Origin of the sequence: Pseudomonas sp. B21128 (assembly GCF_044218865.1) — a bacterium.
GTDB classification, from domain to species: Bacteria; Pseudomonadota; Gammaproteobacteria; order Pseudomonadales; family Pseudomonadaceae; genus Aquipseudomonas; species Aquipseudomonas iridis.
In genome coordinates this window covers 3,108,984-3,222,926 of record NZ_CP162590.1, presented here as the reverse complement: position 1 = coordinate 3,222,926, position 113,943 = coordinate 3,108,984, and the positions used below count along the sequence as shown (strand labels likewise).

Annotated in this window: 112 protein-coding genes and 1 pseudogene (2 of these 113 running past the window's edge); 42 read left to right on the top strand and 71 right to left on the bottom strand. The window is 57.6% G+C overall.

The window, feature by feature from the left end; translation table 11 throughout:
- Nucleotides 1-47 carry the 3' end of an exonuclease domain-containing protein gene (locus AB4P91_RS14410; protein WP_395603044.1) on the top strand. It extends 496 nt beyond the left edge of the window, so only the last 47 of its 543 coding nucleotides appear in the window; the start codon falls outside the window, past its left edge; the stop codon is at nt 45-47.
- 103 nt (nt 48-150) lie between these two features.
- A complete protein-coding gene (locus AB4P91_RS14405) occupies nt 151-435 on the top strand; it encodes a pyrimidine/purine nucleoside phosphorylase (protein WP_003183665.1) in 285 nt (94 codons plus the stop codon).
- Between the two features lie 72 nt (nt 436-507).
- Here the strand turns inward: AB4P91_RS14405 and AB4P91_RS14400 are convergent, their stop codons facing one another.
- On the bottom strand, nt 508-1,314 hold the full coding sequence (locus tag AB4P91_RS14400) for an MOSC domain-containing protein (protein WP_395603043.1): 807 nt from the start codon (nt 1,312-1,314) through the stop codon (nt 508-510).
- 175 nt (nt 1,315-1,489) lie between these two features.
- Nucleotides 1,490-2,425 (bottom strand): chemotaxis protein CheV, encoded by a 936-nt coding sequence (locus AB4P91_RS14395; RefSeq protein WP_150593181.1) that lies wholly within the window; start codon nt 2,423-2,425, stop codon nt 1,490-1,492.
- A gap of 453 nt (nt 2,426-2,878) precedes the next feature.
- Between AB4P91_RS14395 and AB4P91_RS14390 the strand changes: the two genes are divergently transcribed.
- The 3 genes from AB4P91_RS14390 (at nt 2,879) to AB4P91_RS14380 (ending at nt 5,378) form a co-directional block, all read left to right on the top strand.
- Nucleotides 2,879-3,349, top strand: a complete 471-nt coding sequence (locus AB4P91_RS14390; protein ID WP_150593180.1) for a hypothetical protein — start codon at nt 2,879-2,881, stop codon at nt 3,347-3,349.
- A gap of 482 nt (nt 3,350-3,831) precedes the next feature.
- Nucleotides 3,832-4,725 carry a sensor histidine kinase gene (locus AB4P91_RS14385; RefSeq protein ID WP_150593238.1) on the top strand — a complete coding sequence of 298 codons (894 nt, stop codon included), beginning with the start codon at nt 3,832-3,834 and terminating at the stop codon, nt 4,723-4,725.
- Nucleotides 4,722-5,378: a response regulator transcription factor gene (locus tag AB4P91_RS14380; protein ID WP_150596185.1), complete on the top strand. Its 657-nt coding sequence runs from the start codon at nt 4,722-4,724 to the stop codon at nt 5,376-5,378. The genes AB4P91_RS14385 and AB4P91_RS14380 overlap by 4 nt, the downstream gene beginning before the upstream one ends.
- Here AB4P91_RS14380 and yegS read toward each other — a convergent pair.
- A complete protein-coding gene (gene yegS, locus AB4P91_RS14375) occupies nt 5,362-6,279 on the bottom strand; it encodes a lipid kinase YegS (RefSeq protein ID WP_395603042.1) in 918 nt (305 codons plus the stop codon). The genes AB4P91_RS14380 and yegS overlap by 17 nt on opposite strands.
- 311 nt (nt 6,280-6,590) lie before the next feature.
- Between yegS and AB4P91_RS14370 the strand changes: the two genes are divergently transcribed.
- Nucleotides 6,591-6,890, top strand: coding sequence for a hypothetical protein (locus tag AB4P91_RS14370; protein ID WP_191627767.1), 300 nt, complete (start codon nt 6,591-6,593; stop codon nt 6,888-6,890).
- 61 nt (nt 6,891-6,951) lie between these two features.
- On the opposite strand, the gene glp is transcribed toward AB4P91_RS14370, so the two are convergent.
- Nucleotides 6,952-8,178 carry a gephyrin-like molybdotransferase Glp gene (gene glp / locus AB4P91_RS14365; protein WP_395603041.1) on the bottom strand — a complete coding sequence of 409 codons (1,227 nt, stop codon included), beginning with the start codon at nt 8,176-8,178 and terminating at the stop codon, nt 6,952-6,954.
- The gene (gene moaB / locus AB4P91_RS14360; protein WP_150593175.1) at nt 8,162-8,701 is read right to left on the bottom strand and encodes a molybdenum cofactor biosynthesis protein B; all 540 of its coding nucleotides are present in this window, start codon (nt 8,699-8,701) and stop codon (nt 8,162-8,164) included. The genes glp and moaB overlap by 17 nt, the downstream gene beginning before the upstream one ends.
- 81 nt (nt 8,702-8,782) lie before the next feature.
- On the opposite strand from moaB, the gene mobA reads away from it, so the two are divergent.
- Both mobA and AB4P91_RS14350 read left to right on the top strand, forming a co-directional pair.
- Nucleotides 8,783-9,385 carry a molybdenum cofactor guanylyltransferase MobA gene (gene mobA, locus AB4P91_RS14355; protein WP_150593174.1) on the top strand — a complete coding sequence of 201 codons (603 nt, stop codon included), beginning with the start codon at nt 8,783-8,785 and terminating at the stop codon, nt 9,383-9,385.
- Between the two features lie 78 nt (nt 9,386-9,463).
- A complete protein-coding gene (locus AB4P91_RS14350; RefSeq protein ID WP_016770600.1) occupies nt 9,464-9,685 on the top strand; it encodes a YgdI/YgdR family lipoprotein in 222 nt (73 codons plus the stop codon).
- Nucleotides 9,686-9,765: 80 nt separating this feature from the next.
- On the opposite strand, the gene AB4P91_RS14345 is transcribed toward AB4P91_RS14350, so the two are convergent.
- The 3 genes from AB4P91_RS14345 to AB4P91_RS14335 form a co-directional block, all read right to left on the bottom strand.
- Complete coding sequence (locus AB4P91_RS14345) at nt 9,766-10,656, bottom strand: pseudouridine synthase (RefSeq protein ID WP_395603040.1); 891 nt, start codon at nt 10,654-10,656, stop codon at nt 9,766-9,768.
- A gap of 70 nt (nt 10,657-10,726) precedes the next feature.
- Nucleotides 10,727-11,044 (bottom strand): transcriptional regulator, encoded by a 318-nt coding sequence (locus AB4P91_RS14340; protein WP_042560239.1) that lies wholly within the window; start codon nt 11,042-11,044, stop codon nt 10,727-10,729.
- A gap of 111 nt (nt 11,045-11,155) precedes the next feature.
- Nucleotides 11,156-11,392 (bottom strand): glutaredoxin family protein, encoded by a 237-nt coding sequence (locus AB4P91_RS14335; protein WP_042560240.1) that lies wholly within the window; start codon nt 11,390-11,392, stop codon nt 11,156-11,158.
- 207 nt (nt 11,393-11,599) lie between these two features.
- Here AB4P91_RS14335 and AB4P91_RS14330 point away from each other — a divergent pair, with 207 nt between their 5' ends.
- Complete coding sequence (locus AB4P91_RS14330; RefSeq protein WP_395603039.1) at nt 11,600-13,312, top strand: cation:proton antiporter; 1,713 nt, start codon at nt 11,600-11,602, stop codon at nt 13,310-13,312.
- Here AB4P91_RS14330 and AB4P91_RS14325 read toward each other — a convergent pair.
- On the bottom strand, nt 13,309-14,517 hold the full coding sequence (locus tag AB4P91_RS14325) for an ammonium transporter (RefSeq protein ID WP_395603038.1): 1,209 nt from the start codon (nt 14,515-14,517) through the stop codon (nt 13,309-13,311). The two genes, AB4P91_RS14330 and AB4P91_RS14325, sit on opposite strands and share 4 nt — an antisense overlap.
- Before the next feature lie 307 nt (nt 14,518-14,824).
- Here AB4P91_RS14325 and AB4P91_RS14320 point away from each other — a divergent pair, with 307 nt between their 5' ends.
- The 8 genes from AB4P91_RS14320 (at nt 14,825) to AB4P91_RS14285 (ending at nt 26,208) form a co-directional block, all read left to right on the top strand.
- Nucleotides 14,825-15,139 (top strand): YqjD family protein, encoded by a 315-nt coding sequence (locus tag AB4P91_RS14320; RefSeq protein ID WP_042560243.1) that lies wholly within the window; start codon nt 14,825-14,827, stop codon nt 15,137-15,139.
- Between the two features lie 2 nt (nt 15,140-15,141).
- A complete protein-coding gene (locus AB4P91_RS14315) occupies nt 15,142-15,528 on the top strand; it encodes a phage holin family protein (protein WP_150593170.1) in 387 nt (128 codons plus the stop codon).
- Nucleotides 15,525-15,863, top strand: coding sequence for a hypothetical protein (locus AB4P91_RS14310; RefSeq protein ID WP_150593169.1), 339 nt, complete (start codon nt 15,525-15,527; stop codon nt 15,861-15,863). The genes AB4P91_RS14315 and AB4P91_RS14310 overlap by 4 nt, the downstream gene beginning before the upstream one ends.
- 123 nt (nt 15,864-15,986) lie before the next feature.
- Nucleotides 15,987-17,150, top strand: coding sequence for an EAL domain-containing protein (locus tag AB4P91_RS14305; RefSeq protein ID WP_395603037.1), 1,164 nt, complete (start codon nt 15,987-15,989; stop codon nt 17,148-17,150).
- 70 nt (nt 17,151-17,220) lie between these two features.
- Entirely contained in the window at nt 17,221-18,549 is a 1,329-nt protein-coding gene (locus AB4P91_RS14300) for a deoxyguanosinetriphosphate triphosphohydrolase (protein WP_042560247.1), read from the top strand.
- Nucleotides 18,550-18,934: 385 nt separating this feature from the next.
- The gene (locus AB4P91_RS14295) at nt 18,935-19,561 is read left to right on the top strand and encodes a response regulator transcription factor (protein WP_103304761.1); all 627 of its coding nucleotides are present in this window, start codon (nt 18,935-18,937) and stop codon (nt 19,559-19,561) included.
- 8 nt (nt 19,562-19,569) lie between these two features.
- On the top strand, nt 19,570-23,214 hold the full coding sequence (locus AB4P91_RS14290; protein ID WP_395603036.1) for a transporter substrate-binding domain-containing protein: 3,645 nt from the start codon (nt 19,570-19,572) through the stop codon (nt 23,212-23,214).
- A 48-nt stretch (nt 23,215-23,262) separates the two neighbouring features.
- Entirely contained in the window at nt 23,263-26,208 is a 2,946-nt protein-coding gene (locus AB4P91_RS14285; RefSeq protein ID WP_395603035.1) for an HD domain-containing phosphohydrolase, read from the top strand.
- Here the strand turns inward: AB4P91_RS14285 and AB4P91_RS14280 are convergent, their stop codons facing one another.
- Together AB4P91_RS14280 and AB4P91_RS14275 are read right to left on the bottom strand one after the other, a co-directional pair.
- Nucleotides 26,209-26,691, bottom strand: coding sequence for a GAF domain-containing protein (locus tag AB4P91_RS14280; protein ID WP_042560251.1), 483 nt, complete (start codon nt 26,689-26,691; stop codon nt 26,209-26,211).
- Nucleotides 26,688-27,578 (bottom strand): ATP-binding protein, encoded by an 891-nt coding sequence (locus AB4P91_RS14275; RefSeq protein ID WP_150593165.1) that lies wholly within the window; start codon nt 27,576-27,578, stop codon nt 26,688-26,690. Before AB4P91_RS14275 ends, AB4P91_RS14280 begins: the two co-directional genes overlap by 4 nt.
- Nucleotides 27,579-27,743: 165 nt before the next feature.
- On the opposite strand from AB4P91_RS14275, the gene AB4P91_RS14270 reads away from it, so the two are divergent.
- Nucleotides 27,744-30,065: a response regulator gene (locus tag AB4P91_RS14270; protein ID WP_150596193.1), complete on the top strand. Its 2,322-nt coding sequence runs from the start codon at nt 27,744-27,746 to the stop codon at nt 30,063-30,065.
- Here AB4P91_RS14270 and AB4P91_RS14265 read toward each other — a convergent pair.
- From AB4P91_RS14265 to msrB, 3 genes are all read right to left on the bottom strand, one after another.
- Entirely contained in the window at nt 30,049-30,510 is a 462-nt protein-coding gene (locus tag AB4P91_RS14265; protein ID WP_150593163.1) for a MarR family winged helix-turn-helix transcriptional regulator, read from the bottom strand. The genes AB4P91_RS14270 and AB4P91_RS14265 overlap by 17 nt on opposite strands.
- Nucleotides 30,507-30,992, bottom strand: a complete 486-nt coding sequence (locus tag AB4P91_RS14260; protein WP_150593162.1) for a glutathione peroxidase — start codon at nt 30,990-30,992, stop codon at nt 30,507-30,509. Before AB4P91_RS14260 ends, AB4P91_RS14265 begins: the two co-directional genes overlap by 4 nt.
- Before the next feature lie 101 nt (nt 30,993-31,093).
- Nucleotides 31,094-31,489: a peptide-methionine (R)-S-oxide reductase MsrB gene (gene msrB, locus AB4P91_RS14255; protein ID WP_150596196.1), complete on the bottom strand. Its 396-nt coding sequence runs from the start codon at nt 31,487-31,489 to the stop codon at nt 31,094-31,096.
- A gap of 225 nt (nt 31,490-31,714) precedes the next feature.
- Here msrB and AB4P91_RS14250 point away from each other — a divergent pair, with 225 nt between their 5' ends.
- The gene (locus AB4P91_RS14250) at nt 31,715-32,926 is read left to right on the top strand and encodes a pyridoxal phosphate-dependent aminotransferase (protein WP_042560257.1); all 1,212 of its coding nucleotides are present in this window, start codon (nt 31,715-31,717) and stop codon (nt 32,924-32,926) included.
- Nucleotides 32,927-33,230: 304 nt separating this feature from the next.
- Entirely contained in the window at nt 33,231-34,118 is an 888-nt protein-coding gene (gene htpX, locus AB4P91_RS14245) for a protease HtpX (RefSeq protein WP_150593160.1), read from the top strand.
- Between the two features lie 202 nt (nt 34,119-34,320).
- Here htpX and AB4P91_RS14240 read toward each other — a convergent pair whose 3' ends face one another.
- Entirely contained in the window at nt 34,321-34,977 is a 657-nt protein-coding gene (locus tag AB4P91_RS14240) for a thiopurine S-methyltransferase (protein WP_395603034.1), read from the bottom strand.
- Between the two features lie 102 nt (nt 34,978-35,079).
- Between AB4P91_RS14240 and AB4P91_RS14235 the strand changes: the two genes are divergently transcribed.
- Entirely contained in the window at nt 35,080-35,847 is a 768-nt protein-coding gene (locus AB4P91_RS14235; protein ID WP_395603033.1) for a DODA-type extradiol aromatic ring-opening family dioxygenase, read from the top strand.
- Nucleotides 35,848-36,000: 153 nt separating this feature from the next.
- Here the strand turns inward: AB4P91_RS14235 and AB4P91_RS14230 are convergent, their stop codons facing one another.
- A complete protein-coding gene (locus AB4P91_RS14230; protein WP_150593157.1) occupies nt 36,001-37,674 on the bottom strand; it encodes a DEAD/DEAH box helicase in 1,674 nt (557 codons plus the stop codon).
- Nucleotides 37,675-38,096: 422 nt separating this feature from the next.
- Between AB4P91_RS14230 and AB4P91_RS14225 the strand changes: the two genes are divergently transcribed.
- Nucleotides 38,097-38,888, top strand: coding sequence for a crotonase/enoyl-CoA hydratase family protein (locus tag AB4P91_RS14225; RefSeq protein WP_042560262.1), 792 nt, complete (start codon nt 38,097-38,099; stop codon nt 38,886-38,888).
- A gap of 132 nt (nt 38,889-39,020) precedes the next feature.
- Here the strand turns inward: AB4P91_RS14225 and AB4P91_RS14220 are convergent, their stop codons facing one another.
- The gene (locus tag AB4P91_RS14220; protein WP_150593156.1) at nt 39,021-39,776 is read right to left on the bottom strand and encodes a spermidine synthase; all 756 of its coding nucleotides are present in this window, start codon (nt 39,774-39,776) and stop codon (nt 39,021-39,023) included.
- Between the two features lie 150 nt (nt 39,777-39,926).
- Here AB4P91_RS14220 and AB4P91_RS14215 point away from each other — a divergent pair, with 150 nt between their 5' ends.
- Nucleotides 39,927-41,273 carry a class II 3-deoxy-7-phosphoheptulonate synthase gene (locus AB4P91_RS14215; RefSeq protein ID WP_007964815.1) on the top strand — a complete coding sequence of 449 codons (1,347 nt, stop codon included), beginning with the start codon at nt 39,927-39,929 and terminating at the stop codon, nt 41,271-41,273.
- 131 nt (nt 41,274-41,404) lie between these two features.
- Here AB4P91_RS14215 and AB4P91_RS14210 read toward each other — a convergent pair whose 3' ends face one another.
- Both AB4P91_RS14210 and AB4P91_RS14205 read right to left on the bottom strand, forming a co-directional pair.
- A complete protein-coding gene (locus tag AB4P91_RS14210) occupies nt 41,405-42,631 on the bottom strand; it encodes a winged helix-turn-helix domain-containing protein (RefSeq protein WP_150596200.1) in 1,227 nt (408 codons plus the stop codon).
- A 64-nt stretch (nt 42,632-42,695) separates the two neighbouring features.
- Nucleotides 42,696-42,917 carry a DUF1127 domain-containing protein gene (locus AB4P91_RS14205; RefSeq protein WP_150593154.1) on the bottom strand — a complete coding sequence of 74 codons (222 nt, stop codon included), beginning with the start codon at nt 42,915-42,917 and terminating at the stop codon, nt 42,696-42,698.
- A 97-nt stretch (nt 42,918-43,014) separates the two neighbouring features.
- On the opposite strand from AB4P91_RS14205, the gene AB4P91_RS14200 reads away from it, so the two are divergent.
- Entirely contained in the window at nt 43,015-43,869 is an 855-nt protein-coding gene (locus tag AB4P91_RS14200; protein WP_187677831.1) for a LysR substrate-binding domain-containing protein, read from the top strand.
- Here the strand turns inward: AB4P91_RS14200 and AB4P91_RS14195 are convergent.
- Nucleotides 43,859-44,608 (bottom strand): sulfite exporter TauE/SafE family protein, encoded by a 750-nt coding sequence (locus tag AB4P91_RS14195; protein ID WP_191624008.1) that lies wholly within the window; start codon nt 44,606-44,608, stop codon nt 43,859-43,861. The genes AB4P91_RS14200 and AB4P91_RS14195 overlap by 11 nt on opposite strands.
- Before the next feature lie 109 nt (nt 44,609-44,717).
- Between AB4P91_RS14195 and AB4P91_RS14190 the strand changes: the two genes are divergently transcribed.
- The 3 genes from AB4P91_RS14190 to AB4P91_RS14180 all read left to right on the top strand — a co-directional run bounded on the left by AB4P91_RS14190 (nt 44,718) and on the right by AB4P91_RS14180 (nt 46,901).
- A complete protein-coding gene (locus AB4P91_RS14190; protein WP_150593151.1) occupies nt 44,718-45,674 on the top strand; it encodes a LysR family transcriptional regulator in 957 nt (318 codons plus the stop codon).
- A gap of 73 nt (nt 45,675-45,747) precedes the next feature.
- Nucleotides 45,748-46,203: a MarR family winged helix-turn-helix transcriptional regulator gene (locus tag AB4P91_RS14185; protein WP_191624020.1), complete on the top strand. Its 456-nt coding sequence runs from the start codon at nt 45,748-45,750 to the stop codon at nt 46,201-46,203.
- Nucleotides 46,204-46,481: 278 nt separating this feature from the next.
- A complete protein-coding gene (locus AB4P91_RS14180; RefSeq protein ID WP_150772566.1) occupies nt 46,482-46,901 on the top strand; it encodes an organic hydroperoxide resistance protein in 420 nt (139 codons plus the stop codon).
- Between the two features lie 81 nt (nt 46,902-46,982).
- On the opposite strand, the gene AB4P91_RS14175 is transcribed toward AB4P91_RS14180, so the two are convergent.
- Nucleotides 46,983-47,552 (bottom strand): elongation factor P, encoded by a 570-nt coding sequence (locus tag AB4P91_RS14175; RefSeq protein WP_007908599.1) that lies wholly within the window; start codon nt 47,550-47,552, stop codon nt 46,983-46,985.
- A gap of 48 nt (nt 47,553-47,600) precedes the next feature.
- The gene (earP, locus tag AB4P91_RS14170) at nt 47,601-48,743 is read right to left on the bottom strand and encodes an elongation factor P maturation arginine rhamnosyltransferase EarP (RefSeq protein ID WP_395603032.1); all 1,143 of its coding nucleotides are present in this window, start codon (nt 48,741-48,743) and stop codon (nt 47,601-47,603) included.
- Between the two features lie 124 nt (nt 48,744-48,867).
- On the opposite strand from earP, the gene AB4P91_RS14165 reads away from it, so the two are divergent.
- On the top strand, nt 48,868-49,275 hold the full coding sequence (locus tag AB4P91_RS14165) for a hypothetical protein (RefSeq protein WP_395603031.1): 408 nt from the start codon (nt 48,868-48,870) through the stop codon (nt 49,273-49,275).
- 2 nt (nt 49,276-49,277) lie between these two features.
- Nucleotides 49,278-49,760, top strand: a complete 483-nt coding sequence (locus AB4P91_RS14160) for a transcription elongation factor GreAB (protein WP_395603030.1) — start codon at nt 49,278-49,280, stop codon at nt 49,758-49,760.
- Nucleotides 49,761-49,769: 9 nt separating this feature from the next.
- Here AB4P91_RS14160 and cysB read toward each other — a convergent pair whose 3' ends face one another.
- From cysB to AB4P91_RS14135, 5 genes are all read right to left on the bottom strand, one after another.
- Nucleotides 49,770-50,744 (bottom strand): HTH-type transcriptional regulator CysB, encoded by a 975-nt coding sequence (gene cysB, locus AB4P91_RS14155; protein ID WP_042560273.1) that lies wholly within the window; start codon nt 50,742-50,744, stop codon nt 49,770-49,772.
- 113 nt (nt 50,745-50,857) lie between these two features.
- The gene (locus AB4P91_RS14150) at nt 50,858-51,361 is read right to left on the bottom strand and encodes a universal stress protein (protein WP_122591981.1); all 504 of its coding nucleotides are present in this window, start codon (nt 51,359-51,361) and stop codon (nt 50,858-50,860) included.
- A 97-nt stretch (nt 51,362-51,458) separates the two neighbouring features.
- Nucleotides 51,459-52,364, bottom strand: coding sequence for a 5'-nucleotidase (locus tag AB4P91_RS14145; RefSeq protein ID WP_042560275.1), 906 nt, complete (start codon nt 52,362-52,364; stop codon nt 51,459-51,461).
- Between the two features lie 30 nt (nt 52,365-52,394).
- The gene (locus AB4P91_RS14140) at nt 52,395-53,348 is read right to left on the bottom strand and encodes a putative 2-dehydropantoate 2-reductase (RefSeq protein WP_395603029.1); all 954 of its coding nucleotides are present in this window, start codon (nt 53,346-53,348) and stop codon (nt 52,395-52,397) included.
- On the bottom strand, nt 53,349-53,735 hold the full coding sequence (locus AB4P91_RS14135) for a co-chaperone YbbN (RefSeq protein WP_150596207.1): 387 nt from the start codon (nt 53,733-53,735) through the stop codon (nt 53,349-53,351). It lies immediately after the preceding gene.
- Here AB4P91_RS14135 and AB4P91_RS14130 point away from each other — a divergent pair.
- The gene (locus tag AB4P91_RS14130) at nt 53,734-54,177 is read left to right on the top strand and encodes a PilZ domain-containing protein (protein ID WP_042560278.1); all 444 of its coding nucleotides are present in this window, start codon (nt 53,734-53,736) and stop codon (nt 54,175-54,177) included. The genes AB4P91_RS14135 and AB4P91_RS14130 overlap by 2 nt on opposite strands.
- A 129-nt stretch (nt 54,178-54,306) precedes the next feature.
- Nucleotides 54,307-55,383, top strand: coding sequence for a 3-deoxy-7-phosphoheptulonate synthase (locus AB4P91_RS14125; RefSeq protein WP_042560279.1), 1,077 nt, complete (start codon nt 54,307-54,309; stop codon nt 55,381-55,383).
- 60 nt (nt 55,384-55,443) lie between these two features.
- Here the strand turns inward: AB4P91_RS14125 and AB4P91_RS14120 are convergent, their stop codons facing one another.
- On the bottom strand, nt 55,444-55,725 hold the full coding sequence (locus tag AB4P91_RS14120) for a GNAT family N-acetyltransferase (RefSeq protein ID WP_003226804.1): 282 nt from the start codon (nt 55,723-55,725) through the stop codon (nt 55,444-55,446).
- Nucleotides 55,726-56,362: 637 nt separating this feature from the next.
- Between AB4P91_RS14120 and oprI the strand changes: the two genes are divergently transcribed.
- Entirely contained in the window at nt 56,363-56,614 is a 252-nt protein-coding gene (gene oprI / locus AB4P91_RS14115; RefSeq protein WP_003183784.1) for an outer membrane lipoprotei OprI, read from the top strand.
- 124 nt (nt 56,615-56,738) lie between these two features.
- On the opposite strand, the gene AB4P91_RS14110 is transcribed toward oprI, so the two are convergent.
- The 3 genes from AB4P91_RS14110 to AB4P91_RS14100 form a co-directional block, all read right to left on the bottom strand.
- Complete coding sequence (locus AB4P91_RS14110; RefSeq protein ID WP_150593143.1) at nt 56,739-57,710, bottom strand: L,D-transpeptidase family protein; 972 nt, start codon at nt 57,708-57,710, stop codon at nt 56,739-56,741.
- Between the two features lie 107 nt (nt 57,711-57,817).
- The gene (locus AB4P91_RS14105; protein WP_007908575.1) at nt 57,818-58,111 is read right to left on the bottom strand and encodes a hypothetical protein; all 294 of its coding nucleotides are present in this window, start codon (nt 58,109-58,111) and stop codon (nt 57,818-57,820) included.
- A gap of 57 nt (nt 58,112-58,168) precedes the next feature.
- Nucleotides 58,169-58,774: an arylesterase gene (locus tag AB4P91_RS14100; protein ID WP_395603028.1), complete on the bottom strand. Its 606-nt coding sequence runs from the start codon at nt 58,772-58,774 to the stop codon at nt 58,169-58,171.
- A gap of 10 nt (nt 58,775-58,784) precedes the next feature.
- Between AB4P91_RS14100 and AB4P91_RS14095 the strand changes: the two genes are divergently transcribed.
- The 3 genes from AB4P91_RS14095 to greB are packed head-to-tail and all read left to right on the top strand — an operon-like array spanning nt 58,785 to nt 62,504.
- Complete coding sequence (locus AB4P91_RS14095; RefSeq protein WP_150593137.1) at nt 58,785-59,468, top strand: ABC transporter ATP-binding protein; 684 nt, start codon at nt 58,785-58,787, stop codon at nt 59,466-59,468.
- On the top strand, nt 59,468-61,972 hold the full coding sequence (locus AB4P91_RS14090) for an ABC transporter permease (RefSeq protein WP_395603027.1): 2,505 nt from the start codon (nt 59,468-59,470) through the stop codon (nt 61,970-61,972). Before AB4P91_RS14095 ends, AB4P91_RS14090 begins: the two co-directional genes overlap by 1 nt.
- Before the next feature lie 34 nt (nt 61,973-62,006).
- The gene (gene greB, locus AB4P91_RS14085) at nt 62,007-62,504 is read left to right on the top strand and encodes a transcription elongation factor GreB (RefSeq protein WP_150593135.1); all 498 of its coding nucleotides are present in this window, start codon (nt 62,007-62,009) and stop codon (nt 62,502-62,504) included.
- Nucleotides 62,505-62,510: 6 nt separating this feature from the next.
- Here greB and AB4P91_RS14080 read toward each other — a convergent pair whose 3' ends face one another.
- The 3 genes from AB4P91_RS14080 to AB4P91_RS14070 all read right to left on the bottom strand — a co-directional run bounded on the left by AB4P91_RS14080 (nt 62,511) and on the right by AB4P91_RS14070 (nt 65,031).
- The gene (locus AB4P91_RS14080) at nt 62,511-62,819 is read right to left on the bottom strand and encodes a class I SAM-dependent methyltransferase (protein ID WP_150686776.1); all 309 of its coding nucleotides are present in this window, start codon (nt 62,817-62,819) and stop codon (nt 62,511-62,513) included.
- Nucleotides 62,820-63,067: 248 nt separating this feature from the next.
- Nucleotides 63,068-63,502, bottom strand: a complete 435-nt coding sequence (locus AB4P91_RS14075; protein ID WP_047302390.1) for a DoxX family protein — start codon at nt 63,500-63,502, stop codon at nt 63,068-63,070.
- Nucleotides 63,503-63,609: 107 nt separating this feature from the next.
- Nucleotides 63,610-65,031, bottom strand: a complete 1,422-nt coding sequence (locus AB4P91_RS14070; RefSeq protein ID WP_150596209.1) for a transglycosylase SLT domain-containing protein — start codon at nt 65,029-65,031, stop codon at nt 63,610-63,612.
- Between the two features lie 236 nt (nt 65,032-65,267).
- Between AB4P91_RS14070 and AB4P91_RS14065 the strand changes: the two genes are divergently transcribed.
- The 3 genes and pseudogenes from AB4P91_RS14065 to AB4P91_RS14055 form a co-directional block, all read left to right on the top strand.
- Nucleotides 65,268-66,074 (top strand): TatD family hydrolase, encoded by an 807-nt coding sequence (locus AB4P91_RS14065; RefSeq protein ID WP_395603026.1) that lies wholly within the window; start codon nt 65,268-65,270, stop codon nt 66,072-66,074.
- Nucleotides 66,075-66,188: 114 nt separating this feature from the next.
- Nucleotides 66,189-67,670, top strand: coding sequence for a methyl-accepting chemotaxis protein (locus tag AB4P91_RS14060; protein WP_395603025.1), 1,482 nt, complete (start codon nt 66,189-66,191; stop codon nt 67,668-67,670).
- Between the two features lie 271 nt (nt 67,671-67,941).
- A pseudogene (locus AB4P91_RS14055) lies at nt 67,942-68,172 on the top strand (terminase); the annotation flags it as partial.
- A gap of 23 nt (nt 68,173-68,195) precedes the next feature.
- On the opposite strand, the gene AB4P91_RS14050 reads toward AB4P91_RS14055, so the two are convergent.
- The 3 genes from AB4P91_RS14050 to AB4P91_RS14040 all read right to left on the bottom strand — a co-directional run bounded on the left by AB4P91_RS14050 (nt 68,196) and on the right by AB4P91_RS14040 (nt 70,291).
- Nucleotides 68,196-68,990: an acyl-CoA thioesterase II gene (locus AB4P91_RS14050; RefSeq protein WP_150593131.1), complete on the bottom strand. Its 795-nt coding sequence runs from the start codon at nt 68,988-68,990 to the stop codon at nt 68,196-68,198.
- Nucleotides 68,991-69,167: 177 nt separating this feature from the next.
- Nucleotides 69,168-69,932: a CHAD domain-containing protein gene (locus AB4P91_RS14045; RefSeq protein WP_395603024.1), complete on the bottom strand. Its 765-nt coding sequence runs from the start codon at nt 69,930-69,932 to the stop codon at nt 69,168-69,170.
- An 80-nt stretch (nt 69,933-70,012) separates the two neighbouring features.
- Nucleotides 70,013-70,291, bottom strand: a complete 279-nt coding sequence (locus AB4P91_RS14040; protein ID WP_042560325.1) for a hypothetical protein — start codon at nt 70,289-70,291, stop codon at nt 70,013-70,015.
- Between the two features lie 216 nt (nt 70,292-70,507).
- Between AB4P91_RS14040 and AB4P91_RS14035 the strand changes: the two genes are divergently transcribed.
- Nucleotides 70,508-71,554 carry a patatin-like phospholipase family protein gene (locus AB4P91_RS14035; protein WP_150593129.1) on the top strand — a complete coding sequence of 349 codons (1,047 nt, stop codon included), beginning with the start codon at nt 70,508-70,510 and terminating at the stop codon, nt 71,552-71,554.
- 115 nt (nt 71,555-71,669) lie between these two features.
- Here the strand turns inward: AB4P91_RS14035 and AB4P91_RS14030 are convergent, their stop codons facing one another.
- The 6 genes from AB4P91_RS14030 to kdpF form a co-directional block, all read right to left on the bottom strand.
- Entirely contained in the window at nt 71,670-72,368 is a 699-nt protein-coding gene (locus AB4P91_RS14030) for a response regulator (RefSeq protein ID WP_395603023.1), read from the bottom strand.
- A 48-nt stretch (nt 72,369-72,416) separates the two neighbouring features.
- On the bottom strand, nt 72,417-75,068 hold the full coding sequence (locus tag AB4P91_RS14025; RefSeq protein ID WP_395603022.1) for a DUF4118 domain-containing protein: 2,652 nt from the start codon (nt 75,066-75,068) through the stop codon (nt 72,417-72,419).
- A gap of 130 nt (nt 75,069-75,198) precedes the next feature.
- A complete protein-coding gene (kdpC, locus tag AB4P91_RS14020; protein WP_150596216.1) occupies nt 75,199-75,744 on the bottom strand; it encodes a potassium-transporting ATPase subunit KdpC in 546 nt (181 codons plus the stop codon).
- A gap of 228 nt (nt 75,745-75,972) precedes the next feature.
- On the bottom strand, nt 75,973-78,030 hold the full coding sequence (gene kdpB, locus AB4P91_RS14015; RefSeq protein ID WP_395603021.1) for a potassium-transporting ATPase subunit KdpB: 2,058 nt from the start codon (nt 78,028-78,030) through the stop codon (nt 75,973-75,975).
- A gap of 10 nt (nt 78,031-78,040) precedes the next feature.
- Complete coding sequence (gene kdpA, locus AB4P91_RS14010; RefSeq protein WP_395603020.1) at nt 78,041-79,750, bottom strand: potassium-transporting ATPase subunit KdpA; 1,710 nt, start codon at nt 79,748-79,750, stop codon at nt 78,041-78,043.
- Between the two features lie 8 nt (nt 79,751-79,758).
- Nucleotides 79,759-79,848 carry a K(+)-transporting ATPase subunit F gene (gene kdpF, locus AB4P91_RS14005; protein ID WP_007899818.1) on the bottom strand — a complete coding sequence of 30 codons (90 nt, stop codon included), beginning with the start codon at nt 79,846-79,848 and terminating at the stop codon, nt 79,759-79,761.
- A 425-nt stretch (nt 79,849-80,273) separates the two neighbouring features.
- On the opposite strand from kdpF, the gene eat reads away from it, so the two are divergent.
- From eat to AB4P91_RS13990, 3 genes are all read left to right on the top strand, one after another.
- The gene (gene eat, locus AB4P91_RS14000; protein ID WP_150593123.1) at nt 80,274-81,638 is read left to right on the top strand and encodes an ethanolamine permease; all 1,365 of its coding nucleotides are present in this window, start codon (nt 80,274-80,276) and stop codon (nt 81,636-81,638) included.
- 141 nt (nt 81,639-81,779) lie between these two features.
- Nucleotides 81,780-81,947 (top strand): DUF2897 family protein, encoded by a 168-nt coding sequence (locus AB4P91_RS13995; protein ID WP_100847753.1) that lies wholly within the window; start codon nt 81,780-81,782, stop codon nt 81,945-81,947.
- 138 nt (nt 81,948-82,085) lie between these two features.
- Nucleotides 82,086-82,643: a TetR/AcrR family transcriptional regulator gene (locus tag AB4P91_RS13990; protein ID WP_395603019.1), complete on the top strand. Its 558-nt coding sequence runs from the start codon at nt 82,086-82,088 to the stop codon at nt 82,641-82,643.
- On the opposite strand, the gene fabF is transcribed toward AB4P91_RS13990, so the two are convergent.
- The 28 genes from fabF to rpsA all read right to left on the bottom strand — a co-directional run.
- Nucleotides 82,640-83,914, bottom strand: coding sequence for a beta-ketoacyl-ACP synthase II (gene fabF / locus AB4P91_RS13985; RefSeq protein WP_395603018.1), 1,275 nt, complete (start codon nt 83,912-83,914; stop codon nt 82,640-82,642). The genes AB4P91_RS13990 and fabF overlap by 4 nt on opposite strands.
- Nucleotides 83,915-83,946: 32 nt before the next feature.
- Nucleotides 83,947-84,741, bottom strand: coding sequence for an SDR family oxidoreductase (locus AB4P91_RS13980; protein ID WP_150593119.1), 795 nt, complete (start codon nt 84,739-84,741; stop codon nt 83,947-83,949).
- A gap of 210 nt (nt 84,742-84,951) precedes the next feature.
- Nucleotides 84,952-85,287 carry a ComEA family DNA-binding protein gene (locus AB4P91_RS13975; RefSeq protein WP_395603017.1) on the bottom strand — a complete coding sequence of 112 codons (336 nt, stop codon included), beginning with the start codon at nt 85,285-85,287 and terminating at the stop codon, nt 84,952-84,954.
- A 109-nt stretch (nt 85,288-85,396) separates the two neighbouring features.
- Complete coding sequence (locus AB4P91_RS13970) at nt 85,397-87,391, bottom strand: polysaccharide biosynthesis protein (RefSeq protein WP_395603016.1); 1,995 nt, start codon at nt 87,389-87,391, stop codon at nt 85,397-85,399.
- Nucleotides 87,392-87,583: 192 nt separating this feature from the next.
- A complete protein-coding gene (locus tag AB4P91_RS13965) occupies nt 87,584-89,785 on the bottom strand; it encodes a glycosyltransferase (protein WP_395603015.1) in 2,202 nt (733 codons plus the stop codon).
- Between the two features lie 278 nt (nt 89,786-90,063).
- Nucleotides 90,064-91,086, bottom strand: coding sequence for a glycosyltransferase family 4 protein (locus tag AB4P91_RS13960; protein ID WP_395603014.1), 1,023 nt, complete (start codon nt 91,084-91,086; stop codon nt 90,064-90,066).
- Nucleotides 91,083-92,054 (bottom strand): UDP-glucose 4-epimerase family protein, encoded by a 972-nt coding sequence (locus AB4P91_RS13955; protein ID WP_395603013.1) that lies wholly within the window; start codon nt 92,052-92,054, stop codon nt 91,083-91,085. The genes AB4P91_RS13960 and AB4P91_RS13955 overlap by 4 nt, the downstream gene beginning before the upstream one ends.
- A gap of 173 nt (nt 92,055-92,227) precedes the next feature.
- Nucleotides 92,228-93,604, bottom strand: a complete 1,377-nt coding sequence (locus AB4P91_RS13950; protein WP_150593114.1) for an FAD/NAD(P)-binding protein — start codon at nt 93,602-93,604, stop codon at nt 92,228-92,230.
- Nucleotides 93,601-94,194 (bottom strand): adenylyl-sulfate kinase, encoded by a 594-nt coding sequence (gene cysC, locus AB4P91_RS13945; RefSeq protein ID WP_150593113.1) that lies wholly within the window; start codon nt 94,192-94,194, stop codon nt 93,601-93,603. The genes AB4P91_RS13950 and cysC overlap by 4 nt, the downstream gene beginning before the upstream one ends.
- A gap of 166 nt (nt 94,195-94,360) precedes the next feature.
- Nucleotides 94,361-95,707, bottom strand: coding sequence for a glycosyltransferase (locus AB4P91_RS13940; RefSeq protein WP_395603012.1), 1,347 nt, complete (start codon nt 95,705-95,707; stop codon nt 94,361-94,363).
- A 48-nt stretch (nt 95,708-95,755) separates the two neighbouring features.
- Nucleotides 95,756-96,688, bottom strand: coding sequence for an NAD-dependent epimerase/dehydratase family protein (locus AB4P91_RS13935; RefSeq protein WP_150593111.1), 933 nt, complete (start codon nt 96,686-96,688; stop codon nt 95,756-95,758).
- 94 nt (nt 96,689-96,782) lie between these two features.
- Nucleotides 96,783-98,942, bottom strand: a complete 2,160-nt coding sequence (locus AB4P91_RS13930; RefSeq protein ID WP_224787086.1) for a glycosyltransferase family 4 protein — start codon at nt 98,940-98,942, stop codon at nt 96,783-96,785.
- 60 nt (nt 98,943-99,002) lie between these two features.
- Nucleotides 99,003-100,166, bottom strand: a complete 1,164-nt coding sequence (locus AB4P91_RS13925) for an acyltransferase (protein ID WP_150686790.1) — start codon at nt 100,164-100,166, stop codon at nt 99,003-99,005.
- Nucleotides 100,159-100,626, bottom strand: coding sequence for a hypothetical protein (locus AB4P91_RS13920; protein WP_224787087.1), 468 nt, complete (start codon nt 100,624-100,626; stop codon nt 100,159-100,161). Before AB4P91_RS13920 ends, AB4P91_RS13925 begins: the two co-directional genes overlap by 8 nt.
- A gap of 135 nt (nt 100,627-100,761) precedes the next feature.
- Nucleotides 100,762-101,823, bottom strand: coding sequence for a glycosyltransferase family 2 protein (locus tag AB4P91_RS13915; RefSeq protein ID WP_150593108.1), 1,062 nt, complete (start codon nt 101,821-101,823; stop codon nt 100,762-100,764).
- A gap of 3 nt (nt 101,824-101,826) precedes the next feature.
- Nucleotides 101,827-103,653 (bottom strand): sulfotransferase family 2 domain-containing protein, encoded by a 1,827-nt coding sequence (locus tag AB4P91_RS13910; protein WP_150593107.1) that lies wholly within the window; start codon nt 103,651-103,653, stop codon nt 101,827-101,829.
- Between the two features lie 16 nt (nt 103,654-103,669).
- Nucleotides 103,670-104,086 carry a class I SAM-dependent methyltransferase gene (locus AB4P91_RS13905; protein WP_395603011.1) on the bottom strand — a complete coding sequence of 139 codons (417 nt, stop codon included), beginning with the start codon at nt 104,084-104,086 and terminating at the stop codon, nt 103,670-103,672.
- Nucleotides 104,061-105,392, bottom strand: a complete 1,332-nt coding sequence (locus AB4P91_RS13900) for an ABC transporter ATP-binding protein (protein ID WP_150593105.1) — start codon at nt 105,390-105,392, stop codon at nt 104,061-104,063. Before AB4P91_RS13900 ends, AB4P91_RS13905 begins: the two co-directional genes overlap by 26 nt.
- Nucleotides 105,382-106,200, bottom strand: a complete 819-nt coding sequence (locus AB4P91_RS13895) for an ABC transporter permease (RefSeq protein WP_150596230.1) — start codon at nt 106,198-106,200, stop codon at nt 105,382-105,384. The genes AB4P91_RS13900 and AB4P91_RS13895 overlap by 11 nt, the downstream gene beginning before the upstream one ends.
- Nucleotides 106,201-106,253: 53 nt before the next feature.
- Entirely contained in the window at nt 106,254-107,243 is a 990-nt protein-coding gene (locus AB4P91_RS13890; RefSeq protein WP_395603010.1) for a glycosyltransferase family 2 protein, read from the bottom strand.
- A 175-nt stretch (nt 107,244-107,418) separates the two neighbouring features.
- Nucleotides 107,419-108,339, bottom strand: coding sequence for a glycosyltransferase (locus tag AB4P91_RS13885; RefSeq protein ID WP_150593102.1), 921 nt, complete (start codon nt 108,337-108,339; stop codon nt 107,419-107,421).
- A 54-nt stretch (nt 108,340-108,393) separates the two neighbouring features.
- Nucleotides 108,394-109,284, bottom strand: coding sequence for a glucose-1-phosphate thymidylyltransferase RfbA (rfbA, locus tag AB4P91_RS13880; protein ID WP_150593101.1), 891 nt, complete (start codon nt 109,282-109,284; stop codon nt 108,394-108,396).
- Nucleotides 109,281-110,174, bottom strand: a complete 894-nt coding sequence (gene rfbD / locus AB4P91_RS13875) for a dTDP-4-dehydrorhamnose reductase (protein WP_395603009.1) — start codon at nt 110,172-110,174, stop codon at nt 109,281-109,283. The genes rfbA and rfbD overlap by 4 nt, the downstream gene beginning before the upstream one ends.
- Complete coding sequence (gene rfbB, locus AB4P91_RS13870) at nt 110,171-111,247, bottom strand: dTDP-glucose 4,6-dehydratase (protein ID WP_150593099.1); 1,077 nt, start codon at nt 111,245-111,247, stop codon at nt 110,171-110,173. The genes rfbD and rfbB overlap by 4 nt, the downstream gene beginning before the upstream one ends.
- 224 nt (nt 111,248-111,471) lie before the next feature.
- Nucleotides 111,472-111,711 (bottom strand): lipopolysaccharide assembly protein LapA domain-containing protein, encoded by a 240-nt coding sequence (locus AB4P91_RS13865; protein ID WP_150593098.1) that lies wholly within the window; start codon nt 111,709-111,711, stop codon nt 111,472-111,474.
- Nucleotides 111,712-111,738: 27 nt separating this feature from the next.
- A complete protein-coding gene (gene ihfB, locus AB4P91_RS13860; protein ID WP_003189779.1) occupies nt 111,739-112,035 on the bottom strand; it encodes an integration host factor subunit beta in 297 nt (98 codons plus the stop codon).
- A 149-nt stretch (nt 112,036-112,184) separates the two neighbouring features.
- Nucleotides 112,185-112,469 (bottom strand): hypothetical protein, encoded by a 285-nt coding sequence (locus AB4P91_RS13855; protein WP_150593097.1) that lies wholly within the window; start codon nt 112,467-112,469, stop codon nt 112,185-112,187.
- Nucleotides 112,470-112,663: 194 nt separating this feature from the next.
- A protein-coding gene (gene rpsA, locus AB4P91_RS13850; RefSeq protein ID WP_053122458.1) for a 30S ribosomal protein S1 crosses the window boundary here: on the bottom strand, nt 112,664-113,943 show its 3' portion. It continues 403 nt past the right edge of the window; only the last 1,280 of its 1,683 coding nucleotides appear in the window; its start codon lies beyond the right edge, outside the window — the gene reads right to left on this strand; it ends in the stop codon at nt 112,664-112,666.

Genomic DNA, 113,943 nt, shown 5'->3' with positions numbered 1-113,943 from the left:
ACGCGCGCAATACGGCGCGGCTATTGCCTTTGGTATTGCCACTCTAGGGTCAATTCTCGACTTGCCGGACAGGCGCCGGGCAGGTGACGGCGTTGAAAGCCTTGTGCATACTGGCCGCCCCACTTTTTAGCCCTTTTCGAGGAATCGCCCATGTTTAAAGTCAACGAGTACTTCGACGGCACCGTCAAGTCGATCGCCTTTGGCACCGCTGAAGGTCCGGCGACCATCGGCGTCATGGCCCCGGGCGAATACGAATTCGGCACTGCCCAGCGTGAAATCATGCACGTGGTGTCCGGCGCACTGACGGTCAAACTGCCAGACAGCACCGACTGGGAAACCTTCGCCGCCGGCAGCCAGTTCAACGTACCGGCCAACAGCAAGTTCCAGCTGAAAGTCGCCGTCGACACGGCTTACCTGTGCGAATACCGCGGCTAATCAGCTGGTTTTGAAGCGCCAATAAAAATGCCCGTGTCCAAGGACACGGGCATTTTTTGTTTCAGTGACGGGTTACTCGAGAATCTCCACCGGCATTCCGACCTCAAGACGGCCGTTGCTGTCATTCACCAGGTTCTGCCCGAACATCGCACCGTCAGCCTGAGCGCGGGTCTTTTGCAGCGTCGCCAGCGGTTCGCGGTCAGCACTGCGCTCACCGGTGTGCGGGTCGATGGTGGTGAGGATGCAGCGTGAGCATGGCTTGACCACGCGGAACTCGACGTCGCCAATGCGAATCCGCTTCCAGCCATCCTCGGCATACGCCTCACTGCCTTCTATCACCAGATTCGGCCGAAAACGCAGCATTTCCAGCGATCGTCCGACCTCCTGCGACAATTGCTGCAGCGATGCCTCACCGATCAGCAAAAGCGGAAAACCGTCCGCTAACGCGACCTGATCGTCATCCCTGCCAAAACCGGCTTGAGTCATACGCGCGCGATCCGGGGGCATTTGCACCAGACGAGTCGGCTTGCCAATAAACTCACTGACCCATTGCGCCGCCTCATCACCTGCATCTGGCACCCGCAAGGTGTCTCGCCAAATGGTCACGCCGCGAAGTTCGGCGTTGTTACTTGGCAAGTCGATCTCGATCGAAGCACGTTCGGGCGCACTCAGGGTCAAGCCGCCTCGGGCATTCCACAGCGCCGACAGCTGGCTCATTTTCGCTTCGGCGCGCTGAGTCAGGAATCGGCCGCTGGCTTCGTCCACCAGCATCCAGCGTCGATCGCCATCGAGCCCCAGCTTGTCCAGGCCGATCCCTTGCAGAACCTCACCCTTGCCGGATTTCAATGGATAACGATAAAGCGCGCTCAGACGCAGCATGGCCAGCTCCCTGGTGGGCAAAAAAAGCCACCCTATACGAGCTGCTCAGGGAATCAAAGAGCAAACTGTGGGAACGAGCCTGCTCGCGAAGAAGGACTCACATCCGACAAAACAAATGGCCGGGACTATCGCATCGCGAGCAGGCTCACTCCTACAGGTTCAAACGGTGGTGTGATCAGGCTGGTACTTCATCAAGCATCAGGCGCTGGCGCACCACATCGACCAGCTTGTCCGGCTGAAACTTGGAGAGGAAGTTGTCGCAGCCGACCTTCTTCACCATGGATTCGTTGAAACTGCCGGACAGGGATGTGTGCAGCACCACGTACAGGCCGCGCAGGCGTGGGTCATTGCGTATTTCGGTAGTCAGGCGATAGCCGTCCATTTCCGGCATTTCCGCGTCGGTGAACACCATCAGCAATTTGTCGGTCATGTTCACGCCGGTGTCGGCCCAGGCTTTGAGCATGTTCAGCGCCTTCAAGCCGTCGCTGGCAATGTGCATTTTCACGCCGAGCTGTCCAAGGGTGTCACGCAACTGCGAGAGCGCCACATTGGAGTCGTCCACCAGCAGCACTTCGCGGCCACGGGCGCGCTCCAGGACCGGATCATCGAGTTTTTCGCGCGAGACCTTGGCGTTGTACGGAACGATCTCGGCGAGCACTTTCTCGACGTCGATGATTTCCACCAGTTGATCGTCGACCTTGCTGATCGCCGTCAGGTAGTGCTGACGACCGGCGCTGGCCGGTGGCGGCAGAATGGCTTCCCAGTTCATGTTGACGATGCGATCTACACCACCAACGAGGAAGGCCTGCACCGAGCGGTTGTATTCGGTAACGATGATGGTGCTCGTCGGGCTCGGCACCAATGGACGCATGCCGATCGCTTGCGAAAGATCGATCACCGGCAACGTCTGCCCGCGCAGGTTGACCACACCGCAGACATACGGGTGACGCTGAGGCATCAGGGTCAACTTCGGCAGTTGCAGCACTTCCTGAACCTTGAACACGTTGATCGCAAACAACTGGCGCCCGGCCAGTCGAAACATGAGAATTTCCAGGCGATTCTCACCCACCAGTTGCGTGCGTTGGTCTACCGTGTCGAGAATGCCGGCCATCAATGACTCCTGGGCTTGTTCTGATGAATTCACTAAGAGGGGTTATCGGCTACGAATGCCGAATCTTGATCCCCACGGAAATCGCTTTCAAAATGCCATATCGAGGCATTGATGTCACATTAACATCATGCTTTACTGGCGCTGAGTTTTTCATCTGCTAAAGTCTTTGCGGCGCGACCACGGTTTGCACTGTAGGTTCCCGCGTCTAAGGGATTCCCCTAGTAACAATCAGGCCCAACCTGATATTCGCAATATCCAATAGCCATTAATGTGACGCCATTCTCATTGCATGAACGGAGTCAGGCTATTGTGTGCGATCGCAGTTCAGCGGAAACAAACCCTCTGGAACCTCTCAGTCGGTGCTCCTGCACGTCTGGGCGCGATCTCCCGACGATCCACGATCGTCGTCACACACGGCATCCCCTCAGTAGCCATGATGTTGTGGAGATAAGCATGCCGATCGACCGTAAAGAGTGGGCGCAACGCTTTCCCGAATTTCTTGTCGAGGCCGAAACGCTCTTGGCCAAGTCCGAAGAATGCCTCAGCCATCTGCAGATGATCAGCAACGACAAGGACGCTATCGATTGCATGCTCAGCACCCTCCTCAAACTCGCAAGCAGGGCTGAAGCCCTGGCGCTTGAGGCGATTTCCGAGTTTTCCCTGCATATCTACGGGCTGCTCAATCTGGCACAGGACCACGTGGATCTGCACGAACAGGCCCTGGATGCGCTTAAGGAATGCTTCACACTGATGGCCTGGCAGCTTGAGCTGGTCGATCATAAAACCGGGCAACTGAGCCTCGATAAAACCGAACAGACCTCACTGCTCGAAGCGTTTGCCTCTCACATCGGGCAAACTCAGTTTCAACCCGCGCTGAAAACCAAACGTTTGCCATTGCTGAACTATTCGGAACGACAGGCCTGATTCAGCATGACGGTGATCGACGAGGTTGCCGGCCCCCTCATTGTCGTCATTTCATCGCGCGTGCCTGTCAGCGACAAATCGAATAAATAATCACACCGGACAACAGCGAGTAGTTCCTGCCGGGCTAAGGGTTTGCCTGTGTCTTAAGAGTTCCAACTTCTGGCAATACGGATATCAATCGAACTCAATAAATCGATATTTCCATTATGGAACTCGCGTCCAACATTCCGTATTTCCTGACCCATTGGGCATATATAGCAAACGCGACCAACGGTATCTTAAGTGGTATTATGCCGCCCATTAAATGCTTCCTAGTTAATGGCACAGTGACTCCAGAGAAAGGCATCCACCCGAAGTTGGAGATCCTGTACATTCACTGACTCACGTTGAAATCCTTAACATCATTGGCACCCTTTACAGACAGAGATCCGCCAGCCACTGGCCGGTCTACCCGCAGCGAACATCTATTGGCTCCATCCGTTATGTACGCCAGCCTCAAGTCAATCACTACATGGCCTCCCTCCCGAGAAAACGCGCGTCGGTTCACACTCATCCTGTGCATCGCGGCAGCGCTTGGCAGCCTGCTGACCTACGGGTTTTCCGCGCAACTTTATCTGGGAGTTCTGCTGCTTAACATTGCCGCCACCGCCTGTGTCTGGGTGCAATATCGGCTGTCACGCAAATCGATAAAATTCCAGCCACAGGAACTTGCTGACCGTCTGCTGGAAGTCCAGGAAAACGAGCGTCACCGGCTCAGCCGCGAATTGCACGATGATATCGGCCAATTGCTGACCGCCGCCAAGCTGCAAGGCGACTGGCTCAAACGACGCATGCCGGAAGATTTGCAGGAGCACTGCACCACACTTTGCGAAACCCTCGAAGAGACGCTGAACAAAGTGCGCGATGTATCGGCCATTCTCAATCCCCGCCAGTTGACCAGCCTCGGCCTTGAGGCCAGCCTGCGAGCGCATCTGCTCAAGACAATGACCAACACCAGCGTGCACTGGAGTCTCGATTGCCAGCAGCGCCTCAATGGCATTCCGGAAGAAATGGCGGTTGCCGCTTTCCGCATCACCCAGGAAGCCGTCACCAATATTTTGCGTCATGCCCAAGCGAAGAACCTGCTGATTCGTGTGCAGCGCCTGCCGAAAGGCTTGACCCTGCTGATCAGTGATGACGGTCTGGGATTCGCACCGGCCGCCAATCCGGGTCGTGAAGGACAGCGGGGCATGGCCGGGATGGCCGAACGGATCGAGCAATTGGGTGGCACCCTGAGCGTTACCAGCGAGCCGGGCAAAGGCACTCAAATCGAAGCACTTTTCCCCTGGGCGCCGCGAGCACTCGAGCGGGCCAGTACGAATAAGGTTATGCGTTGACTTGCAACTTACTTCTGGTGGATGACCACTCGCTGATCAGGGCCGGCGTACGCGCTCTGGTATTGGATATTCCCGGTTACGCGGTTATTGGCGAAGCCAATGACGGCTCGCAACTGCTCGAAATGGTCGAGCAGCTCTGCCCCGATATTGTGCTGCTGGATATTTCCATGAAGCAAACCGGCGGCCTGGAAGCTCTGCAACGACTCAAGCAGGTGCGGCCACAGAGCAAAGTGCTGATCCTGTCGATGCACACCGATCCTGCATTGATCATGCAAGCACTTGAATCCGGCGCTTACGGCTATCTTCTTAAAGACACTACGGCCACCGAACTCGAACACGCGCTGGAAGCCTTGCGCAATAACGAGCGTTACTTGAGTCCGGCCATCGCTCACACCGTGATCAATCAGGCACTGACTCGCAATCAAAAGCAGCCCGAAACCGCCGACTCGCACAACCTCACTGCCCGACAACTGGAAATCCTGCGACTGATCGTGCGTGGGAAATCCACCCGGGAAATCGCCAATGGCCTGGGCTTGAGCATCAAAACGGTCGAGACCCACCGCTCGCAGATCATGAAGCGCCTGCAGATCTACGATGTGGCGGGCTTGGTGCTGTTCGCTGTACGCGAACAGATCATCAGTCTGGACGATTAAGCGCCAGATTTTCGCTCAACAGCGGCGAGTCCTTAGGCAGGTGAATCTGCAACGCCGCCGGGCGCGCCTCGAAGCGCATGCTGTCGCCCTCCAGGGGTTCCCCGTCAAGATTGATGTAAAGCCCCTCGGCTACCTTGATCTCAACCCAAGGCAATCGGGTTCGGACAAACATACTGTCGATGCCGAATCCATCGCTGAGCAGGTTTTTCAATGTCCCCACCAATTCCTGTGGCGCTGGCAGGATGCTGATATCCAGCAGCCCGTCGTCAGCCACCGCCTGCGGGCATAAAACATGCCCGCCGCCAGCTTGGCGACCATTGCCGATGCCCAATGCCAGCAGCTCGCCGCTCCAGTGGAAATCCGGCCCCTGCAGCTCGCCATAAGCGGCGTGCAGTTCGCTGAATCGGGACAAACCAGTGAACAGGTAGGCCGCCCCGCCCAGTACCTTTTTCAGATCCTCTGAAGTATTGGCCGTAACCTGACTGCCAAACCCGCCAGTGGCCATGTTGAGGAATATTTGCCCGCCCACTTCACCCAGATCAATGTCATGCGGCGGTACATCGAGGAGTTCAAGCGCCTCGGCCGGCTCCAGCGGAATCCCCGCTGCGCGGGAAAAATCGTTTGCGGTACCCAATGGCAAAAGGACAAGACTGGCTTTTCCCGGGTGGGCCGCGAGGGCTTCGGCGATGTCGCGCAACGTACCGTCTCCGCCGCCGGCAATAATTTTCGTGTACCCGTCCGCCAATGCTTGCTCGACCCAGCGCTGGGCATCCCCCGCCTCCCAGGTCAGGCGCACCGCCAATTCCCAGCCTTGCTCGCGTTTGTCCTCGACCGCGGTGCGAACCGCCTCGTTGAGTGCCTGCTTGCCATGCAGAATCAACAGTGCCCGGCGTTCACTCATAGCGTCACTCCCTGAATCGAATCGGTTGAAACATCTTGACCATCGTGGCGCGCAAAAAAGCCCTAAGAATGACAAATAATTCCTTCGTCCGGCCAAGGCGTCCTACACAGCGGTATTTTTTCTTACAAAACATGAGGAATCGGCTCAATTGACCCGGTATGACAGTTGGTTCACCGTGTGCGAGCGGTATCAATCATCAATCCGAAAACACAAGGACGTGCATGTAATGAGAGGTTACTCCAAGGCTTTTAACAACTGGAAAGAAGGCAAATATTGCAGGCAGGGGTTTGAAGCAGCAGATGGATGTTTCCATGCCAGGTCGTGAAGCCAGAAAGCCAGTGAATCCGATCGCACCCCTCGCCGAATGTCGTGCGAATCACCCGTCCGATTTCAAGAAGACCACTGGAGAAGTTGATATGGAACCACGTGTGACCGAACTGGAAACCCACCTCAAATATATTCGACGGGACATGGACGAAGTCCGCATTGACGTCAAAAACATCAAACACCGTCTGGCTTACTCGGCGGGGGCAACCGCCGTAGTGATGGGCCTGCTGGGTTGGGTGGCCAACAGCCGATTCGACCAGCTGGTTACCCTGCTAAGCCATTGACCGAATGAAACATTGCAGGCACCGGCTGGATCAGCCCACGCCTGCATTTGCGAGACAGGATTCAGCCCAAGAGCTCACTTAGCGGGATGAAGACGACTTCATCTCCTTCGAGCAGAGTGCGTCCCTCCTGCACTTCCACCAATCCGTCTGCCCACGCGGCACTGCGCAGCACGCCCGAGCTCTGGTTGCGGTAAATAGTCGCCCGCCCTTGCTCAAGACGGCCCCGCAGGTATTCACGCCGATTGCCGGCGACAGGCCAGACAAAGCCTGCTGGTACCGTGAACTTCAGAGGCTCGACGTCCTGTACCCCCTGACGTCGCAACAGATATGGCCGAGCCAGTAACGCAAACGTCACCAGCGTCGAAGCCGGATTGCCGGGCAACCCGATAACCGGCACGTTGCGGAAATGGCCGAACGTCAGCGGTTTTCCAGGCTTGATCGCTAGCTTCCAAAGGGCCAGTTCTCCTTCTTCTCGTAAGGCGATACCGAGAAAGTCAGCCTCCCCCACCGAGACGCCACCGGTGGAAAGAATCAGATCAACATCCTGTAACTCACCCAAACGGGCACGGGTGGTGGCCAGATCATCCGGCAGAATGCCGGCGTCGATCACTTCGCAGCCCAGGCGCTCCAACCAACTGCACAGCAACACCCGATTGCTGTTGTAGATCTGACCCGGCCCCAGTGGCTGCCCCGGCTCGACCAATTCGTCACCGGTGGAAATCACCGCCACGCGAACCTTGCGCACAACCTTGACGCCGGCACAGCCCAGCGAAGCAACCAAACCCTGCTCTATCGCGCCAAGCCGGGTTCCGGCCGGCAAGATCAACTCGCCGACCGTGGTTTCCTGGCCTTGCGGGCGAATGTTCTGGCCAATCTTCATCGGCTGGATGAAGCGCACGCTTCCGTCGGCCTGAACCTCAGCATTTTCCTGCATTTCCACGCAATCGGCGCCTGGCGGTACCGGTGCTCCGGTGAAAATCCGCGCGCACGTGCCAGGTTTCAGGGCTTGCGGAGACTGCCCAGCGAACACCTTTTGACTGACCGTCATGGTTTCGCCCGTCCAGTCGGCCAGGTTCAGGGCATAACCGTCCATTGCACTGTTCGGCCAAGGTGGCAAATCCAGGGTCGAAATGAGGTCTTCGGCCAGCACTCGACCCTCGACCTGCGCCAGCGGCAAATATTCTTGCTCGGCAATCGGTGCCGCTTCGGCCATTTCCAGCAGACGTGCCAGCGCTTCTTCGACGGGCATCAGCGAGCCCGTCTTGCCCGGCTTACCCACGGGATTCACAAGGCGCGGCCTGTTTCAGATGAGGGACGAAATTGCATGGACGGTGACGAGCGTCCAGTTGCTCACCGAGAATGCCATCCCAACCCGTGCGCACGGCGTTGGTCGAGCCGGGCAGACAGCAAACCAGCGTACCGTTGGCCAGACCGGCCAGCGCACGGGACTGCACGGTAGAGGTGCCGATATCGGCCACCGAAATCTGTCGGAACAACTCGCCAAACCCATCCACTTGCTTGTCGAGCAGGCACGCCACAGCTTCCGGCGTACTGTCGCGGCCGGTGAACCCGGTGCCACCGGTAATCAGCACAACCTGCACCACATCGTCGGCGATCCAGTTGGCGACTTGCGCGCGAATTTTGTATAGATCATCTTTAAGCAGGACCCGCGCCGCCAGATTGTGGCCGGCCGCTGCCAGGCGGTCGACAAAGACCTGGCCTGAGGTGTCGGTTTCCAGAGTACGGGTATCACTGACAGTCAGCACCGCGATATTGAGCGGCACGAAAGGTACATCAGCCTTGGCTTTCATAGGCTCGTCCAGTTGTAGGAGAAACGGTGCGGTGTTATATCACAGCGCCCTGTTTTTTCGCCGCCCGTGTGGAGAGCTGCCATGACCTTTGATACGCAACTGCCGCCCTGCTCCATTCTGCTCCTGGCGGGCGGGCGCGGCCAACGCATGGGCGGCCAGGACAAAGGTCTGGTGCAATGGCAGGGCGAACCGTTGATTGCGCATTTGCAGCGCAAAACCCGTCCGCTGACCGATGACCTGATCATTTCCTGCAACCGCAATCGCGAGCGTTACGCGCCGCTGGCCGATCAATTGGTGGAGGATGACGAAGGCGACTTTCCAGGACCGTTGGCCGGTATTCGCGCAGGCCTGAAAGCCGCGCGACATTCGCACCTGTTGGTACTGCCTTGCGATGTCCCGCTGATCGACGATGCGTTGCTGCAAGGCATGCGCGAGTCCGCCAATCAGAATCCTGAAAAACCTTTAATGGTGTGGCATGACGAACATTGGGAACCCCTGTTGTGTGTGATTCCGGTAGCCCTTTCCCCGGCATTCGAAAACGCCTGGAACGCTGGCGAACGCAGCCCCGGCCGGGTCATGCGCGGGCTCGGTGCCATGGCGCTGAAATGTCCCGACAACGATCCGCGACTGGCTAACCTCAACACTCCCGAACTGTTAAATGCTCACAACACTGTGTCAGACTGACACTATTCAAGGAACTCTCACGCCTTGTGTACGTCTCAAGCTCAGTAACCAAAAGAATTCCCATTCGGAGACACACTCATGACCCAACGGACCCTCGCCACTTTCATGCTCGCACTGGGCCTTGCTACCCTCGCCGGTTGCTCCTCGCCTACAGTGATCACCTTGAATGACGGTCGCGAAATCCAGGCCGTCGACACCCCGAAATACGATGACGATTCGGGCTTCTACGAGTTCCAGCAACTGGACGGCAAAGAAACACGCATCAACAAGGATCAGGTTCGTACTGTTAAAGAGCTGTAAGCTCAACGGCGACACCGGACACAAAAAAGCCCGCATTGATTGCGGGCTTTTTCATGGACGCGCCAAAAGTTGCAACGACATCACCACTGCAAAGTGATACGACTTTCGAACTCGCGCTCCACACCAGTGACCGGGTCGATAAAACGCAAGCCTTGCGCCAGAAGCTTCAACGGATGAGCGTAGTCATCCTCAACGTCCTTCAGTGCGTCCGGGTAAAACGGGTCATTGCAGATACTCGCGCCAAGCGCTGTCATGTGTACCCGAAGCTGATGTTTTTTGCCGGTCACCGGGTACAGGCCATAACGCCAAAGGTCGCCGTTTTTTTCCCGAACTTCTACCGCCGTTTCGGTGTTGCTGACCCCGGGCCCTTCCTGCATCCGGAAAAACGGTTCGCCATCGACCAGACGGCTTTTGTGCACCAAGGGAAAATCGAGTCCAGGCAATGCCGGGGCAATGGCTTCGTAGCGCTTGTCGATCTGTCGCGTGGGGAATAGCGATTGATAGGCGGAACGGGTTTGCGGGTTGGCCGAGAAAATCACCAGCCCCGCGGTATGCCGGTCGATCCTGTGCAAGGGCACCAGATGGGGATTGTCCAGACGCCGGATCAGCCTGCGCAGCAAGGTCTGCTCTACGTACTCGCCCGCCGGCGTCACTGGCAGGAAATGCGGCTTGTCAGCGACCACCAGGTGCTCATCGGCATAGAGAATCGACTCGACCACAGGAATCGGTTTTTCGTCCGGCACTTCGCGAAAATAGTGAATGCGCAGGCCTTCCTTGTAGGGCAAATCCAGCGCGATCGGCTGACCATGAGCATCCAGCACCCGCCCCCGAGCAATCCGGTCCAGCCACTGCTCGCGTCCAATGGCGCTGAAATGCTCGCACAAGCAATCGAGTACGGTCAGCCAGGCGCCGGGCGGCAGATAGAGCGTGCTGGCCTGATTCTGTGCAGCGGAAAACGTTGATGTGGACATATGAAATTCGAACCCTCAAGGCAGGCCGGCATTATCCAGCACTGAGGGAAACGAACCTAGCGCAGAATCCTCAGGCCGGAATCGATTTGAGCGCCGCCGCGTCGGTGAACTCCTTGAGCCAGCGCAACACGTCGACAGCTTCCCAACGACCCGGGTCATACAAGGCGTACATCAGCCCCTGATACCCGACCACGTCCAGTTGCTTGTGATAACCGGCGCGCTGAAACAAGGCTTCGATCTCTGCAAAACACGTATTGAAATGCAGCTTGTTGAATGGCGTCTTGCCTTCCGTGACCAGCCCGTCCAGGCGCAATTCCAGAACGGCCTCGCGCACCACGTCAACCGACATCCGGTTCACGCTGTTCTTCAACTGTTCGACATTGACCACGGTTCGTCCCTCTGACCCAATTACTGTATGAACATACAGTAACCGAATAAGCCGGGAAGTGCCAAGGGATGGATCTGTGCTGGCGACCAGCGGGCGCTGCACGGAAACAGGTTAACTCAGGAAATTCACAACCTCGTCGGCGCTGAATGGCCAGTCAAGTTCCGCTCCGGTGTCGACTCGCCGCAGCACCGGAATCCGAAGGCTATAAGCTTCATACCAGGATTCGTCTTCGGCGATATCCACCAGTTCAACCAGCAGGCCGTGTTCGACGAGAGGCATCAGCTCAGCTTCAGCAACTTCACACAGATGACACCCGAGGGTGCCGAACAGCTGACATTCAGGAGGCATGATTGCTCAACCACAAATTGATCCGCCCATTCTAGGCCGCCACTGAAAACCCGTCGAGCCACCGCCGCCCAAAGGTTTGAGCGCATGTGCAACCGCTCTCGCGCAAAACCCTGATGCAAATCAGCGCACGCAAAAGACGATTACGCGATGCTTTCGGTTTTTTTGCTTCTACGCTTGAGAAGCCAGAGCCTGACCTCGGAGTGTCTAGTGTTTGCCAACCTGTTGATCATCCTCGCCTCATCCCTGGTGGTGATTGCACTGTTCCGTCGCCTGCGGCTGCCACCCGTATTGGGCTATCTGTGCGTGGGATTGCTGGTCGGCCCCAATGCATTCGATTGGGTCAATGAGAGTGAACATCTGCCCGACGTGGCGGAACTGGGCGTGGTGTTCCTGCTTTTTTCCCTCGGCCTGGAGTTTTCCCTTTCAAAGATGATCGCCATGCGCCAATTGGTGTTTCGTCTTGGCAGTCAGCAAGTATTGATCAGCACGGCACTGCTGGGCCTGTTATTGATGCTCTTGGGCATGCCGATAACGCCAGCGTTTCTGCTTGGCGCCGGGCTTGCGCTGTCCTCCACGGCGATCGTGACCAAGGAGCTGGGCAGCCTCGGTGAGGTGTTCAGCAGCCACGGCCAGAATGCGGTCGGCGTCTTGCTGTTTCAGGATGTGATGGCGGTGTTGCTGCTGACCCTGGTGCCGGTTTTCGCCGGCAGCAGCGACCAGGCCTGGTACTGGGCATTGCCACTGACGCTGGCGAAAACTGTGGTGTTGTTTGTCGGTCTGTTGCTGGCCAGTCGTTGGTTACTGCCCCGGCTGTTCCACGAAGTCGCGGCCTCACGCTCGGCAGAATTATTTGTGCTGTTGGCACTGGTGATTGTGCTGCTCACCGCGTGGCTGACTCACTTGCTCGGTCTGTCTCCCGCCCTGGGTGCTTTTCTGGCCGGCATGTTGCTGGGTGAAAGCCATTACCGGCATCAGATCGAAGCCGATATCCGGCCCTTCCGCGACATTCTGCTCGGGGTGTTTTTTGTCAGCATCGGCATGCTGATCGACCTGCAATTGTTCGTCACCGACGGCCTGTTGATCCTCGGGCTGACTATCGGCTTGATGATCATCAAAGGCGCCGTGGTGGCGTTGTTGGTGAAGTGGCGTGGCAGTGACAGTGAAACCGCATGGCGCAGTGGTCTGGCACTGGCTCAGGGAGGCGAATTCTGCTTCGCGCTGATGGCGCAGATGCAACAGAACAGCATGCTGCCCGAAAAGCTTGGCGCCTTGCTGCTTGCAGCGACGTTCTGCTCGATGCTGCTGACACCCATCCTGTTACGCGCCGCCCCACGCATCGCCACGGCCCTGCACCGCAAACCCAATGAGGAAGCACAGATCGAGCACATCAGCGCGCTCAACGCCGGCCTCGACCAGCATGTAGTGATATGCGGATACGGACGGGTCGGTCAATCCATCGGCCGCTTCATGCGCAACGCAAAGCAGCCTTACATCGCTTTGGACAATGACCCGGTGCGGGTACAGGAAGCCGCCACTGAAGAAAGTGACGTGCATTACGGAGACTCATCCCGCGCTGATTTGCTCACCGCCGTCGGCCTGCTACGCGCAAAACTGCTGGTGATTGCGGTGGATCAAACCGACGTTGCCCTGCGCATTCTCAAGGAGGCACGTCGCCTCAATGATCAAATACCGATCCTGGTACGCACCCGCGACGACAGCCAACTGGCCGAACTCAAAGCCGCCGGCGCCAGTGAAGTGGTGCCGGAGCTGTTGGAATCGAGCCTGATGCTCGGCTCTCACGCCTTGATCATGCTCGGCTTGTCAGCGCGCCAAGTACAAGAGAAAGCCGATCAAGTGCGAAGAGACCGTTATCGTCTGCTGCACGGCTTTTATTCCGGAGCCGATGATGAAGAAACCTAATCCTGGCTCACCGCGCCGATCTTGTGCACGGACAGGTCGGCACCGTAATACTCTTGTTCCTGACTCAGGCGCAGCCCATGCAGCGCCTTGATCACGCCGTACACGACCAAACCACCGATCATCGCCACCGCCACGCCCAGTCCGGTGCCGATTATCTGGCTGATCAGGCTGACGCCGCCAAGCCCGCCGAGCGCGGTCTGGCCGAAAATCCCGCAGGCCATCCCGCCCCACACGCCGCACAAACCGTGCAATGGCCACACGCCCAGCACATCGTCGATGCGCCACTTGACCTGCGCCGCTGTAAAGCACCAGACGAACAGCGCGCCGGCGATGACCCCGGTCACCAGGGCGCCGACCGGATGCATCAGATCGGAACCCGCGCAGATCGCCACCAATCCGGCCAGCGGACCGTTATGCAGAAAGCCTGGGTCATTGCGTCCGACGATCAACGCCGCCATGGTGCCGCCGACCATCGCCATCAACGAGTTGACCGCCACCAGGCCGCTGACGCCTTGCAAGGTCTGTGCGCTCATCACGTTAAAGCCGAACCAGCCGACAATCAGAATCCACGAGCCCAATGCCAGAAACGGAATGCTCGATGGCGCGAAGGCCACCAGTCGCCCGTCGCGATAACGCCCGTTGCGCGGACCCAGCAACAGCACCGCCGCCAGCGCCAGCCAACCGCCCATGGCGTGCACCACCACGGAACCCGCAAAATCATGAAACGCGGCGCCGAACCGAGCCGTCAGCCAGGCTTGCAGACCATAGTTGCCGTTCCAGATCATCCCTTCGAAAAACGGATAGATGAACGCAACGATCAGCGCCGTGGCGCACAACTGCGGAACGAAGCGCGCGCGTTCGGCAATGCCCCCGGAGATAATCGCCGGGATCGCCGCAGCGAAGGTCAGCAGGAAGAAAAACTTCACCAGTCCATAGCCATGATCGGCACTCAGCACTGCTGCCGGCTGCATGAACGTCACGCCGTAAGAGATCCAGTAACCTATAAAGAAATAGGCCAGGGTCGAGACAGCGAAATCGCTGAGAATCTTCGACAGCGCGTTGACCTGGTTTTTCTGGCGTACCGTACCGACTTCCAGAAAGGCGAAACCGGCATGCATCGCCAGCACCATCACCGCACCGATCAGGATGAACAACGTATTGGAGCTGTGAACCAATGTTTCCACAGCGCTTTGCAGATTTTCCATAAAGAGGCAGACCTGAAAGATAAAAAGGCACCAAAGCAGTTCATGCACAGATTTCATGCACCAAGTTGCGCCCGCACAGACATGAAACCGAGGTTCCGATGAACCGCTTTGGCGCACAAGATCGATGGGCTGGCACGAACCGGGATAATTTGCGTCAGGCTTTTGCGTCCTGTACGCCCGGCAACAGCGCACGACTGACCACCGACGCACCACGACACAGCAAAAGTTGTACCAGTCATTTGTACTGAACCTTCACGCAAGGCTCATACTCGAACGATTCAGAAGCCACATATACGGAGATCCACCCATGGCCAGCATCAAGGCAAAGACTGCTCAAGACATCCTGATGAACGACTTCCAGACTCTGGTTGCCGACACCGAGCGCTTGCTCGAGCACACCGCCACTCTGGCCGGTGATCAGGCAGATGAGCTGCGTGCACAGATCCACGACAGCCTGCTGCGTGCACGCGAAACCCTGAAGCTGACCGAAGACACTCTGCGCGAACGCGGTCAGGCAGCCGTCACCGCCACCGAAGACTACGTGTCGGCCAATCCTTGGCAGTCCGTGGGCATCGCTGCCGGTGTGGGCTTTTTGATCGGTTTGCTAGCTACTCGGCGCTGATTATGTCGATCGGTGAATCCGGCCCGACTGCGGGCACCTCATCCTCCACGCGGCGTCTGGGCGCCGCTGTCCTTGGCTTGTTGCACAGTCATGTCGAGTTGTTCGGCATCGAACTGCAGGAACAGAAAGCACGCACGGTCAGCCTGTTGTTGTTCGCAGGTCTGGCTTTGGTGTTTGCCCTGCTGTTGCTTGTCGGCTTGTCGACGCTGGTGTTGATCGTATTCTGGGACACCTATCGCCTGCCTGCGATCATCGGCCTGTGCGTGTTCTATACTCTTGCAGCAGCTTTCTGCGGATTGCGCCTCAAGGCTGCGGTGTTCGATGAATCCTCACCCTTCCATGGCACACTCGAAGAGCTGGCCAACGACCGGGAGCGCCTGCTGCCATGAGCCTGCCTGAACTTCCACATAACAGCTCACGTCGAGAAATGCGCAAGACACTGATTCGCCTGCGCATGGAAATGCATCGGCAGGAAATCCGCCACGAAGCCGGGCAAGTGCTGCAACCTCTGCAGCGCATGCGTGGCATGTCGCAAAACCTGCAAGGCGGATTCGGGATCAAACACGCGCCGTTGTGGGGTGTTGCCGCGGTCACGCTGTTGGGTTTTGTCACCGGTAAAGGCGCGAAAAGCGGCGGTGTCGGTGGCCTGACTCGACTGATTCGCCTGGGGACCAGCCTTGGGCCACTGATCAGACTGGTCATGCAGAGTTCCGGCAAGCGCTGAACTGACGTATCTGGCTACATTCTTGCAATGTCGGCGGGATTAACCTCTTTACCTGGAGGTTCAATCCCGCGTGCCTACCCGGTCGGCGGGTTCACTCAGAACAACAACGACTAAGGAGGCCTCGTGATCGACGGGCAACCGCTCGCCTGCTTTCAACCCTTCATCGATACCGCCACCGGACGTATTGCAGGCGTCGAAGCACTCGGCCGTCTGCGCCAGGCTGATGGACAACTGACATCGGTCGGGCCGTTGTTCGCCGATCCGCGTACGCCGGCCATCGCGCTGCGGCGCCTCGACCGCCAGATCCGCGACAACGCCTTGAGCCGTCTGCACGAAGCCCCGGCAGACTGGTTTCTCAGCCTGAACATGTCGCCCCACTGGATCAGCCGCCTGCGCCCCGACCAGGCGCTGCCCAGCCTCAAACAAATGGCGCGACACGATGTCGATCCGCAACGCATCGTGTTCGAGATCACCGAACTTGGCGGTAACAGCCAACGTCTGGCCGAAGTGGTTGGGCGCTATCGCAAGGCGGGGGCGAGAATCGCCATCGACGATTTTGGCGCCGGTCACTCGCAGCTCGATCGGGTGCTGGCCCTGCAACCGGACATTCTCAAACTCGACATGCGCCTGTTTCAGGCCGCCGCTAGAGGCGGGCCGAGCAGCGACGTGGTCAAGGCCCTGGCGCAAATGGCCGAGAAGACGGGCTGCTGGATCATTGCCGAGGGCGTCGAGACCGAGGCACAACTGAATTTTGCCCTGGAATGCGGATCGCGTTATGTGCAGGGTTTCCTATTCGCGCGGGCGCAAGAGGCGTTCTTTGCCCCCGACGCGTTTGTGCAACGTTTTGCCGAACTGCGCCAGCGTTACGTTCAGCAAAAGCTCACCGAGCGAGGACGATTGATGCAGATGCGCCATCAACTCAGTGAATTGATGGCGATCCTGCAGAACTGGGCACACGCTCGTGCGCCACTCAGCGCATTACCGCAACTGGACGCTTTCCCATGGCTGCTGCGGTTTTACCAATGCGATCGCCATGGCACGCAACTGACCCCCAATCTGGAATGGCGCCACGACGGCTGGGTGTCCGATGACCGCTATCTGGGGCACAACTGGTCGTGGCGTCCGTACTTCTACCATTTGCTCGCCGAAGGCTGGGAGGAACGGCGCCTGACCCTGTCCAGCACCTACCGTGATGCCACCAGCAACCAGTATTGCCTGACGGCCGGGCAGTTTTTCGACAACGGTGAGCGGTTGCTGTTGATCGACATTGATGCGGCGGGACTGTAGTTCCACTTGCAGGCGCAGACCTGAACCCGGAAGCTAGGGCAATTCATCCATCAGACGGAGAGAATCAGCCTTGGATTGGCAAACCCTGCTCAACCGCGAACGTCTAGGAAAGCCGCTGCACAGCCCGCAGGAACTTGGCCGCAGCCCTTTTCACAAAGATCATGACCGCATCATTTTTTCTGGCGCCTTCCGCCGCCTGGGCCGTAAAACCCAAGTGCACCCGGTTACCAGCAACGACCACATTCACACTCGCCTGACCCACTCGCTGGAAGTCAGCTGTGTGGGCCGCTCGCTGGGAATGCGCGTCGGCGAAACACTGCGCAGTGCGTTGCCACAATGGTGCGATCCGAGTGACCTGGGCATGGTCGTGCAATCGGCCTGCCTGGCTCATGACATCGGCAACCCGCCGTTCGGCCATTCCGGTGAAGACGCGATTCGCCACTGGTTTCAGCAAGCGGCCGGGCGCGGCTGGCTGGATGGCATGAGCGAAGCAGAGCGCGGCGACTTCCTCAATTTCGAAGGCAATGCCCAAGGTTTCCGCGTGCTCACTCAGCTTGAGTACCATCAGTTCGACGGCGGTACGCGCCTGACTTATGCCACCCTCGGCACTTATCTGAAGTACCCGTGGACGGCTCGTCACGCGGACTCCCTCGGTTACAAGAAACACAAGTTCGGCTGCTATCAGAGCGAACTGCCGCTGTTGGAGCAGATTGCTCACAAGCTTGGCCTGCCACAACTCGAAGATCAGCGCTGGGCGCGTCATCCGTTGGTGTACCTGATGGAAGCCGCCGATGACATCTGCTATGCGTTGATTGATCTCGAAGACGGCCTTGAGATGGAGTTGCTGGAGTACGCCGAAGTCGAATCGCTGCTGCTCGGACTGGTGGGCGATGACCTGCCGGAAACCTATCGTCAGCTTGGCCCGCAGGATTCGCGGCGGCGCAAACTCGCGATCCTGCGCGGCAAGGCCATCGAACATCTGACCAATGCAGCGGCGCGGGCCTTTGTCGAGCAACAGGACGCGTTGCTGGCCGGAACGCTGCACGGCGATCTGGTCGAGCACATGCATGGCCCGGCCAAGCGCTGTGTGTTGAACGCCAAGGACATTGCGCGCAAGAAGATCTTCCAGGACAAACGCAAGACCCTGCACGAAATCGGCGCCTACACGACGCTGGAGATCCTGCTCAATTCGTTTTGCGGCGCCGCACTGGAACAACACAATGGACGCACCCCGTCGTTCAAGAGCCGGCGCATCCTCGATCTGCTGGGCAACAACGCGCCTGACCCGCAAGGCTCACTGCACACGTCATTTTTGCGCATGATCGATTTCATCGCCGGCATGACCGACGGCTACGCCAGCGACATGGCGCTGGAAATGACCGGTCGCTCCAGTCACTGACTTCGCCCCGTTCAGCTGGCCGCAAACCCCGGCCAGCTGAATGCAAGGTGCCCACTTATCTGCACGATGACATTGAACGGCAAACTCTTCGATTCATGACGCAATGCAACCACTAAATACCATCGGCCAACTTGCCAGATCTCACTAAACTTAAACACTATTGAAAAAGCCAATTACAACCAGCATTTGCAAAACGAAAAAGGCGAACTATAAGCCAATACGATTCCTGCACTTCCTTACGCTTAACCCAGTTCAGCTGTAGTCTTTTTCCTTGTTAAATGTAGGAATTATCCGATAACACGACTGGAGCCATGTCAGCTCATGCGAGCGCTCATTCATCTGAGCTAAGGTGCGCGCTTTATTCGTGCTTGTATGGGATTTGATTATGAACTCCGTTTTTATTGTCGACGATCACCCGGTCATTCGTCTCGCCGTACGCATGCTGCTTGAACATGAAGGTTATAAGGTCGTCGGTGAGACCGATAACGGGGTTGATGCCATGCAGATGGTGCGCGAGTGCATGCCTGATCTGATCATTCTCGACATCAGCATTCCAAAACTCGACGGGCTGGAGGTGCTGGCCCGGTTCAATGCCATGAGTTCACCTTTGAAAACCCTGGTGCTGACCGCCCAATGTCCGACCTTGTTCGGTATTCGCTGCATGCAATCGGGCGCCTCCGGTTATGTATGCAAACAAGAGGATTTGAGCGAACTGGTCAGCGCGATAAAAGCCGTACTTTCCGGCTACAACTATTTCCCCAGCCAGGCGTTGAATCCGGTTCGCAGTGACGATATTCGTTATACGGAACTGGAACTCTTCAAGTCCGTCAATGATCGCGAACTGATGGTCCTGCAATTGTTTGCCCAAGGTCGCACCAACAAGGAAATAGCCAAGGGAATGTTTCTCAGCAATAAAACCGTCAGTACTTACAAAAAACGTTTGATGCAAAAACTCAAAGCCAAATCCCTTGTAGAACTTATCGAGATGGCCAAACGCAACGCACTCGTGTGAGACCCCGTATGCCCAGCCGTTTAAAGGACTATCTAATTGCGTTGAGTGCAGGACTTTTCCTGAGCGCCAACGCGTTCGCCATGCAGGGCGGCTCACCTGACTACACCTTGCTCAGCCGGTCGGCAAACGAGTCAATGCCGGTCGCTTTTGAAGACTCTCAACGACAGTGGCTGCAAACCCGCCGCGAGCTGCTATTGGGCGCTTCCGCGCCGGACTATCCGCCTTTCGACATGACCGGCAGTGGCCAGGACTACGAAGGTCTGACCGCGGACTATGCGGGGATTCTCGGCGAGGCTACCGGCATGTCGATCCGGATCAAACGCTTTCCCTCCCGGGAGGCCGCGATTCGCGCGCTGGTCGATGGTCAAATCGACCTGCTCGGAACGGCCAACGGCTATGAAGCCGGCAACGCCAATCTTGCGCTGTCCGAACCCTACGCCAATGATCAGCCGGTGCTCGTCGCCCGCGAGGACGAAAGCCGCACATTGAGCGAAGGCCTGGCAGGATTGCGCCTGAGCATGGTTTATCACTATCTGCCACTGCATGAGGTCAAGGCGCTGTACCCCAAAGCCCTGATTACCTGCTACCCCTCCTACCAGAATGCGATCAACGCAGTCGCGTTCGATCAGGCCGATGTATTTCTCGGCGACACCATTTCCACGCATTACATGATCAACAAGGGCTACCTCAACAACGTGCGCATGGCCAATTTCGGCAAGCAGGAAGCCCACGGTTTCAGTTTCGCCGTACGCCGCGACAATCCGCAGTTGTTGAGCATAATCGACACCGTGCTCAAAGCGGTGCCGCGCAGCGAGCGTGAAAATATCGCCAAACGCTGGAGCGCCGGCAGCGATCTGCTGCTCACCGACAAGAAGCTGCAACTGACCCAACGCGAAGAAGCATGGCGCAACCGGCATCCCGTTGTCCGTGTGGTCGTGAATGAGGCATACGCGCCGCTGACCTTCTTCGACGGCGACGGCAATTTTCGCGGTATCAGCGCCGACCTTCTCGAACTGATCCGTCTGCGCACCGGCCTGCGTTTCGAGATCCGGCGCAGCCGTAACGACGCGGAGATGATCCAGCAGATAGACAGGCATCAGGCCGACCTTATCGCCGCCCTCCTTCCAACTGCCGAACGGGAAAAAACCCTGAGCTTCAGTCGACCCTATCTGGAAAACTCCTATGTGCTGCTGACGCGCAAGAGCGCCGACAGTCCGACCAATCTGGGCCAGCTCAAAGGGAAGAAACTGGCGATCGCCCAAGGCAATCCGATGGTCGAATACTTGCGAAGCGAGTTTCCCCGCATCCAGCTGGTTGAGACGGAGGATACCTTCAGCGCTGTCTCCCTGCTGGCCGAAGGTCACGTCGATGGAGCCGTCAATTCATTGGTGATCGCCAACTATTTCATCTCCTCACAAATCTTCGAACGAGCGTTGCAAATCACCACCACCATCGGCACCGGGCAGGCTGCATTTTCTCTGGTAACCGCGCGTGACAACCCGGAACTGAACTCGATCATCAACAAAGCATTACTGAGCATTTCCCCCGAAGAGCTCGGCGTCATCAATGGCCGCTGGCGTGGTTACTCCACGGCTTCGCAAAATATCTGGCGCAACTACCAGCGCCTGTTCTATCAGGTAATCATCGGTGCCTGCCTGCTCCTGCTGCTACTGCTGGCGTGGAACGCCTACATGCGCCACCAGATCAAACAACGCAAGGCCGCGGAGCGAGCCCTCAGCGACCAGTGCGAATTCATGCGCTCGCTGGTCAACGGCACACCGCACCCTATCTACGTTCGCGACCGCCAAGGGTTGCTGCAAAGCTGCAATGACAGTTACCTCGAAACGTTCAATGCCAAGCGCGAGGATGTCATTGGCAAAAGCGTCATGCAGGGTACCGTGAGCAACGCTTTTGAGGCTCAAGCCTTCCACGCCGATTACCAGCGAGTCGTCGCTGAAGGCATTCCGCTGTTGCTCGACCGGCCCCTGCACATCGGCAGCCGACGTCTGACGATCTATCACTGGATCATTCCCTATCGCGATTCAAGTGGTGATGTGAAAGGCATCATCGGCGGCTGGATCGACATCAGCGAACGCCGTCAGTTGTTCGAAGACCTGCGGGCAGCCAAAGAGCAGGCGGATGAGGCCAACCGCGCCAAAAGCACATTCCTCGCTACCATGAGCCATGAGATCCGTACGCCAATGAATGCCGTGATCGGCATGCTCGAACTGACCCTCAGGCGCATGGACCAGCAGCATCCGGATCGCTCCTCGATAGACACCGCCTACCATTCGGCCAAGGATCTGCTGGGGCTGATCGGCGACATTCTCGACATCGCCCGGATTGAGTCCGGGCGTCTGAGCCTGTGCCCGGAGCGGGTCAATCTGGTCGATACGGTGACGTCTGTCGCAAGAATCTTCGACGGCCTCGCCCGACAGAAGAACCTCGCACTGCAAGTCATCTTCAACCCGCCGGATCTGGCAGTCGACGTGCATCTGGATCCCCTGCGCTTCAAGCAGGTGCTGTCGAATCTGGTCAGCAATGCCATCAAGTTCACTGAGCACGGACACATCAGGATTACCCTGGACCTCATGAGCACGGACTTGCCTGCGCCGGCGTTGATGCAACTGACGGTACAGGACAGCGGCGTCGGTATCACTGCGGAGGATCAGCAGCGATTGTTCGAACCCTTTGCCCAGGCGGAGAACAGCCATCAACAGGCCCGCAGCGGTGCAGGTCTGGGGCTGGTCATCAGCCGTCACCTCTGCGAAATGATGGGCGGCCAGCTGCAACTGAGCAGCCAGCCCGGCATCGGAACTCAGGTTTGTGTTTCCCTGCCGTTGGAAACTTTTCCGGCGCAGGTGAGCACCGCCAGAACCGCCCCCTCAATCAAGACCTCACAGACACCCTTGCGCGTGTTGGTGGTGGACGACCACCCGGCAAACCGCTTGTTGATGTGTCAGCAGCTGGAATTTCTCGGCCATCACTTCAGCGTCGCCGAGAATGGCCGCAGCGGTCTGGAGCTGTGGAAGGATGGCGGCTTCGACCTGGTGATCGTCGACTGCAACATGCCCTTGATGAACGGCTATGACATGACCCGCGCCATTCGCCAGCACGAGCTGCAGAACCGCTGCCCACCCTGCACGGTGCTGGGCTTCACCGCCAACGCGCAACCCGAGGAAGTACACCGCTGCAAACAGGCCGGTATGGATGACTGCCTGTTCAAACCCTTGAGTTTGAGTCTGCTCGGACAGTGGGTCGACGGCATCACCCCGTTATCACCGACACCGGCATTCAGCTTGCAAAGTCTGAACATGTTGACCGGCGGCAGCCCCGTACAGGCCCGGCGTTTGCTGGTGGAACTGCTCAAGAGCAGCCGCCTCGATCGTCAGGAGTTACTCACGCTGGCGCTGGAACATGACCGCGACGCACTGGCGGTGGTCGCCCACAAAATCAAAGGCGCCGCGCGCATTGCCCAGGCATCACGCGTGATTGAATGCTGCGATGCCCTCGAACACGCCTGCGCGCAGGCATTGGCAAGGGAGGAGATCGAGCGTCGTTGCGAGGCGAGCAACCAGGCAATCCTCGAACTGGAGCAGGCCCTGCAGGAACAACTGGTTTTGTTCGATCAAGGCGCAATGAGCTTGCCTTAACTATGCTTAGGCGCTGAGCAGTGAGTTAAACGTCATGGAGAACCGGAAATGCCCAGCCCACTGCGCCCGGAAAAACGCCGGTTCCCGCTGCACGTGCACATCAGCGTCATGTTCACGTTTCTCCTGCTGCTCACCGGGGTAGTACTGGGGTTGTTCAATTATCGCCAGACCACGCACATCATTCTGTCGAGCAGCGAGAAGCTGTTCAACCGGATCGAACAGGACGTGCGCCTGGACATCTCCGCCACCTATCAGCCGATCCGGCACCTGCTGAGCCTGCTGGCGGACTACCCTGCCACTCAGGCGTTGAACCTTGAACAGCGCTTGCCGCTGCTCAGGCCGTTCAGCCAGTCACTCACGGATAACCCGAGTCTGGCTTCGCTCTATCTGGGTTATGCCAATGGCGATTTTTTCATGGTGCGCCCGCTACGCACTGCGGCCCTGAAATCGCTGTTCAACGCCCCAGACGCCGCGGCGTACCAGGTCTGGAGCATTGAGCATGACTTGCAGGGCGCATCGCACTCGCAATCGCTGTTCTTTGATCAAACACTGACTCAGCTCAGCCGCAAGGACAATCCCGAAGACTCCTACGACCCGCGCAGCCGAGCGTGGTTCGTCAATGCCCGCCAGCAAACCGAACAGATCACCACCGAGCCCTACGTCTTTTTTTCCACCCGCAATGTCGGCACCACGCTGGCCCGACGCAGCGGTGAACACGCGGTAATCGGCGCCGACATGACGCTGGCCGCCCTGTCTGCCACCCTCGGCAAACATGTGGTGACGCCGTCCACCGAAGTTGCCTTGTTCGATGCGCAAGGCAACGCCGTGGCCTACCCCGACAGCAGCCGTCTGATCGTCGCTGACAGTACCGCGCACCTGGTAAAAGCAGCCGACCTGAGCCCGAGCCTGCACGCGCTGCTGTCCGAAGCCCACACCGCCAATCGCCTTGAAGCCGATGGCCGGCAATGGATTGTCGCCCGCAGCAGCATTCAGGAAGGTGGGCCGGAAGGTTTGCAACTGGCCCTGCTGGTGCCGGAAGACGAACTGCTGGTGGATGCCTATCGCATGCGCTGGCAAGGCGCGTTGATCACCCTGACTACACTGCTGATGTGCCTGCCACTGGGTTGGCTGATCTCACGAGTTCTGGTCAAACCGCTGCACGCGCTGGTCAAGCAAGCCGATGCGATCCGCAGTTTCGATTTCAATTTCCCCCTGACCCGACGCTCACCGGTGCTGGAAGTCGACCAACTGAGTGTGTCGATGGCACGAATGAAGGACACCCTGGCGAGCTTCTTTCGCATCACCGATACCCTGGGCGCCGAAACGCGCTTTGCCCCGCTGCTGCAACGGGTGCTGTTTGAAACGGTGCAAATCGCCCAGGCTCAGGCCGGGCTGATTTATTTGCGTGATAACGACAGCAGTCGTATGGAGCCATACGGATTGATCATCGATGGCGCACCGCAATTGTTGGAGACGTTCGATATTCACGGCCACGACCTGCAAACAAGCAGCGGTCCGGCGTGGTTCCAACAATTGGTCAGCGCCAACAATGTGGTGAGCAACCTCGGTGTCGATCAGGCGGGTGACCTGCAGCGAATCCTGCTGGCGATGGCCTCGCCCCGCGTTCACCTGATCGGCATCCGCCTGCACAACCGCCACAACGAAACCATTGGCTTACTGATCCTGCTGGTCAACGACAGCGGCACGCCGGCCGACATGGAAAAACTGCGGCCCGACCGCATCGCCTTCTTGCAAGCGGTGTCCGGCGCCGCCGCAGTGAGTATCGAGAGTCAGCGTCTGCAGGCCCGACAGAAGCAATTGCTTGATGCGTTCATTCAGCTGCTCGCCGGCGCCATCGACGCCAAGAGCCCTTATACCGGCGGGCATTGTCAGCGGGTGCCAGAGCTGACCTTGATGCTCGCCCAGGCCGCAGCGGCAAGTACGGCGCCCGCGTTCAGCGCCTATCAACCCACCGAGGATGAATGGGAAGCCCTGCATATTGCCGCGTGGTTGCATGATTGCGGCAAAGTCACGACGCCGGAATACGTGGTCGACAAGGCCACCAAACTGGAAACCATCAACGACCGAATCCACGAGATTCGCACCCGTTTCGAAGTGCTCAAGCGTGATGCCTGGATCCGTTACTGGCAGGCGCTGGCCCTGGGCGGCAACGAACCCTCACTGGCTGAGCTGCGCGATACAACCCTGTCGACACTGGACGAAGACTTCGCCTTTATCGCCCGCTGCAATCTGGGCAGTGAGGCAATGGCCGAGGCCGATCTGCAACGCCTCGACAAGCTTTCCCGACTCACCTGGATGCGCACACTGGATGACCGCCTGGGGGTTTCATGGGAAGAAAACAAGCGTCAGGCACGCACGCCTGCACCGACTTTGCCGGTCAGCGAAAAACTGCTGGCGGACAAACCCGAGCATTTGTTTGAACGCGACGAAAACGAGCTGATTCCCGAAGACAATCCGTGGGGCTTCAAGCTGGATGTACCGCGCTACAAATTCAATCGTGGCGAGCTGTACAACCTGAGCATCACGCGTGGCACGCTGACCCGCGAAGAGCGCTACATCATCAACCACCACATGGTGCAGACGATCATGATGCTCACTCACCTGCCCTTCCCCAGCCACCTGGACAGCATTGCCGAAATCGCCGGCGGCCATCACGAAAAAATGGACGGCAGCGGCTACCCGAAACGCCTGAAACGCGAAGAAATGAGCCTGCCGGCGCGGATGATGGCCATTGCCGATATTTTCGAGGCGCTGACCGCAGCCGATCGCCCGTACAAGAAAGCCAAGTCGTTAAGCGAAGCGCTGGGAATCATGGCGACCATGAGCCGCGAGGCACACATCGATGCGCAGCTGTTTGGCTTGTTCATCAACGAAGGCGTCTACATGCAGTACGCCGTGCGTTTTCTCGACCCACAGCAAATTGATGCCGTGGACCCGGCCAGCCTGTTGCGCAAGGCTGGCCTTGACCCATGATCAGCAGTCGGTCAGGCGCAGGAAAATTGCCGCCAGTTGCTCGATGCCGGCCTGATCGTGCACACCAAAACGGGCGAGCTTGGGGCTGTCGAGATCGAGCACACCGATCAGGCGACCGTCCTTGACCAACGGCACCACCAGTTCACTCTCCGACGCACTGTCGCAGGCGATATGGCCGGGAAACGCATGAACGTCCTCAACGCGCTGCGTCTGCAGAGTGGCCGCAGCAGCGCCGCACACACCGCGACCAAACGGAATGCGCACGCAAGCGATTTGCCCCTGGAACGGCCCCAGCACCAGCTCTTCGTTGCGATTAAGGTAGAAGCCGGCCCAGTTCAAATCATCGAGCTGGTTGAACAGGAACGCCGAAAACTGCGCGGCGTTGGCGATGAAGTCGCGTTCGTCCGCCAGCAGTGATTCCAGTTGTGCGGCCAACATACCGTAGCCTTCGAGTCCCTGACCGCTCTGTTGCAAATCAATCATGCCTTGTGCTCCAACAATTTCAGTCCCACCCAGTATCGAGCGAATTGGTACGCGCAACGTCCGTTGCGATTGCCGCGGCCAGTGGCCCAACGCACGGCGAGAATCTCCAGTTCCTCGTCGCGTTGCCAGCTCAGGCCGGCCTTGGCGGCCAACTGGCCGATCCAGTGCTCGACGACGTTCAGGAAGTGTTCTTGCGTAAACGGGTAAAACGACAGCCACAGACCAAACCGGTCCGACAGCGCGATCTTGTCCTCCACCGCTTCGCTGGGGTGCAGTTCGCCGTCAACGCGTTTCCAGTTTTCGTTGTCGCTTTCCTTCTCCGGCACCAGGTGACGACGGTTGGACGTGGCATACAGCAAGACGTTGTCCGGCGCCTGCTCCAACGAACCGTCGAGCACGCTTTTGAGGACGCGGTAGTCGCCCTCGCCAGATTCGAACGACAAATCATCGCAGAACAGCACAAAACGTTGTGGCAGTTTGCCGATCTGCTCGACCACCCGTGGCAAGTCGGCCAGATGGTCGCGCTCGATCTCGATCAGGCGCAGGCCCGCCTCGGCGTGTTCCGCGAGCAATGCGCGCACCAGCGAGGATTTGCCCGTGCCACGCGAGCCCCAGAGCAAGGCATGGTTGGCCGGCATGCCATCGAGAAATTGCCGGGTGTTGCGCCCCAGCTGCTCCAGCTGACGGTCGACGCCGATCAGATCGGACAGGCGCATGTCGAGGCTGACCTCCAGCGGCAGCAGGTACCCGCTGCGTCCGTCACGCTGCCAGCGCGCCGCCAGGCAAGTGCCCCAGTCAATCACCGGACGCGTTGCCGGCAACAAGGGTTCGATCCGCGCCAAAACCGACTCGGCGCGTTCAAGAAAAGCATTTAATCGGGAATCCACATCTTTTCCTCAGGCTCGTTCACAGTGATGATGGCGATCCAGCGACGACACGCAGATGAAATTCCCGCTCTGTGCCTTGTTACAAGGCGATTCGGGATCCTTGGTATCGATGCATGATCGACTATGCTTGAGCAGCGAAGGGAAACGAAAGTGGTTCAACACCCCATGGATATCAAATTCACCCACCGGCTGTCGTACAAGCAAGCCAGGCTTACCGTGCTGGTCGGGTTCATTCTGGGCACGCTGCTCAGCCTGCTGCAAATCGGTATCGATTATGCCAGCGAAGACGCCTCTATCAACCGTGAAATCCTGTCTTTGCTGGAAATCAGCCACAACCCGGCATCACGCATCGCCTACAACATCGACGCCGAACTCGCCCAGGAACTCGCTTTGGGGCTGCTGCGCTCACCGGCAATCATTTCTGCGCAACTGACCGACAACAACAATACGGTGCTCGCCAGCGTCAAACGCCCGGAGCTGCAGAGCGGCTATCGGGTCATCAGTGACTACCTGTTCGGGGCCAAGCGCCGGTTCGAAGATCGCCTGTATCTGGATCATCTGCCCAACGAATCGCTGGGCACCCTCAAACTTGAGGTCGACACCTATGCGTTCGGCAGCCGCTTTCTGCGCCGGGCCGAAGTCACTCTGCTCAACGGCTTCGCCCGCAGCCTGCTCCTGACCGGCATCCTCCTGGCGCTGTTCTATGTGATGCTGACCAAACCACTGGTGCGGGTGATCCGTGAGCTCAGCGGGCGCGATCCGCGCAGTGTCGAGCCCACTACACTGGAATGCCCGACCGGGCACGCCAACGATGAAATCGGCGTGCTGGTCAAAGTCGCTAATCAGCAATTCGAAAACATCGCCACCGAGATCCAGCAGCGACGCAACGCTGAAAACCGTCTGACCGATTATCTCGGCCAACTGGAAAACATCGTCTCGGCACGCACCGTCGAGCTCAAGACGATCAATGCCCGGCTCAGTCAGTCCAACGAAGAACTCGAGGTCGCCCGCAGCACCGCACTGGAAATGGCCGAAGCCCGCTCGGCATTCCTTGCCAACATGAGCCATGAGATCCGCACGCCGCTTAATGGGCTACTGGGGATGATCGCCCTGTCGCTCGACGGACCACTGAATGCCGAACAGCAACAACAGCTGTCGATCGCCCACGACTCCGGCAAGGTGCTGGTGGAATTGCTCAACGATATTCTCGATTTGTCGAAGTTCGATGCCGGGCAACTTGAACTTGAACACATTCCGTTCGATCTCGGCTCACTGATCGAGGACACTGCCAACCTGCTCTCGCAAAACGCGGCGCCGAGCGTCGAGCTGACGTGCCTGATTGATCCGCATTTTCCGGCGCTGGTGCTGGGGGATCCGACAAGGGTTCGGCAGATCGTCAGCAACCTGCTGTCCAACGCGCTGAAATTCACCCGTTTCGGTCGGGTCGATGTGCGTTTGTCAGCTTACAAGGAGGGTGTGCGTATAGAAGTGTGCGACACCGGCATCGGCATCGCGCAGGAAGCCCAGCTGCGAATCTTCCAGCCGTTCACCCAGGCAGGCGCCGGTATCACCCGCCAATACGGCGGCACCGGGCTGGGACTGGCGCTCACTTACAACCTCTGCGAAGCGATGCAGGGACGCTTGACCATCAGTTCAGAGATCGGCTTCGGCAGCCAGTTTTGCGCCGAGTTGCCCCTGCCCTGCCATACCCGCGCGCTGGCTCAGCCGCCCCTGCATGGCAAAATTCTCGCCATTACCGCGGCCAGCAGTGGTCTGGCGGAGTTGCTGAAGAATCTGTTGCCGGTGTGGGGCCTGACGTACGAACAACGCACCATCGACGACTCGCTGCTGGGTGTCACGCCCGATGTGGTGATCACCGATTGCCCGGAGTGCCTGTTCGGGCTGCGTCCGACACTTGTCGCGCCAATCCTGCTGGTGACCGCCTACGGCAGTTTCCTGCCCAGTGAAGAGGCGGCGGCCCTCGCCCCGTTGCAACAACAAGCGCGGCCTCTGGCGCGCAATGCGCTCTACCAGAACCTGCGGCGCACCCTGCAACCTGAAGTCGCTACCCTCAACGCCGCACAGCTCGAAACGTCGACACTGGTCAAACGCGCGAAGGTGTTGCTAGTCGAGGACAACCCGGTCAATCAGCTGGTGGCCAAAGGCATGCTCGGCAAACTCGGCTGCGATGTGATCGTCGCCGCACACGGCGCCGAAGCACTGGATCAATTGGAGTATCACGAGTTCGACCTGGTGCTGATGGACTGCAACATGCCAGTGATGGACGGCTATGAAGCCAGCCGCCAGATTCGCCAGAGCGGACGCTGGCCAAACCTGCCGATCGTTGCGCTGACCGCCAACGCCATGTCCGAGGAACGCGAGCGCTGCCGGGCTGCCGGCATGAGCGACTATCTGGCCAAACCGTTTCGCCGTGAAGAATTGGCGGCGCTGCTGGATCAGTGGATACCGACTAGGACAGTGCCTTGATCTGCACGAGCAGTTGATCAAGACCGTTACGCAGTTCGTTGAGCCGGTCCAGGTCCACCCCGCTGTCGCAGAGCAACCGGGCCTTGAGCGGCCCGACCTGATCACGCAGCGCTTGTCCTTGTGGCGTCAGGCTCAGATGCACTTCCCGCTCATCGCGCGCCGAGCGCTGGCGCTGCACGAGTTGTAACTGCTCCAGACGCTTGAGCAGCGGCGTCAACGTGCCGGAATCCAGCGCCAGGCGTTCACCCAAGGCCTTGACCGTCGGCTGCTCCGGCGCGGATTGCTGCCATTCCCACAACACCAGCATCGCCAGATACTGCGGATACGTGAGGCCGAGCTGATCAAGCATCGGCTTGTAACCACGAATCACCGCCCGAGATGCGGCATACAACTTGAAGCACAACTGACTGTCGAGCTTCAGCGAATCAACGGACGAACTGTTCATTTGAGCAGGGCTTCGATCTCGCGGCTCAGGTCCTGCGGCTTGGTCGCCGGGGCGAAACGCTTGACCAACTGGCCATCCTTGCCGATCAGGAACTTGGTGAAGTTCCACTTGATGCCTTGGGAACCGAGTACACCCGGGGCACGTTTCTTCAATTGCACAAACAGCGGGTGGGCATTAGCGCCGTTGACGTCGATCTTTTTGAACAGGGGGAAACTGACACCGAAATTCAGTTCGCAGAACTCGCTGATCGCGCCCTCGTTACCCGGTTCTTGCTTGCCGAACTGATTGCACGGAAAGCCCAATACCACCAGGCCTTGATCCTTATAGGTCTGCCACAGCTCCTCGAGGCCTTTGTACTGAGGAGTGAAACCGCACTTGCTGGCAGTGTTGACGACCAGCACGGCTTTGCCGGCGTAATCAGTCAGGGTTTTCTGCTCACCTTTGATGGTGGTGCAAGGGATATTCAGCAGGTTGTCGCTCATGGTCGGCACTCTGTGATCAGGAAGAAGAAGCAAAAATAGCGAGCAATCGAATTGTGTGCAATTTAATTATCCAAAAGGCGACCCGCAGGTCGCCCGATCACTCACTCGCGAGGCACCAGATCCAGGCACACCGAGTTGATGCAATAACGCAGACCGGTCGGTGGCGGGCCATCCGGGAAAACGTGACCCAGGTGCGCATCACAGCGGGCGCATTTCACTTCGGTGCGAATCATGCCGTGGCTGATATCGCGAATCTCGGTCATGGCGCTTTCGCCGATCGGCGCATAGAAGCTCGGCCAGCCGCAGCCCGAATCGAATTTGGTCTTGGAATCGAACAGCGGCTCGTTGCAGCAGACACAGTGATAAACACCGTCGGTTTTGGTGGCGTTGTATTTGCCGGAGAACGGTCGCTCGGTCGCACTGAGGCGGCACACGTTGTATTGCTCGGGGTCGAGCATGGCTTGCCATTCTTCCTGGGTTTTTTCCAACTTTTCCATCATCACACCTCAGCGGCTGAAAAAGCCCGATCTGTACCTTTTCCACGGATCGGGCGGCACGTATGATTGCGCCTCGTTACACGCCAGTCTGGCAGCCAGACCGGGCGCATTCAAACGGATTCTTGGAGCCACGCGCTCAAGACGTCCGTCTGCGGGTAAACGCAGGAATACCAGTACGGTTGTCCATCCGCCGCCTGGATCGTTCATTTTCGGGATCACATCGCCATGCAGTTCAGCAAATCGAACAAGCTCGCCAACGTCTGCTACGACATTCGCGGCCCGGTGCTCAAGCACGCCAAACGTCTGGAAGAGGAAGGCCAGCGCATCCTCAAGCTGAACATCGGCAACCCGGCGCCGTTTGGTTTCGAAGCGCCAGACGAAATCCTTCAGGATGTGATCCGCAACCTGCCGACCGCGCAAGGCTACAGTGACTCCAAGGGCCTGTTCAGCGCGCGCAAGGCCGTGATGCAGTACTACCAGCAGAAGCAGGTCGAAGGTGTCGGTATCGAAGACATCTACCTGGGCAACGGCGTCTCCGAGCTGATCGTCATGTCGCTGCAGGCGCTGCTCAACAACGGTGACGAAGTGCTGGTGCCGGCGCCGGATTACCCGCTGTGGACCGCCGCCGTCAGCCTGGCCGGCGGTAACGCCGTGCATTACCTGTGCGACGAAGGTGCCGACTGGTTCCCTGACCTGGCCGACATCAAGGCCAAGATCACACCGAACACCAAGGCCATGGTGATCATCAACCCGAACAACCCGACCGGCGCGGTGTATTCGAAAGAAGTATTGCTGGGCATGCTGGAGCTGGCCCGCCAGCACAATCTGGTGGTGTTCTCCGACGAGATCTACGACAAGATCCTGTACGACGACGCCGTGCACATCTGCACCGCATCGCTGGCCCCGGACCTGCTGTGCCTGACCTTCAACGGTCTGTCGAAATCCTACCGCGTAGCCGGTTTCCGCTCTGGCTGGATCGCCATTTCCGGGCCGAAACACAATGCCCAGAGCTACATAGAAGGCATCGACATGCTGGCCAACATGCGCCTGTGTGCCAACGTACCGAGCCAGCATGCGATCCAGACGGCGCTGGGTGGCTATCAGAGCATCAACGATCTGGTACTGCCGCAGGGTCGCCTGCTGGAACAGCGCAACCGCACCTGGGAGTTGCTCAACGACATTCCGGGCGTGAGCTGCGTGAAGCCGATGGGCGCGCTCTATGCGTTCCCGCGGATCGACCCGAAAGTCTGCCCGATCCACAACGACGAAAAATTCGTCCTCGACCTGCTGCTTTCCGAGAAGCTGCTGGTGGTGCAAGGCACGGCGTTCAACTGGCCATGGCCGGATCACTTCCGCGTCGTCACCCTGCCCCGCGTCGATGAACTGGAAATGGCCATCGGCCGCATCGGCAACTTCCTCAAGTCTTACCGCCAATAACTAACCAGCAGTGCGCAACGGCCGAACGTTGCGCACTGTCTGATTCAGCAACACTTCTGCATTCCCAGCTTCCGCTCGCCTTCTACACTTGCGATTCATACCGGTCACGTGCGTCTGACGCAATGGCGACGGGTCGCGAGTGTTCGTCATCCGTGTCGGTGTCTGCTGTGGGAAATGGGGTTGTGTGACGAAGAATCAGCTGTAGGACACAGTTTGAAATAGTCACCCGGTTGAATAGCCCGGTGCAGCACCTTATATACCCCGCAGTACGCTACATCTTTAGCTTGAGGAGATTTCTACAACCATGATGCGCATCCTGCTGTTTTTGGCCACTAACCTGGCGGTCGTGCTGATAGCCAGCATCACCCTGAGCCTTTTCGGCTTCAACGGGTTCATGGCGGCCAACGGGGTTGATCTCGACCTCAGTCAGCTGCTGGTTTTCTGTGCGGTCTTTGGTTTCGCCGGCTCGCTGTTCTCGCTGTTCATCTCCAAGTGGATGGCGAAAATGAGCACCGGCACCCAGATCATCAGCCAGCCACGTACCCGGCATGAGCAATGGCTGCTGCAAACGGTCGAGCAATTGTCCCGCGAAGCCGGGATCAAGATGCCCGAAGTCGGTATTTTTCCGGCCTACGAAGCGAACGCGTTCGCCACTGGCTGGAACAAGAACGACGCACTGGTCGCGGTCAGCCAGGGCCTGCTCGAACGTTTCTCGCCCGATGAAGTGAAAGCCGTGCTGGCGCACGAGATCGGTCACGTCGCCAACGGTGACATGGTGACCCTCGCGTTGATCCAGGGCGTGGTGAACACCTTCGTGATGTTCTTCGCGCGAATCATCGGCAACTTCGTCGACAAGGTGATCTTCAAGAACGAAGAAGGTCAGGGCATTGCTTACTACGTGGCGACCATCTTCGCCGAACTGGTCTTGGGCATCCTCGCCAGCGCGATCGTCATGTGGTTCTCGCGCAAACGCGAATTCCGTGCCGACGAAGCCGGCGCACGTCTGGCCGGCACCAGCGCAATGATCGGTGCCCTGCAACGTCTGCGCGCCGAACAGGGCCTGCCGGTGCACATGCCCGACACCCTGAATGCCTTTGGCATCAACGGTGGCATCAAACAGGGCTTCGCCCGCATGTTCATGAGCCACCCGCCATTGGAAGATCGTATCGACGCCCTGCGTCGTCGCGGTTGATCCAACCAGAGTAAAGACAAGAAGGCCCGCAGAGATGCGGGCCTTTTTTTGTTGCTCTGAATTATGTAATGCCTGTTCCAGCCCATTCGCGAGCAAGCTCGCTCCCACAGGGTTCTATGGTGTTTATGCCATCTGTGAAATTGCACAAATCACGGTGGGAGCGAGCTTGCTCGCGAAGAGGCCAGCGCTCCCGGCAAAAAATCTACCGCCCAGAAACCCGATAAACCCGCTCCTCCAGCCGCGTTACTCCCGCCTGCAAAAACTTCCCACTTTCCTGCAACACATCCTGCACTTGCAGCGTCTGCACCTGCCAGCCAGTACCCAGCAACTGCTGCACCTCATCATCCCCCACCGCAAACGGTGGCCCTGGAATCTGCGCCTGATCGTAATCCAGGGTGATCAGCAGCCCTTCCAAGCCTTGCGGCAGGATCTGCTGGAGCTGCGCTGCATAGCGCTCGCGCATCGGCGGTGGCAAGGCAATCAACGCTGCCCGGTCGTACAGTGCCGTGCACTCCGCCACATCGTCTGCCGTCAGGGCAAAGACATCGCCGCACCACAGCTCAATGGCGTCAGCGCGATAGACCTTGAACGCACCGTTCTCGCTAATCTGTGGCTGCAGCTGATGCTCAGTGAAAAAGTCTTCGACTGCCTTCTCCGACAGCTCAACCCCGAGCACCTGATGACCAAGCCCAGCCAGCCATGGCAAATCCAGACTTTTCCCGCACAGCGGCACCAGTACCCGCGCCGATGCGGGAATGTTCAGATCCGGCCAGTGCCGCTGTAAATACGGATTCACTTGTGGCAGATGAAAGCCGATCTGGTCCGACGCCCACTTCTTGTGCCAGAACTCATGCTGCATATATCCCCCCAAAAAATTCGATCAAAAAGCGTTAAAACTTATATTAGATTTAGATCAATGATCTGACTGAAGATGGGCCATCTTAACGCTCAGGAACCCATCATGTTTCCCAGCCTGTTTATTTCCCATGGTTCTCCCATGCTTGCCCTGGAGCCCGGCGCCAGCGGCCCGGCGCTGACACGATTGGCCGCCGAACTGCCTAGGCCAAAAGCCATCGTGATTGTCTCCGCACACTGGGAGAGCGACGAGTTGCTGGTCAGCAGCCATCCAACGCCGGACACCTGGCACGACTTCGGCGGCTTCCCCCGCGCGCTGTTTGAAGTGCAGTACCCGGCGCCGGGCGATCCGCAACTGGCCGCTGAAGTCGCCGATCGGCTGACCGCCAGCGACCTGCCTGCGCGCCTCGATCCGCAACGACCGTTCGACCACGGTGTGTGGGTGCCGCTGTCGCTGATGTATCCGCAGGCGGATATTCCAGTGGTGCAGGTCTCGCTACCGAGCCGCAGCGGTCCGGCGCTGCAAACCCGTGTCGGCCGAGCATTGGCAGGTTTGCGCGAGCAAGGGATTCTGCTGATCGGCTCAGGCAGCATCACCCACAACCTGCGCGAACTGGACTGGCATGCCGGCCCGGAAAGCGTTGAGCCGTGGGCTCAGGACTTCCGTGACTGGGTGATCGACAAACTGGCGGCCGGTGATGAGGCAGCGCTGCATGACTACCGCCAGCAGGCTCCGAATGCGGTACGCAGCCATCCGAGTGATGAGCACTTATTGCCGCTGTATTTTGCGCGGGGTGCCGGGGGAGCGTTCAGCGTGGCGCACAAGGGATTCACCATGGGCGCATTGGGTATGGATATTTACCGGTTCGGTTAAACAGCCAGAGCAAAAGATCGCACTCCCCCACTGCAGGAATTGCCGAAGGCCGCGATCTGTTGATCTTGACTCTTTGCTCTTGAAAAGCAGGCAAAAAAAATCCCCGAACCAGTCGGGGATTTTTTATGTTCGATCAATCAGCCCAAGGGCGGATCAATCTTCGCGATAGCGACGCAGCTTCAGCTGCTTACCAGCAACGCGAGTGTCCTTCAACTTGGTCAGGAGTTTGTCCAGACCATCTTCCGGCAGCTCAACGAGGCTGAAGCTGTCACGCACCTGGATGCGACCGATCGCTTCACGGGCCAGACCACCTTCGTTAAGGATGGCGCCCAGCAGGTTTTTAGCGGCGATACCGTCACGCGCACCCAGCGCGGTACGGCAACGAGCACGGCCTTCGCCCAAAGGCATTGGCGCGCGACGCTCGCGATCACCACGGTCCGGACGGTCACCGGTACGCTCAGGACGGTCGCCACGCGGTGCGTTGTTCGGCACCAGTGGACGTTCCTTCTCGATCGCAGCCAGCGTCAGCGCCTGACCATTGGTGGCCTTGCGCAGCAGAGCAGCAGCCAGAGCACGCGGCGTGCAACCGATGTCTGCAGTCAGACGATCGAGCAGCTCACCGTGAGTCGATTCAGCATCGGCAACCAGCGGCGCCAGGCTGTTGGTCAGTTTCTTGATGCGCGCATCGAGAACGGCCTGAGCGTCCGGCAGGCGAACCTCGGCAACTTTCTGACCGGTTACACGCTCGATCACTTGCAGCATGCGGCGCTCACGTGGCGTCACCAGCAGCAATGCACGACCTTCGCGACCGGCACGGCCAGTACGGCCGATACGGTGCACGTAGGACTCTGGGTCGTACGGCATGTCAACGTTGAACACGTGAGTGATACGTGGAACGTCGAGACCACGAGCAGCAACGTCGGTCGCCACAACGATGTCCAGACGGCCATCCTTGAGCGAGTCGATTACGCGCTCACGCTGGTTCTGAGCGATGTCACCGTTCAGCGCAGCGGCTTTGTAGCCTTTTGCGTCGAGGGCGCTGGCCAGATCCAGGGTCGCTTGCTTGGTGCGTACGAACATGATCAGAGCATCGAAATCTTCCACTTCCAGCAAGCTGAGAACGGCCGAAGTCTTCTGGTCAGCGTGAACCAACAGGTGAGCCTGTTCGATCGCGGTAACAGTCTGGGTCTTGGTCTGGATCTTCACGTGTTGCGGATCGCGCAGATGGCGTTCGGCAATGGCGCGGATCGACTGCGGCAGGGTCGCCGAGAACAAAACGGTCTGACGGGTCGCTGGCAGAGCCTTGAAGATGACTTCGAGGTCGTCCATGAAACCCAGTTTGAGCATTTCGTCTGCTTCGTCGAGAACCAGGTGGTTCACGGTCGACAGCACTTTTTCGTCACGACGCAGGTGGTCGCACAGACGGCCCGGAGTGGCGACAACGATCTGTGCGCCATTACGGATTGCTTTCAGTTGTGGGCCCATAGGCGCGCCGCCGTAAACGGCCACAACGGTAACGCCCGGCATTTGCTTGGCGTAGGTTTCGAAAGCGGTTGCAACTTGCAGCGCCAACTCACGGGTTGGCGCCAGGATCAGGGCTTGCGGTTCGCGCTTGGCAGGATCGATGCAATGCAGAATTGGCAGAGCGAACGCGGCGGTTTTACCCGTACCGGTTTGCGCCTGACCGATCATGTCCTGGCCGGCCATGATGATCGGGATCGATTGCTGCTGAATAGCCGAAGGCTCTTCGTAGCCAGTCGCGATGACGGCTGCAAGAATGTTCGGATTAAGATTAAAAGCGGCGAATCCGCCGGTTTCCTGGGTCATGGGTCTGCCTCTAAGTGCATCCGCAAAGACCCATGCTCCAAAGCTGCGCATGCCGTGTAAGACTCAAGAGTCGCCCTGGCAGCTTTGTCGGCGGGGATTTGCGAAAACGAATGAAAGAAAAAAAGAAACGTCCAGGAAGAGCCCGCAGTGCGGACATGCAGCCGAAGCTGACTTCGGGGAATTGCGCTACCTTGACGCGGCCTGGCTAAAGGCCGGCGCGCACTATACCGGAAATTACCGAAAAAGGGAGCTTTTTTTATCGCCCGAATCCGTCCGTCACCGTTGTGTAACGGGGTTTTGCGGATAATCGTGCGAAGGTCTATTTTCCAAGGGCCCGGCCCTGCTGAAGATACTGCTTAAACGCTTCACCGACGTGCGGCATGTGGTCGCGGCCCCCTCCCTCCCCGCTCGAGGAAATGCCCATGAATCAGTCCTGTCCTGGTCGCGTCAGCCGGGAGCGCCGTGGTCACCTGCATATGATCGGCCTGGATCGAGCGGCCAAGCGCAATGCCTTCGACCTCGACCTGCTCAATGAGCTGAGCCTGGCTTATGGCGAATTCGAGGCTGACAGCGAGGCGCGGGTGGCGGTGGTGTTCGGCCATGGCGAGCATTTTACCGCCGGTCTGGATCTGGTGAATGCAAGCTCCGCCCTCGCCCAGGGCTGGCAAGTTCCCACCGGCGGTTGCGATCCATGGGGTGTTTTCGTCGGGCCGAGGGTCAGCAAACCGGTGATTGTCGCGGCACAGGGTTACTGCCTGACCATCGGCATCGAATTGATGCTGGCCGCCGACATCAACCTGTGCGCGAGCAATACTCGTTTCGCACAAATGGAAGTACAGCGTGGGATTTTTCCTTTTGGTGGCGCGACTTTACGTTTTCATCAGGTGGCCGGCTGGGGCAACGCGATGCGCTGGTTGCTGACCGGGGACGAGTTCGATGCGCACGATGCGTTGCGTCTGGGATTGGTCCAGGAAGTGATGGCCAGCGAGGATCTGCTGCCCCGTGCGATTGAACTGGCTGAGCGAATTGCGCGACAAGCGCCGTTGGGGGTGCAGGCGACGCTGCTGTCGGCGCGACAGGCGCGGTATGAAGGCGAGACAGCGGCGGCGCAGGGCTTGCCGCCGTTGGTGAAGAAGTTGCTGGCCAGTGAAGATGCCAAGGAGGGGGTGCGATCGCTGGTTGAGCGCCGACCCGGGATCTTCAAAGGGATCTGAGAGAGGCACCTGCCGTTACGGCCTCTTCGCGGGCAAGCCGGCTCGCACCGGGTTCGCGTCGGACACAAAATCTTCTAGCCACGCAATCACTGCGGGAGCGGGCTTGCCCGCGAAGGGGTCATCACTGACGACTCAAGTCGCCGGGCGAATCGCCTTGATCAGCGACTGCAACGAGTAACCCAGCCTCGGCGCCAATGCCTCAGCCCGGGCGGCGACCGCTTCCCTATCCAACGCCTGATCGAGATCCGCCGGCACCAGCAGAATCACATTGCCCTCCTTCACCGGCAGTTCCCAGTAATGCCGGTGATAAAGCCCGCGCAACAGTGCCGCGCCCAACGGCTTGCCATCATCGGTGGCCCATTGGTTGATCACCAGCCAGCCGCCCGGATTCAGGCGTTTCTGACAGTCACCGAGGAAACTCCAGGCCAGATGCCCGACACCGGGGCCGACGTCGGTATAGAGGTCGACGAAGATCAGGTCCGCAGGCTCAGCCGTCGGCAGCAAATCAAGGGCATCGCCGACGCGGATGTACAAGCGTGGATCGTCATCCAGACCAAGGTATTCAATGGCCAGACGCGGGACGTCCGGGCGCAATTCGATGGCCTCGACATCTTCCAGAGGCAGAAACTTGAGACACGCCTGCGTCAGTGTACCCGCGCCGAGCCCAAGGAACAGCGCACTCTCCGGGTGCTCGTGGCACAACGCGCCAATCAGCATCGCCCGTGTGTAGTCATATTCCAGCCAGCTCGGATCGGCAGTGAACACGCAACTCTGCTCGATCGCATCGCCGAATTCGAGAAAGCGGTAATCGGCCACTTCCAGCACGCGAATCACGCCGAACTCATCCTGTACTTCGGCGAGCAGATGCTCGACGCGCTCCTCAGTCATCTTGTCTCCTGGTGGTCACCGGGCGCGGTGACGCGATGGCACCGCAGTTGTGCCGTGGCAAAGCGGCGATTGTCGACGAAGGGGCGGGAACAGGTCACGCACTAATTGCTGCTAACATGGCCTTCCGTGCGTAGAACCTTAGAGACCGTGATGAGCCAACCGTGGAGCCCTGATAGCTGGCGCGCCCTGCCGATCCAGCAACAACCCCAATACCCGGACGCCGCGCACCTGCGCCAGGTCGAGCAAACCCTGGCCAGTTATCCGCCACTGGTGTTCGCCGGCGAGGCGCGGGAACTGCGTCGTCAATTTGCCGAAGTGACTCAGGGCCGTGCGTTCCTGTTGCAGGGCGGCGATTGCGCCGAAAGCTTTGCCGAATTCTCCGCGGCGAAGATTCGCGACACCTTTAAAGTGTTGCTGCAAATGGCGATCGTCATGACCTTCGCGGCCGGTTGCCCGGTGGTCAAGGTCGGGCGCATGGCCGGCCAGTTCGCCAAGCCGCGCTCGGCGAACGACGAAACCATCGATGGCGTGACCCTGCCCGCCTACCGTGGCGACATCGTCAACGGCATCGGCTTCGACGAAAAGAGTCGTGTGCCGGACCCGGAACGCCTGCTGCAGTCGTATCACCAGTCCACCGCGACGTTGAACTTGCTGCGCGCCTTTGCACAGGGCGGTTTTGCCGACCTGCACCAGGTACACAAGTGGAACCTCGATTTCATCGCCAACTCCGCGCTGGCCGAGAAGTACAGCCACCTCGCCGATCGCATCGATGAAACGCTGGCGTTCATGCGCGCCTGCGGCATGGACAGCTCGCCGCAACTGCGGGAAACCAGTTTCTTCACCGCCCACGAAGCGCTGCTGCTGAACTACGAAGAAGCCTTCGTGCGCCGCGACAGCCTGACCAACGATTACTACGATTGCTCGGCGCACATGCTGTGGATCGGCGACCGCACCCGTCAGCTCGATGGCGCGCACGTCGAATTTCTGCGCGGGGTGAACAACCCGATCGGGGTCAAAGTCGGCCCGAGCATGAACCCCGACGACCTGATCCGTCTGATCGACGTGCTCAACCCGGACAACGATCCCGGGCGCCTGAACCTGATCGCGCGGATGGGTGCGAACAAGGTCGGCGATCACCTGCCGGCGCTGATCCGCGCGGTGCAGCGTGAAGGCAAGCAGGTGCTGTGGAGCTCCGATCCGATGCACGGCAACACCATCAAGGCCAGCAGTGGCTACAAGACTCGCGATTTTGCGCAGATCCTTGGCGAGGTTAAGCAGTTCTTCCAGGTGCACGAAGCGGAAGGCACTTACGCCGGTGGCATTCACATCGAAATGACCGGGCAGAATGTCACCGAGTGCATCGGTGGCGCACGACCGATCACTGAAGATGGCTTGTCGGATCGCTATCACACGCACTGTGACCCGCGGATGAATGCTGATCAGTCGCTGGAATTGGCGTTTTTGATTGCTGAAACCCTGAAGCAGGTTCGGCGCTGAGATCTTACATTTGTATCGTTTGAACAGGCGTCATCGCGGGCAAGCCCGCTCCCACAGTGACCGAGTCGTACTCAAGTTTTGTATACGACACAGATCCCTGTGGGAGCTGGCTTGCCAGCGATAGCATCAGCTCAGACAACATCAATCTGCGCCAACGCCAGCCGCAACCGCCCGGCACTCTCGCGCTGACAATTAAGCTGCACCTGCGCCAGTCCCAACCAATCCGCCATTCGCCGTAAATTCAGCGCCAGCGCCAACATCCCCTCTTCATCCAGCCCCGGCTCCTCCTCGTGTACCGCATGCACCGCCAGTCGTCCCGATCCTCGCTCGGCACGCAAGTCCACCCGCGCGGCAATTCGCTCGTTGTGCAAGAACGGCAACACGTAATAGCCGTACACGCGCTTGTCCTGCGGTGTGTAGATTTCCAGACGATAGCGAAAATCGAACAGACGCTCAGTGCGGCTACGCTCCCAGATCAACGAGTCGAACGGCGACAGCAGTGCACTGGCCGCGACCTTGCGCGGGACCTTCGGCGCCGGCAGGCAATACGCGATTTGCCGCCAACCGGCGACTTCGCACATCTGCAATTGCCCCGCCTCGACCAGCTCGGACAGTCGCGGACGTGCATCAGCGGGGTTCAAGCGAAAGTAATCACGCAGGTCTTTTTCCGTGGCCACGCCCAGCGCTTCAGCCGCATGCAGCAATAATCCACGCTGCGCCTGCGCTTCATCAGGCAACGGTTGTTGCAGGATCGCCGCAGGAATCACCCGCTCCGGTAAATCATACAAACGCTCGAAGCCACGCCGCCCGGCGACGGTCACTTCCCCGGCGGCGAACAACCATTCCAGCGCATGCTTTTCCGCACTCCAGTCCCACCAAGGTCCGGCTTTGTCCTGACGAGTCGACAGACTGCCAGCACCGAGTGCGCCCCGCTCTTCGACCAAAGCCAGCACTCGACGTACCGTTTCCTGCTGCTCACGACCGAACTTCGCCAACTGTTGGTAGATGTCTTCGCCACGCCTGGCTCGCTGCATGCGCCAACCCAGCAACGGATACATCGACATCGGCAATAACGACGCCTCATGCCCCCAATACTCAAACAGCGAACGACGTCGCCCCGAACTCCAGGCAGCCTGGTCGAGCAGATCGGGAGAATAGGAACCGAGACGGGAAAACAGCGGCAGATAGTGCGAGCGCACTACAGCGTTGACGGAGTCTATTTGCAGCAGGCCCAGCCGTTCGATCAGCCGGTTGATGTGGGGCGCCTTGACGGTCGGCGGCTGGCGCCCGTTGAACCCTTGGGCAGCCAGCGCCAGACGCCGAGCCTGTTTGAGGGAAAAGGACAGTGTCGCGGGCATGAGCATCTCCTTGTCTGCTCGCAACCTACCTCAGTCCAGAAGGTTTTGTGTAGCGATGGCCTCATCATTTATGCATCGGATCATCCCAGAACGGCCGCACTGACTCATGCTCGACGTCGGCACGACTGACCCCAATGTCTTTCAACGCTTCGTCGCTCAGGCTGGCGAGCAATTCACGCTCACGGTGAAGTTCGTACCAGCGGCTGAACTTGTGCAGCAAGTCAGAAACCATGTGGCCATGGCCGAAAACTTTTTCTTCGCCTGCATACTCTCTTTGACCTTTCATCGTTTTGCTCTCCGTTGTGGATGGCTCAAGTCTCGCGCCAGCGCTAAGATCAATCCAACGAATGTTTCTGATGGTATGCATCACGGAGATTCATCAATTGTCGGCCTACCCCAGTATCGATACCGATGTCTTGCGCACCTTTGTCGCGATAGCCGATCAGGGCGGTTTTACCCGCGCCGGCGAAATGGTCAACCGCACGCAATCAGCGGTGAGCATGCAGATGAAGCGTCTGGAAGAAGACGTGTTGCAGCGCCAGTTGTTCGAGCGTGACGGCCGGCAGGTGCGCCTGACTGCCGAGGGCCAGGTATTGCTCGGCTACGCACGGCGCATCCTCAAACTGCACAGTGAAGTGTTCAATACCTTGCGCGAGCCACACATGGTCGGCACGGTGCGGATCGGCACGCCGGACGACTACGTGATGCGTTTTCTGCCGGGGATTCTGTCGCGGTTTGCGCAGTTCTATCCGTTGATCCAGATCGAAGTGCATTGCGAATCGACCAAACAGTTGTTGCAGCGGACCGACCTTGACTTGTCGATCGTCACCCGCGAACCGGGTAATGAGATCGGCCAACTGCTGCGCAAGGAGCGTTTCGTCTGGGCCGAGGCGCAAAACTTCAGCGCCCACGAGCAGACGCCGTTGCCGCTGGCCATGTTCAACAGTGATTGTTTCTGCCGCTTGTGGGCGTGCAATGCGCTGGACGCGATGGGCCGCGATTACCGCATTGCCTACAACAGCACCAGCCTCTCGGCGCTGATGGCCGTGGTGAGCGCGGGTCTGGCGATCACCGCGCAACTGGAAAGCCTGATCACCCCGGACATGCGCATTCTCGGTGCCAATGAAGATCTGCCGCTGCTGCCCGAGGCCAGCATCATGCTGATCCGCAATCTGAACAATCCATCGCCGATCACCGAATGCCTGGCCGAACACATCGTCGAAGGCTTCAAACTTTAAAGGCGAGCATCACCGCGCACAGCACCAGGAAACCGCAGAACAGCCCACGCAGAAGTTTTTCCGGCATGGCGTGGGCGACTTTCACCCCCCAACTGATGCTGGCCAGACCGCCAATGGCCAGCGGCAAACCGATCATCCAGTCGACCTCCTGGTGTACGGCGTACGTCACCAGGGTGACGCCGGTACTCGGCAATGCCAGCGCCAGCGACAAGCCTTGGGCGACCACTTGCGTGGTGCCAAACAGGCTGGTCAGCACCGGCGTCGCGACCACCGCCCCACCGACGCCGAACAAGCCGCCCATGGTCCCCGACGCTGCGCCGAGTACGCCCAGCCATGGCCAGGAATAACGCATCTCGGCCGTCGGCGCCGGGCGCTTGCCGAACATTTTCAGCAGGTTGTAAACCGAAAGCACCACGAGAAACGCGACAAAGCCGATGCGCATGGTCTGCGCGTCGATGCCCACGGCCCAGATCGAACCGATCCACGCAAAGCAAAACCCCATCACTGCCAGCGGCAACGCGTGGCGCAGTTCGATGCGATTGCGCTGGTGATAGCGCCACAGCGCCAGCATCACGTTCGGCACCACCATTACCAGCGCCGTGCCTTGGGCGATCTGTTGATCGAGCCCGAACCACACGCCGAGCAGCGGGATCGCGATCAAGCCACCCCCGATGCCGAAGATGCCACCCAATGTGCCGAGCGCGGCGCCAAACAGCAGGAACAACAAAAACTCCATCACAGCCGAATTCCTCTGACGTCAGGCGAGTCATCCTACGCAGTCACGGCTGGCGGGGAAACGCATAGCAACGCACAATGGCTGTGCCGATTTCGCACAAGCGTTCAACAACATGAATCCCAATCAATTGACCGATCAACTCGGGCTGTTTCTCGACGTGCTGGAAAGCGGCAGTTTCTCAGCTGCGTCTCGTCGCCATCCACTGACACCTTCGGCTGTCGCGCGACGCATCGATAGCCTGGAAAGCGCGGTGGGCAGCCAGTTGTTCATTCGCAGCACCCATGCCGTACGCGCCACGCCGGCAGGTCTGGCCTTTGCCGAACGGGCGCGGCGGATCGTCGCCGAACTGCAATTGGCCCGCGCCGAAGCGGTTTCCTTGAGCAGCGCACCGGAAGGCTTGATCCGCATCGATGCACCGGCAGCCTTCGGACGCCGGCATCTGGCGCCGGTGATTGCCGATTTTCTGGTGCTGTATCCGGGCCTGGATGTGCAGTTGCACCTGATCGACAGTTTCGTCGACATGCACGGCTCGAATCTGGGCAAGGTCGATCTGGTGCTGCGCGCCGGGCAACTGGCCGACACCCGACTGGTTGCCACGCCACTGGCGAGCATGGTGCGAATCGCCTGCGCGAGCCCCGACTATCTCAAGCGGCGCGGTGTACCGAATCATCCCGCGCAGTTGGGCGAACATGACGGCCTCGACTGGGATGGCCTCGCCCCGCCCTTCGCCTGGCGCTTCGAGCAGGACGGGCAGATGCAGTTGCACCGCCCGGCGCGCATCCGCATGAGCGCCAATAACGCTGAAGCCCTGGTATGCGGGGCGTTGGCCGGGCTGGGCATCGCGCACCTGCCGACGTGGCTGGCCAGCGAATATCTGCTGCGCGGCGAACTGCTGCCACTGTTTTGCGAAAACGGCCTGCCGCAACCCGAGAGCACCGGCATCTACGCCTTGCGCATGGAGCAGCAGACAAACTCGCGCAGCCGCTTGTTGCTGGAATACCTCAAGACCCGCTTCAGCCCGGTGCCGCCTTGGGATCTGGCGTTGCAACGGGATCTAGGCAGACTCTGACGTCTGGAAAATTATCTGGCGCATTAAACATTCGAACGCTAGATTCATGAGCATTACTGATCAAGGCTTTGACATGACCACCGACCGCGACACCTGCGATGACCTGCTGCTGGATAATCAGGCTTGCTTCGCCCTGCATTCCACTTCGCTGATGATGACCAAAGTCTACAAGCCCATGCTGCAAGCCATCGGCCTGACCTATCCGCAGTATCTGGCGATGATGGTGCTGTGGGAGAAGGATGGTTTGACCGTGGGAGAAATCAGCACGCGACTGCTGACGGATCCGGGATCGCTAACACCCTTGCTCAAACGGCTGGAAGGTGAAGGTTTGCTCAGTCGCACGCGCAGCCGTGAAGATGAGCGCGTGGTAATTGTCGAGTTGACCTCGCAGGGCCGCGCTCTGCAAGACAAAGCTCAAAGCATCCCGCAATGCATCCTCGGCGCAAGCGGTTTCAGCCTGGAGCGTTTGCAGAGCCTGCAAGCCGAGTTGCAGGCATTGCGCAGTCATCTGCAAGAGAGCCTCAGCTAAACCCGGGCTGGACCGTATCCATGTAGGAGCAGCGTGCCGCAGCTCCTACAGTTGAACCCTGCGCTGTGCAATTCCCCCCTCCCCGTTCAATGCTGATAACGGCTCTGGATCAAGGGTTCTGACGCTCCTGGCGCTCCTGGCGCTCCTGCCGAACCAATGAAGCCGACTTTTTCCGAAAATTTATCTTGCGCACTAAACATTAGCGAGCTACATTCACCTCGGACTTACTTAGCGCGCAAACAATTAGCGCGATACAACACCCCAACGAGGCCCACACCATGCAAACTCTCTACACCGCAATCGCAACCTCCACCGGCGGCCGTGACGGTCGTGCGATCTCCAGCGACAACATCCTCGACGTTAAACTTGCTACCCCGAAAGAACTCGGTGGTGCTGGCGGCGCGGCGACCAACCCTGAACAACTGTTCGCCGCCGGCTATTCGGCCTGCTTCATCGGCGCACTGAAATTCGTCGCCAGCCAGACCAAACGCAAAATCCCGGACGACGCCTCGATCACTGCTCATGTCGGTATCGGCCAGATCCCTGGTGGTTTCGGTCTGGACATCGACTTGCACATCAGCCTGCCAGGCCTTGAACAAGCCGACGCACAAACCCTGGTCGACGCTGCTCACCAGGTCTGCCCGTACTCCAACGCTACGCGCGGCAATGTCGAAGTACGTCTGCACGTCACCGTGTAAACAAGGCAAAAGATCGCAACCTGCAGGCACAAAAAAGCCCGACTCAATGGTCGGGCTTTTTCTTTCCGCCAAAAACAGTGCTTATTTGGCACGGCCTTTGTAGGAACCGCCTTCGCGGGTGTCGATTTCGATCTTGTCACCGATTTCGATGAAGTCAGCAACTTGCAGCTCGGTACCGTTGGCCAGTTTGGCTGGCTTCATTACCTTGCCGGAAGTGTCGCCACGAGCCGAACCTTCGGTGTAGTCAACGACGCGCACGATGGTGGTCGGCAGTTCTACCGAAACCAGACGCTCTTCGAAGAAGATCGCTTCGCAAACATCGGTCATGCCTTCTTCAACGAAAGGCAGAACGGCTTCGATGTCTTCAGCGTTCAGCTCGTACATGGTGTAGTCAGTGGTGTCCATGAACGTGTAGGTGTCGCCGCTGATGAAGGACAGGGTCGCTTCTTTGCGGTCGAGGATCACGTCGTCCAGTTTGTCGTCAGCGCTGTAAACGATCTCGGTCTTGTAACCGGTCAGCAGGTTTTTCAGCTTGGTCTTCATGATCGCGCTGTTACGGCCCGACTTGGTGAATTCAGCTTTCTGAACCAGCCAAGGATCGTTTTCGAGACGGATCACGGTACCGGGTTTGAGTTCTTTACCAGTTTTCATTGCGAATATCCGAATTTGGATGGGATTTACATAAATCTAGGCCGCGTATCATATCCAATTTAGGTAAAACTGTACCAGCGCTGCGGCAAGATCGGCCTGCAAGCCTTGTTCCAGACACCATGCTTCGGCATTTTCCTGCAGTTCTGGCCAGTGTTTACGCGCGCTGAGCCATTGATCGCCAATCGGCTGCCCCGCACTCCACGCTTGCCACAGACCGTTCATCGCATGGGCTGCTGCCGGCGAGAGGCCTTTCGTATACAGGGCAAGGAAGGCATCGAGCTTGTCCAGATGGATGTCTTCGTCCTGCTGATAGATGTGCCACAGCATCGGCCGCCCCGCCCACTGTGCCCGGACAAATGAGTCCTCACCGCGCACCGCGTTGAAATCGCAGCACCAGAGCAAGTGATCGTATTGATCCTGACGAATGAACGGCAGCACCTGCACGGTCAGCGCCTGACGGACATCAATCGCTCCGACGGCCAGGGATTCCACCCCGAGCCATCGCGCAACGTCACCGAGAATCCGTCCTTCCGGCACCAGCAAATGGGTGGGCGTCGCGCCAGCCGCCAGCACGTCCAGCCAACTGGCCAGCCCGGCGTTCTCGTAGGCAAACAACGAGATCAACTGTGCGTCGGGCGCACGCTCGATGCCCAGACCTTGCAGGAATTGTCGCTGCGCCTGGGCATCGCGCTGAAACTTCCGTCGTTGCTCAAGCAAACCTCGTTCGCGCAGCAGTCCACCCGTGCCGGGGCAGAACCCCGGGAAGAAGAAGATTTTCTGCACCGACTTGTACTTGACCGACGGCAGGCCGTGGCACCCGGTGACCCAGTCTTCGGCGCTGAGATAGTCGAGGTTCAACCACAGCGGTGGCTTCTCCCGTTCGGCCATGACGTCCATATAAGCGCTCGGTAACTGGCAGGCGAACGCTGCGATCACCACGTCAGCGGCGTCGATGGGCAGCCACTCGCTCGGCCAGTGCCGCACCTCTACGCCTTGCTGCCATTGTTGCGCGGCATTGATATCGATCTCGGGACAAATACGTTCGAACGCACGCAGATCATCAACCCACAGCCGCACGGCCAGCGAATGCTCGGCCACCAATTGCCGGGCCAGACGCCAGGTCACGCCGATGTCGCCGTAGTTGTCGACGACGGTGCAAAAAATATCCCAGCGGGTATTCAGTGACGGCATTCAAGACTCCCGTTGGCAAAAGCACCGATTGTCCGCATTAATGAGCGGATGCAGAAGAGCCGACGGCGATTAATCTTCGTGCGACAATCGCCCCTTGCCCGCAACCATCCGCCAGGAGGCAGCCATGCCCTATCGTCCCAACCCGCGTCGGCCCTTGCCTGTTCAGCTTAGCGCGCTGCAATTGACCGGCAGTATTGCCTTGGGCCTGTGGCTGGGTTTCCTCGCGATTGCGCTGACCTGCTGGCTGCTCTCGCGTTTTGTGTTCAACGAACAACTGGCGCCGGCGGCCCAGGCAGTCCAGCAACTGGCCACTCCACCCGTTGTGCAACCGGCGCCGGACATTGCGCCGCAGAGTCCGCTGTTCGATCAGTACGAAGAAAACCTGCGCAAGAACGAACAACAGAATCGTCTCGATCAGGCACGCGACAGCCGCCGTAATCTGTCGAACCCCAAATGTCAGTTCTGGTTGCAACAGGACCAAACCGCGCCCAGCGAAAAAAGCCGCGCCAACGTTTTGCAATTCTGCGATTGATCATGAACAAACACAGCGTCCACCAACTGATTCTCGACAAGCTGCGCATCGACCTCGATATAGCCGAACGCGCCGCGCAAACCGCTTACGAAACCGCGACCCACGAAGAGAACATCGCCGAGAACAAGTACGACACGCTTGGACTTGAGGCATCGTATCTGGCGGCGGGGCAAGCGAAACGCGTGGAGGAAATCCGACAGTCACTGGCGCTGTGCCAGAACCTGACGCTGCGTCCCTATGACGAAAACCGTGGTATCGAGGTCGGCGCCCTCCTCGGCCTGGAAGACGAAAAGGGCCGCGAGCAATGGCTGTTCCTCGCGCCGGACGCCGCAGGCTTGAAAATCGATGTGGTGGGTCAGCCGATTACCGTCATCACGCCGCGCTCGCCGCTGGGCAAGAGCCTGCTGGGCAAGTTCGAGGGGGATGAGGTGGAGATTCTGGTGGCGGGCACCCGGCAACAATTTGCTGTTACCGAGGTGCTCTGAGGCAGGCGATCAGTGGACCGGCAGTTCGACACCGTCGAACAGCTCTTCCAGCTCCTGCTTGTTGTGGCAGGCGATGGCTTTGGCCATTACTTCGCGGGTCAGGTGCGGGGCAAACTTCTCGATGAAGTCGCACATGAAACCACGCAGGAAGGTGCCGCGACGGAAACCGATCTTGGTGACGCTCGATTCGAACAACTCGCTGGCATCCAGCACCACCAGGTCGCTGTCGAGTTTGGTATCGACCGCCATTTTGGCGACGATGCCCACGCCCAGTCCCAGGCGCACGTAGGTTTTGATCACGTCGGCGTCGGCGGCAGTAAACACCACTTTCGGCGTCAGACCACGATGGCTGAAGGCTTCGTCGAGTTTCGAACGGCCGGTGAAGCCGAACACGTACGTCACGATCGGGTATTCGGCCAGCGCTTCGAGGGTCAGCTTCGGCAGCTTGGTCAGCGGGTGGCCCTGTGGCACGACCACGCAGCGGTTCCAGCGGTAGCACGGCATCATCACCAGATCGCCGAACAGTTCCAGCGCTTCGGTGGCGATGGCGAAATCGACGGTGCCGTCAGCCGCCATTTCGGCGATCTGCATCGGTGAGCCCTGGTGCATGTGCAGCGCCACGTCCGGGTATTGCTTGATGAAATTGCTGATCACCGGCGGCAGTGCATAACGCGCCTGAGTGTGGGTAGTGGCGATCGACAGGGTGCCTTTCTTCTCGTTGGAGAATTCCTGGGCGATCTGCTTGATGCTTTCAACCTTGCGCAGAATCTCACCGGCGGTGGTGATGATGCGCTCACCGGCGGGGGTGACGCGGGTCAGGTGCTTGCCGCTGCGGGCAAATACTTCAACGCCGAGTTCGTCTTCCAGCAGTCGGATCTGTTTACTGATGCCCGGTTGCGAGGTGTAAAGGCTTTGGGCTGTAGCGGAAACGTTGAGGTCGTGGTGCGCCACTTCCCAGATGTAGCGCAATTGTTGAAGCTTCATATGTATCCCTCAAAGCAGGTAGACGCCACGGGCATCAGCGACGGTATATAACTATATTAATGGTTTAAAGAATAAATCTAGAACTTTTTTGTCGAAGCGCCATTATTCCTGCCTCAGCGATCTTCGCGCCGCCGCCGCTCCACCAACGGCACCAGATAAACCGGGACTTTGGCCAATTGCAGGACCCGCGCCGCCGTGCGCCCCAATGGTGTTTCCGCGCCTACCCCGTGGCTGTGGCTTCCTACGATCAGCAGATCGACAGAGAGTTTCTGTACTTGGTCGAGAATTACCTGTGACGGATCACCCTGCACCACGCGCACGGCACGAATCCGCTGCAAGTCCTGCTCGCCCTCTTCTCCAAGCTCTTCGCGAAAACTCTCCAGTACGCGCTGCTCGATATTGGCGATGACTGTTTTCAGACCCTGGCTATGGAATTCGTTCAACGCCTGCTCGTCGAGATAACTCTGCAACACCGATTCGGCGAACAGCCCCATCGGCTCCACCGCGTGAACCACGTAAAGATCGGCATTGAACGTTCGCGCCAACGCCAAGGCATGCTGCATCACCAACGGTGCGTACAGACCGAGGTCAGTGGCATACAGCATCGAACGAATCATATGACCTCCTGGCAAGCCAACATGGCGGAGATTTGATTCAGCTTAGCAGTGCCTTGACGAGTACGACGGGCGACGCAACGTCTTGAAGCACAGGGCTTTAGATCGACGGCTCGTTGCTGATGCCATGGGGCACATGGCCGGTGGCGACCACTTCCCGGGCCAGTTCGCAATGACCGGCCTGATCGTCGAAGAACACGTCGGCGGCAAACGCTTCGAGAAACGCCGATTTGGTCAGGCCACCGAGAAACAGGGATTCGTCGAGGCGGATGTCCCATTCACGCAAGGTACGAATCACCCGTTCATGGGCCGGCGCCGAACGCGCGGTGACCAGCGCCGTGCGGATCGGGCAGTCGTCGTCAGGGAACTCGCGCTGCAACAGATTGAGCGCTGCCAGAAAACCTTTGAACGGCCCGCCACGCAATGGCTCACGCGCTGACTCTCGTTCCTTGGCCTGGAATGCTTCGAGCCCACCGGACTGATAAACCCGCTCCGACTCGTCGGAAAAAATCACGGCGTCACCGTCGAAGGCGATGCGCAATTCATCGCTGGCCGCGCGACTGGCGCCTCCGGACAAAATCGTCGCCGCCGCGAAACCGGCATCCAGCGCAGCGCGCACGTCTTCGGCATGCGTGGAGAGAAACAGGTCGCAACCAAACGCTTTGAGGTAAGGATAAGGACTGCGCCCACCGACGAACGCCGCGCGAGAAATGGCCAGACCATAATGGTGAATCGAATTGAAGACGCGCAATCCGGTGTCGGCGCTGTTGCGCGACACCAGAATCACTTCGACCCGTGCACGGCCGAGACGACTGTTCAGGTTCAGGAGTTTTTCCACCAGCGGGAACGCATCACCCGGCGCGAGGATCTCGTCTTCGTGTTCGATCTGATATTGCCGGTAGGCTTCGACGCCGCTCGACAGGTAGACCTTGTGGCTCTCGCTCAGGTCGAACAAGGCACGCGACGAAATCGCCAGCACCAGTTTGTCATCAATGTTTTTCGCCATGCCTTCCCCCGCCCTGCGCAGAAAACCGACTCACGTGTTGCGTCGGTCAATAAAACTCAATGTTCGATACAACGCTTCGATGCGCGGCAGTTCACATCCTGCCGCTTTCGCCGCCGCCAGGGGCCGGGCGTAGATGGCCTCCAGTTCCAGCGGTCGCTTGTGCAGAAAATCGTGGTACATGCTCGGCCAATAGTCGGGCAGTTTCTCGGTCATCGTAAACAGGAAGTCGGCGTAACCGGGTGCCACGTCCTGGCCGCACGCCTTGGCGCCCTGCACAACCTCGGCCATCAACGCCTGGATCAGCGCGCGACTGTCAGCATCGGCCATCAGGGCCGTGGTACCTGCGCCGAGCAACACCGAGAGACCGTTGTAGGGAATGTTCCAGATCAGCTTCTGCCAACGCGCCTGATGCAGATTGGGCATCGCCTGGGAATCAATGCCAGCGCCATGGAACAACCCGCTACCCTCTTCGACGATGGCCATGCGCGCCGCGTCATCAGGGGCAGGGCCGCTGTGATAACCGACGTTGACTGCGCCAAGCGCCTGATGGGTGATCAGACCCGGGCCGTCGCGATGCACGCAAATCAGGCACAGACCGCCGAGCAGATGCAGGGAGTCAGGCAACAGTTCACGCAGGCTGTCTTCGACGTCCAGACCGTTTTGCAGCACCAGCACTTTCCCGCCTGGCTTGGCCGCCGCCATGATCGATGGCGCCAGCCCGGCATTGCTGGTGGTCTTGGCGCCGACCAGCAGCCAGTCGCATTTTGGCATGTCTTCAGCTGCCGAATAGGCCTGCACCGGATCGAGCTTGAGCGGGCCATGTACCGCACTGTCCACCTGCAAGCCACGTTCGGCGACGGCAGAAAACTCGCTGCGCAACAGAAAGTGCACATCGAACCCCGCCCGCGCCAGCATCAACCCGTAGAACCCGCCGATCGCACCGGTGCCGATAATTCCCACCACCGGTTTGTTGATTGTCCCCATTTATGGCAACTCCTCTGCAATTCGACCCAGTGCCTGCGCCAATGCCGTGTTGAGTGCGTCAGCTGTCAGGCGCGTGTGCAATGCACCAAAGAACTCGCCGTCGCGCACGACAAACAGCGCCGGCAAATGAAAGACCTGATAACGCTCGACCAGACCGCCGTTGTTGCCTGCATCGATCCAGCACAGACGATCCACCGCCAGTGTGAATTTCGGCAACACTTCGCGGGCGAAGCGGCAACTGGCGCAGCCGACGCTGGTGAAAATCACCAGCGAAACGCCGCTCATCGCCAACAGCCTTTGGTCGGCGTCGAAATCGGTCAGTTCGGATTCGACCACTATACTGGGGGAAACAATGTCAAATGGCTGACACAGGGAGTCTGTGCTCATGGGACGTTTCATTCCTCATCCGGACGAAGTACCGGTTGAACTGACGTTGCTCACGCCCGAATGTATTTCCAGGCAACAGCTGCACACTATCAGCCTCGGCGGCATCGCTTGCAATTACCACCGCGCCTGGCGCCATGGCACGGCGCTGCAAGTACGCCTGCCGACACTCAACGCCGACATGTGTTTTCCGGGCTATGTGGCGTGGTGCCTGCGCCGCAAAAAAGGTTATCTGGTGGGCATCGCCTTCACCGACGAACAGACGCTGTTCAGTGCACGAATGGGTGAGCAGGTGTGTCAGATTGAACGCTACTGCCGCATCAACGACGCCCACGATGGCCTGCAGAATATTCAAGCGGTGGCCCTGCAATGGGTCGAACAACACGCCGACGAGTTCTCCCACGACAGCGTGAGCAAGGCTTTTACCCTGCCAGTGCTGGATTAAAGCGGCGTTTGCCCATTGTCGAGCAGCGCCTGACGCGCTAAGGTTCCGCTCCCCGACGCGCTTAAATCCGCTGTGCTCCGCCGCGCGGGGATCGCTGGCGGCCGGCACCCGTGACCTGACGAGTAAACGATGGCTGATTTACCGATCAACGACCTAAACGTCGCCTCTAACGAGACCCTGATCACACCTGATCAGCTCAAGCGTGATATCCCTCTGAGCGACGCCGCCCTGCGCACCGTCACCAAGGGCCGCGAAGTCATTCGCAACATTCTTGATGGCACCGACCACCGTCTGTTCGTAGTGATCGGCCCGTGCTCGATCCACGACATCAAGGCTGCCCACGAATACGCCGAGCGCCTGAAGGTGCTGGCCGCGGAAGTCTCCGACACCTTGTATCTGGTCATGCGCGTGTATTTCGAAAAGCCGCGGACCACCGTCGGCTGGAAAGGCCTGATCAACGATCCGTACCTGGATGACTCGTTCAAGATCCAGGACGGTCTGCACATCGGTCGTCAGCTGCTGCTGGACCTGGCTGAAAAAGGCCTGCCTACCGCGACCGAAGCCCTCGACCCGATCTCCCCGCAGTATCTGCAGGACCTGATCAGCTGGTCGGCCATCGGCGCGCGCACCACCGAATCCCAGACTCACCGTGAAATGGCTTCAGGCCTGTCCTCGGCCGTCGGCTTCAAGAACGGCACCGATGGCGGTCTGACCGTGGCGATCAACGCCTTGCAGTCGGTCTCCAGCCCGCACCGTTTCCTGGGGATCAACCAGGAAGGTGGCGTGTCGATCGTCACCACCAAAGGCAACGCTTACGGTCACGTGGTGCTGCGTGGCGGCAATGGCAAGCCGAATTACGATTCGGTCAGCGTTGCGCTCTGCGAGCAGGCGTTGAACAAGGCGAAGATCAAGCCGAACATCATGGTCGACTGCAGCCACGCCAACTCCAACAAGGATCCGGCCCTGCAACCGCTGGTGATGGAAAACGTCGCCAACCAGATCCTCGAAGGCAACCAGTCGATCATCGGCCTGATGGTCGAGAGCCACTTGAACTGGGGCTGCCAGGCGATTCCGAAAGACCTCGCCGATCTGCAATACGGCGTGTCGATCACCGATGCCTGCATCGACTGGTCCGCTACTGAAAACACCCTGCGCAGCATGCACGCCAAGCTCAAGGATGTTCTGCCAAAACGCCAGCGCAGCTGATACGCGTTTTACAGGCATAAAAAAACGCCGGGCATTGCCCGGCGTTTTTGTGTGTGCGATTCAGATCTTTGCGGCGCGGCGCTGGTGACGCTCCATGTAGCGCTCGACGTAGGAGCAGGATGGAATCACCGTGTAGCCCATTTCTTCGGCATATTGCAGCGCGCTTTCGGTCAGCGCCGCCGCAATGCCACGACCGCGCAAGGCGTTGGGCACGAAAGTGCGATAGATATCCAGGGTCTGTTTCCCCAGATCCATATAGGTCAGGTAGGCACGATGACCGTCCACATTGGTCTCGAACTGATGACCAGCCTGGTCATGGTGGATGGACAACGCCTCGCTCATCACTACTCCTCGCGGGTCTTGGATTCTGACCCCTACCTTACCGATGTTTTTCCGGCGAAGGAACATCTACGCCACCCCGTGCCTGATCGACACCGAGAAGAGACACACCGATCTCGTACAACCGAGCACCTGATAAATAGTAGGCACCATTGGCAAAATTGCTCAAGGTACGCTCGTCATCAAGCGGGTTGACGCGGGTTGCTCCGATGGACGCAGGGACGGTTTGGGAGAAGATCTTCCCTGGCCGCTTACCTGAACATTGCCGGATGTTGAGACTTAAGACGTGCAACCTTTTTTAAAGTCACCTCAACATGGACAAAGATAAGCGAAGCAGCGCGCAAAATCGGAACAAAAGTGTGGACGAATTCATCTAGAAAGACTCTAGCCAACACTGCAAAAACAATACGCCACGACGGGAACTTTTTCTGATTGACTCGCTCAGCGCGGGGCTTGCAGCTGAGTGTTTTTTAAACAGCGCAGTTAAAAGTTGCTCGAAAAAGAATCAGCGCCTACAATTTTTTTTGCTTCTTGCCTTACGTCAGTTTACTTACTACAAGTAATGGGTAGTATGTACGCCGGCTATTTCCTCAATCGGAGGAGACAGCCACTTAATTGAAAGTCCTTGAAGGGGAACACGATGAACAACGTTCTGAAATTCTCTGCTCTGGCTCTGGCCGCAGTTCTGGCTACCGGTTGCAGCAGCGCATCGAAAGAAACCGAAGCACGTCTGACCGCTACTGAAGACGCAGCTGCTCGCTCCCAGGCTCGTGCAGACGAAGCTTACCGTAAAGCTGATGAAGCTCTGGCTGCTGCTCAAAAAGCACAACAGACTGCTGACGAAGCTAACGAGCGTGCTCTGCGCATGCTGGAAAAAGCTAGCCGCAAGTAATAGTCCTTCGGGATTGTTATCAAGCCGACTCATTTTTTGGGTCGGCTTTTTTGTGCCGGATGCTTTTGTCCGGGCAATAAAAAACCCGCCGACGCTCACGCATCGGCGGGTTCTTTGTTTGAGCTTACTGCTGCAGATCGAGCGGAGCGCTGGAGACCATCGGCGCCGAGGTGCCAGGCGTACCGATTTCGGTTGGCAGGCCATCTTCGGCTGCGACGACATCACGCACCACATCCCAATTCATGCGCAGGTTGTTAGTGATGTCTTCACGCTTGAGCATCGCGTTGATCACCGCCGTGTGTTTGTCGACCACTGACGGATTGCCTTTGTCGTCGATCGGCGTGTGCGCTTCCAGATAGACCTTGCCGCCACTGCGACCGAACTTGTACGCATCATTGAGAATGCGCACCGAAGTCCCGACCGGCACCATGCCGGCCATTTCCAGTACGTTGTTGTTGAACATGCGGAAGCAACCGTGGCTGGTGCGCATGCCAATGCCGAACTTCTTGTTCGAACCGTGGATCAGGTAACCCGGCGTGCCCAGGGTGAACTTGAACGGGCCCAGCGGGTTGTCAGGACCGGCCGGCACCACGTTTGGCAGCGGATCACCATCAGCGGCGTGTTCAGCCTTGATCGACGCTGGGGGCGTCCAGGTCGGATTAGGGGTTTTGGCGATGATGGTGGTGTGCGCGATCGGCGAACCCCAGCCTTCACGGCCGATACCCAGCGGGAAGGTGTACACCACGTTCCGGCCTTTGGGGTAGTAATAGAGGCGGTATTCGGCGAGGTTGATGACAATACCTTCACGCGGGCCCGGCGGCAGAATGAAACGCGTCGGCAGCACGATCTCGGTACCGGCACCTGGCAGCCAGGCATCGACGCCCGGGTTGGCCGCGACCATTTCCGAATAGCCCAGATCGTAAGTGGTGCCCAGATCGGCGAAGGTGTCTTCGTACTTGGCTTTGATCACTTGCACCTGGCCGACGATGTCTTCACCGGGTGGTGGCAGGGGAAGCTCCAATGCAGCAACGGGGCCGGCCACACACAGGGCGGCAAGTGACAGGCAGCGGGTGACGGCAGGAAAGCGCGGCAACATCCGGAAAATCCTTCGCATGATCATCAAGGGTATAAGAGCGCGATTGTACACTGCACTTTGAATATTCGGGGAGACAGGCCGATAGACCGTGCCTGCGCTCTTTTTTCTTAAAGCTCGAAACGCAACTCGGGCCAGATCGGCGAAGTCCCGCGCTTCTGCGACTCAAGAATCGCCCGGCACAGCGAGCACAGGCGCTGGTCCTGAAACACCCGGCGATCCACGCTCGACCAGCGCGGTTGCGCCGGCAGCAGGCTGCCGCACAAGGTGCGATCGGCCGAGCCACCGAGTTCGAGTTGACGGGTCACCAGATGCACCCGCACTTCCTGGCAGGCGAACAGATCCAGCTGCTCGTCAGGCTCGATCAGTTGATAGGCAAAAAGGGACCAGGCAGAACGCGACATCGGGGCCTCCGATTAAGGGGGCGCCACATTAGCCGAAAGCCTGCCGCTAGAAAAGCCTCAAAGCAGCGGTTTCAGCGTCGGCCAGACATTTTCCAGCAACTTGCCTTGAGCCCCGGCCGCCGGGTGCAGACCATCGGCCTGCATCAGCTCCGGATGACCGCCCACGCCGTCGAGGAAAAACGGCACCAGCGGGATTTTCTTGTCGTCGGCGAGTTTGCCGTAAACCTCGGCGAACGCATCGGTGTAGCGCTTGCCATAGTTGGGCGGCAGCTGCATGCCCAGCAGCAGCACCTTCGCGCCGCTTTGTCGCGAACTGTCGATCATCGCCGCAAGGTTTTGTTGCAATTGCGTTGGCGGCATTCCGCGCAGGCCGTCATTGCCGCCCAGTTCGAGGATGACCAGATCAGGCTTATGCTCTGCAAGCAGCGCGGGCAGCCGCGCCTGGCCTCCGGCACTGGTGTCGCCGCTGATGGAGGCATTGACCACTTTATCGTCGAAACCCTCCTGTTCAAGCCGTCGCTCTAGCAACGACACCCACCCCAAACGGGTATCCAGGCCGAAACCGGCGCTGATACTATCGCCAACGATCAGGACAGTACCCGCCGCTGCGTTCTGGGCCATGCACATCAAGGCCAGGCCAGCACTCAAAAACCATACACGCATCGGATTCTCCATGGGCGCAAGCATTCTCACCGCGAAGAACCTCAGCAAAGTGGTTTCCAGCGCGGAAGGTGAACTGACTATCCTGCACGAACTCAGCCTGGAACTGAACAAGGGCGACAGCCTGGCCATCGTTGGCGCGTCCGGTTCCGGCAAATCCACCCTGCTGGGCCTGCTCGCCGGGCTCGACTTGCCCAGCAGCGGCGAAGTCACGCTGGCCGGCCAGGCCCTGAGCGGTCTCGACGAAGACCAGCGCGCGCGCATTCGAGCCGAGCACGTCGGTTTCGTCTTTCAGTCATTCCAGTTGCTCGACAGCCTCAATGCCCTGGAAAACGTCATGCTGCCGCTGGAGCTCGATGGCCGCAAAGACGCCCGTGAGCGCGCCACCCAATTGCTGCAACGGGTCGGCCTCGGCCAGCGTCTGACGCACTCGCCGCGCCAATTGTCCGGTGGCGAGCAACAACGCGTGGCGATTGCCCGGGCGTTTGCTGCCGAACCTGACGTACTGTTCGCCGATGAACCCACCGGCAACCTCGATAGCCACACCGGCGAGCGCATCAGCGACTTGCTGTTCGAATTGAACAAGGAACGCGGCACCACTCTGGTGCTGGTGACCCACGACGAACGCCTGGCCCATCGCTGCCGGCGTCTGATCCGTCTTGAAGCCGGGCTGTTGGTCGCCCCTCTGGAGCCTTGATGGCACGTCTGCCGCTGTTGCGTCTGTTCAGTCTCGCCATCCGCCAACTGCTGCGCGATGCCCGCGCCGGAGAATTGCGGGTGTTGTTCTTCGCCCTCGTCGTGGCGGTGGCGGCGAGTACCGCCATCGGTTATTTCGGCGCTCGCCTCAACGGCGCCATGATGTTGCGTGCCACCGAGTTTCTCGGCGCAGACCTGGTGCTTGAAGGCAGTTCACCGGCCCGTGAGGAGCAGATCAGGAGCGGCACCGAGTTGCGTCTGAACCATGCGCAAGTGGTGGAGTTCTCCAGCGTCATCGCCACCGACAACGGCATTCAGTTGTCGAGTATCAAAGCGGTTGATCGCGCCTATCCATTGCGCGGCGAACTGAAAAGCGCCCCGGCGCCCTTCGCCACTGAAGAGTCCGGTGGCGAACCACAACCGGGCGAAGCCTGGGTCGAGGCACGTCTGCTGACTGCGCTGGATCTGAAGATCGGCGACAGCATCGATGTCGGCTCGAAGACATTGAAGCTGACCCGGGTGCTGACCTACGAGCCGGATCGCGCCGGCAACTTCTACAGCCTGACGCCGCGGGTGCTGATCAATCTCGACGATCTTGCCGCCACCGCAGTGGTGCAGCCCGGCAGTCGGGTGAGCTACCGCGAACTGTGGCGCGGCGAGCCGCAAGCGCTGGAAACCTATCGACAGTTGATCAAACCGGGGCTCGCGGCGAACCAGCGGATTCAGGATGCCCGCGACGGCAACCGACAGATTGGTGGCGCGTTGGGCAAAGCCGAGCGCTATTTGAACATGGCGAGTCTGGTCGCGGTGTTGCTGGCCGGGGTGGCCGTCGCTCTGTCGGCAAATCGCTTCGCCAGCCGTCGTTTCGATGCCAGTGCGTTGCTGCGTTGCCTCGGCTTGTCACGCCGCGAAACCATGGTGTTGTTCAGCCTGCAACTGACGGTACTGGGTCTGCTCGCCAGCCTCAGCGGCGCTTTGCTTGGCTGGTTGGCACAGTTGGGTTTGTTTGCGCTGCTGCATGATCTGTTGCCGAGTGATGTGCCACCGGGCGGCCTGTTTCCGGCCATCGCCGGGATCGGCACCGGGCTGGTGGCGCTGGCAGGGTTCGCCCTGCCGCCGCTTGCCGCTCTGGGTCGTGTACCGCCATTGCGCGTGCTACGCCGCGACATGCTGCCGATCCCATCGAGTACCTGGATGGTTTACGGCGCCGCGTTGGGCGCTCTCGGCCTGATCATGTGGCGCCTGAGCCTTGATCTGCTGCTGACGTTCGCACTGCTCGGCGGTGGCGTCGTCGCTGCGCTGGTGCTGGGTGGCCTGTTGCTGTTGTTGCTGCAAAGCCTGCGGCGGATGCTCGCCCGTGCATCGTTGCCGTGGCGTCTGGGCCTCGGCCAACTGTTGCGCCACCCACTGGCCGCAGCGGGTCAATCGCTGGCCTTCGGTTTGATTTTGTTGTCCATGGCATTGATCGCGCTGTTGCGTGGCGAACTGCTCGACACCTGGCAAAACCAGCTGCCAAAAAACGCGCCGAACTACTTTGCCCTGAATATTCTGCCGGCGGACAAGCAGGCGTTCACCGATCATCTGATCAAGGTGTCTGCGCAAGCGGCGCCGCTGTACCCGGTCGTGCCGGGGCGGCTGATCAGCATCAACGGTGAGCCGGTGCAGCAAATCGTCAGCAAGGATTCTGCCGGCGACCGCGCGGTACAACGTGACCTGAGCCTGACCTGGGCCGCGGATATGCCGGCCGGCAACAAACTAACGGCCGGATCGTGGTGGACCGACCAGCCAACCGGTGATGTACCGGGTGTGTCAGTGGAAGGCAAAGTTGCCGAGAGCCTCAAGCTCAAGCTGGGCGATCACATGGTGTTCAGTGTTGGCGGAGTCAATCGCGAAGCGAAAGTCACCAGCCTGCGCGATATCAACTGGGACAACTTCCAGCCGAACTTCTTCATGATCTTTCAGCCCGGCACATTGAAGGATCTGCCAGCGACCTACCTGACCAGTTTTTATCTGGCCGCGGGTCACGACCAGCAGATCGTCGAACTGTCGCGCGCCTTCCCGGCGGTAACCATTCTTCAGGTCGAAGCCTTGCTTGAACAGCTGCGCAGCATCCTCGCCCAGGTCACCCTGGCGGTGGAATATGTGTTGTTGTTTGTCTTGGCGGCGGGCATGGCCGTGTTGTTTTCCGGGTTGCAAGCGACGCTGGATGAACGCATTCGCCAAGGCGCGCTGCTGCGTGCCTTGGGTGCGGAGCGGCAATTGCTGATCAAGGCTCGGCGCATCGAGTTCGGCCTGCTCGGCGCGGTCAGCGGGCTGCTCGCGGCAATTGGCTCGGAAGTGGTGAGTCTGGTGCTGTACCGCTACGCGTTCGATCTGCCGTGGCATCCGCATCCGTGGCTGCTGGTGCTACCGCTGATTGGCGCAGTGCTGATCGGCGGCGCCGGTGTGTTCGGCACGCGCCGGGCACTCAACGCAAGTCCGCTGACAGTGTTGCGCGAGGGTTGATAGACTCAAGCGCTCGTCACCACAAGAAGTTGCCATGAGCCGTTATCGCCCTCCCCGCACCGCCGGCACCGCGCTGATCACCCCTGAAGGTGAAGCGCGGATGCGCGCCGAATTCCATGAGTTGTGGCACGTGCGCCGCCCGCAAGTGACGCAATCGGTCAGTGAGGCGGCGGCTCAGGGGGATCGCTCGGAAAACGCTGAATACACCTACGGCAAGAAGATGCTGCGCGAAATCGACAGTCGTGTGCGCTTCCTCACCAAACGTCTGGAAGCACTCAAGGTTGTCAGCGAAAAACCCAGCGATCCGAACAAGGTCTACTTCGGCGCTTGGGTCACCATCGAGGACGAAGACGGCAAGCCATCGCGCTACCGCATCGTTGGCCCGGATGAACTGGATCTGAAACTGGGTTTGATCAGCATTGATTCGCCGTTGGCCCGCGCTTTGATTGGCAAGGCGCTGGATGCCGAAGTGCGTGTGCAAACTCCGACCGGCGAACAATGCGTTTACATCGTGGCGATCGATTACCCGTAAGCGCGATCAGCGACGGGTAATCAGCCCCTGCCGCGCGACTCGCACCAGTTGCCTGATCATTTCAGAGGCCTCTTCCTGACTGGGTGACTGAATCACCGCCAGATCGAAACTGTCACTGGCAAAACGCGTCAGCGACTCGCCGTCCTCAACGAACTGGATCAGGAACGCGGCAGGACCGCCGCTGCGCCGTGGCCAGCCATCGAGATAACGCAACAGCGTCGGCTGATGTTTACCACCAAGGAGGATTTTTGGATTGCGCTGGGTGATATGTGCCGTGATCGGCGCGGGACGTGCTGGAGGGCGTAATGCATTCATTGGTCGTGTCTCTGCCTCAAAAGTCTGCATGGCAGGTGAGAGGCAACACCGAACCAGCGCTTTAGCGGTATTTCGAAGCCCTGTTCCGGCTTCTGACGGTGACTGATCGAGTCACCTGGCGCCCCGCAAGTAGCTGTTTAAATCGGCGCATGGGCAACATCCTAGAGAACGTGACCGATCAGTGTCAAGAATCAACCACAACAAAAAAAGGCCCGCACAATGCGGGCCTTTTGCTTGAGCCAGAGCGGTCAACCGGCGATGGCGCGATCCACCGAAAGCTTGCCGGCGCCCTCGATCAGCACCGCAAGGCTGCCACCGAGCAAAGCCAAGGCGAACTCGTAACCGTTGTTGGCCATGAACAGACCGTTGCTGATGTGCACGGTGAAGATCGCCACCAGCGACAAGACGGTCAAACCCAAGGCTGCCGGACGGACCAGCAGGCCGATGATCAGCGCCAGGCCAGCGAAAAACTCGGTACCACCCGACAGAACGGCCATGGCGTAACCCGGCGTCAGACCCAGGCTCTCCATGTACTGCGCGGTACCAGCAAGTCCATACCCACCGAACATTCCGAAGAGTTTTTGTGCGCCGTGTGCGGCGAAAATCACACCGACCACGATGCGCAGGATGGTCAGGCCATAGCCAGCGCGGGTGAACAGTACCTTGTTGATCAGAGAGCTCATGCTGAGTTCCTTGTTTTGCGAAAGTGTGTGTGGGTTGGCCGCTATATTAATCAGTTATTTTCATGTTTAAAGCGCAAATATTGCGCCATAACAATCGATTTATTTGATTATTTACGTGAGACAACTTTCTGTCCACCGGGCTCCAACGACTCCCGCTCCCGATCGAACGCCAAGTAATACTTGTTCACGCTATTAACATAGCTGACGGCACCCATTCCCACCTGCTCCATGGCAATGCGCTCGACCTGGAAGAACCACTGATTGGGATTGAGCCCACGACGCCGTGCTTCGGCGCGCATGCCTTGCACTCGCTCAGGGCCGATGTTGTAGGCCGCCAGCGTGAACGCCATGCGTTCGCGCTCGTTAAGTTTGGGGCTATTGAAGAACTTGCGGCGGATCAGCGCGAGGTACTTGGCCCCGGCCTGCACGTTTGCATCAAGATTCTGGATATTGTTCACGCCGACGCGCTGGGCGGCGGATGGCGTAATCTGCATCAGCCCGGTCGGGCCACGGCCGCTGCGGGCGTTGGGCTGCAGCGCCGACTCCTTGAACGCCAGCGCCGCCAGGTTCAACCAATCCATATTTTGTGCCGCGGCGTGTTTTTGCAGGGTCGGGCGCAGTTTTTCCAGACGCTGACGGTCGGCCTTGGCCAATGGATAGTGGACCTGATAGAGCCGGCGATAAATGCGCAGAAAGGCCGCGTCTTCGTTTGCGGGTTTCTTGTAACCGCTGATGAAGCGGTCGACGCTGGCCCGCAACATTGAAGCATCGCGGCGCACGAACCAGTTTTCCTCACCCGGCTCACTGATCACCAGTTGTCGATCAACACGCAGCTTGGGCAGGATCTTGCCCCAGCGCTCGGCAATCGGCAGTTCAACGACGGTCAGGTGAAAAATGCCGCCCTGAACCATCTCCAGCACATCCTCGACGGCCAGCGTCGGATCGACCCACTCGATCTTGATCGGCGCGAGTTTGTGCAGTGCCAGTTTTTGATTGAGCTGACTGATCGCCTCCCCTGCCGCGCTGCCGGTGGGCAACGCGAGGGTTTTACCGGCGAGTTGCTCGACCTTGGTGTAGCGCCGCTGGCCTTTGATGCCCACCAGCACCAACGGCACGTTGCTGGCGATCGGTTCACTGCTGGCCACCGCATAACCCGGTTGCAGTTCGAGCAATTCCCCGGGCGCCACCAGATCACCTTCCCCACGCTGCAACGCGCCGAGCAGTTGATCCTTGGCTTTGGGAATGATCTTGAGGGTAATTTCCTGGCCATCCCGGGCGTGGCCATTGAGGTATTGCTCGAAGGCACGCAGGCGATGGTATTCGACGCCGATGGCCTGGCCCTGGACTTCACCGGAACTGTTACGGCTCTGGTTGACCAGCACCCGCAACACGCGGCTGCTGCGAATCTCCGAAAGATCGCGGACTTTGGCGGCGGGCACGGCTTGTAGCGGCCCGGGCAGACGCGCAACCGCCGTCATTGGCAGTAGCAACGATGCACACAACAGCAGCAAAACCGAGGGACGAATCATCCACTCTCCGGAAAGGATACGGGGCGAAATCACCGCGCAACGGTTGAAATCACCGACGAAAACAGAGCGCCTGGAGCGCTGGCAACGTGCGAGAGACTGGCACAGTGATGGCATTGCTGCCAACCCACGCTGTGTCGCGGCATCAAAAGACAGCGATAACTCTTTGTAGTTCTTGGCTTTTCTTGTGAATCTACAGCTCTGGTATGCTTTCCGGCCTTCGGCCCGAGGTAGCAACCATGCAACTCATCGATATCGGCGTCAACCTGACCAACCCAAGTTTCGCCGACAAACACCAGGCCGTACTCGACCGCGCCTATGCCGCCGGGGTGTGCCAACTGGTGCTGACCGGCACCAGCGTCGAGGGGAGCGAGCAGGCGCTGGAACTCTGCCAGCAGCTGGATGAAAGCGGTCAACGACTGTTCGCCACCGCCGGGATTCACCCGCATTCGGCCAGTGACTGGAACGCTGACAGCGCCCGACGCCTGCGCAGTTTGCTGAAGGAATCCAGCGTGGTCGCGGTGGGTGAATGCGGGCTGGATTTCAACCGCGATTTCTCGCCGCGTCCGCAGCAGGAAAAAGTCCTCGAAGAACATCTGGCACTGGCCGTTGAACTGCAATTGCCGGTGTTCTTGCACGAGCGCGATGCCAGTCAGCGCCTGCTGGAGATTCTCAAGGGTTTCCGCGATCAACTGCCCGCCGCCGTGGTGCATTGCTTCACCGGCGAACAAAAGGCGCTATTCAGCTATCTCGACCTGGATCTGCACATCGGCATTACCGGCTGGATCTGTGACGAGCGCCGAGGCACGCATCTGCATCCGCTGGTCAAGGAGATCAAGCGCGGGCGCCTGATGCTCGAGAGTGATGCGCCGTATTTGCTGCCACGCACCCTGCGACCGAAACCGAAGAACGGACGCAATGAGCCGGCGTATTTGACTGAGCTGTTGCGTGAGGTGGCGTTGCATCGGGGTGAGACCGAGGAAGATCTGGCGGCGCACACAACCGCTTGTAGCCGGGCATTTTTTGCTCTTCCTGAATTGGCCTGAACATCTTTTTCATTCACCACCGGATCTGTTGACCCACATCAAATCGGCCCCCCTGCATAGCGGCACAATGCTGGCACCTTGCCAAAACTGTTTCCGCTATCAGAGAAGACCTCCATGGGTGCCTGGCTTAGCAATATCTCGCTGAAATACAAATTCTGGGCCGTCAACGCGGTCGCCTTCGTCACTACCCTGCTGCTGGTGCTGTATGCCGTTCAACTCGAACAGCAGGCGCGCAGTCACGCGGCGCAATCGTCGGCGCAAGCTCAGGCGCAGTTGCTCAAGGCCTGGCCTGCCGGGCAACCGCTGCCCAAGGCCGAGCAAGTGCTGACGTTTAAACGCGGCGAAGCACCGCGCCTCAATGATCAGCCGCTGCTGGAGATCACCGAAAGCAATGGCTGGCACGCGATCAATCACCTGCCATTGTTCGGCCACAACTTGCTGATCGGCGCCGAAGTTTTCAGCCGCGCCGACGGTCAGCAAGTCGCGGTCGTCGCTTATGGCCCCAGCCTCACTCAAGTGTTCGGGGAGCGCTTCGCCAATTACGCGGTGGCGGTGTTCATCCTGATGCTTGCCATGCTTGGCGCTTCGCAACTGCTGATCCGCTTCCTGCTCAGCCAACTAAACACGTTGAAAGACGTGATGCTCCACGTTGAAAAAAGCGGCGACCTCTGCGCCCGCGTGCCGCTGGCCGGCAAGGATGAAGTCGGGCAGATGGCCAATGCGTTCAATGCGATGCAGGCCGGTTATCAGCGCGTCGTCACCACCGTCGCCAATACCGCACGGCAACTGGATGTCGGGGCGGCGCGCCTGGCGTCGAGCATGAACGAAGTGCGTCACGGCATGCTCGGCCAGCAGAGTGAAACCGATCAGGCGGCCACGGCGATCAACGAAATGACCGCCACCGTTTACCACATCGCCCAGCACGCCGGCGCCACCCGCGATCTGTCACAAACCGCCGATGCCCTCGCCGGCAGCGGCCAGCAAGTGGTGGCGCGGGTTCAGCATTCGATTACCGGCCTGTCCAGCGGCGTGCAACAGACCGCGCAGATGATTCAACGGCTGGCCGAGGACAGCCAGAAGATCAACGGCGTGGTCGGCGTGATTCACAGCATCGCCGAGCAAACCAATCTGCTCGCGCTCAACGCCGCCATTGAGGCGGCCCGCGCCGGTGAGATGGGCCGTGGGTTTGCAGTGGTCGCCGATGAAGTGCGCAACCTGGCCAAACGCGTGCAGACCTCGACCGACGAGATCACCACCATGGTGTCGGCGTTGCAGGCCGGCACGCGTGATGCGGTAGATTTCATGCAGGAGAGTTCGTACAAGGCTGACGATTGTGTGCAGCAGGCGCAGGAGGCTGGCGAGGCACTGGCGGAAATCACGGGAGCGGTGGCGCAGATGCGTGAGAGCAACACGCAGATCGCCGTGGCGGCAGAGCAGCAAAGTCAGGTCGCCGAGGAGATGAATCGGGCGGTGGTGAGCATTCGCGATGTGACCGAGAATACCGTGCAGCAAACCGTGGATTCGGCGACGACCAGCAATGAGTTGGCGACGCTGGCTGGGGAATTGAGCAAGGCGATAGGTCAGCTGAAACTTTGAGGCCCCTTTCGCGAGCAAGCTCGCTCCCACAGGGATCTCTAGCGGACACAAATTAGTGGGCACCGCTCCCACAGGGATCTGTGGAAAACCCAGATGTTGTGAACACCAGAGAAACCTGTGGGAGCGAGCTTGCTCGCGAAGGCGCCAGTACATTCAAAATCAAAACCGGCAATGACGCCTATCGCGTTCATAGCCAAGCTTGATTCGCCGCCCTCCACGCCCCGGCCTATTCTTCACCCATGTGTTCAACACGGATCGAGGAGTAACAGACATGGGCAAACGTCACCCCAACCTTCCCGCGTGGCAATGGCGCGCGCAGCCGGGCAATCACCAGCATCCGACCCATCACGTGCTGCACTTGATCGCAGTGCCGTTGTTCATCGTGGCGTTTCTGCTGATCGTGTCCGGCGTGTTCAGCCTGAGCCTGCCTAGCGTAGTCATCGGCGTAATTGGCATCGTCGCGGCGCTGGGTTTACAGCGCCACGGCCACCACCTGGAAGCGTGAGCGCCACCGTCGGCATCGCGTCAGGCAAAGATCGTGACCGTCTGGCGACTCATGGCGATCAGTTCCCCTTGCGCGCTCCACAGCTTGGCGGCGACATGACCGTAACCATCGGCAGCGTACTCGATGTCTGCCAGATATTGGCACCAGTCCAGCGTACTCAAGTCGCGGAGCGGCTGAACGAACTCGATGGTCCAGGTCAACGTGCTGCCCGGTGCAGGCTTTTTCAGATACGGCAACAGCGCGGGTGGCCACGCATCCACCAGCGCCAGCAGATGCGCTTCACAGACCGGCTCTTCTTTCACATCCCCACGCAGACGTACCCATCCGCCCATCAGCCGCGATGGGGTGCCGGTAAACGGCATGCCGCCGGTAGTCCAGCGCATCGCCAGATGGCGCATGAACTCCGGCGTCACGCCTTTGATGTACGGCAACTCCTGGCATTCGTCCCAGTGCTTCATTTGCGGCGCGGGATAGGCTTCAACCGCTACCTCTGAGGGTCGTGAGGCACCAAAGCTGCCCTGGACGATCGTCACCACCTGACCGTTCTGCATCGCCCGGCCCAGCACCTGGCTGACGGCTTTGCCTTCTCGTAGCACATCGACTTCAAAACTAACCGGCACTTCTGGCTCGACCGGGCCGACAAAGGTGATCGCCAGCGAACGCACCGGGCGATCCGCCGGCACCCTGGCGCGCATGGCCTCGAATTGCAGCGCAGCCACCAGGCCACCGAAACTCGCGCGGCCCTGACCCCATTCGGCAGGGATAGTCAGCGTCGAGTCGCGGCGGACCGCATCAAGCAGATCGCTAAAGCGCATGGCAACCTCAGAAAACAAAAATGAATGCCGGGATCTTAACCAGCCACGCAGAGCGCCGCAGCGTCTATTCCGGTCAAATAGCCAGACAGATAGGCCTTACACCGATTTCAAACCCAATGAAAAACCCCTGCAGGAGCTGCCGAAAGCTGCTCCTACAGGGGTTCGTGTGCATTCAATTTATTTGAAGCAGGTTGCGCTGAGCTTTTCGAGCACCCGATCAGCCTTGGCTTCAGCCTTGATCATCGTTGCCTGCCAGGTCGCGACGCATGGCTGCAGGTCCGCTTCCAGCTCGGCCCGCGCCAGCCACTGCCAGCAATCGTGCCAATCACCCAAGGCCCCTTGCGCGGATTTCAGCCGTTCCAGCGCTGACTCGGGCAAGCGATCCAATTCGGGATAGGCTTCGATGCCATAACGCACACGCTTGATCAGCAGTCGCAGGCGATGCCGATCATGGGCCGGATCGTGCAGCGCTTCGTCGAGTTTTTCCCATTGTTTGCCGAGGCGTTTTTCGATGCGGTTGCCCAGACGCTTGAGCAGGCCCTGACGCTGCGAGGCACGCAAGAAGCGCGGGAAAGCGTCGAGGATCATCAGCAGCGAGGCCACTTCCTGGCTCGCCGCCAGCGCCGGATAGGCTTCGGCCATCTGCGCCATGCGCCGCTGGGCGGCTTCAGGTTGATCGTGTTCGAGCAGATACGCCGCCAGCACCTCGCGATCACGCCACGGTGTAGTCAACTGGCCGACCGCCGACGCCGCGGCTTCCAGTTGCTCGACACCCGGCAAGCCGCGCAACGGCCGCAACAGGCTGCGCAAGCGCCGCACCGTGGTGCGCAGATCGTGCAGCGCCTCAGGGTCGGTACGCGCGGTGAGGCGCGCCTGACAGGCCAGCAATCGTACTTCCAGGCTCATGACATGAGCCACCAAGCCGTCAACCAACGCAGACATCACTTGCTCCCTGATTCAAAAAGCCTGTCGACTGAGTCTGCAATGTCGCCGCCTCAGCCGACTGGTGCCAAGTCAGCAGCTTAGCGGCCGGCGCGGGATTCGCGAATATAGAAGCGCGCCTTCTCGGCCTTGTTCGCACAGCCTTCGAAGCCTTCGAATTGTTGCTGGGTCTTGGCGGCCGTCAGCAATGACAGCGCTTTGGAATAACTCACGGTGCCGGCAAAGCCTTCGGCCTTGGCCAGGTCCAGCTCATGCCACGCGGTGTCGAGCTGGCTGCCGCAGCTGTCGCGGTAAGCGGTTTTACCGGCGCAACCGGCCAATGCCAGGGCCAACAACGGTACACAGATCCAGGCTTTCATCACTCACACCTCAAAGATAGGTCAACAGTCGTGCAGGTAAGACGATAAGGCTAAGAAAAAGTGCCTTGCCGCCCCATGAATAGGCAATGGCGAAAGGATAGCGCCGAGTGGTCACACAGTATCGAAAAAACGACGTCATCGGCGCGCTGAACGACCTCGGCGATTGAGCCCCCTGCCCGATGGGTGCATTGTGCAATCTTGTCGGGAGGAAGTTTGATGAAAAAGCGTGTCGCACTGGTGCTGGGCTCCGGTGGCGCCCGGGGTTACGCCCATATCGGAGTCATTGAAGAGATCGAACGACGCGGTTATGACATCGCCTGTATTGCCGGTTGTTCGATGGGCGCGGTGGTTGGCGGGATCTACGCCGCCGGCAAGCTCGACGACTACAAGAACTGGATCGAAAGCCTGGATTACCTTGACGTGCTGCGCCTGGTGGACGTGAGTTTCCGCCTCGGCGCGATTCGCGGTGAAAAAGTCTTCGGCCAGATCCGCAAGATCGTCGGCGATATCAACATTGAAGACCTGCGTATCCCTTACACCGCGGTCGCCGCCGACCTCACCAACCAACAGGAAATCTGGTTTCAGGAAGGCTGTCTGCATCAGGCCATGCGCGCCTCGGCGGCGATTCCCAGCCTGTTCACCCCGGTGATGCAAGGCAACCGGATGCTGGTTGACGGCGGGATTCTCAACCCGCTGCCGATCGTGCCGGTGGTGTCGAGTCATTGCGATCTGATCATCGCGGTCAATCTCAACTCGACCAACCAGCGGCATTACAAGTTACCGGTGATCCAGCGCCCGCCCGCCTTCCGCTCGCGGTTCGACAGCCTGATCAATTCGCTCGGTTCGAAGATGCCGTTCCGTCGCACCCAGGCCGAGAAAATGTTGAAACTGGAACAGGAAGCGCTGCGCGCACAGGCCGCTGAAATCAATCCCTGGATTGAAGGCGCCGAACCGGAAAACCAGCAACCGGCAGCCGCCCCGGAGCGCGAAGGCGCACCGAAATCCGCGACCGGTTCATTCATCATCGATAACGTGGGGCCGGCGTCATTGCTGGACTTGATCAACCAGAGTTTCGAGGTGATGCAGACCTCGTTGGCGCAGTACAAGATTGCCGGGTATCCGCCGGACATCCTGATCAACGTGCCGAAGCGGGTGTGCCGGTTTTTCGAGTTTTACAAGGCGCCGGAGTTGATCGCGCTGGGAAGGGAAATTGCTCGGGATACCTTGGATCGGTATGAAGAGGAGCAAAACAGAGAACCCTGAGGTTCTCGGCTGACTGTCAGCCGCCCTTCGCGAGCAAGCTCGCTCCCACAGGAGACTGCATTCCGATGTGGGAGCGAGCTTGCTCGCGAAGGGGCCGGACCAGCCCACACAAAAACTACACAGTGTTATCACTCACCAGCCGATACCCGACCCCCGCCTCTGTCACAATAAACCGTGGCCGGGTCGGATCATCCGCCAGTTTCTGGCGCAAATGCCCAACCACGATTCGCAGGTAATGACTGTCCTCGGTGTGCGTCGGCCCCCAGATATCCTTGAGCAATTGCTGCTGGGTGATCACCCGTCCCGGATGCCGCGCCAGTTGCGCCAGCACCGCGTATTCCTTGCGGGTCAGCGCCACTTCGACACCATCAAGCAACACCCGTCGATAGGCCAGGTCCACCGTCAGCGGGCCGACATTTAGCGCGGCCTGCTGCGCTTCTCCCACTGGCGCCTGCCGCAACAGCGCGCGCACCCGCGCCAGAAACTCCTGAATGCCGAACGGTTTGGTCACGTAGTCGTTGGCGCCACCGTCCAATGCCTCGACCTTCTGCCCTTCGCTGGCGCGCACCGACAGCACCAGCACCGGCGCCGTGGCCCACTCGCGAAATTCGCGCAGCACTTGCTGGCCGTCCATGTCCGGCAGGCCGAGGTCGAGCACCAGCAGGTCCGGTTTATTCAGCGCCGCTTGCGCCAGGCCCTCGGCGCCGGTGCCGGCCTCGAGCACTTTGTAGCCTTGTGAAACGAGGCTGATGCGCAGGAACTTGCGGATCTGCGGTTCGTCGTCGATGACCAAAATGGTCGCGGTCTGGCTCATGAATTCACATCAACACAAAAGATTGGCAAGAGAGTAGCGCAGTCGGATTCAGGCTTCATCGTCCATCCCCGGTTGCGCCTGCAATGGCAGGTGCAAGGTGATGCAGGTACCGCGCCCGTCAATGCCATCGGCAACGCTGATTCGTCCGCCATGCGCACCGACCATACCCTGACAAATCGCCAGGCCGAGGCCGGTGCCCTGGCCGCCGCGATCACCCCGTGCGGCGGTGTAAAACATATCGAAAATCTTCGCCCGCTCGTCTTCGGGAATCCCCGGCCCCTCGTCGCTGACCGAGAAGTAAATTTCGTTGTCGTTCGCGCCGGCATTCAATTGCAATCGGCCGTCAGGTGGCGAGAAACGTGCGGCGTTTTCCAGCACATTGACCAGCGCCTGCTCGATCAACGCCGCGTGCACGTACAGCAACGGCAACTCGGCCGGCACCTCGGTGCTGACCTGCAACGGCGCGAGCACTGCGCGCAGACGATTGAGCGAACTGCCGACGATATCGGCCGGCGACACCCAGTCGCGCGCGAGTTTCAGCGCGCCATGGCCCAGGCGTGTCATGTCGAGCAGGTTCTGGATGTAGCGGTCGAGGCGTTCGGCTTCATCACGGGTGCCTTCGAGCAGTTCGCGGCGATCCTCCAGCGGGATCGCTTCGCCCAATGCCAACAAGCTGTCGATGCTGCCGCGCATCGACGTCAGCGGCGTGCGCAAATCATGGGAAACCGAGGCCAGCAGCGCGCTGCGCAATTGCTCGGTTTCGCCGTGCAAGCGCGCCGCTTCCAGATCATCCGCCAACTGCGCGCGAGCCAACGCCTGTGCCAGTGGCTGACTGAGCGCGGTCAGCAAGCGGCGACGCTGGCCGCTCAAGGTCTGGCCCTCTTTGGCACACACCCCGAGCAGTGCCAGCGGACCGTCCTCGACCGACAGCGGCCACCACCACCAGCGACCGAACGGCAGCGTGCCGGTGCCCACCCCGGCCGGTTGATCGTGCTGCCAGGCCCAATCGGCGGCGGCGCGTTCGGACTCGGTGAATTGCAGCGGTCCACCGGTTTCAACTTTCCAGCCACCCTGCCCGTCGCGATTGAGCAAGCAGATTTGCAGATCGCGCCAGCCATTGAGGTGCTGCGCGGCGGCATTGAGCACGGCCTGGCGGTCGGTGGCGGCGGTGAGTTTGCGCGACAGGTCGAGCAGCTCGGAGGTTTCTTCCTGGGTGTCGCGCAACGCCTGCAATTGCCGACGCTGACGCGCAGCCAGGTTTCCTGTGAGCGCCGCCATCAACAGAAAGAACAGCAAGGTCAGCACGTCTTCTTCACGCTGGATGCTGAACGAAAAATTTGGCGGTATGAACAAAAAGTCGTAGGTCAGAAACGACAACGCCGCACACGCCAACGCTGGGCCGAGACTGCTGCGCACCGCCACCAGTAGCACGGCCGCCAGAAACACCAGCGAGATGTTCGGCAGCGGCAACACACTCGACACGGCCCACGCCAGTGCGGTGGCCAACACCGTGGCGACCAGCGCCAGCAGGTAGTCAAACCAAACCAGTGTCAGTGGGTTTCGAGTACGCGGTTGATCCTGTTGGTGATCGCTGTCGAGGACGTTGATTTCCAGCCCACGAGCCTGACGCAACAACCGCGCGGCCAGCCCTCCACCGAACAGGTGACGGCGCAGTCGTGGCCTGGATTGACCCACCAGCACCAGACTCGCGCGGCGCTCGGACGCATGCTGGATCAGGGTTTTCGCCACCTCGCCGGCGCGCAGCAACACCACTTCGCCACCGAGGCGTTCGGCGAGTTGCTGAGCACTTTGCAGACGCAAACGTGATTGCTCGTCGCGCACGCTGCCGTTGTCGACGTGCACCAGACTCCACGGCAAATGCCGACGCTGTGCAACGCGGCTGGCGTGACGCACGAGACGCTCGGCCTGGGCATCGCCATCAATGCCGACCAGCAAACGTCCGCGCACCGCCGGCGCGGCCTGACCCATTTGGCGATAGCCTTGGGCGAGGTCGTTATCGACTTGTGCCGCTGCTGTTTGCATCGCCAGTTCGCGCAATGCGGTGAGGTTGGTCTGGGTGAAAAATGCATCGATTGCCGCCCGCGCCTGCTCCGGCACATAGACCTTGCCTTCGCGCAGCCGCTCAAGCAATTCGCGCGGCGGCAGGTCGATCAGCAACAACTCAAAGGCTTCTTGCAGCACCCAGTCCGGCAGGGTTTCGCGCACCTGCACGCCGGTGATGCCGCGCACCTGATCGTTGAGGCTTTCGAGGTGCTGGACGTTGACCGTGGTGAACACGTCGATGCCGGCCGAGAGCAGTTCCTGAATGTCTTGCCAGCGTTTCGCATGGCGGCTGCCGGGGGCGTTGCTGTGGGCCAGTTCATCGACCAACACCAGCTTCGGTTTGGCGGCGAGGAGGCCGTCGAGGTCCATTTCTTCGAGCATCACGCCACGGTATTCCGAGCGCACCAGAGGCTGCTGCGGCAGGCCGCCGAGCAACGCTTCGGTTTCGGCACGACCGTGGGTTTCAACAACGCCGGCGATGACTTTCACACCTTGACGCAGTTGGGTGTGGGCGGCCTGGAGCATGGCGTAGGTCTTGCCGACACCGGGCGCGGCGCCAAGGAAAACCTTGAGCCGGCCTCGGCCGTCGCGGGGCAGGTCTGCTAACAGTGCGTCGGCGCGGCCGGAGTCGCTCATGCTTGAAGTTCTCTCTTGCTGATGGTTATGCAGTGTTCTAGTGGCCCTCTTCGCGAGCAGGCTCGCTCCCACGAGGGGTATGCAGTCCCCTGGGGGAGCGAGCCTGCTCGCGAATGGCCGCGCCGCCGATTCAGAGTTTTTCCAGTGCCATATTCAACTCAAGCACATTCACCACCGGCGGCCCCACCAGCGGCTGCTCGATGTGCGCATCAAGCAGTTGCTGCACGGTCGACACCGGCAGGTTACGCGCTTGCGCGACACGCGCCAGTTGATAGGCAATTGCCGCCGGAGGCAAGTGCGGATCGAGGCCGCTGCCGGAGGTAGTCAGCAGCGCCAGCGGCACCGGGCCTTGGCCGGGAACCTGCAACTTGTTGGCGTCGTCGATCACGCGGGTGGCCAGTGCCGGATTGCTCGGCGCCAGGTTGCTTGCGCTACTGGAAACAGTGGCAAACGCACCGGCCGATGGGCGCGGATGGAACCACGCATCGCCAACAAAATCCTGAGCGATCTGCGATGAACCGCGGACCTTGCCAGCGGCGTCGTACACCAGGCTGCCGTTGGCCTGCTCGGGAAACGCGACCTGCGCGACTCCGGTGACGACCAGCGGATAGGCAACGCCGGTGACCAGGGTCATCAGCACCAGCAGGCTCAGGGCCGGACGTATCATTGTGGACATTTCATAATCCTCGAATTCGTTGGGCAAACTTTTGGTGGAGTGTCAGAAAAATTTCTTCCCCCTCACCCCAGCCCTCTCCCCCAAGGGGGCGAGGGGAAAGGGAGTCGATCCATGTGTTTTTCAAGACCTGAGTTCGGCTCGGTACCTCAGGTCGGTGCAACTCGCCAAAACACCTCGGTCAGTCCCCTCTCCCCCCGGGAGAGGGTTAGGGTGAGGGGCTCTTCAGCCTCACACCAGATGCAACGCCGTGAGCAGCATGTCGATCGCCTTGATCCCCACAAACGGCACCAGAATCCCGCCCACGCCATAGATCAGCAGATTGCGTCGCAGCAACGCCGCCGCACTCGCCGCTTGCACGCGCACACCGCGCAGGGCCAGCGGAATCAGCACTACGATGATCAACGCGTTGAACACAATGGCCGACAGAATCGCGCTCTGCGGACTGGTCAGGTGCATGATGTTCAGCACGCCCAGTTGCGGGTAGATCGAGGCGAACAACGCCGGCAGGATCGCGAAGTACTTGGCGATGTCGTTGGCGATGGAAAAGGTCGTCAGTGCACCACGGGTCACCAGCAATTCCTTGCCGATCTGCACCACGTCCAGCAGCTTGGTCGGATCGCTGTCGAGGTCGACCATGTTCGCCGCTTCGCGTGCGGCTTGCGTGCCGTCGTTCATCGCCATGCCGACGTCGGCCTGGGCCAACGCCGGGGCGTCGTTGGCGCCGTCACCGCACATCGCGACCAGACGACCGTCGTTCTGCTCGAGGCGAATACGCGCGAGTTTCTTTTCCGGGGTGGCTTCGGCGAGGACGTCATCGACGCCCGCTTCAGCCGCAATCGCAGCAGCGGTCAGCGGGTTGTCACCGGTGACCATCACCGTGCGAATCCCCAGTTTGCGCAGCTCGGCAAAACGCTCGCGGATGCCCGGTTTGACCACGTCCTTGAGGTGGATCGCGCCGAGCAGTTTACCGTCGACACAGACCAGCAACGGCGTGCCGCCGCTCTGGGCGATTTTGTCGATTTCCCGCGACAGGGCCGGCGCCAGATCGGTGCGTGGTTGACCGATGAAACTCAGCAGCGAATCCACCGCACCTTTGCGATAAACGCGGCCCTGATAGTCGACACCGGACAAGCGGGTTTCAGCGCTGAACGGCACAACCGTCAGGGTTTCCGGCGAAGGCTCAGGTTGCGGATGCAGACCGCGCAGGTACTCGACGATGGATTTGCCTTCGGCGGTTTCGTCACCCAGCGACGCAAACAACGCACCTTCGGCCAAGTCACGGCCCGTCACGCCAGGCGCGGCATACACCGCGCTGCACCGACGGTTGCCGAAGGTGATGGTGCCGGTCTTGTCGAGCAGCAGCACATGCACATCGCCCGCGGCTTCCACCGCGCGACCGGACTTGGCAATCACGTTCAGACGTACCAGACGATCCATCCCGGCGATACCGATCGCCGACAGCAGGCCGCCGATGGTGGTCGGAATCAGCGTCACCAACAGCGCCACCAAAAACACCAGCGGCAGGCTGCCATTGGCGAAGTGGGCGAAGGGTTGCAGGGTCACCACCACCAGCAAAAAGATCAGCGTCAGACCGATCAGCAGGATATCCAGCGCGACTTCGTTCGGGGTCTTCTGGCGTTTGGCGCCTTCGACCAAAGCGATCATGCGGTCGAGAGTCGATTCACCGGGGTTGGCGGTGATCTTCACCAGCAGCCAGTCAGACACCAGTCGGGTGTTGCCGGTGACGGCCGAGCGGTCGCCGCCGGACTCGCGAATGACCGGCGCCGATTCACCCGTAATTGCCGCTTCGTTGACCGCGGCAATGCCTTCGATGACTTCGCCGTCACCGGGGATCATCTCCCCCGCTTCGACGCGCACCACATCGCCCTTGCGCAAACTGGTCGCCGGCACAACCTGGAAGCTGCCGTCAGCCTGTTTGCGTCGAGCGCTGAGGCCTTCGCTGCCCGCCTTGAGGCTGTCGGCGCGGGCCTTGCCGCGACCTTCGGCCAAGGCTTCGGCGAAGTTGGCAAACAACACGGTGAACCATAGCCACAAGGCAATTTGCGCGGCGACGAACGTCGGCACATCAGCATCGGGAATGAAGCACAGCACGGTGGTGAAAATCGCGGTCAGTTCGACCACCAGCATCACTGGCGAACGCTTCAGTTGCCGAGGATCGAGTTTGACGAAGGCTTGCACCAGCGCCGGACGCCACAGGGCCGAGATCGCGGTTTTCGCTTGTTCCGGTGCTTTGGCGGCAACGGGTTTGATTGCGGGCATATTCATCATTGACTCCTTAGCTCCCTATACCAAAGGCAGCCAAACTCAAATGTTCAGCGATTGGACCCAACGCCAGCGTCGGCAAAAAGGTCAGGCCGCCCACCAGCAAAATGGTCACGGTCAACAGGGTCACGAACAGCGGACCATGGGTCGGGAAGCTGTTCTGGCCGATCGGTGCGGTTTTCTTCATCGCCAGGCTGCCGGCCAAGGCCAGAACCGGAAGGATGTAGCCGAAGCGACCGATCAACATGCCCAGGCCGAGCATCAGGTTGTGGAACGGCGTGTTCGCGCTCAAGCCACCAAACGCCGAGCCGTTGTTCGCACTGGCCGAGGTGTAGGCGTAGAGCAACTGGCTGAAACCGTGCGGGCCGGGGTTGCTGATGGTTGCCGCAGGGCCTGGCAGGGTGGCGGCGATCGCGCCGAGTACCAGCACGCCGACCGGCATCACCAGCAGCGTGACCACGAGCAATTGCACTTCTCGCGCCTGGAGTTTTTTACCGAGGTATTCCGGCGTACGGCCAATCATCAGACCGGCGAGGAACACCGCGATCAACACGTTGAGCAACATGCCGTAAAGCCCGGCACCGACGCCGCCGAAGATCACTTCGCCGACCATCATGTTGACCAGCGCAACCATGCCGCTCAGCGGATTGAGGCTGTCGTGCATGCCGTTGACCGAGCCGTTCGACGCCGCCGTGGTGGTCACCGACCACAGCACGGTGGCGGTGGTGCCGAAGCGCGCTTCCTTGCCTTCCAGCGGCGCGGTCTGTTCGACGGCAGCGTTGTTCAAGGTCGGATTCGGCTGGTACTCAGCCCACAGCGAAGTCGCGCCGCCGATCAGGAACAGCGCCAACATGCAGGCGATGATCGCGCGGCTCTGACGCAGGTCCTTCACGTAGTGGCCGAACGTGAACACCAGCGCCGCCGGGATCAGGATGATCGAGGCGACTTCGAACAGGTTGCTCCACGCGGTCGGGTTCTCGAACGGATGCGCCGAGTTGACGCCGAAGAAGCCACCACCGTTGGTGCCCAGTTGCTTGATCGCAATCTGGCTCGCCGCCGGGCCCAGCGGGATCACTTGATCAACGCCCTGCAGGGTCACCGCATTCACATACTGCGCGAAGGTTTGCGGCACGCCCTGCCAGACCAGATACAGCGCCAGCAGCAGGCACAGCGGCAGCAAACCGTAGAGGGTGGCGCGGGTCATGTCGACCCAGAAATTGCCCAGTGTCTTGCTCGACTTGCGGCCGATGCTACGGCACAGCGCGACCAACACGGCGAGGCCGGTGGCGGCGCTGACGAAGTTCTGCACGGTGAGGCCGACCATCTGGCTCAGGTAGCTGAGCGTCGCTTCACCACTGTAGGACTGCCAGTTGGTGTTGGTCATGAAACTGACCGCAGTGTTGAACGCCTGAGTCCATTCCTGGCCCGGCAGGTTCTGCGGGTTGAGCGGCAAGTGATCCTGAAACAGCAGAATCGTGAACAACAGCAGGAAACCGGCGAGGTTGAAGGCCAGCAGCGCCAGCGTGTATTTCTGCCAGCTCTGTTCATCCTGCGGATTGACCCCGGCCACGCGAAAACAGCCGCGCTCGACCGGACCGAGAATCGGCGTCAACCAGGTGCGCTGGCCTTCCATCACTTTGTAGTAAAAACGCCCGAGGAACGGCGCCGGCAGCAAGACCAACGCGAAGAACGCGAGGATCAGCCAATAGTCATAACTGTGCATAGCTGCTCCTAGTTCCGATCCGCGCGCAACAGCGCAACCAACAGATAAATGAACAGCCCCACTGCCAATAGCAGTGACACCCCGTCCAGAACGCTCATGGAAGATCTCCGTGTTACGGCGTATTGCCGCGTGTGGAGTGATTGTCGGGAAGGAGGCTGTAAAGGAACGAGAGCGAGGGTGCGCGCGGGGCATAAAGAAAGCGTAAAGAGTGGGTTTATGCGTTCGTTACAGCCAGGTTTTGCGGGGTCTGGACTGGCCTTATCGCGGGCAAGCCCAGCTCCCACAGGTTCGGCGGTGAAACTGGATGCGGTGCTCGACGCAGATCCCTGTGGGAGCGGGCTTGCCCGCGATGGCGGCATTACAGACGCCATCGCACCCGACTGGCGCACAAAAATGCCGACATCCACCGCCGAACATCCCGGATAACGACGCCTTTCAGCCCTTTACGACCCGCCAATACAAAATGGCACGCCCACTGCACACGCCCTTCCCCGAGCTTTCCAACCGTTCAGGGAGCAAACGCATGAACACACAACTCAAACCGACGCTGGGCACGCTGCACTTGTGGGGTATCGCCGTGGGGCTGGTGATTTCCGGGGAATACTTCGGCTGGAGTTACGGCTGGGGCGTGGCCGGGACGCTGGGTTTTTTGGTGACCTCGTTCATGGTCGCGACCATGTACACCTGCTTTATCTTCAGCTTCACCGAACTCACCACCGCTATTCCTCACGCTGGCGGGCCGTTTGCCTACAGCCGTCGAGCGTTTGGTGAAAAAGGCGGACTGATCGCCGGGCTGGCGACGCTGATCGAGTTCGTCTTCGCTCCACCCGCGATTGCGCTGGCCATCGGTGCCTATCTGAATGTGCAATTTCCGGCACTTGATCCGAAACACGCGGCAGTCGGCGCGTACATCGTCTTTATGGGATTGAACATCCTTGGGGTGAAGCTGGCGGCGACCTTCGAGCTGATCGTCTGCGTGCTCGCCGTCGCTGAATTGCTGGTGTTCATGGGCGTCGTCGCTCCGGCCTTCAGCTTCAGTAACTTCGCGCTCAATGGCTGGGCCGGTTCGGACGTTTTCGGTGCGCCAGCGATTGCCGGGATGTTCGCCGCGATTCCGTTCGCTATTTGGTTCTTCCTCGCCATCGAAGGCGCAGCCATGGCCGCCGAAGAAGCCAAGGACCCGAAACGCACGATCCCCAAGGCTTACATCAGCGGCATTCTGACCCTGGTGCTGCTGGCAATGGGCGTGATGTTCTTCGCCGGCGGCGTCGGTGACTGGCGCACCCTGTCAAACATCAATGACCCACTGCCGCAAGCGATGAAAACCGTGGTCGGCGAAAACTCCGGCTGGCTGCACATGCTGGTATGGATTGGCCTGTTCGGGCTGGTAGCGAGCTTTCACGGGATCATTCTTGGCTACTCGCGCCAGTTCTTCGCCCTCGCCCGCGCCGGCTATCTGCCCGCATCGCTGGCAAAACTGTCGCGCTTCCAGACGCCGCACCGGGCGATCATCGCCGGCGGCATCATCGGCATCGCGGCGATCTACAGCGACGGCCTGATCAACCTCGGCGGCATGACCCTCACTGCCGCGATGATCACCATGGCGGTGTTCGGCGCGATCGTGATGTACATCATGAGCATGCTCAGCCTGTTCAAACTGCGTAAATCCGAACCGAATCTGGAGCGCACCTTCCGTGCGCCGTGCTATCCGTTGATTCCGATGATTGCATTGGTACTGGCGGTGGTGTGTCTGGTGGCGATGGCGTGGTTCAACACGTTGATCGGGTTGATTTTCCTCGGCTTCATGGCGGTCGGTTTCGGCTACTTCCTGCTCACCGGCCAACTGCGCGCCAACGCCCCCGCCGACGCAATGCTCACAGGTAGCTGAAAGCGCCGACATTGATTGATGGGTGCACCGGGCATAACGGGCCTAGAATGGAACCACTGCGCGTTCACTTCGCTCAAAAGTTGTATGCAGCGGTTAACGGCGAAATCCTCGCCAACCGATCTGCCTTTAAGGAGAGCCGTTATGCCTTGGTATGCCTGGTTGATTCTTGTCGTTGCGATCGGCTCGATCGTGGGCGGGTTGATGATGTTGCGAGACACTGCCAATAAAGTCGAACTGACCGATGAAGAACGCAAGCGTGTCGCGCAACGCAATGCCGAAGCGGACGCGAAAGAAGCGCAAGACCGCTAAAGAAAAAACCCCGCCTGACTGGCGGGGTTTGTTTTTCAGGCCCGTATCTACCCTTTTGCGTGCGTTTTAGAAGTAGAAGTACAGTCACCATTTAATTTTCCATGGTTAATATGCGGGTATTGTTGCGGAGAAATCCAAATGCGTTATTCGCAGGATCATAAAGCCCAGACCCATCAACGGATCATCAAGGAAGCCTCAGCACGATTCCGCAAGGATGGAATCGGTGCGACCGGCCTGCAGCCGTTGATGAAAGCGCTGGGGCTGACCCACGGCGGTTTTTACTCGCACTTCAGATCGAAGGACGAACTGGTCGAAAAGGCACTGCAAGAGGCAGGCGACCAGGTTGATGGGCTATGCGCTGACATCTTTGCCCAGGAACAGCCGCTGCAGGTGTTTATCGACACTTACCTGTCCGAATGGCATCAGACCTCTCCACATGAAGGCTGCCCCCTTCTGACCATCTCTGCAGAACTGGGGTTGCGCGGACAACCCAGTCCCACCAGTGACGCCGTGCTCAATGCACGACTGAATCAGATCGAAGACACCCTCGAAGGTGACAATGGCGCCGACCGGGCCATCGTCATCATGTCGACCCTGGTTGGCGCGCTACTGCTGTCACGCAGTGTCGCGGATACCGAGCTCGCTCAGCGCATCCTCGGTGTCACCCGCGAGCACCTCAAACAATCCAAAGACTAAGCCTGCCAACGCTTGAACAAGACGCTGGCATTCACACCGCCAAAGCCGAACCCGTTAGATAACGCGTATTCGATTGGCATCGGCCGGGCCTGGCCATGGACGATGTCCACGCCTTCGCTGGCAGGGTCCGGATTGTCAAAGTTGAGCGTCGGCGGCACCACCTGGTCGCGAATTGCCAACAACGTGAAGATCGCCTCAAGTCCGCCCGCAGCACCCAGCAAGTGACCGGTGGCGGATTTGGTCGAGGTCACGGCGATTTTGTTCTCTGCACCGAACAACGCCTTGATCGCCGCCAACTCGCCGAGGTCGCCAACCGGCGTGGACGTCGCATGAGCATTCAGATGCTGGACCTGATCCGGCGTGATACCGCCCTGAGCCAAAGCCAGCGCCATTGCCCGCCGTGCACCACTGCCATCTTCCGGCCCGGCGGTCAGGTGATAGGCATCGGCCGTGGTGCCGTAACCGACCAGTTCCGCCAAGGGCTGCGCGCCACGAGCCAAGGCATGTTCAAGGGACTCGATCACCAACAGGCCGGCGCCCTCGCCCATGACAAAACCATCACGCCCACTGTCGAATGGACGTGAGGCTCGCTGTGGAGTGTCGTTGTAGCCACTGGACAGCGCTCGCGCAGCCGCGAAACCGGCAAGGCTGACTCGATCGATCGAGGCTTCCGCCCCGCCGCACACGGCGATATCGGCTTCACCGGATCGGATCAATCGCGCCGCATCACCAATCGCCTGAACGCCGGCAGCGCAAGCAGTCACCGGCGCCCCCAACGGTCCTTTGAGGTGATGCTGAATCGATACGTGCCCGGCTGCCAGATTGACCAGAAACGACGGAATGGTGAACGGCGACAAACGACGCGGGCCACGGCTATCAGTCGTACGCACGGCGTCGGCAATGGCACCGAATCCGCCGACACCGGAACCGATGATTGTCGCGGTGCGCTCCTGATCAGAAGCATTTTCCGGATGCCAATCAGCCTGCTCCAACGCCTGCCGCGCGGCCTCCATGGCAAACATGATGAAGCGGTCCATCTTCTTCTGTTCTTTCGGCGCGGTGGCGCGATCCGGATCGAAACCGGCCTCAGCGTCCTCTTCCAGGGTCGGCACCCGACCGCCAACACTCGTGGGCAAGTCAGCGACCACGGCTTCCGGCAAATTGCGCAACCCCGAATGCCCCTGCAGCAAACGTTGCCAAACAACCTCAACACCGCTGCCCAAGGGTGAAACCAGGCCCATGCCCGTGACGACTATTCGACGCTGATCCATACCGCGTGCACCTCTAACTGATTCAGAAGAACTTACTTGTAACGACTGGCAGCCGAACTGCGAGACAGGTTCGGCGCCATCACCAGCCGCGCTGCCACAAAGGCTTGCCACTCAGCCGCATCCGGAAGGGACGGGATGGTAATGAGCTCGCCCTGATCCAGACCTGCCAGCGCGGCATCCACCATCTCGCCAGCTTCCATGACCATTTCGGCCGGGATGCCGCTGGCGTCGATTCCCGAACGCTCCCAGATTTCAGTGCGGGTAACGCCAGGCAGCACCGCCTGGACTTTTACACCGGTGCCGTCGAGTTCAGCGTTCAGCGATTGGGTAAGACTCAGCACATAGGCTTTGCTGGCGCTGTAAGTGGCGTTGAAACGCTCTGGAAACAGCGCCACGACCGAGGCAATGTTGATGATCGTGCCGCGACCCGCCTTGGCAAAACTCGCTGCAGCGGCCGATGCCAGGCGGGTGACGGTGGTGACGTTGAGCTGGATCAGCCGCTCAAGATTCTCCAAATCTGCATTGGCCAACAGACCGTCAGCTGCAACGCCGGCGTTGTTGACCAGCAGGCTGATGCTCGAATCACTGCGCAGACGCTGCTCGAGTTTGAGCACGTCATCCTTTTGCGTCAGGTCCGCCTTGAGCACTTCGACCTGAACACCATGGGCGTCACGCAACTGGCTTGCGGCACTTTCCAGACGCTCTTGGTCGCGGGCCACTAACAACAAGTCAAAACCGCGCGATGCCAACCGCTCTGCGTAAATCGCTCCGATACCAGACGATGCGCCAGTGACGAGAGCGGTACCTTGGGACGCAACAGAATTCATGACAGGACTCCTCGAATGCTTGAGAGACAACCCTCTGGATCTCGTTGATACAGAGCGCATGGAATTATTATAGGCATAATCTCACCATAATATGATAGCCGTAATTTTCGGCGATCCGACGGGCGTGCTCTTGGTTTCCTCACTCAAACGCCTCACCCGAAAAACAAAAAGGCCGGTCAATGACCGGCCCCTTGGCGTTGAACAATAAGCTTAGTTCACTTCCAGCTTGTCGCGATTGCGATCCAGGATCGCCTTGCCGATACCCTTGACTTCCAGCAACTCGTCCACGGATGCGAACGGTCCGTTTGTTTCACGATATGCAACAATCGCCTTGGCCTTGGCTTCACCTACACCCGACAGCTCCTTTTGGAGCGTTGCCGAGTCGGCTTCGTTGAGATTGATTTTTGCACTTTTCGCAGAGACCCCAGTGTCGATCACGATCGGCGCTTCCGGCGGCACCGGCGGCGAGACAGGCGCCGCAATCGCCGCAATAGACGCGCTAGTGAGCAGTGCAAACATCAGGGAATAGAAATAACCAGTACGCATTAGTGACGCTCCATCATCATTTGAGAAAGCAGCTTTCCGAAGCTGCTCTTCAAATGTAGGTCATGACGGGCTCAAGTCAAAAACAGGTGCGTTACAGAATGTGAAACAATCAAGGCTCAAGGCGGCGTTGCTGGTAGATCCAGTCGACGATTTCGCCGTCGGGGGTATAGCCGCTGACGGTTTCGCGCAGGAGTTGGCGGACGCGGGAATAATCATCCGCGTCTACCGCCGCGAGCAAGTCTGCGAGCCGGGATTTCAAAACCTCCCAAGGCAAGTGGTCCTCGTTGGCAGTCATGATCATCGGGTGCGGTGTCGCGGCAACGTTGTCGCCGATCAACAACTCTTCATAAAGCTTCTCGCCGGGACGCAAGCCGGTGAATTCTATGGAAATATCGCCTTGGGGATTACGCTCGGAGCGAATGCTGAGACCGGACAGGTGAATCATTTTTTCTGCCAGTTCGACAATTTTCACTGGCTCGCCCATATCCAGCACGAACACATCGCCGCCCTGCCCCATCGATCCTGCCTGGATGACCAGCTGCGCCGCTTCGGGGATGGTCATGAAGTACCGAGTGATCTTCGGATGGGTGACCGTTAGCGGACCACCGGTTTTGATCTGGCGGTGAAACAGTGGGATTACCGAACCGGAAGAACCCAGGACATTGCCGAAACGAACCATGGTGAAGCGGGTTTTGTTGACTCGGGACACATTCGAGCTGTCACCGAACAACACCGGAGCAATCTCCCGACTCAGCGCCTGAAGAGTCAACTCGGCCAGACGCTTGGTACTGCCCATGATATTCGTCGGGCGAACGGCCTTGTCAGTGGAAATCAGCACAAAATTCGACACCCCCGACTGCACGGCCGCTTGTGCCGTGTTGAGTGTTCCAATCACATTGTTGAGCACGCCCTCGGCAATGTTGTGCTCGACCATCGGCACATGTTTGTAAGCCGCCGCGTGATAAACCGTATCGACTTTCCAGGTTTTCATTACATCAAGCAATTTGTCCTGTTGCCGGATAGAGCCGAGGATTGGCAACAGGCGAACGGGAACCGACTCCCGACACACCCGATGCTCCAGTTCCGACAGAATGCTGTAAAGGTTGAACTCGCTGTGCTCATACAACAACAGCGTGGTCGGGGCCAGGCTGAAAATCTGTCGACACAGCTCTGAGCCGATCGAACCGCCGGCTCCGGTTACCATGACAACCTTACCGCTGATGCAGTGCGCCAACAAATCCGGCTGGGCCGGCACGGCGTCCCGCCCCAGGAGATCGGCAATATCCACTTCTTGAATATCTTCAACCTTGACGCGCCCGCTGGCCAGATCCGTAAAGTTGGGAACACTGCGCACGTGTAGCGGAAAGCCTTCGAGCAGGTTGAGAATTTCCCGGCGTCGGGCACGGGTCGAGGACGGCAGCGCGAGCAAAATCTCCTGAGCCCCCGTCACCTCTATCATCTGTTGAATATGCTTGGGTTTGAAGACTTGAAGCCCGGAGATAGACCGGTCGGAAATACCAGGATCATCGTCCACAAATGCCACCGGGCGCATGACACGTCCCATACGCAGTGCGGCGACCAGTTGGTTGCCGGCCACCCCGGCACCGTATATCGCAACTTTGGTCATACCGTCGTCACGATTGGTAAAGGGCACATGCTGAGCGGCCGTGAACCAGTCCCCCATGAAGAACTGACGCATGCACAGACGCAACCCACCAATGATCATCATGCTCAACCACCAATAGTTGAAGATGATGGATCGCGGAACCACTGCCTGGTGATTGCTATACCAGTAAACGGCCACAGCCAGAATGAGCGAGGAGAGACTGACCGCCTTGACGATTGCAATCAGGGCATCATTACCGAAGTAACGCATGACCGCCCGATACATGCCGAAGCGGATAAACAGCGGGATGGCGATGACTGGAGCGCAAACGAAAAGCCAGAGGTGGGCCTTGAAGGGGTTGTACATGTCATCAATGCCCAATCGCACGATGAACGACAACCAGAGGGCGACCCATACCAGAACGACGTCGGTCGCCACCTGAAGCAAACGCTTTTGTTTGCGAGGCAACCCCAGCAAGACAGTCCGCACCTTATCCATTCAGCCGTCCGAGCACTTGGCTCCCTCCTCAACCAGTCGATGGCCCACATTGTAACCTCAATGCACGGGCCTTCAGCTGAATAAATGGCCACCAAAAAGGTGAATTCGCCCTCGGAGCATGCTTCCAGACGCTACGGAATTTCACCTTCGCCTTCACGTTCTCGACAACAGGGTGAAACCGGGAAGTAGTACTTAAGCGCTCGTGTTCCAGCTCCCTCGTGGGCACCCCGTCCGAATGTAATCGGCAAGTGGATTACAGCCCGGTATTTCGAGGCCATGCTCCTCGACATATAGATCTGGCTTAAAGTCGTCATGCAGTGGCTGAGACGTTATGCCGCTCGCCCAAGATCGAACATGAAGTCTGACGTCCTGTGCAGAAGCATCGGTTAAATCCGATTCAAGAATAGTTTCAACATCCCGCTTTTCCTGTTCAGCACGTCTTGCGGCATCTAGTCCGACAAGCTCAAGCTCCGCAACGTATTTATCCATGTCGAAGTAAACTTTAGACGCTTCATGACTATTATTGACTGCTTGCTCATACAAATCACTGGAGTTGGCCAGTGCGAATATTTTTTGAACAGCACTGTCGACATCGAGATAATCTGCAATACAGGAATCGCGCAATCCACAAGAGGAAAGGAAGTCGGATATACCTGTAGCCTTATCGAAGCAAAGCACAGGCAACCGCGCGTCAAAGGCGTCGATAGCGACATTGGGCAATGGATCAAGTCGAGACGAAATAAACAGCAGATCGGCTTCTTCATAAGCCGTTTCGATGGCGGACGTCTCGTCAAGCATCACGAAGCGCTCCTGCAGCCCGGACCGCTTGATCTGATCGGCAAGGTAAACCGAATAACCGTCTTCGACATCAGGGTTATAACCCTTGCCAATCCAGACAAATCGAAATCTGTCGCCACCCGGTGTAAGCATGGTTTTGATAGCGCACTGTATGAAGAGATCAGCACCCTTGCGAAAGTTGACGTAACCCGCACCCAGGACCACGAACTTGCGCTCAGTATCCGCCGCAGGCCGCATCCGTCCACGCAGGTATTCGGATTCGCGCTTCGTGTCCTTCTCAACGATCAGTTGTGCAGGCAGTACGCAACGCCCTTGGGGAATAATATGCGCCGTCAGGGACTTCAGAGCAGGGCATGAATCCTTGGCGCTTTCCCAAGTCACGTCTGCGGAAAACACCTGGTCGCTAGACCACAGCCTGGCATCGGAGAACACTGCACTGGAATTTGGATATGCAGACGCGAACTCATGAATCAGCGGAATAGCAGGCACAAAGTGCCTAGCCAGCGGTTCTAACACCACACGGCACTCCATGCTATTGACCAGCGCAAATTTAAACTCGAATTTGCTGCACAAATGCTTGATAGCAGGATGCGCGTAAGGCACGTTATTTTTTAGTCGCGCGCTCGCCATTGTTGCTACGGCAGCCTCCTCGAAAGCGCCAAGCAGCGCGCCATCCCCTAACAAAAGAGCAACTACGTTGTAACGACTGGATAAGCGCTCCACGAGGTTGAGTGCGAGTATCGGCGCCCCCGATCGCGACGCTTCATGGCTGACGACCATGACCGTGTCACGCGTGGAATCAAAGGCGCGGGTTTTGGAATATCTGATTTCTGGCAGAGTTACAATGCGCCAGCTTTCCTGGTGACCGTAATTCAAGTAATGCGCGATCGGGTCAATAGATGAGCAAAGATCCGGATTGAGATTTAGATAAAGCTCCGGATCAAAATTTTCAGGCAACAAACTCAAGTCGTATTCAACTGGACTGGCCGACGCTTCTTCGGGCAGGGTTATAATGCGCCAGCTTTCCTTGTGGCCATGGGTCAAGTAATGGGCAATTGGATCTATTGACGCATCGAGATCAGGATTAAGCTTCAGATAAACTTCCGGATCAAAATTTTCGGGCAACAAACTCAAGTCGTATTCAACTGGACTGGCCGACGCTTCTTCGGGCAGGGTTATAATGCGCCAGCTTTCCTTGTGGCCATGATTCAAGTAGTGCGCAATCGGATCTATTGACGTACCGAGATCAGGGTTGAGTTTCAGATAAACTTCCGGATCAAAATTTTCGGGCAATAAACTCAAGTCGTATTCAGCCGGACTGGCCAACGTTGCGTCGATCACTTTAACTTCAGCTACTTCAGCTACTTCAGCTACTTCAGCTACTTCAGCTACTTCAGCTACTTCAGCTACTTCGGCTACGTCAGCGACTTCAGTACGGGCGTGGCTGGATTGAACTAGGTCTGTCTCGATGACAACCAGTTTTGTAGGAATTTCTGGCTCGCCAGCCTGCTTCAGGGGTAGTTCGGTATTCTTCAGGTTTTCTGAGCGGTCAGTAAACGTTCTGAACAGCTTGGAAAAAAAGCCATTGCGAGCCAAAATCTAATCCTTCTAATTGGGCAAATATAACGTGCGCGTCCGAAGATGTTTATTGATGACGGATTCGACGTTTCCCAACATCACAGTCACCATGAAAAAATCTGCAGACGGCTGAAGCGTACTGTACGTCAACTTCGCTTTACGTCGTCAACGGGCTGGTGCGATGCTCCATGCTGTTGTACATGATACACATTTTGCATAGGTTTCCGAGATTTTTGGGAACACATCCGCGCTGGGCAAACAGCCGTAACGAGCGCCCTGAGCTACCCCGATGCCTCTCAGGGGCTGACGCACTCAACCTCTCCCGCTCGAAATTTAACTGCCAGCCAAATGAGCGGCAGATACGCCACTACCAGCGCTAACGCGCCATCGATCTTGAAATAGCTCACCCCAAGGGCAATCGGCAGTAGCCACAACACGTTGATCAGGCCGACCGCAATAGTGACGGGTAAGTGTTTGCCAAACTGCCGCGAGGCAAACTGATAAGCGTGACTACGATGCGCTTCGTAAATCTTATCTCCGCGCAACAATCGGCGCATCAATGTGAAGGTTGCATCAACGATGAATATACCCATCAGTATCAGCCAGGCCCACAGTAACCCGGGATCAACCCAGGCAGCCTGAAGCGCTAGCACGCCAAGGACGATGCCGAGAAACCCGCTACCTGCATCCCCCATGAATATCTTCGCCGGTGGAAAATTCCAACATAGAAAACCTGCGGAACATATCGCGAGCAAACCCGGGGCCCAAGCCATTTCAGCGAATCCACCAAACAAGTAGATCAAACAGGCACCCGCACAAGTCGTCACGGCTTCGACGCCCGCAATACCGTCAATACCATCCATGAAATTATAAAGATTAAGCATCCAGACCAGATAGACCACCGCCAATAGGTGCCCAAACCAACTCAGCTCAACGGCGATACCTCCGATGACTAATGGAGGCAGCCCCCCAACCCAGTAAACACCCCAGGCCGCCGCAAAAAAATGGGCCAAAAGACGCCAGCGCGCAGCAATGTGACCATGGTCATCCAAAAAACCGATAACGGCGGTAATGCCGCCAGCCCCCGTCAGTGCTATCAACGCATGTTCTGTCGTTAAGCTCAAATGGAACAAAAAGAACAACGCACAGATAAACGTCAGAACAATAGCGACGCCTCCACCGCGAGGTGTCGGAATCGTGTGAGAACTGCGTTGATTAGGTACATCGATCAAACTCCGCGATAACGCATAGCGGCGCAGAAATGCGGTCAGAGCGAAAGAAAATACCGCAACAACCGGGATAAGCCACCAGACATTCATTGTTTGCGAGATTCCAGAAATGGTTTCACTGTAGCGTCAAGGGCACATCGAAAATCTACCGGGGGCACCCAGCCCAGCAGCTGTAGATTCTTACTAATATCAACTTCAAGCGAGCCAAAGATTCGCTGTGCGACCGCATCCTTGCCGATAAGCTTTGCCGCTGCACTCATCAGGCCTACCGGCAGCGGTAATAAAGTGGCTGAACGGTTCAAAGCCACAGCGATGCAGCGTAACAACTCGGTGGTTGAAACCGCACGCCCGTCGCTGACCAGAAATGTCTGATTTGCAGCACCAGGGTGCTCAATACAGGTGACTATAAAATCAATCAGGTTATCCAGACTGACCAGACTTCGTTTGTTATGCACAGCACCGAAAGGTAAAGGAACACCGCGCTCCAGCCAACGGATCATGCTCAGGAAATTGGCTTTCACTCCCGGCCCATAAACCAGAACAGGCCGGATAATCACGACCTCCATCCCGGTAGTTGTTGCGAGCGCTTTCAACCCCAACTCTGCCTCAAGCTTGGAGATACCATAAGGGTCGACGGGAGCCGGAGTGTCATCGGCGCTAAATGCACATCCAGCGCGGGTGTATTCACCATTGACCTTGATCGAACTGATGAAGATGAAACGCTTTACCCCTGCACGCGCAGCCTGCCGAGCGAGGTTTAGTGTGGCTTCAACATTCACCCGTCGAAATTCGGCCAGCGGATCGACCGCGGATTCATGCATGACATGAACCCGCGCAGCTGAATGCACCACCACATCAACTTGCTCAAGCGCGTCTTGCCAATCGATATCACTTGCCAGGTCCGCAAACGCAAAGCGGCGAATTGATTGTGGGAGTTCACGACATTCATTGCGCAACGCGGCAATCAAGGAGTACTGCTTGCAAGCGGCAAGATAGCGCAGCAAAGCCCCTCCCAGGAAACCTGAGCCACCGGTGACGAGTACGGCTTGAACTTTCATTAATCAGGCTCGGCAAACGAAAATTGACTGCGGATGTAGCATCACAACGGTTGACTCCCATCAATCCCGGCTATGCGTGACCTTTTTCTAACCTACGGCTTCATGCACAAGAAGACAGAACCAACAATGCCTGAAAGCACGAATGCAAAGAAAGCCTCCGACCGCCTGCAGCCTTAACCGATTTCTGCAGCAACGCGAACGGCAAGATCGCGCGCATATCTCCTGAGCTCTGGAACAGCGGTCGCTTCCCAGAATTGAGCCTTGAGCATTGGCCCGACATAACTTAACCATTTGACCGGCACTGCGTGCTGGTCCAAGACAGAAAGCGACTCATCTACGCAAATACCCAGGCCGAGGCTATCCAACCGAATCAGCCCCATTTTGCGCAACTGAACGATCAAACGATCATCAACCCGAGCAAGATTTGAATTCGGCCCCGTGCAGTTGATGATATGCGAGACTTCTAGAGACTCGACCAATGCGCTACCCCGTGCCCCAATGTGAACACTCAGACCGCCAGGTAACACATCAATGCCGTGGATTCGTCCCGCCATTGGCTTGAGCCTGCCCTGTTCGATCTGCGCCGAGAACGCTGCATATGAAGCAGGCGCGACACGATGGCGATGGGCATCCCAGTACACTTGCATATGGCGCAGAAATCGTCGCCGTTCCGCTTCGCTCAAGCGCTGCCATAATTGCGCGGTGATCGGCCGCACAGCGGCGACGATATCGCGCCAGTCAACATCATCCCTGGCTGCAGCGCGCACCAACGAACGCATTTGGCGCAAATAGCTCAACACCGTCGGCGCGGAAGACAGCAGAGCCTGAACCACATCACCGGCAACGTTATCCACATGCCGCGAGCTACGATGCGGCAACGGCTGAACACCTCGCCGGGAGAGCATGTAAACCGGCCCGCTGTGCCCTTGCTGATCAAGCGTCAACGCAACGTCCAGCGCAGTCAGGCCTGCGCCAAGCAACAGCACGGGAGCCTGCGGCTTGATGGGCACTTCGATTTCACCTGACCACGGGTCTGCGAGATAGCGGCCTGCGTCACGGGGAATGGAGGTAATCGTGGGGTTGAATGGCGAGAAATTTCCGAACGCCAGAATCACATGATCGGCAATAAATTCCCGACCATCAGCGATACGGACCCGCGCCTTACCGTTCTGCTCTTCAATACTGTGCGCTTCGGTAGTGATGCGCTCGAAACTCACGCCATCACGACAGTTGTGCTCGGCGTCTGCAAGCAACCCGCATAGGTACTCGCCATAGAGCTTGCGCGGGACAAAAGATGCGGGCGTAGTTCCCGGCAAGCGAGTTTCGCAAAAGCGCAGAAAATGATCTGGCTGATCCACCAACGCCGACATGTTCCCGGCAGGTACATTCAGCAAATGCCGTGAACTACTGGTTCCGTAGGCTAATCCACGAGCCATTTCCCCAGAACGATTGAGTAAAACTACTCGAGTGCCCGGATTGCATGCCTGCAAAAACTGAACGGCTGTAACCGCACCACTGAAACCTGCACCAATGATGACAAGGGTATTCAAGGTTCGATTCGCCCTACCAGGTATTGCATGATTTTCGCCACCGACGTAGACACATCTTCCTCAAGTGTATTGATCGAGATGTCCGGATTCAGTGGTGGTTCATACAAGGAATCGATGCCGGTGAAGTTTTTTATCATGCCCGAACGAGCCTTGCCGTAGAGACCCTTCGGATCCCTGCGCTCACACTCAGGCAATGGCGTGCTGATGTAAACCTCGACGAAGAACTCATCACCGATCACCTTGCGGGCCAAAGTCCGATCAAGCCGAAAAGGCGAAATGAACGCACTGACAACGATAAGGCCCGCGTCGACCAATAATTTGGCAACTTCGGCGATTCGGCGGATATTTTCCGCCCGATCACCATCATTGAACCCCAGATCGTTGCACAGACCGAGACGCATATTGTCTCCATCCAGCAAATAGGTGTGACGACCCTGCTCGAGCAGTACCTGCTCCAGAGCGTTTGCTATCGTCGACTTGCCGGCACCGCTAAGCCCCGTGAACCAAAGAACCACAGGTCGTTGCTGCTTGAGAGCACTACGCTGCCCCCGGTCGACGACCATTTGATGAGCGACAAGATTTTCCGTCATCTAAACTATACCGCAGCTATAAACATTGACTTAAATCGGATTCCCAATGCGAGCAGAAAACATACACAGGCAGGCTTAGAATCCAAACTCAGAATTAAGCGTGAAGAATAGACCCACAGCCTCTCCTCGCCAAGGAAAACATGGACAGGACAAATATCCGACTGGTTTACACGGGTAATGTCCATATCTGCAACAACTCATCCACATAAGTAGAAACAGATTTTGGAGCAATGGAATTTAACGACAGGCGCTGCAATAAACCTCTCTCGGCGAGCAATCGCTTCAAGGCGCTTTCCAGCCCATCGACACTACCCGGATCAAACAGCAATCCGTCGAAATCATGCGTAACAGCCTCAGCGATTCCAGGCACGTCGGACGCCACAACAGGGCAACCGGCAGCTTTGGCCGAATAGACCACCAGCGGCGTATTTTCATTCCAGACAGATGGCACTACCAGCGCATCCAATCCACCCAACACAGCGAATATTTCTTCGTTGGAAAATGTGCCACAAAACTTTACTGCTTCGTTGCCACCCGCCAATTGGTGCAACCGGGCCACATAGTCAGGAAAGTCACTTTGCTTCCCGTAAATTTCAACTTGTATTTCGCGGGAAGAAAAACGCTGGATGGCCTCCAGAAGGACATGACAGCCCTTGTGTGACGCAAGGGTGCCAATGAACCCCAACACCAATGGACGCTCACCCAGCGTACGATCCCGCTTCACCACCGGCTGGTCCAGATTGATGCCATAGGACGATCTGACCACGATGTCAGACCGCACACCATTGCGCACCAACAATGCCTCGATCATTCGGTTCGGAGCGATGATTCCCTGCAGGAGATTCAGCCGTCGAACATTGCGTTCAAGGCGACCACTCAGCGCCCGCACCTCATCCACTAGAGATCCGGCAGGCATCAGAGGCGAGCGAACAACTCTTACCAGCATATCGCTGACGCTGTCCGGCACTGCTGTCACCAGCTTTCCAATCCGATCAGGAAGCTGACTGGCGGCAAAATGCACAACACAATTACCCACATCCGGACTCGGCCCGATACACGTGCGCCCTCCACAACGAAGCAGTTGCCCAGTGGGGCAAATACTCCAGAAGTCGGTGGGCGTGTAATAAGCGGGAACACCGGCATTAACCGCTTTCTCGATCAGGCCTGCGCCGAGACGATTCAGGTGAAAAAAATGAACGACATCCGGCTTGAACTCATTGAGCAAACGCTCAAAGTAGTCAGCCGCCAGATGATTGTCATAGCCGATTTCGATTTTTGATGTCTGATCGCCCATGGGCACATAAGCGTGCCGAAAGCGATCAATCAGAATTGAATCGTACTGATATTGATCGAATCGCTCCTGATCCCCGAGCGCCTCGCGTTCCGGATAGCCAGTAAAGACCCTGACCTCATGCCCACGTGATTTCAATTCGCGCGCAACGGAGAGGGTCAAAACTTCAGTGCCCGCAGAATAATCCGGGAAAAACTGATGAACCGTGAGTAGCACCCTCATCTGGAACAAACGCTATCAGCGAGCAGACAATAACTCACCCAGCCATCCTCACTTCTGCATTTCGTTTTTTGCCCATTCAAAGGTTCTAACGATCCCTTCCTTCATCGACACCTTGGGCTCCCATCCCATCTCGTCCCGCGCCAAATCATTGCTAAGCACGCTGACTGGCACATCGAAAGACCGTCCAGGTTTGTAGTTTCTCGCAACCGGCTCACCGCTGACCTCTTCGATCATCGACATGAGGCTGTTGAGGCTGGTGCCTACACCTGAGCTGATATTAAAGACACTGGCGCTGCCCGAATATGTAGCAGCCTTGGCAAATGCTTCAGCCACATCACTGACATGAAGGAAGTCGCGCTCGACACTGCCATCACCCCAGACCTCTATCGGCGATCCCTTCAAAACGTTATGGATGAATACACCGACAGCGCCCTGCGCGGTTTCGACACGCTGGCGCTCACCGTAAGGATTGGCAACCCGGAGAACAATGGGCTTTATGCCATAAAGATGGTTATACATCTGCAGATATTTCTCGATGGTCAGCTTCGTAATACCATAAGAAACTTCGGGATCTGTGGGATGTTTTTCATCAATAGGCAGATACTTCGGAGCGCCATAAACTGTGCCGCCGGAGGAAATAAAAACGATCCTGCCAACCTTGTGCGCAACCATCGCGTTGAGCAACTGCAAACTCGCAACCACATTACTCTGCACATCGTAAACCGGGTCTTCGTTCGAGCTTTTCGGCAGCGTGGTGGAGACAAGATGAAAAACAGCGTCTGCCCCTTCTACTGCTTTATTTACATCGCTGACCGAAGACAAATCACCTGTCATCCATTCGACAGATTCATGAGGTAAAAATGTACGATATTCAACTACACGCGGTCGCTCAAAAACTCGAATTGAATGGCCATCTAACAACAAGCGATCAACAATAGTCGATCCAATAAAACCGCCGCCACCAAATACTGTAATTTTCATAAAAACTCTCGACCGACATCGAAGCCGTGGCAAATAGATTGACATTAATCGTCAATAAAAATGACAAAAAAAGTAACACAAAAGCCAAAAAGCGTCAAGAAATCAGAGCTTTCAGCTTTTGCATGATCCTTTTTATAACAGGCCGTTCAAGCAAGTATTTAAACAATCGGTATTGGCGAAGTTTCGCCAATAGCAAACGCGAAATCCCGTCCTCGATCGACACCACTGTTTGCGCCTCGTTTGTCAGGCAGTGAGTGCTATAAAGATAATCCAGGTATGTCGTGACACGCCGGTTCTCCACAGCTGTCGTTGCCAGCTCCCTTGCCAAACCTGCTGGCAAAAACGGCTGGGTTGATCGTTCCCGGTTAGCCTGGGCCTCATCCAGTATTTGAAGCCACTGACGATTAGTCGCCGCCGCCGTGTAATGGGTTTCGATCAGTTGCCGGCACGCTTGCGCCTTTTGCTCGCGCATCACCGCATCATTCGAGAGGGTTAGCAGTACGCTGACATAGTGGTTCACTTCATCCTCGCCATGAGGAATAAGATACCCGGTTTCCTGCCCAACCAACTCATCCTGCCCCCCCACATCCGCAACAACAGGTACAACACCCGCCGCCATGGACTCAAGAAGCGCGACCGAAATCCCCTCATACTCCGAAGGCATCAACAGCACATCGGAAATCGCAAGCAACGAAAGCCACTCAGCATGGGACTTCGCCCCCAGCACATGAACGTTTGCAGCCAGCTCATGCTGTCCAATCAATGCTTCAAACGCCGGACGCAACTCACCATCACCGATGATCAATGCATTGAAGCGAATACCTGTCTGTTTCAGTGCCGCAAGAATCTCTGCCAATTTCAGCGGGCGCTTCTGGTTACACATGCGCCCGGCAAAAATAATGGTCAATGCATGCTCGTCCAGACCTAAGGCACGCTGAGTTTCAGTACGCTGGGCTTGAGAGAGAGAAACCGGATGAGATTTGATTCCCGTATACATAACCCGAATCTTCGTAGAGTCAGCGTTACGCTCAGCCATCCATTTGGCCAGATGGCCGGTACTGACCACATTCATGTCCAGTGCATCTTGGTAACCCACACCGAATCGCGGATGGCCGCCATTGAGCCAGTGCATTTCCTCAGTGTGGCTTAAGTCCACAAATGTCGTCTTCGGTGCCTCGGTACGCAAGTAAGGAAGGAGCTGGTAACCCAAAGTACTCCCGGCAACCAACACTGTATCAATGTTCCTGGAGGCAATGAGGTACAACAGGAAACGCGGAAAATCGGATAGCGACAGAATATTGGGCAGGATGAAGATATCCGGAGTCAGCTCCTTAAACCTGTCCAGCCAACGATGATCAGCCTCGAGCGTAGCGCAAACTGTCACGTCGGCCCCACCACTAACCAGGCCATGAATAAGATCTATATTGACTCGATCGGCCCCACCCTCAACCATCCACGGCAGCAGAAACATCACTCTTCTACCGTGCGCATTGAATTCCAGTGGATTGTCGAAGGAAACGCCTTCAGGCAGCGTCTCGTAAGCGGATGGATAGCGTCGTTGAGGACTCGGTACAGGTTTTAGAGACATCGAAAGTGCAGCATCAACGCCTTCCTGCAGCGGCAAGCTCTTGCAGGTTTGAAGGAATTCGGCAATGGTGAACCCCCAAAACCCAGCATCCGCCAACCGACTAAGCAACGACGTAGGTTCCCGACCATCTGGCAAGAGCGCTACTTGGTCAAATACTTGCAAAATGACTGATTTGCGTACGAGGATACCTCTGACCTTTGCATGAGGGTTTTCAAGATAATATTTCCCCTCACTCAAGCTCTGCTGTATTGCGCCCCCCCCCACTCCGGGCACTACGCCGAAGGAATTGCAGAAAGCAAACTCCGGGTTCGACTCAAGGCACCATATTCCCTTTTCAATAAACGTCGGATCGAACTCAATCGCTGCATCAGCCAGAACAATATATTCAGGGCTCGCCCAAATCTCATTCGCGACCGTGCAATCTGCGCCCCCCTTAATCAGGACACGTTTGTCCTCGGCCACCGCCTGAAGAAACGCAGGGTTCAATGGCTGCTCTTCAACTCCACTACAGCAAATCAGCCACTTCCACGCTTGGAATGTCTGACCTAGTAACGACCGATACAGATCGGCAAAATCTTGAAGGGCATCGCTGGAACGACTGACCACAAGAACTTTACATGACTGAAGACCGTCAGAGTGCTCTGCGGCTTTATATCTTTTGCTCATTTCGCCCGGACCCATGACAGGTGGAAAATTGTAGTGCGCGGAGTTTGACATAGTAAAAACTTACTTCCCTGCGCCGAAACGCTGAAAATCTTTAAAAAATTTAAGCACTGACAGACCGCTTACATCGCGAAGCCTTAAGAATGGTTTCTCGACAAAGGTATAGGTCAGATGAGCGAACGCATAAACGCACGCAATTAAAACTGGATAAACAAGCCATGGATTTGTATAAACACGCTCATACACCCCATATCGACTCAACATACTCATCACAAATATAAATGCAAAAGTATGACCAAGATAGATAGAGTATGAAATCAGACTGGTATATTTTACAAAACGATTAAGCATGTCCGAACGCGAAGCATGCAAACTGAAAAATGCGGGAATCAATGCCGCAAAAATTATCGCGGAGCACGTAAAGAAAATCGATTGCAGAAACTGGCTACCGGCTGTCCAAGGCAGGCCCTGTCGTGTCATGACCATCATCACTACAGCAAACACGAAGGGGACATACCAACATCTCGCAAGACGTTCAAAAATCGGACGGTGCCAAGTATATAGGTAGGCGATCACTACTCCAAAACCGATGGCATCCAGCCGGTATAGAACAACATATCGTGCATCATCATAACGCACTGATTGAATTGGCAAGCCAATACGGGCGATAAAGGGAACAATCATGAATACCATGATAACGATCATTGCCGCACGCTTGACGCCTGCACCCAGGCCAATCATTAACAACATGACTAGCGGAAAGGTGTAATAAAACCACTCTTCAACCGCCAAACTCCATGACAACCGATAAAAATCGGTCATGTTCCACGCAAAATTCTGCGCGAACACTAAATAGTGAAATTGCTCGGCGAGCGTGGTCGCACCAGCCCAGTCGAAACGCAGTGACACGAAAAAGAAAAAGATATAAAGCGGCAGGGTTCTCATCCACCGTCGATACCAGAATCCTGTAAGCCCGCCCATCTTCTGCTCGCGCCAATGCGCCGCTTCTTTCAGAAGAATTCTGCCGATCAGAAAGCCACTCAGACAGAAGAATAAATCCACGCCAAACGTCGCAAGAAACGCTAAACCCGCCAACAAAGGATGAGGATCCGAATGCCCAAGCATGTGCCCGAAAACAACGAGCAGGCAGGCAATGGTTCGACAGGCATCCAGACCAAAGGAACGATGAGCATCAGGAGGCGTGCCTATTGCTTGAAGATTATTCATCGAATTTCACGTCTTTAATCCAAAGCACTTCGCAGCAACGCCCATTCGGCATCCTGAACTGACCCAGTGAAACACGTGTGAGTACAGTCGGCGAAAACTCCACACGGTAATGGCAGGAAGCAACGCCAGCCCGATTCTGGTTCACAACTGGTTTCAGCTTCTTGAGATTGAATTGCTGACTTATGAACCCTTCAGGCTCCGCGAGCGAAGGATCGGCAGGATAAAGGTGCAGGAAAAACTCCTCGTGCAAAGCGCTGATATCACATGCTTGTACTTCAAGCGTGACTTCGCCAGTCGTCAATTTCACGTCCAACCCACGCGGAAGCACAGGCTCGGCTTGCGCCAGCACTGGCGACTCCATCACCTTGCCAACGCCTGTCCAGCGCACGAAAGCCAACACGCCTACCGCAATCAGGGCGAAAAAGAGGGCAGCAGTCACGATTTTTAGATCTACCTTCATTTACTGCCCTATCATCACAGATGCCTTTATGCGATAAGCGCCAGCGCCGCTTTCAAATCTCTGAAAGCGAAACTCTGCCCCCCTCCCTCCCCGACCGAAGTGCAGGCTTGATCGGTTATTCAGCGACCCGTGTGTTTACAATACGTGGAGTTTACGCAGGACCTTACCGGCAAAACGCCGCAACGGATTGCTGGGGATTTGCCTTGGTGCCACCGGCGCTATGGCAGCCGGGTTGAAAAAATCTTCTTGGCCAGTGAGCGCGATGAAATCGAGATAAGTAAAGCCATGCAGCGCTTCGATGTCTGCTCGTTCTTCAGAATTATTCATCAATTGATAAAGAAGCTCGACACCGAAAAGCCGGGTACCTGGGCAACCACCAATCTGGATTGCGAACATGGCCAGCAGGTATCCACTATTGGCGCCCTTCGGTGTCACCCACCTTTCACTCTCAGGAAACGCCGCAAGAACGTCAGCCAGGGACATGCCAATGTAGTGCTTCTTTTGCAAGTACCATTCCAGCCACATCCGAGCGCGCCTATCCGGCCGCTCACCGCTTTCATTGGACTGATCCGAGAAAATCCGGTGCAAAGTCAGCTTTTCCTGAACCACATGGATGTCGGCTATCATCAACAACCGTGTCCACATTTCAGCATCGTCTGTCTGCGCGTTAGCGCTTCTGTACAGACCGGCCTGTTCATAAGCACTTCGTCTGACCAGCGCACTTGGGTGGCACAACTGGTTCTCGTTAAAGAACAGGGAACGCAACCACGCTGTGCGCGGCTTGTTCGGCTGATTGAACCATTCGACAACAAGAGGACGGTTGTTCTCGTCAATGCATTGAACGTGCGAAAACACTGCGCCTACGCCGGGATTTGCCTCCAGCACGGCCACTTGCTTTTCCAGCTTGTCCGATTCCCAGGCGTCGTCCGAGTGATGAATCGCAATGTATTCACCAGTACTTTGTGATTCGACGGCACGGTTAATGTTGTAGATATAACGTCGCGTTCTGTCATTCTGAATCTTTTTGATTCTGGGATCATTGTAACTTTCGATAACGGCCCAGGAACCATCGGGTGAAACGTCATCGACGATAATAAGCTCCCAATCAGTAAACGTCTGACGAAGAACAGAATCGATCGCCTGCCCGATAAACTTCTCATGATTATAAGAAGTAAGTACAACAGAAACCTTTGCCACTCTTTATTCTCCTTTGCGCCCTTTCAAGAGCCGCCCTGCCTTGCGCAACCGATTAACCAAACCAGACTCTACGAAACGGTGAAACGACAGGTATCGCTTATGCCTAAGTGCAAATGCCTCTTGCTCAAATATCATCGATGAGATCGTTTGCTGCAACCTTATGAGCTCGTTTTTTGACCAGTCGAGTTGAGCATTGGATTGCGCCAGTTCTGAGTTAGAACGTGCAAGCTCTGAATTCGAATTAACCAGTTCAGAATTGGACTGTGCCAGTTCACTGCCGGATTGAGCCAGCTCGATGGTGGATCGAGCCAAGTCTGACTTCAATCGTGCCAACTCGGAATTTGATTGTGCCAAATCGGAATTCGATTGTGCCAACATCGAGTTTGTCTGCGCCAACTCATATTTCGATTGAACGCAATCGGCATTCGCTTGCTCCAGCTCGAACATTAAGCGAGACACGTCTGATTTTATCTCGGCTAATTCCGTCTGCAGACTGGCTGCTTCGGCATTTCGTTTGGCCAGCTCTGCTGCCAGCTGCCTGCTTTCAACGGCGCTCTCGGCCAGCTCTGCTTCAATCTGTCTAGTTTCGACGACGCTCTTTGCCAGCTCCGCTTCAATCTGTCTATTTTCGACGACGCTCTTTGCCAGCTCCGCTTCAATCTGTCTATTTTCGACGACGCTCTTTGCCAGCTCCGCTTCAATCTGTTTACTTTCGACGACGCTCTTGGCCAGTTCCTGGTTCGCGTGTTGGAGTTCGTTATTCGAATGCGCGAGTGCAACATTGGTTTGCGCAATCTCGACTTTCAACCGCTCCAGCTCCGCATGCGCCATTTCCAGCCTCTGGGCCTCTCCAGCACAGTAACCTTGCAGCTCAACTAGCTCAGTTTCCTTTTCTTTGCAAACAGCCATCCAGGTATCGCGCTGCCCCACCAGCCATTCCTTGTCTTTCAACAGTGCAGAAAACTCGGCACTGCAATGTTGCCGCATTTCGGCAATCCGCAAATGCCGGCCGCGCAAAAGCTCGATCCCCTTCAGCGCCAACGTCAAGTTCTCTTGCGAAAACTGTTCTTTGGCCGGCGGCAGCTCGGTTGAGTAGTCAAAGAATTCAAAGTCATCTGCATACAGCAGCTCAATCAGCGCTTTCGATCGTGGGCTGATAAATTCCGGTAGATAAGGAATCAGGCTCTCATTGGCCTTTGAAGAAGTGAAAGGATTAACGTAAGCGTCGCCTAAATGAGCACGTAAGGCCTCATTCAACCCACCAGTATCCTCAATCTTCGACACAGCGCTATATGGAAATAGTTGAGGTTTGAGCAATTCGTATTGCGGCGCCCAATGCCAGTCCTGGAAGTCACCGGCCTCATAGGTATTCAAATACTCCAGAAAGCATTCGAACGCTGCAGCAACATCGAGCATGGTTTCAACCGGGCATGCAACAAATGCCTGATCGAGATAGGCCTCAATCTGTAACGGTTCGCGCAGCAATATTTTTGACTGCCAAGCGGAAAAAAGTCTCTTGTATGGATTTCTCACCAGAGCGAAGCTGAAAAAACCGCCTGTCTTGATTTCCTGCAATTGCTCCTGCGAACGAAGGCTCAGTTGCGGCGCAACAATGTTCAACGAGTCATGAATGACAAGCTCAGGATCAGTCTCGGAGCTGGTTTTGAGTTGTCGAACTGCTTCGGCAACGCCTTCTAACTCAGCGAACCACCATTTCAGTGATGTACAAGCCACTTTCGGGGTCGCTACGTAGAATAATTTTCGCTCCTGTGAAACACAGCTGTTCCATGTCAGAAAATCCAGCAAAAGCTGGTCGTCAGTGCTCGTCATTACCGTCCTCTCTGGCTTATTGTTTTTTCTTAAGAACGGATACCTTGCCAACGCTGATGCACTCTTCGTACGCCTGCGTCGTGAGTAGCTCATTGATCAGAAGACGCGGCCCCAGCACAGGGTCAGAGGCATCATCAAAAGCAATACAGGCACCCTCAGCTACGTGTGGCAACCAGCATTCGAAATCACGCTTTACACCTTCATAACTGTGGTCGCCATCGATCCACAACAGACCGACCGGCTCGTTCCACTTAGGCACAATCATTTCACTGCTCATATTGATCAACGAAACAATCTCGCTGCATTCTGTGATCAACATGGTTTTGTAAAATTCGGTACGATCCTTGGAGCCAAAGACGCCGCCGAGCACACCGCCAAAGGGTTTATGTGGTTCCGCGGGAATGATGTCAGAGTAGTTCAATTGCTGGCTCATTATTAGAGACGTCCATATAACCAAAAGATCTTGTACCCTGATCCGACACAAGACGGAACATGAGTGCATCCAGAATGCGGTGACACAAGGTCGGCTCGCTTTCCGACCATACGCCTCCCCCGACAAAGTATACGCCTGGCATCATGACCATTTTGAAGCTGAAGGTGACTTTGAATGCCCGGTCTGTTCCATCGCATTCGAAGTAATGGCCTTCGTCAGGAAAGCGCTGCCCGGTAATCACAACGCCTGACACCGTCCGCACATGCGTTGCAAAAAAAACTCGAGAGACGGAGGCCGTCAACTCGCCAGTCATAACGATGTCGTAGTCACCACCAGCCTGCAGGACATTGCAGCGCCGTCCTAGCTTGTCGAAGATCTCGAAGGAGTCGATACGCGCACCCTGCTCCGGGTAGATTGTCGTGGACTCGGGAACCATTCCCGGATCGAAATACAAATCGTCCGAGGCCTTTTCCTCAGCATCCAAGGATTTGATTTCGTCAGCTTCGATCGCAACCCTCTCGCTTCCGATCTGCCGAAACTCTTCAATCAATCTCGGCTGCTCATCTACAGGGGCATAGATCAATTTTTGATACGCCCGCACGACGCTCATTGGCGAACCAGTACAGATCAGTTCGCCGCGCTCCATCAGGATCGCTCTATCACAGAGTTCAACGACCTGCGGCCCTGAATGGGATACGAACAGGATGGAAGTGCCTTTGGCTTTCAACTCATCAAGGCGAGCGAAACACTTTCGTTGAAAACGCTCATCCCCGACCGCCAAGGCTTCGTCGACGATCAGAATATCGGGATCCACCATCGCCTGAACCGCAAAGGCCAGACGAACGATCATGCCACTCGAATAAGTCTTGACCGGCTGATGAATGAATTCGCCAATGTCGGCAAAAGCTGTGATGTCGTCGTAACGCTCATCGACTTCCGAACGACTCAGGCCCAGGATTGCGGCATTCATGTAAACGTTTTCGTGCCCGGTGAACTCTGGGTTGAAACCAGATCCCAACTCAAGCAGAGCGCCTATACGGCCCACAGTCTGCACTTGGCCGGAACTCTGGTTCAATGTGCCGCAGATGACCTGAAGCAACGTGGACTTGCCACTGCCGTTGCGGCCGACAATACCGACAGTCTCGCCTCGCTTGATGTCGAACGAAACGTTCCGTAGCGCCCAGAACTCGTGGAAGTACTGCTTGCGTTGACCGGCAAGCATTTGCGCCAGTCGATCCCGCGGTTTGTCATAGATGTGGTAACACTTACTGACATCCTGCAGCGTGATTGCAATTTCAGAGGACATCGGCAAACCCCTTTCTGGTTTTCTGGAAAAAGGCAAAGCCAAGGCAAGCGACCAGTACTCCGACGCATGAATAAATTCCAAGCACTTGCCAATCTGGTTGCTGCCCGAAAAACAGAACGCTTCTGACGTTTTCGACCGCAGCGGTCAGCGGGTTAAGTTGCAGCATCCAGCGGTATTCCTCCGCCACTGCGGTGGCAGGATAGAAAATAGGCGCCAGGAACATCAGGCCGCTTGTGACTAAGCCAATGAAGTGGGCGACGTCTCGCATGTACACACCAAGGGCAGCCAACCCCCAGGAAAGCCCTAGAATGATCAACAACAACGGGGCAATAACCACAGGGAGATAGAACATTGTGACCGGTGGCATTCCAAATACAATCCAGTAGGCCACTGTCCAGACAATCAAGCTCACCAGCGCATGAAACAACGACGCGCCAGCTATCACGCACGGCAATATCTCCAGAGGAAACACGACCTTTTTAACGTAATTGGCATTTGAAATTATCAAGTTCGGCGCGCGAGTGACGCACTCGGAAAACAGGTTGAAGACCATCAATCCCGCGAAGAGTATCAACGCGAATTCCGATTTGGAATCACCGGCGCCTACCCAACGAGATTTGAAAATAAAACTGAATACAAATGTGTAGATCGAGAGCATCACGATAGGGTTGAAGAAAGACCAGAGGATTCCCATGAAAGAGCCGCGATAACGGCCAATAACCTCTCGTTTGATCAACGCGGCAATTAGCGCACGGTTGCGCCAAACGCTGGTAAACATAACACCGGGCGAAGCTGAAAATATCTGCATCAGCCAGCAACCTCAATGACACTCATAAATAAACTCCATTGATACATAATTGATCAAACCCCTTTAAAAATTACAGCGACCAGCAAACCCACATTTCCCATTAGAGTCTGACGGTAGACACCTGAGCGCCAAATACCGAATAGTCGGCCGGGGAGTTTTCGGGTGCGGGCGATTTTGAATCGCTGCAACACTTCACGATTTTGCTCTGTAAGGAGAAATTCTACCGCCTCCAGATTACTGATGTTTTGATCAATCCAGCGACCCAGCCGACCTTGAAACAGCTTCTGAATTCGTACGATAGTCGACTTGAGCCCGGTATTGGCACCGATCGAATTCGCCTCATGCTGGCGATAAAAAAGATGGGGAAACTCGTCGAAATAGAATGTTCCACCGGCTGCAGTCACCAGCAGGTAGGCCCACCAGTCGTGAGCGACGATGCTCAGACGCGCATTAGATCTCAACAGTTCACGCGCAGCACGATTGAATACCATCGTATTGCCGGCGGCAATGTTCTGAACCAAGGCGTTGGGAAATCCAAATGCGCGAGAATAAAGAGGCGTGATCCCTACCATCACGCCCTCCTCGTTCACGAGGGTAGTACGAGAGGCATACAGTGCAGGAACGTCCGCCGGCACTTCATGCAGCCACGTCAATGCGGCGCTCAGTTTATCGGTACCCCAGATATCATCCTGATCCGACCAGGCAAAGAAATCAGCACTGATATCGTCGCGGCAGGTGAGTGACATGAAGTTACTGGCGAAACCGGTTTGGGGGCCAGAAAGCAATGTTACCTTCTCGCCCCCCATACGCGCCTGGAAATCCTTCAAAAGACTCAGCGTCGAGTCGGTCGACCCATCATCGGAAACGAACAGGCGCCAATTTGTATGGTCCTGACGCTCAATTGACGCCAACTGCTCGGAAAGAAACCGTTCGCCGTTGTAGGAGCACATCAATATCGCGACGGACTCACCCACTTCTGGCACTTCGACAGCTTCGAAATCCAGGTTAGCGCTGGAGGAATCCGCGGACTGGGGGCTTGCCACTGTATGCTCCACTGCAATTAAACGCCGGTCGGCGAGCCTAAAGAATAGTCTCCAGCACTCGCGCTACTCGAGCCCCTTTCGCTTCCTTTACGAAGCGAGCGATTATAGAGAAATTTTATTGCCGATAGTTAGGCTTCGAGCGGCCATAAAAAACACAACTCATTTCAACGCCCGATCAGGTTTTCGTTCCAACAATAGCCGTCATACAACAAACGAAGAAAAATAAAAATTTGTCTCGTAATCGACGGCGGCACTGTGAGCATCGCAGGGAAAGCAACAGAAAATCCCGCCGCCTCAACATCAGCCAGCTTCTGACAAAGGGCAGGTTATCCACACCAACAAGCAATGCAATGATCCTTACCTGCCTGAACCACCAGCCCTCCCGGATGGACGCGTAACGCTGCAACAACGATGAGAGCCCGATATTGGCTCCCACCTGATTATTCTCATGCTGCCGATAAAGCATGCTGGACCGTGAATCAATGAACCACTTGAACCCATGGGAGCGGGCAAACGCATAGCAATACCAGTCATGCAAAGTGACTTGCTGTAACTGCTCCCAAACCCGGATAACTTCCTGGCGCAGCGATTTGGCAAGCACAGCACTCAACACATAAGTGCAACCTGGGCCCGCCGCTTCGAACAGGAAGTCCCAGTCGACTTGTGCTTGACTCTTGTCGAGCAGAATGGTTCTACCGTCGGGCCAAAACGCTGTGACATTACTCGAATAGGCATCAACACCGCGCGCGGCGATCACATCCATAGCGCGCGCCAATTTATCGCAATGCCAGATATCATCCTGATCTGCAAACGCCACAGCATCATAGCCATGCAGATCAACGTCTCGAATCAACCGGAAAAAATTGCGAGCCGCACCGCCAAAACGACCTGCGCGTGCCAAGAGAATCACGCGACCATTGGCGGCGGCAAGCTCCTCGCACCACGCCTCAGTACCGTCGTCAGACAAGTCAACGCTGATATGAATAGTGACATCGACGGCTTGCTGTCCAAGGATCGAAGCTACTTGCTCTTCGATCCACTGCATGCCGTTATAGGCAGCCAGCAAAACTGCAATCTTGGGATGTTTTACTGGCATGCCATTCCTGCTAACAGCGGTTGAACGCACCGATTGGGACGCTGTACTTTCGAATCAGCGAGAAGGCGTGTCCAGCAACTTTTGCAGATACTGACCGTAACCGGTTTTCTTCAAGGCTTGCGCCTGAGACGCGAGTTGCTCGGTAGTGATCCAGCCATTGTTATAGGCAATTTCTTCGAGGCACGCGACCTTCAAGCCCTGACGCTGCTCAATTGTGTGCACAAAATGACTAGCTTCCAATAGCGAGTCGTGCGTGCCGGTGTCCAGCCAAGCAAAGCCTCGACCGAGCATCTCGACACTGAGAGACTTCTGATCAAGGTAGGCGCTGTTCACATCGGTAATTTCAAGCTCACCCCGCTCGGACGGCTTGATGTTCTTGGCAATTTCCACAACATTGTTGTCGTAGAAGTACAGACCGGTTACCGCATAGTTGGATTTTGGCTTCAGCGGTTTTTCTTCGATGCTCAAGGCACGGCCGGTAGCGTCGAACTCGACCACTCCGAAACGCTCGGGATCGGAGACGTGATAGCCAAACACAGTGGCACCATGCTGCTGCGAACTGGCGGAGCGCAGGTTATCCGAGAAGTGCTGACCGTAGAAAATGTTGTCACCCAGGATGAGGCAGCAAGGGTCTTTACCGATGAATTCTTCACCGATGATGAAGGCTTGAGCAAGACCGTCCGGGCTAGGTTGTTCAGCATAAGTCAGCTTGATGCCATAAACACTGCCATCACCCAACAACTTTTTGAAGCATGGCAGATCTTCCGGTGTAGAGATGATCAGGATTTCGCGCATCCCGGCGAGCATCAGTACCGACAGCGGATAAAAGATCATCGGCTTGTCGTAAATCGGCAGCATCTGCTTGGACACACCGAGGGTAAGCGGATGCAGACGAGTGCCCGAGCCGCCGGCGAGGATGATGCCTTTACGATTTATGGTGGTCATTTGTTAAGAACTTCCCTAAGCATTCGAGTTACACCACTTTGCCAATCCGGCAAGTGTAGAGAAAAATTGTCGCGCAGCTTCTGAGTATTCAATCGCGAATTAAGCGGGCGACGAGCGGGTGACGGGTAAGCAACCGCGTTGATCGGACTGATAGTCTGCACGGCAAGCTCTTCGCCATTGGCCTTTGCGAAACCGAGCACATGGCAGGCATAACCGTGCCAAGATACCTCGCCACTGGCGGCCAAGTGATACAAGCCAGCCAACTCAGGTCGAGTCAAAGACTTCTGCAACGCGAGCGCAGTGATATCCGCGATAAGGTCAGCCCCTGTGGGCGCCCCAATCTGATCCGCAATGACGCTCAGTTCCTCACGGTCCTTGGCCAGACGCAACATGGTCTTGGCGAAATTTTGCCCACGCTCCGCGAACACCCAACTAGTGCGAAAGATCAGATGCTTGCAACCTGACGCCTGGATAGCCTGCTCTCCCGCCAGTTTGCTTTCGCCATAGTGATTCAACGGCGCGGCGATGTCGGTTTCCCGCCAAGGCATATTGCCTTGACCGTCAAAAACGTAATCAGTCGAGTAATGAATTAGCCAGGCGTCCATTTGCAACGCCTGCTCGGCCATCATCTTTACCGCCAGTGCATTGACCTGCATGGCGAGCTCGGGTTCCGACTCGGCTTTGTCCACAGCGTTATAGGCGGCTGCGTTGACAATAACGTCCGGCTTGAGCCGGGCAATCGTGTCACGCAAAGCCGACAGATCAGCCAAGTCGCCGCATAAGCCGTCAACCGTCTGCCGATCTAACGCAATCAACTCGCCAAGCGGAGCAAGGGAGCGCTGAAGCTCCCAACCCACCTGCCCGTTCTTACCCAGCAGCAGGATTTTCATGCCTTGTTAGCACGATCCGCGTAGTTCTGATCAATCCATTGCTGATAGGCGCCACTCTTGACGTGTTCGACCCACTCAGAATTGTTCAGATACCATTCAACAGTCTTGCGGATACCGGATTCAAAGGTTTCTTCCGGAGTCCAGCCCAGCTCGCGCTGAATTTTGCTCGCATCAATGGCATAACGCTGGTCATGGCCAGGACGATCCTGAACATAAGTGATCAGGTTTGCGTGTGGGCGATGCGCAGAGTCAGGACGAAGCTCGTCGAGAAGTGCGCAAAGGGTATTCACGACTTCGATATTCTGCTTTTCGTTATGCCCACCGATGTTGTAAGTCTCACCGATGACACCTTCGGTGACGACTTTGTACAGCGCTCGAGCATGATCCTCGACATAAAGCCAATCACGCACCTGATTGCCTTTGCCATACACAGGCAGCGGCTTGCCTTCCAGCGCGTTAAGAATGATCAGCGGGATCAGCTTCTCGGGGAAATGGCACGGGCCATAGTTGTTCGAGCAATTGGTGACCAAGGTCGGCAGGCCATAAGTACGAGCCCAGGCGCGAACCAGATGGTCGGAACTGGCCTTGCTGGCCGAGTAAGGCGAGCTTGGCTGATACGGAGTGGTTTCGGTGAAGAGATCCTCCGGACCTTCGAGATCACCATAAACTTCATCAGTCGAAATATGGTGAAAACGGAAGTTCGCCTTCCGCGCATCATCCAGCGCAGCCCAATAGTGGCGCGCAGCCTCAAGCAACGTGTAGGTGCCGATGATGTTGGTCTGGATGAACTCGGACGGACCAGTAATCGAGCGATCAACGTGGGATTCCGCAGCCAGGTGCATGATCGCATCCGGCTGATGGTCACGAAGGACGCGGTCGATTTGATCACGATCACAGATATCAACGCGCTCAAATGCATAACGCGAATTCTGGCTGACATCAGCCAAGGACTCGAGGTTACCGGCATAAGTCAGCTTATCGACGTTAACTACTGCGTCGGTAGTGTTGGAAATGATGTGACGGATGACTGCCGAGCCGATAAACCCGGCGCCGCCGGTTACTAAAATTTTCACGCGAAAACATACCCTTGAGCTGCGGACGGCGCCACCAACGTGCGCGGTCTAATCCATGAATGCAAAAACCCTCATCCAAGCGGCTTTTGTCAGAGTCAGTCTGAATCGATGTGGAATGTGCCAATATCGAACAAGGGGAGCATTTTACAGCTTAATGAACGTTTTACTAATGGATATAAACAGGTTGAAGCGCAATTTCGACAGACGCTCTGCTTATGACGTTTTCAGACAAGACGTTTGCGTGCCGCTCTGGACGATCGCCCCAGAAACCAGCTCAGTACCGGACCAATCAACATGCCTGCCAGCAACGCTAAAACCACCACCAGCGAAACCGGAATCCGCGGCCCGGACAAACCAAGAAACAACAAAGACACTGATTGCTGATTTTCAAGCACAAACGCCAAAATCACCAACACCAGCATAAGAATAAATACGCCGAGAAGTATGCGCTTCAAGTTACGCATGACCAGCCCCCTGAAAAATAACCACGGTCAAACCCCCTCTTCCTCTTCTTCGTTCACCCGATCGCGCAATTCCTTACCTGGCTTGAAGTGCGGAACGAACTTGCCATCCAGACTGACGGACTGGCCGGTTTTCGGATTGCGACCAACGCGCGGCGCGCGATAATGCAGAGAGAAGCTGCCGAACCCACGAATCTCGATGCGATCACCGGTGGCTAGGCATTGGGACATTTGTTCAAGCATGGTCTTGATAGCCAGCTCCACATCCTTGGATGAGAGCAGCCCTTGATGGGTGACAATTCGTTCGATCAACTCCGACTTCGTCATATTTTTCCCTTCTTTTTCAAGCAGCTAGATCAGCGCTTGAAAGGTTTTAGCACGCCCGGAAGAATTTGAACAGCCCAGGGATTGACATATCTTTCTACGCGTCGATGTGCCCGTTTTCAGGGCATCACACCTGACCGGATCATGCGAGATTAGCGACAAATCACCAACATGGTCCGAGTCACGAGCCCGGCAGGATTGAAGCCGAACGGGTAATCATCCTCATCCATGGCATCGTCAGATCGCGTAATCACTTTGTAACCTGCCCCCTTGCACTCCTTCGCCGCACGCTTTTGGCACTTCTCCCAGCCAGAGCCCAGCCCGGAGCAGTCGACCTCGATACCACTGACGCCGCGCACAGCATGGGTCTTCGCACTTGTAGTGCACCCTGCCAGCGCTAGCGCCAGCACTGCTGCAACGAAAATAAACTTGTTCATCCACTTCCTTATGCCAGGCAACTGCCCGACGACTAAACGCTTAAGACCAAGCTTAGACGTGAATAGGCGATTGATCCGATTAAAGAAACAGACCTACGAGCAAAGGAATTGGTTTCACGCGCTGAAGTGACGCACTAAATCGCAGGCACAAAAAAGGGCGACCGAAGTCGCCCTTTTTAATGATCAAGCAGAACTTAGTTCTGTTTGGCCATTGCCTGGCGCAGCAGTGCCGCCATGGTGGTGTCGCCGGTAGGAGCTTCTTCAGCCTTCAGGCTCTGGATAGCTTCTTTCTCTTCAGCATCATCTTTCGACTTGATGGAGAGCTGGATTACGCGGCTCTTGCGGTCAACGCTGATGATCTTGGCTTCTACTTCCTGGCCTTCTTTCAGAACGTTGCGCGCGTCTTCAACGCGGTCACGGCTGATTTCGGAGGCTTTCAGAGTCGCTTCGATATCGTCGGCCAGAACGATGATGGCGCCTTTGGCGTCAACTTCTTTCACAGTGCCCTTAACGATGGCGCCTTTGTCGTTCTCTTGAACGTACTCGGAGAACGGATCGCTTTCCAGCTGCTTGATACCCAGGGAGATACGCTCGCGCTCTGGGTCAACCGACAGGATAACGGTGTCCAGCTCGTCGCCCTTCTTGAAACGACGAACAGCTTCTTCGCCAACTTCGTTCCAGGAGATGTCGGACAGGTGAACCAGGCCGTCGATGCCGCCGTCCAGACCAATGAAGATACCGAAATCGGTGATCGACTTGATGGTGCCGGAAATTTTATCGCCCTTGTTGAACTGGCCAGAGAAATCTTCCCATGGGTTAGATTTGCACTGCTTGATGCCCAGGGAGATACGACGACGCTCTTCGTCGATGTCCAGAACCATAACTTCCACTTCGTCGCCGACTTGTACGACTTTCGAAGGGTGGATGTTTTTGTTGGTCCAGTCCATTTCGGAAACGTGTACCAGACCTTCAACGCCTTCTTCCAGCTCAGCGAAGCAGCCGTAGTCGGTCAGGTTGGTGACACGAGCGGTAACGCGAGTGCTTTCTGGGTAACGGGCTTTGATAGCAACCCATGGATCTTCGCCCAGCTGCTTCAGGCCCAGGGAAACACGATTGCGTTCGCGATCGTACTTCAGAACCTTAACGTCGATTTCGTCACCAACGTTGACGATCTCGGAAGGATGCTTGATGCGCTTCCAGGCCATGTCGGTGATGTGCAGCAGGCCGTCCACGCCACCCAGATCGACGAATGCGCCGTAATCGGTGAGGTTTTTGACGATACCTTTGACTTGCTGGCCTTCCTGCAGGGATTCCAGCAGAGCTTCACGCTCGGCGGAGTTCTCGGCTTCCAGGACGCTGCGACGGGAAACGACAACGTTGTTGCGCTTCTGGTCCAGCTTGATGACCTTGAATTCCAGCTCTTTGCCTTCCAGGTGCGTGGTGTCGCGCACTGGACGGACGTCAACCAGGGAAC

Excerpts from the sequence above, each read along its gene's own strand:
- AB4P91_RS14265 (WP_150593163.1), bottom strand. The coding sequence starts at position 30,510 with ATGAACAGTTCGTCCGTTGATTCGCTGAAGCTCGACAGTCAGTTGTGC.
- AB4P91_RS13960 (WP_395603014.1), bottom strand. The coding sequence starts at position 91,086 with ATGAATGTCTGGTGGCTTATCCCGGTTGTTGCGGTATTTTCTTTCGCT.
- eat (WP_150593123.1), top strand. The coding sequence starts at position 80,274 with ATGAACACACAACTCAAACCGACGCTGGGCACGCTGCACTTGTGGGGT.
- AB4P91_RS14140 (WP_395603029.1), bottom strand. The coding sequence starts at position 53,348 with ATGGGGACAATCAACAAACCGGTGGTGGGAATTATCGGCACCGGTGCG.
- rfbD (WP_395603009.1), bottom strand. The coding sequence starts at position 110,174 with ATGAAAATCCTGCTGCTGGGTAAGAACGGGCAGGTGGGTTGGGAGCTT.
- AB4P91_RS13895 (WP_150596230.1), bottom strand. The coding sequence starts at position 106,200 with ATGCAGATATTTTCAGCTTCGCCCGGTGTTATGTTTACCAGCGTTTGG.
- moaB (WP_150593175.1), bottom strand. The coding sequence starts at position 8,701 with ATGAAAGCCAAGGCTGATGTACCTTTCGTGCCGCTCAATATCGCGGTG.
- AB4P91_RS14165 (WP_395603031.1), top strand. The coding sequence starts at position 48,868 with ATGCCCTATCGTCCCAACCCGCGTCGGCCCTTGCCTGTTCAGCTTAGC.
- AB4P91_RS14040 (WP_042560325.1), bottom strand. The coding sequence starts at position 70,291 with ATGAAAGCCTGGATCTGTGTACCGTTGTTGGCCCTGGCATTGGCCGGT.
- AB4P91_RS13940 (WP_395603012.1), bottom strand. The coding sequence starts at position 95,707 with ATGAGGGTGCTACTCACGGTTCATCAGTTTTTCCCGGATTATTCTGCG.
- AB4P91_RS13955 (WP_395603013.1), bottom strand. The coding sequence starts at position 92,054 with ATGAAAGTTCAAGCCGTACTCGTCACCGGTGGCTCAGGTTTCCTGGGA.
- AB4P91_RS14225 (WP_042560262.1), top strand. The coding sequence starts at position 38,097 with ATGAATCAGTCCTGTCCTGGTCGCGTCAGCCGGGAGCGCCGTGGTCAC.
- AB4P91_RS14405 (WP_003183665.1), top strand. The coding sequence starts at position 151 with ATGTTTAAAGTCAACGAGTACTTCGACGGCACCGTCAAGTCGATCGCC.
- AB4P91_RS14070 (WP_150596209.1), bottom strand. The coding sequence starts at position 65,031 with ATGATTCGTCCCTCGGTTTTGCTGCTGTTGTGTGCATCGTTGCTACTG.
- AB4P91_RS13865 (WP_150593098.1), bottom strand. The coding sequence starts at position 111,711 with ATGCGTAACTTGAAGCGCATACTTCTCGGCGTATTTATTCTTATGCTG.
- AB4P91_RS14060 (WP_395603025.1), top strand. The coding sequence starts at position 66,189 with ATGGGTGCCTGGCTTAGCAATATCTCGCTGAAATACAAATTCTGGGCC.
- AB4P91_RS14370 (WP_191627767.1), top strand. The coding sequence starts at position 6,591 with ATGCCAGGTCGTGAAGCCAGAAAGCCAGTGAATCCGATCGCACCCCTC.
- mobA (WP_150593174.1), top strand. The coding sequence starts at position 8,783 with ATGACCTTTGATACGCAACTGCCGCCCTGCTCCATTCTGCTCCTGGCG.
- AB4P91_RS14240 (WP_395603034.1), bottom strand. The coding sequence starts at position 34,977 with ATGCAGCATGAGTTCTGGCACAAGAAGTGGGCGTCGGACCAGATCGGC.
- AB4P91_RS13855 (WP_150593097.1), bottom strand. The coding sequence starts at position 112,469 with ATGAACAAGTTTATTTTCGTTGCAGCAGTGCTGGCGCTAGCGCTGGCA.
- AB4P91_RS14205 (WP_150593154.1), bottom strand. The coding sequence starts at position 42,917 with ATGAAAGGTCAAAGAGAGTATGCAGGCGAAGAAAAAGTTTTCGGCCAT.
- msrB (WP_150596196.1), bottom strand. The coding sequence starts at position 31,489 with ATGGAAAAGTTGGAAAAAACCCAGGAAGAATGGCAAGCCATGCTCGAC.
- greB (WP_150593135.1), top strand. The coding sequence starts at position 62,007 with ATGAGCCGTTATCGCCCTCCCCGCACCGCCGGCACCGCGCTGATCACC.
- AB4P91_RS14120 (WP_003226804.1), bottom strand. The coding sequence starts at position 55,725 with ATGAGCGAGGCGTTGTCCATCCACCATGACCAGGCTGGTCATCAGTTC.
- AB4P91_RS13935 (WP_150593111.1), bottom strand. The coding sequence starts at position 96,688 with ATGAAAATTACAGTATTTGGTGGCGGCGGTTTTATTGGATCGACTATT.
- AB4P91_RS14130 (WP_042560278.1), top strand. The coding sequence starts at position 53,734 with ATGGGACGTTTCATTCCTCATCCGGACGAAGTACCGGTTGAACTGACG.
- oprI (WP_003183784.1), top strand. The coding sequence starts at position 56,363 with ATGAACAACGTTCTGAAATTCTCTGCTCTGGCTCTGGCCGCAGTTCTG.
- AB4P91_RS14210 (WP_150596200.1), bottom strand. The coding sequence starts at position 42,631 with ATGCCCGCGACACTGTCCTTTTCCCTCAAACAGGCTCGGCGTCTGGCG.
- AB4P91_RS13900 (WP_150593105.1), bottom strand. The coding sequence starts at position 105,392 with ATGTCCTCTGAAATTGCAATCACGCTGCAGGATGTCAGTAAGTGTTAC.
- AB4P91_RS14160 (WP_395603030.1), top strand. The coding sequence starts at position 49,278 with ATGAACAAACACAGCGTCCACCAACTGATTCTCGACAAGCTGCGCATC.
- kdpF (WP_007899818.1), bottom strand. The coding sequence starts at position 79,848 with ATGAGCGTTCTGGACGGGGTGTCACTGCTATTGGCAGTGGGGCTGTTC.
- AB4P91_RS14180 (WP_150772566.1), top strand. The coding sequence starts at position 46,482 with ATGCAAACTCTCTACACCGCAATCGCAACCTCCACCGGCGGCCGTGAC.
- AB4P91_RS14315 (WP_150593170.1), top strand. The coding sequence starts at position 15,142 with ATGTCGATCGGTGAATCCGGCCCGACTGCGGGCACCTCATCCTCCACG.
- ihfB (WP_003189779.1), bottom strand. The coding sequence starts at position 112,035 with ATGACGAAGTCGGAGTTGATCGAACGAATTGTCACCCATCAAGGGCTG.
- AB4P91_RS14190 (WP_150593151.1), top strand. The coding sequence starts at position 44,718 with ATGAATCCCAATCAATTGACCGATCAACTCGGGCTGTTTCTCGACGTG.
- AB4P91_RS14250 (WP_042560257.1), top strand. The coding sequence starts at position 31,715 with ATGCAGTTCAGCAAATCGAACAAGCTCGCCAACGTCTGCTACGACATT.
- AB4P91_RS14185 (WP_191624020.1), top strand. The coding sequence starts at position 45,748 with ATGACCACCGACCGCGACACCTGCGATGACCTGCTGCTGGATAATCAG.
- AB4P91_RS14400 (WP_395603043.1), bottom strand. The coding sequence starts at position 1,314 with ATGCTGCGTCTGAGCGCGCTTTATCGTTATCCATTGAAATCCGGCAAG.
- AB4P91_RS14230 (WP_150593157.1), bottom strand. The coding sequence starts at position 37,674 with ATGACCCAGGAAACCGGCGGATTCGCCGCTTTTAATCTTAATCCGAAC.
- AB4P91_RS14350 (WP_016770600.1), top strand. The coding sequence starts at position 9,464 with ATGACCCAACGGACCCTCGCCACTTTCATGCTCGCACTGGGCCTTGCT.
- AB4P91_RS14150 (WP_122591981.1), bottom strand. The coding sequence starts at position 51,361 with ATGATTCGTTCGATGCTGTATGCCACTGACCTCGGTCTGTACGCACCG.
- AB4P91_RS14025 (WP_395603022.1), bottom strand. The coding sequence starts at position 75,068 with ATGAGCGACTCCGGCCGCGCCGACGCACTGTTAGCAGACCTGCCCCGC.
- AB4P91_RS14260 (WP_150593162.1), bottom strand. The coding sequence starts at position 30,992 with ATGAGCGACAACCTGCTGAATATCCCTTGCACCACCATCAAAGGTGAG.
- AB4P91_RS14345 (WP_395603040.1), bottom strand. The coding sequence starts at position 10,656 with ATGTCCACATCAACGTTTTCCGCTGCACAGAATCAGGCCAGCACGCTC.
- AB4P91_RS14320 (WP_042560243.1), top strand. The coding sequence starts at position 14,825 with ATGGCCAGCATCAAGGCAAAGACTGCTCAAGACATCCTGATGAACGAC.
- AB4P91_RS14095 (WP_150593137.1), top strand. The coding sequence starts at position 58,785 with ATGGGCGCAAGCATTCTCACCGCGAAGAACCTCAGCAAAGTGGTTTCC.
- AB4P91_RS13975 (WP_395603017.1), bottom strand. The coding sequence starts at position 85,287 with ATGCGTACTGGTTATTTCTATTCCCTGATGTTTGCACTGCTCACTAGC.
- AB4P91_RS13925 (WP_150686790.1), bottom strand. The coding sequence starts at position 100,166 with ATGAATAATCTTCAAGCAATAGGCACGCCTCCTGATGCTCATCGTTCC.
- AB4P91_RS14390 (WP_150593180.1), top strand. The coding sequence starts at position 2,879 with ATGCCGATCGACCGTAAAGAGTGGGCGCAACGCTTTCCCGAATTTCTT.
- AB4P91_RS14175 (WP_007908599.1), bottom strand. The coding sequence starts at position 47,552 with ATGAAAACTGGTAAAGAACTCAAACCCGGTACCGTGATCCGTCTCGAA.
- AB4P91_RS14215 (WP_007964815.1), top strand. The coding sequence starts at position 39,927 with ATGAGCCAACCGTGGAGCCCTGATAGCTGGCGCGCCCTGCCGATCCAG.
- AB4P91_RS14310 (WP_150593169.1), top strand. The coding sequence starts at position 15,525 with ATGAGCCTGCCTGAACTTCCACATAACAGCTCACGTCGAGAAATGCGC.
- cysB (WP_042560273.1), bottom strand. The coding sequence starts at position 50,744 with ATGAAGCTTCAACAATTGCGCTACATCTGGGAAGTGGCGCACCACGAC.
- AB4P91_RS14285 (WP_395603035.1), top strand. The coding sequence starts at position 23,263 with ATGCCCAGCCCACTGCGCCCGGAAAAACGCCGGTTCCCGCTGCACGTG.
- AB4P91_RS14090 (WP_395603027.1), top strand. The coding sequence starts at position 59,468 with ATGGCACGTCTGCCGCTGTTGCGTCTGTTCAGTCTCGCCATCCGCCAA.
- AB4P91_RS13920 (WP_224787087.1), bottom strand. The coding sequence starts at position 100,626 with ATGAAGGTAGATCTAAAAATCGTGACTGCTGCCCTCTTTTTCGCCCTG.
- AB4P91_RS14325 (WP_395603038.1), bottom strand. The coding sequence starts at position 14,517 with ATGGAAAATCTGCAAAGCGCTGTGGAAACATTGGTTCACAGCTCCAAT.
- AB4P91_RS13970 (WP_395603016.1), bottom strand. The coding sequence starts at position 87,391 with ATGGATAAGGTGCGGACTGTCTTGCTGGGGTTGCCTCGCAAACAAAAG.
- AB4P91_RS14080 (WP_150686776.1), bottom strand. The coding sequence starts at position 62,819 with ATGAATGCATTACGCCCTCCAGCACGTCCCGCGCCGATCACGGCACAT.
- AB4P91_RS13930 (WP_224787086.1), bottom strand. The coding sequence starts at position 98,942 with ATGAGCAAAAGATATAAAGCCGCAGAGCACTCTGACGGTCTTCAGTCA.
- AB4P91_RS14110 (WP_150593143.1), bottom strand. The coding sequence starts at position 57,710 with ATGTTGCCGCGCTTTCCTGCCGTCACCCGCTGCCTGTCACTTGCCGCC.
- AB4P91_RS13910 (WP_150593107.1), bottom strand. The coding sequence starts at position 103,653 with ATGACGAGCACTGACGACCAGCTTTTGCTGGATTTTCTGACATGGAAC.
- AB4P91_RS14280 (WP_042560251.1), bottom strand. The coding sequence starts at position 26,691 with ATGATTGATTTGCAACAGAGCGGTCAGGGACTCGAAGGCTACGGTATG.
- AB4P91_RS14395 (WP_150593181.1), bottom strand. The coding sequence starts at position 2,425 with ATGGCCGGCATTCTCGACACGGTAGACCAACGCACGCAACTGGTGGGT.
- AB4P91_RS14295 (WP_103304761.1), top strand. The coding sequence starts at position 18,935 with ATGAACTCCGTTTTTATTGTCGACGATCACCCGGTCATTCGTCTCGCC.
- AB4P91_RS14145 (WP_042560275.1), bottom strand. The coding sequence starts at position 52,364 with ATGGCGAAAAACATTGATGACAAACTGGTGCTGGCGATTTCGTCGCGT.
- AB4P91_RS13990 (WP_395603019.1), top strand. The coding sequence starts at position 82,086 with ATGCGTTATTCGCAGGATCATAAAGCCCAGACCCATCAACGGATCATC.
- AB4P91_RS13885 (WP_150593102.1), bottom strand. The coding sequence starts at position 108,339 with ATGCCAGTAAAACATCCCAAGATTGCAGTTTTGCTGGCTGCCTATAAC.
- fabF (WP_395603018.1), bottom strand. The coding sequence starts at position 83,914 with ATGGATCAGCGTCGAATAGTCGTCACGGGCATGGGCCTGGTTTCACCC.
- AB4P91_RS14385 (WP_150593238.1), top strand. The coding sequence starts at position 3,832 with ATGTACGCCAGCCTCAAGTCAATCACTACATGGCCTCCCTCCCGAGAA.
- AB4P91_RS14270 (WP_150596193.1), top strand. The coding sequence starts at position 27,744 with ATGGATATCAAATTCACCCACCGGCTGTCGTACAAGCAAGCCAGGCTT.
- AB4P91_RS14335 (WP_042560240.1), bottom strand. The coding sequence starts at position 11,392 with ATGCCTCCTGAATGTCAGCTGTTCGGCACCCTCGGGTGTCATCTGTGT.
- AB4P91_RS13980 (WP_150593119.1), bottom strand. The coding sequence starts at position 84,741 with ATGAATTCTGTTGCGTCCCAAGGTACCGCTCTCGTCACTGGCGCATCG.
- AB4P91_RS14125 (WP_042560279.1), top strand. The coding sequence starts at position 54,307 with ATGGCTGATTTACCGATCAACGACCTAAACGTCGCCTCTAACGAGACC.
- AB4P91_RS14075 (WP_047302390.1), bottom strand. The coding sequence starts at position 63,502 with ATGAGCTCTCTGATCAACAAGGTACTGTTCACCCGCGCTGGCTATGGC.
- AB4P91_RS14235 (WP_395603033.1), top strand. The coding sequence starts at position 35,080 with ATGTTTCCCAGCCTGTTTATTTCCCATGGTTCTCCCATGCTTGCCCTG.
- kdpB (WP_395603021.1), bottom strand. The coding sequence starts at position 78,030 with ATGAATATGCCCGCAATCAAACCCGTTGCCGCCAAAGCACCGGAACAA.
- AB4P91_RS13905 (WP_395603011.1), bottom strand. The coding sequence starts at position 104,086 with ATGAGCCAGCAATTGAACTACTCTGACATCATTCCCGCGGAACCACAT.
- yegS (WP_395603042.1), bottom strand. The coding sequence starts at position 6,279 with ATGAGTGAACGCCGGGCACTGTTGATTCTGCATGGCAAGCAGGCACTC.
- cysC (WP_150593113.1), bottom strand. The coding sequence starts at position 94,194 with ATGACGGAAAATCTTGTCGCTCATCAAATGGTCGTCGACCGGGGGCAG.
- AB4P91_RS14065 (WP_395603026.1), top strand. The coding sequence starts at position 65,268 with ATGCAACTCATCGATATCGGCGTCAACCTGACCAACCCAAGTTTCGCC.
- AB4P91_RS14045 (WP_395603024.1), bottom strand. The coding sequence starts at position 69,932 with ATGTCTGCGTTGGTTGACGGCTTGGTGGCTCATGTCATGAGCCTGGAA.
- AB4P91_RS14220 (WP_150593156.1), bottom strand. The coding sequence starts at position 39,776 with ATGACTGAGGAGCGCGTCGAGCATCTGCTCGCCGAAGTACAGGATGAG.
- AB4P91_RS14100 (WP_395603028.1), bottom strand. The coding sequence starts at position 58,774 with ATGCGTGTATGGTTTTTGAGTGCTGGCCTGGCCTTGATGTGCATGGCC.
- kdpC (WP_150596216.1), bottom strand. The coding sequence starts at position 75,744 with ATGTCCACAATGATACGTCCGGCCCTGAGCCTGCTGGTGCTGATGACC.
- AB4P91_RS14035 (WP_150593129.1), top strand. The coding sequence starts at position 70,508 with ATGAAAAAGCGTGTCGCACTGGTGCTGGGCTCCGGTGGCGCCCGGGGT.
- AB4P91_RS14050 (WP_150593131.1), bottom strand. The coding sequence starts at position 68,990 with ATGCGCTTTAGCGATCTGCTTGATGCGGTCCGCCGCGACTCGACGCTG.
- htpX (WP_150593160.1), top strand. The coding sequence starts at position 33,231 with ATGATGCGCATCCTGCTGTTTTTGGCCACTAACCTGGCGGTCGTGCTG.
- AB4P91_RS14030 (WP_395603023.1), bottom strand. The coding sequence starts at position 72,368 with ATGAGCCAGACCGCGACCATTTTGGTCATCGACGACGAACCGCAGATC.
- kdpA (WP_395603020.1), bottom strand. The coding sequence starts at position 79,750 with ATGCACAGTTATGACTATTGGCTGATCCTCGCGTTCTTCGCGTTGGTC.
- AB4P91_RS14105 (WP_007908575.1), bottom strand. The coding sequence starts at position 58,111 with ATGTCGCGTTCTGCCTGGTCCCTTTTTGCCTATCAACTGATCGAGCCT.
- earP (WP_395603032.1), bottom strand. The coding sequence starts at position 48,743 with ATGCCGTCACTGAATACCCGCTGGGATATTTTTTGCACCGTCGTCGAC.
- AB4P91_RS14290 (WP_395603036.1), top strand. The coding sequence starts at position 19,570 with ATGCCCAGCCGTTTAAAGGACTATCTAATTGCGTTGAGTGCAGGACTT.
- AB4P91_RS13995 (WP_100847753.1), top strand. The coding sequence starts at position 81,780 with ATGCCTTGGTATGCCTGGTTGATTCTTGTCGTTGCGATCGGCTCGATC.
- AB4P91_RS14135 (WP_150596207.1), bottom strand. The coding sequence starts at position 53,735 with ATGAGCACAGACTCCCTGTGTCAGCCATTTGACATTGTTTCCCCCAGT.
- rfbA (WP_150593101.1), bottom strand. The coding sequence starts at position 109,284 with ATGACCACCATAAATCGTAAAGGCATCATCCTCGCCGGCGGCTCGGGC.